Annotated in this window: 99 protein-coding genes and 2 tRNA genes (2 of these 101 only partly in view); 69 read left to right on the top strand and 32 right to left on the bottom strand. The window is 71.6% G+C overall.

Annotated features, from left to right (window positions below; genetic code table 11):
* Both ACZ470_RS01560 and ACZ470_RS01555 read left to right on the top strand, forming a co-directional pair.
* Positions 1-126, top strand: the end of a protein-coding gene (locus ACZ470_RS01560) for a hypothetical protein (RefSeq protein ID WP_468423363.1). It extends 396 nt beyond the left edge of the window; the window shows 126 of its 522 coding nt (coding positions 397-522); its start codon lies off the left edge, out of view; its stop codon occupies positions 124-126.
* Positions 127-396: 270 nt separating this feature from the next.
* On the top strand, positions 397-597 hold the full coding sequence (locus ACZ470_RS01555) for a helix-turn-helix transcriptional regulator (RefSeq protein ID WP_468423362.1): 201 nt from the start codon (positions 397-399) through the stop codon (positions 595-597).
* Between the two features lie 21 nt (positions 598-618).
* Here the strand turns inward: ACZ470_RS01555 and ACZ470_RS01550 are convergent, their stop codons facing one another.
* Positions 619-1,662, bottom strand: a complete 1,044-nt coding sequence (locus ACZ470_RS01550; RefSeq protein WP_468423360.1) for a zinc-dependent alcohol dehydrogenase family protein — start codon at positions 1,660-1,662, stop codon at positions 619-621.
* Positions 1,663-1,903: 241 nt separating this feature from the next.
* On the opposite strand from ACZ470_RS01550, the gene ACZ470_RS01545 reads away from it, so the two are divergent.
* Together ACZ470_RS01545 and ACZ470_RS01540 are read left to right on the top strand one after the other, a co-directional pair.
* Positions 1,904-2,143: a heavy-metal-associated domain-containing protein gene (locus tag ACZ470_RS01545; RefSeq protein WP_468423358.1), complete on the top strand. Its 240-nt coding sequence runs from the start codon at positions 1,904-1,906 to the stop codon at positions 2,141-2,143.
* 128 nt (positions 2,144-2,271) lie between these two features.
* Positions 2,272-4,518: a heavy metal translocating P-type ATPase gene (locus ACZ470_RS01540; RefSeq protein ID WP_468423356.1), complete on the top strand. Its 2,247-nt coding sequence runs from the start codon at positions 2,272-2,274 to the stop codon at positions 4,516-4,518.
* Positions 4,519-5,157: 639 nt separating this feature from the next.
* On the opposite strand, the gene ACZ470_RS01535 is transcribed toward ACZ470_RS01540, so the two are convergent.
* Positions 5,158-6,447: a citrate synthase gene (locus ACZ470_RS01535; protein WP_468423354.1), complete on the bottom strand. Its 1,290-nt coding sequence runs from the start codon at positions 6,445-6,447 to the stop codon at positions 5,158-5,160.
* 178 nt (positions 6,448-6,625) lie between these two features.
* A complete protein-coding gene (gene recD2 / locus ACZ470_RS01530) occupies positions 6,626-8,953 on the bottom strand; it encodes an SF1B family DNA helicase RecD2 (protein ID WP_468423352.1) in 2,328 nt (775 codons plus the stop codon).
* A 345-nt stretch (positions 8,954-9,298) separates the two neighbouring features.
* On the opposite strand from recD2, the gene ACZ470_RS01525 reads away from it, so the two are divergent.
* A complete protein-coding gene (locus tag ACZ470_RS01525) occupies positions 9,299-9,871 on the top strand; it encodes a Uma2 family endonuclease (RefSeq protein ID WP_468423350.1) in 573 nt (190 codons plus the stop codon).
* Here the strand turns inward: ACZ470_RS01525 and ACZ470_RS01520 are convergent.
* The gene (locus tag ACZ470_RS01520) at positions 9,868-10,050 is read right to left on the bottom strand and encodes a DUF397 domain-containing protein (RefSeq protein ID WP_468423348.1); all 183 of its coding nucleotides are present in this window, start codon (positions 10,048-10,050) and stop codon (positions 9,868-9,870) included. The genes ACZ470_RS01525 and ACZ470_RS01520 overlap by 4 nt on opposite strands.
* Before the next feature lie 5 nt (positions 10,051-10,055).
* Complete coding sequence (locus tag ACZ470_RS01515; RefSeq protein WP_468423346.1) at positions 10,056-10,892, bottom strand: helix-turn-helix domain-containing protein; 837 nt, start codon at positions 10,890-10,892, stop codon at positions 10,056-10,058.
* 212 nt (positions 10,893-11,104) lie between these two features.
* On the opposite strand from ACZ470_RS01515, the gene ACZ470_RS01510 reads away from it, so the two are divergent.
* The 19 genes from ACZ470_RS01510 to ACZ470_RS01420 all read left to right on the top strand — a co-directional run bounded on the left by ACZ470_RS01510 (position 11,105) and on the right by ACZ470_RS01420 (position 33,596).
* Positions 11,105-11,545 (top strand): ATP-binding protein, encoded by a 441-nt coding sequence (locus ACZ470_RS01510; RefSeq protein WP_468423344.1) that lies wholly within the window; start codon positions 11,105-11,107, stop codon positions 11,543-11,545.
* Between the two features lie 17 nt (positions 11,546-11,562).
* Positions 11,563-12,102, top strand: coding sequence for a VOC family protein (locus tag ACZ470_RS01505; protein ID WP_468423342.1), 540 nt, complete (start codon positions 11,563-11,565; stop codon positions 12,100-12,102).
* Positions 12,095-12,898, top strand: coding sequence for a MerR family transcriptional regulator (locus ACZ470_RS01500; RefSeq protein ID WP_468423340.1), 804 nt, complete (start codon positions 12,095-12,097; stop codon positions 12,896-12,898). Before ACZ470_RS01505 ends, ACZ470_RS01500 begins: the two co-directional genes overlap by 8 nt.
* A gap of 122 nt (positions 12,899-13,020) precedes the next feature.
* On the top strand, positions 13,021-14,055 hold the full coding sequence (locus ACZ470_RS01495) for a LacI family DNA-binding transcriptional regulator (protein WP_468423338.1): 1,035 nt from the start codon (positions 13,021-13,023) through the stop codon (positions 14,053-14,055).
* Positions 14,052-15,578, top strand: a complete 1,527-nt coding sequence (locus ACZ470_RS01490; protein ID WP_468423336.1) for a sugar ABC transporter ATP-binding protein — start codon at positions 14,052-14,054, stop codon at positions 15,576-15,578. The genes ACZ470_RS01495 and ACZ470_RS01490 overlap by 4 nt, the downstream gene beginning before the upstream one ends.
* Positions 15,568-17,526 (top strand): ABC transporter permease/substrate-binding protein, encoded by a 1,959-nt coding sequence (locus ACZ470_RS01485; RefSeq protein ID WP_468423334.1) that lies wholly within the window; start codon positions 15,568-15,570, stop codon positions 17,524-17,526. The genes ACZ470_RS01490 and ACZ470_RS01485 overlap by 11 nt, the downstream gene beginning before the upstream one ends.
* A 74-nt stretch (positions 17,527-17,600) precedes the next feature.
* Positions 17,601-18,506, top strand: coding sequence for a ribokinase (locus ACZ470_RS01480; protein ID WP_468423332.1), 906 nt, complete (start codon positions 17,601-17,603; stop codon positions 18,504-18,506).
* On the top strand, positions 18,503-18,892 hold the full coding sequence (gene rbsD / locus ACZ470_RS01475; RefSeq protein WP_468423330.1) for a D-ribose pyranase: 390 nt from the start codon (positions 18,503-18,505) through the stop codon (positions 18,890-18,892). Before ACZ470_RS01480 ends, rbsD begins: the two co-directional genes overlap by 4 nt.
* A gap of 240 nt (positions 18,893-19,132) precedes the next feature.
* Positions 19,133-20,104, top strand: coding sequence for an AraC-like ligand-binding domain-containing protein (locus ACZ470_RS01470; protein ID WP_468423328.1), 972 nt, complete (start codon positions 19,133-19,135; stop codon positions 20,102-20,104).
* Positions 20,105-20,576: 472 nt separating this feature from the next.
* A complete protein-coding gene (locus ACZ470_RS01465) occupies positions 20,577-20,909 on the top strand; it encodes a hypothetical protein (protein WP_468423326.1) in 333 nt (110 codons plus the stop codon).
* Positions 20,910-20,952: 43 nt separating this feature from the next.
* Positions 20,953-21,264 (top strand): pore-forming ESAT-6 family protein, encoded by a 312-nt coding sequence (locus tag ACZ470_RS01460; RefSeq protein ID WP_468423324.1) that lies wholly within the window; start codon positions 20,953-20,955, stop codon positions 21,262-21,264.
* Between the two features lie 49 nt (positions 21,265-21,313).
* Complete coding sequence (locus tag ACZ470_RS01455; RefSeq protein WP_468423322.1) at positions 21,314-21,700, top strand: DUF6507 family protein; 387 nt, start codon at positions 21,314-21,316, stop codon at positions 21,698-21,700.
* Positions 21,697-24,273, top strand: a complete 2,577-nt coding sequence (locus tag ACZ470_RS01450; RefSeq protein WP_468423320.1) for a hypothetical protein — start codon at positions 21,697-21,699, stop codon at positions 24,271-24,273. Before ACZ470_RS01455 ends, ACZ470_RS01450 begins: the two co-directional genes overlap by 4 nt.
* Positions 24,270-25,154, top strand: a complete 885-nt coding sequence (locus ACZ470_RS01445; RefSeq protein ID WP_468423318.1) for an immunity 49 family protein — start codon at positions 24,270-24,272, stop codon at positions 25,152-25,154. Before ACZ470_RS01450 ends, ACZ470_RS01445 begins: the two co-directional genes overlap by 4 nt.
* Before the next feature lie 19 nt (positions 25,155-25,173).
* The gene (locus ACZ470_RS01440; protein WP_468423316.1) at positions 25,174-25,437 is read left to right on the top strand and encodes a hypothetical protein; all 264 of its coding nucleotides are present in this window, start codon (positions 25,174-25,176) and stop codon (positions 25,435-25,437) included.
* A 31-nt stretch (positions 25,438-25,468) separates the two neighbouring features.
* Positions 25,469-26,839, top strand: a complete 1,371-nt coding sequence (gene eccD, locus ACZ470_RS01435; RefSeq protein WP_468423314.1) for a type VII secretion integral membrane protein EccD — start codon at positions 25,469-25,471, stop codon at positions 26,837-26,839.
* Between the two features lie 13 nt (positions 26,840-26,852).
* Complete coding sequence (locus ACZ470_RS01430) at positions 26,853-28,112, top strand: hypothetical protein (RefSeq protein ID WP_468423312.1); 1,260 nt, start codon at positions 26,853-26,855, stop codon at positions 28,110-28,112.
* 97 nt (positions 28,113-28,209) lie between these two features.
* Entirely contained in the window at positions 28,210-32,190 is a 3,981-nt protein-coding gene (gene eccCa / locus ACZ470_RS01425; protein ID WP_468423310.1) for a type VII secretion protein EccCa, read from the top strand.
* On the top strand, positions 32,187-33,596 hold the full coding sequence (locus ACZ470_RS01420; protein ID WP_468423308.1) for a DUF6177 family protein: 1,410 nt from the start codon (positions 32,187-32,189) through the stop codon (positions 33,594-33,596). The genes eccCa and ACZ470_RS01420 overlap by 4 nt, the downstream gene beginning before the upstream one ends.
* 63 nt (positions 33,597-33,659) lie before the next feature.
* Here the strand turns inward: ACZ470_RS01420 and ACZ470_RS01415 are convergent, their stop codons facing one another.
* Genes ACZ470_RS01415 through ACZ470_RS01405 form a run of 3 tightly spaced genes read right to left on the bottom strand, consistent with a single transcriptional unit; the run spans position 33,660 to position 36,786 of the window.
* Positions 33,660-34,490 carry a sugar phosphate isomerase/epimerase family protein gene (locus ACZ470_RS01415; protein ID WP_468423306.1) on the bottom strand — a complete coding sequence of 277 codons (831 nt, stop codon included), beginning with the start codon at positions 34,488-34,490 and terminating at the stop codon, positions 33,660-33,662.
* Positions 34,487-35,638, bottom strand: a complete 1,152-nt coding sequence (locus ACZ470_RS01410) for a dihydrodipicolinate synthase family protein (protein ID WP_468423305.1) — start codon at positions 35,636-35,638, stop codon at positions 34,487-34,489. Before ACZ470_RS01410 ends, ACZ470_RS01415 begins: the two co-directional genes overlap by 4 nt.
* A complete protein-coding gene (locus ACZ470_RS01405; protein WP_468423303.1) occupies positions 35,635-36,786 on the bottom strand; it encodes a Gfo/Idh/MocA family protein in 1,152 nt (383 codons plus the stop codon). The genes ACZ470_RS01410 and ACZ470_RS01405 overlap by 4 nt, the downstream gene beginning before the upstream one ends.
* A 254-nt stretch (positions 36,787-37,040) precedes the next feature.
* Here ACZ470_RS01405 and ACZ470_RS01400 point away from each other — a divergent pair, with 254 nt between their 5' ends.
* The 3 genes from ACZ470_RS01400 (at position 37,041) to ACZ470_RS01390 (ending at position 40,183) form a co-directional block, all read left to right on the top strand.
* Positions 37,041-38,087: a LacI family DNA-binding transcriptional regulator gene (locus ACZ470_RS01400; RefSeq protein WP_468423302.1), complete on the top strand. Its 1,047-nt coding sequence runs from the start codon at positions 37,041-37,043 to the stop codon at positions 38,085-38,087.
* A gap of 318 nt (positions 38,088-38,405) precedes the next feature.
* The gene (locus ACZ470_RS01395) at positions 38,406-39,338 is read left to right on the top strand and encodes a bifunctional helix-turn-helix transcriptional regulator/GNAT family N-acetyltransferase (protein WP_468423301.1); all 933 of its coding nucleotides are present in this window, start codon (positions 38,406-38,408) and stop codon (positions 39,336-39,338) included.
* Between the two features lie 44 nt (positions 39,339-39,382).
* Entirely contained in the window at positions 39,383-40,183 is an 801-nt protein-coding gene (locus tag ACZ470_RS01390; protein ID WP_468423299.1) for a sugar phosphate isomerase/epimerase family protein, read from the top strand.
* 520 nt (positions 40,184-40,703) lie between these two features.
* Here ACZ470_RS01390 and ACZ470_RS01385 read toward each other — a convergent pair.
* Positions 40,704-41,609 carry an EamA family transporter gene (locus ACZ470_RS01385; RefSeq protein WP_468423297.1) on the bottom strand — a complete coding sequence of 302 codons (906 nt, stop codon included), beginning with the start codon at positions 41,607-41,609 and terminating at the stop codon, positions 40,704-40,706.
* Between the two features lie 93 nt (positions 41,610-41,702).
* On the opposite strand from ACZ470_RS01385, the gene ACZ470_RS01380 reads away from it, so the two are divergent.
* The 3 genes from ACZ470_RS01380 (at position 41,703) to ACZ470_RS01370 (ending at position 45,595) form a co-directional block, all read left to right on the top strand.
* Positions 41,703-42,611, top strand: a complete 909-nt coding sequence (locus ACZ470_RS01380) for a LysR family transcriptional regulator (RefSeq protein WP_468423296.1) — start codon at positions 41,703-41,705, stop codon at positions 42,609-42,611.
* A gap of 334 nt (positions 42,612-42,945) precedes the next feature.
* On the top strand, positions 42,946-44,790 hold the full coding sequence (locus ACZ470_RS01375; protein ID WP_468423295.1) for a glycoside hydrolase family 3 protein: 1,845 nt from the start codon (positions 42,946-42,948) through the stop codon (positions 44,788-44,790).
* Between the two features lie 157 nt (positions 44,791-44,947).
* Complete coding sequence (locus tag ACZ470_RS01370) at positions 44,948-45,595, top strand: hypothetical protein (RefSeq protein ID WP_468424032.1); 648 nt, start codon at positions 44,948-44,950, stop codon at positions 45,593-45,595.
* 17 nt (positions 45,596-45,612) lie between these two features.
* Here the strand turns inward: ACZ470_RS01370 and ACZ470_RS01365 are convergent, their stop codons facing one another.
* The 4 genes from ACZ470_RS01365 to ACZ470_RS01350 form a co-directional block, all read right to left on the bottom strand.
* Positions 45,613-47,046: a S28 family serine protease gene (locus ACZ470_RS01365; RefSeq protein ID WP_468423293.1), complete on the bottom strand. Its 1,434-nt coding sequence runs from the start codon at positions 47,044-47,046 to the stop codon at positions 45,613-45,615.
* Positions 47,047-47,142: 96 nt separating this feature from the next.
* Positions 47,143-47,529 carry a hypothetical protein gene (locus ACZ470_RS01360; RefSeq protein WP_468423291.1) on the bottom strand — a complete coding sequence of 129 codons (387 nt, stop codon included), beginning with the start codon at positions 47,527-47,529 and terminating at the stop codon, positions 47,143-47,145.
* Between the two features lie 95 nt (positions 47,530-47,624).
* Positions 47,625-51,332: an ABC transporter ATP-binding protein gene (locus tag ACZ470_RS01355; protein ID WP_468423289.1), complete on the bottom strand. Its 3,708-nt coding sequence runs from the start codon at positions 51,330-51,332 to the stop codon at positions 47,625-47,627.
* A gap of 77 nt (positions 51,333-51,409) precedes the next feature.
* Positions 51,410-52,381: an esterase-like activity of phytase family protein gene (locus ACZ470_RS01350; protein ID WP_468423288.1), complete on the bottom strand. Its 972-nt coding sequence runs from the start codon at positions 52,379-52,381 to the stop codon at positions 51,410-51,412.
* 145 nt (positions 52,382-52,526) lie between these two features.
* Here ACZ470_RS01350 and ACZ470_RS01345 point away from each other — a divergent pair, with 145 nt between their 5' ends.
* Positions 52,527-53,321 (top strand): endonuclease I family protein, encoded by a 795-nt coding sequence (locus tag ACZ470_RS01345; protein WP_468423286.1) that lies wholly within the window; start codon positions 52,527-52,529, stop codon positions 53,319-53,321.
* Between the two features lie 338 nt (positions 53,322-53,659).
* Positions 53,660-54,016, top strand: a complete 357-nt coding sequence (locus ACZ470_RS01340) for a peptidase inhibitor family I36 protein (protein ID WP_468423285.1) — start codon at positions 53,660-53,662, stop codon at positions 54,014-54,016.
* A gap of 30 nt (positions 54,017-54,046) precedes the next feature.
* On the opposite strand, the gene ACZ470_RS01335 is transcribed toward ACZ470_RS01340, so the two are convergent.
* Complete coding sequence (locus tag ACZ470_RS01335) at positions 54,047-54,643, bottom strand: NADPH-dependent FMN reductase (RefSeq protein ID WP_468423284.1); 597 nt, start codon at positions 54,641-54,643, stop codon at positions 54,047-54,049.
* Between the two features lie 114 nt (positions 54,644-54,757).
* On the opposite strand from ACZ470_RS01335, the gene ACZ470_RS01330 reads away from it, so the two are divergent.
* Complete coding sequence (locus ACZ470_RS01330; protein WP_468423282.1) at positions 54,758-55,597, top strand: helix-turn-helix domain-containing protein; 840 nt, start codon at positions 54,758-54,760, stop codon at positions 55,595-55,597.
* 10 nt (positions 55,598-55,607) lie between these two features.
* Here the strand turns inward: ACZ470_RS01330 and ACZ470_RS01325 are convergent, their stop codons facing one another.
* Positions 55,608-57,293, bottom strand: a complete 1,686-nt coding sequence (locus ACZ470_RS01325; RefSeq protein WP_468423281.1) for a thiamine pyrophosphate-binding protein — start codon at positions 57,291-57,293, stop codon at positions 55,608-55,610.
* Entirely contained in the window at positions 57,290-58,258 is a 969-nt protein-coding gene (speB, locus tag ACZ470_RS01320) for an agmatinase (RefSeq protein WP_468423280.1), read from the bottom strand. Before speB ends, ACZ470_RS01325 begins: the two co-directional genes overlap by 4 nt.
* A 121-nt stretch (positions 58,259-58,379) precedes the next feature.
* Between speB and ACZ470_RS01315 the strand changes: the two genes are divergently transcribed.
* Together ACZ470_RS01315 and ACZ470_RS01310 are read left to right on the top strand one after the other, a co-directional pair.
* Positions 58,380-59,948, top strand: a complete 1,569-nt coding sequence (locus ACZ470_RS01315) for a PucR family transcriptional regulator (RefSeq protein ID WP_468423279.1) — start codon at positions 58,380-58,382, stop codon at positions 59,946-59,948.
* Between the two features lie 107 nt (positions 59,949-60,055).
* Entirely contained in the window at positions 60,056-60,844 is a 789-nt protein-coding gene (locus ACZ470_RS01310; RefSeq protein WP_468423278.1) for a phosphatase, read from the top strand.
* A gap of 12 nt (positions 60,845-60,856) precedes the next feature.
* On the opposite strand, the gene ACZ470_RS01305 is transcribed toward ACZ470_RS01310, so the two are convergent.
* The 3 genes from ACZ470_RS01305 to ACZ470_RS01295 form a co-directional block, all read right to left on the bottom strand.
* Positions 60,857-61,726, bottom strand: coding sequence for an acyl-CoA thioesterase (locus tag ACZ470_RS01305; RefSeq protein WP_468423276.1), 870 nt, complete (start codon positions 61,724-61,726; stop codon positions 60,857-60,859).
* A 35-nt stretch (positions 61,727-61,761) separates the two neighbouring features.
* Positions 61,762-62,919, bottom strand: a complete 1,158-nt coding sequence (locus tag ACZ470_RS01300) for an acyl-CoA dehydrogenase family protein (protein WP_468423274.1) — start codon at positions 62,917-62,919, stop codon at positions 61,762-61,764.
* A gap of 116 nt (positions 62,920-63,035) precedes the next feature.
* Positions 63,036-63,635 (bottom strand): SACE_7040 family transcriptional regulator, encoded by a 600-nt coding sequence (locus ACZ470_RS01295; protein WP_468423272.1) that lies wholly within the window; start codon positions 63,633-63,635, stop codon positions 63,036-63,038.
* Positions 63,636-63,722: 87 nt separating this feature from the next.
* Between ACZ470_RS01295 and ACZ470_RS01290 the strand changes: the two genes are divergently transcribed.
* From ACZ470_RS01290 to glmS, 12 genes are all read left to right on the top strand, one after another.
* Entirely contained in the window at positions 63,723-65,339 is a 1,617-nt protein-coding gene (locus ACZ470_RS01290) for a carboxyl transferase domain-containing protein (protein WP_468423270.1), read from the top strand.
* 14 nt (positions 65,340-65,353) lie between these two features.
* Complete coding sequence (locus tag ACZ470_RS01285) at positions 65,354-67,285, top strand: acetyl/propionyl/methylcrotonyl-CoA carboxylase subunit alpha (RefSeq protein WP_468423268.1); 1,932 nt, start codon at positions 65,354-65,356, stop codon at positions 67,283-67,285.
* Entirely contained in the window at positions 67,282-68,229 is a 948-nt protein-coding gene (locus ACZ470_RS01280) for a hydroxymethylglutaryl-CoA lyase (RefSeq protein WP_468423267.1), read from the top strand. Before ACZ470_RS01285 ends, ACZ470_RS01280 begins: the two co-directional genes overlap by 4 nt.
* A gap of 5 nt (positions 68,230-68,234) precedes the next feature.
* On the top strand, positions 68,235-69,395 hold the full coding sequence (locus tag ACZ470_RS01275; RefSeq protein WP_468423265.1) for an acyl-CoA dehydrogenase family protein: 1,161 nt from the start codon (positions 68,235-68,237) through the stop codon (positions 69,393-69,395).
* A gap of 144 nt (positions 69,396-69,539) precedes the next feature.
* Positions 69,540-70,583, top strand: coding sequence for an ABC transporter substrate-binding protein (locus tag ACZ470_RS01270; protein ID WP_468423264.1), 1,044 nt, complete (start codon positions 69,540-69,542; stop codon positions 70,581-70,583).
* Positions 70,584-70,766: 183 nt separating this feature from the next.
* Positions 70,767-72,209, top strand: a complete 1,443-nt coding sequence (gene desA, locus ACZ470_RS01265; RefSeq protein WP_468423262.1) for a lysine decarboxylase DesA — start codon at positions 70,767-70,769, stop codon at positions 72,207-72,209.
* Entirely contained in the window at positions 72,193-73,485 is a 1,293-nt protein-coding gene (locus ACZ470_RS01260) for a lysine N(6)-hydroxylase/L-ornithine N(5)-oxygenase family protein (protein WP_468423260.1), read from the top strand. The genes desA and ACZ470_RS01260 overlap by 17 nt, the downstream gene beginning before the upstream one ends.
* Complete coding sequence (locus tag ACZ470_RS01255; protein ID WP_468423259.1) at positions 73,482-74,021, top strand: GNAT family N-acetyltransferase; 540 nt, start codon at positions 73,482-73,484, stop codon at positions 74,019-74,021. The genes ACZ470_RS01260 and ACZ470_RS01255 overlap by 4 nt, the downstream gene beginning before the upstream one ends.
* Positions 74,018-75,790 carry an IucA/IucC family protein gene (locus tag ACZ470_RS01250; RefSeq protein WP_468423257.1) on the top strand — a complete coding sequence of 591 codons (1,773 nt, stop codon included), beginning with the start codon at positions 74,018-74,020 and terminating at the stop codon, positions 75,788-75,790. Before ACZ470_RS01255 ends, ACZ470_RS01250 begins: the two co-directional genes overlap by 4 nt.
* A 165-nt stretch (positions 75,791-75,955) precedes the next feature.
* Positions 75,956-76,840 carry a DUF4429 domain-containing protein gene (locus ACZ470_RS01245; RefSeq protein WP_468423255.1) on the top strand — a complete coding sequence of 295 codons (885 nt, stop codon included), beginning with the start codon at positions 75,956-75,958 and terminating at the stop codon, positions 76,838-76,840.
* A gap of 85 nt (positions 76,841-76,925) precedes the next feature.
* The gene (locus ACZ470_RS01240) at positions 76,926-77,183 is read left to right on the top strand and encodes a hypothetical protein (RefSeq protein ID WP_468423254.1); all 258 of its coding nucleotides are present in this window, start codon (positions 76,926-76,928) and stop codon (positions 77,181-77,183) included.
* A 13-nt stretch (positions 77,184-77,196) separates the two neighbouring features.
* Complete coding sequence (gene glmS / locus ACZ470_RS01235; RefSeq protein WP_468423253.1) at positions 77,197-79,014, top strand: glutamine--fructose-6-phosphate transaminase (isomerizing); 1,818 nt, start codon at positions 77,197-77,199, stop codon at positions 79,012-79,014.
* Positions 79,015-79,323: 309 nt separating this feature from the next.
* Here glmS and ACZ470_RS01230 read toward each other — a convergent pair whose 3' ends face one another.
* A complete protein-coding gene (locus ACZ470_RS01230) occupies positions 79,324-79,851 on the bottom strand; it encodes a universal stress protein (protein ID WP_468423251.1) in 528 nt (175 codons plus the stop codon).
* 784 nt (positions 79,852-80,635) lie between these two features.
* On the opposite strand from ACZ470_RS01230, the gene ACZ470_RS01225 reads away from it, so the two are divergent.
* From ACZ470_RS01225 to ACZ470_RS01215, 3 genes are all read left to right on the top strand, one after another.
* Positions 80,636-81,868 carry a helix-turn-helix domain-containing protein gene (locus tag ACZ470_RS01225; protein WP_468423249.1) on the top strand — a complete coding sequence of 411 codons (1,233 nt, stop codon included), beginning with the start codon at positions 80,636-80,638 and terminating at the stop codon, positions 81,866-81,868.
* A gap of 191 nt (positions 81,869-82,059) precedes the next feature.
* Positions 82,060-82,662 (top strand): oligoribonuclease, encoded by a 603-nt coding sequence (gene orn / locus ACZ470_RS01220; RefSeq protein ID WP_468423247.1) that lies wholly within the window; start codon positions 82,060-82,062, stop codon positions 82,660-82,662.
* Positions 82,663-82,780: 118 nt separating this feature from the next.
* Positions 82,781-82,853: transfer RNA gene (locus ACZ470_RS01215), tRNA-His, on the top strand.
* 120 nt (positions 82,854-82,973) lie between these two features.
* Here ACZ470_RS01215 and ACZ470_RS01210 read toward each other — a convergent pair.
* On the bottom strand, positions 82,974-84,029 hold the full coding sequence (locus ACZ470_RS01210; protein WP_468423245.1) for a LacI family DNA-binding transcriptional regulator: 1,056 nt from the start codon (positions 84,027-84,029) through the stop codon (positions 82,974-82,976).
* Positions 84,030-84,372: 343 nt separating this feature from the next.
* Between ACZ470_RS01210 and ACZ470_RS01205 the strand changes: the two genes are divergently transcribed.
* From ACZ470_RS01205 to ACZ470_RS01190, 4 genes are all read left to right on the top strand, one after another.
* Positions 84,373-85,731, top strand: coding sequence for an ABC transporter substrate-binding protein (locus ACZ470_RS01205; RefSeq protein ID WP_468423243.1), 1,359 nt, complete (start codon positions 84,373-84,375; stop codon positions 85,729-85,731).
* A 5-nt stretch (positions 85,732-85,736) separates the two neighbouring features.
* Positions 85,737-86,750: a carbohydrate ABC transporter permease gene (locus ACZ470_RS01200; protein ID WP_468424031.1), complete on the top strand. Its 1,014-nt coding sequence runs from the start codon at positions 85,737-85,739 to the stop codon at positions 86,748-86,750.
* Positions 86,751-86,762: 12 nt separating this feature from the next.
* Positions 86,763-87,668: a carbohydrate ABC transporter permease gene (locus ACZ470_RS01195; RefSeq protein ID WP_468423242.1), complete on the top strand. Its 906-nt coding sequence runs from the start codon at positions 86,763-86,765 to the stop codon at positions 87,666-87,668.
* A gap of 106 nt (positions 87,669-87,774) precedes the next feature.
* A complete protein-coding gene (locus tag ACZ470_RS01190) occupies positions 87,775-89,214 on the top strand; it encodes a GH1 family beta-glucosidase (protein ID WP_468423241.1) in 1,440 nt (479 codons plus the stop codon).
* A 121-nt stretch (positions 89,215-89,335) separates the two neighbouring features.
* Here the strand turns inward: ACZ470_RS01190 and ACZ470_RS01185 are convergent, their stop codons facing one another.
* The 3 genes from ACZ470_RS01185 to ACZ470_RS01175 all read right to left on the bottom strand — a co-directional run bounded on the left by ACZ470_RS01185 (position 89,336) and on the right by ACZ470_RS01175 (position 93,012).
* Positions 89,336-90,790, bottom strand: a complete 1,455-nt coding sequence (locus ACZ470_RS01185) for a glycoside hydrolase family 18 protein (RefSeq protein WP_468423240.1) — start codon at positions 90,788-90,790, stop codon at positions 89,336-89,338.
* A 108-nt stretch (positions 90,791-90,898) separates the two neighbouring features.
* The gene (locus ACZ470_RS01180; protein WP_468423239.1) at positions 90,899-92,311 is read right to left on the bottom strand and encodes a sensor histidine kinase; all 1,413 of its coding nucleotides are present in this window, start codon (positions 92,309-92,311) and stop codon (positions 90,899-90,901) included.
* Positions 92,308-93,012 carry a response regulator transcription factor gene (locus ACZ470_RS01175; protein WP_468423238.1) on the bottom strand — a complete coding sequence of 235 codons (705 nt, stop codon included), beginning with the start codon at positions 93,010-93,012 and terminating at the stop codon, positions 92,308-92,310. The genes ACZ470_RS01180 and ACZ470_RS01175 overlap by 4 nt, the downstream gene beginning before the upstream one ends.
* 110 nt (positions 93,013-93,122) lie before the next feature.
* Between ACZ470_RS01175 and ACZ470_RS01170 the strand changes: the two genes are divergently transcribed.
* Positions 93,123-93,677, top strand: coding sequence for a hypothetical protein (locus tag ACZ470_RS01170; protein WP_468423237.1), 555 nt, complete (start codon positions 93,123-93,125; stop codon positions 93,675-93,677).
* A gap of 28 nt (positions 93,678-93,705) precedes the next feature.
* Here ACZ470_RS01170 and ACZ470_RS01165 read toward each other — a convergent pair whose 3' ends face one another.
* Positions 93,706-94,566: a spermidine synthase gene (locus tag ACZ470_RS01165; protein WP_468423236.1), complete on the bottom strand. Its 861-nt coding sequence runs from the start codon at positions 94,564-94,566 to the stop codon at positions 93,706-93,708.
* A gap of 129 nt (positions 94,567-94,695) precedes the next feature.
* A complete protein-coding gene (locus ACZ470_RS01160) occupies positions 94,696-95,082 on the bottom strand; it encodes a hypothetical protein (protein WP_468423235.1) in 387 nt (128 codons plus the stop codon).
* A gap of 256 nt (positions 95,083-95,338) precedes the next feature.
* Here ACZ470_RS01160 and ACZ470_RS01155 point away from each other — a divergent pair, with 256 nt between their 5' ends.
* A complete protein-coding gene (locus ACZ470_RS01155) occupies positions 95,339-96,790 on the top strand; it encodes a hypothetical protein (RefSeq protein ID WP_468423234.1) in 1,452 nt (483 codons plus the stop codon).
* Between the two features lie 138 nt (positions 96,791-96,928).
* On the opposite strand, the gene ACZ470_RS01150 is transcribed toward ACZ470_RS01155, so the two are convergent.
* Positions 96,929-97,525, bottom strand: coding sequence for a histidine phosphatase family protein (locus ACZ470_RS01150; protein WP_468423232.1), 597 nt, complete (start codon positions 97,523-97,525; stop codon positions 96,929-96,931).
* 190 nt (positions 97,526-97,715) lie between these two features.
* On the opposite strand from ACZ470_RS01150, the gene ACZ470_RS01145 reads away from it, so the two are divergent.
* From ACZ470_RS01145 to ACZ470_RS01110, 8 genes are all read left to right on the top strand, one after another.
* A complete protein-coding gene (locus tag ACZ470_RS01145) occupies positions 97,716-98,675 on the top strand; it encodes a phosphatase PAP2 family protein (protein ID WP_468423231.1) in 960 nt (319 codons plus the stop codon).
* The gene (locus tag ACZ470_RS01140; RefSeq protein WP_468423229.1) at positions 98,566-99,765 is read left to right on the top strand and encodes a hypothetical protein; all 1,200 of its coding nucleotides are present in this window, start codon (positions 98,566-98,568) and stop codon (positions 99,763-99,765) included. Before ACZ470_RS01145 ends, ACZ470_RS01140 begins: the two co-directional genes overlap by 110 nt.
* Entirely contained in the window at positions 99,756-101,357 is a 1,602-nt protein-coding gene (locus ACZ470_RS01135; protein WP_468423228.1) for a hypothetical protein, read from the top strand. The genes ACZ470_RS01140 and ACZ470_RS01135 overlap by 10 nt, the downstream gene beginning before the upstream one ends.
* Entirely contained in the window at positions 101,354-102,703 is a 1,350-nt protein-coding gene (locus tag ACZ470_RS01130; RefSeq protein WP_468423226.1) for an AAA family ATPase, read from the top strand. Before ACZ470_RS01135 ends, ACZ470_RS01130 begins: the two co-directional genes overlap by 4 nt.
* 195 nt (positions 102,704-102,898) lie before the next feature.
* Positions 102,899-103,225: a hypothetical protein gene (locus ACZ470_RS01125; protein WP_468423225.1), complete on the top strand. Its 327-nt coding sequence runs from the start codon at positions 102,899-102,901 to the stop codon at positions 103,223-103,225.
* A gap of 125 nt (positions 103,226-103,350) precedes the next feature.
* Positions 103,351-103,716, top strand: coding sequence for a hypothetical protein (locus ACZ470_RS01120; RefSeq protein ID WP_468423223.1), 366 nt, complete (start codon positions 103,351-103,353; stop codon positions 103,714-103,716).
* A gap of 106 nt (positions 103,717-103,822) precedes the next feature.
* Positions 103,823-104,398: a bifunctional DNA primase/polymerase gene (locus ACZ470_RS01115; protein ID WP_468423221.1), complete on the top strand. Its 576-nt coding sequence runs from the start codon at positions 103,823-103,825 to the stop codon at positions 104,396-104,398.
* A tRNA-Lys gene (locus tag ACZ470_RS01110) sits at positions 104,389-104,462 on the top strand. Before ACZ470_RS01115 ends, ACZ470_RS01110 begins: the two co-directional genes overlap by 10 nt.
* A 59-nt stretch (positions 104,463-104,521) precedes the next feature.
* On the opposite strand, the gene ACZ470_RS01105 is transcribed toward ACZ470_RS01110, so the two are convergent.
* Positions 104,522-105,739, bottom strand: coding sequence for a M6 family metalloprotease domain-containing protein (locus ACZ470_RS01105; protein ID WP_468423219.1), 1,218 nt, complete (start codon positions 105,737-105,739; stop codon positions 104,522-104,524).
* Between the two features lie 448 nt (positions 105,740-106,187).
* Here ACZ470_RS01105 and ACZ470_RS01100 point away from each other — a divergent pair, with 448 nt between their 5' ends.
* The gene (locus ACZ470_RS01100; RefSeq protein ID WP_468423217.1) at positions 106,188-108,044 is read left to right on the top strand and encodes a putative bifunctional diguanylate cyclase/phosphodiesterase; all 1,857 of its coding nucleotides are present in this window, start codon (positions 106,188-106,190) and stop codon (positions 108,042-108,044) included.
* Here the strand turns inward: ACZ470_RS01100 and ACZ470_RS01095 are convergent.
* The 3 genes from ACZ470_RS01095 to ACZ470_RS01085 all read right to left on the bottom strand — a co-directional run bounded on the left by ACZ470_RS01095 (position 108,020) and on the right by ACZ470_RS01085 (position 110,970).
* Positions 108,020-109,120 carry an LLM class flavin-dependent oxidoreductase gene (locus tag ACZ470_RS01095; protein WP_468423215.1) on the bottom strand — a complete coding sequence of 367 codons (1,101 nt, stop codon included), beginning with the start codon at positions 109,118-109,120 and terminating at the stop codon, positions 108,020-108,022. The genes ACZ470_RS01100 and ACZ470_RS01095 overlap by 25 nt on opposite strands.
* Positions 109,121-109,399: 279 nt before the next feature.
* Complete coding sequence (locus ACZ470_RS01090; RefSeq protein WP_468423213.1) at positions 109,400-110,131, bottom strand: maleate cis-trans isomerase family protein; 732 nt, start codon at positions 110,129-110,131, stop codon at positions 109,400-109,402.
* Positions 110,128-110,970, bottom strand: a complete 843-nt coding sequence (locus ACZ470_RS01085) for a maleate cis-trans isomerase family protein (protein ID WP_468423211.1) — start codon at positions 110,968-110,970, stop codon at positions 110,128-110,130. The genes ACZ470_RS01090 and ACZ470_RS01085 overlap by 4 nt, the downstream gene beginning before the upstream one ends.
* A gap of 161 nt (positions 110,971-111,131) precedes the next feature.
* Between ACZ470_RS01085 and ACZ470_RS01080 the strand changes: the two genes are divergently transcribed.
* Positions 111,132-112,079 (top strand): D-2-hydroxyacid dehydrogenase, encoded by a 948-nt coding sequence (locus ACZ470_RS01080; RefSeq protein ID WP_468423209.1) that lies wholly within the window; start codon positions 111,132-111,134, stop codon positions 112,077-112,079.
* A 17-nt stretch (positions 112,080-112,096) separates the two neighbouring features.
* Positions 112,097-113,473: an amidase gene (locus ACZ470_RS01075; RefSeq protein ID WP_468423207.1), complete on the top strand. Its 1,377-nt coding sequence runs from the start codon at positions 112,097-112,099 to the stop codon at positions 113,471-113,473.
* 120 nt (positions 113,474-113,593) lie between these two features.
* Here the strand turns inward: ACZ470_RS01075 and ACZ470_RS01070 are convergent, their stop codons facing one another.
* A complete protein-coding gene (locus ACZ470_RS01070; protein ID WP_468423205.1) occupies positions 113,594-114,091 on the bottom strand; it encodes a DUF3830 family protein in 498 nt (165 codons plus the stop codon).
* 97 nt (positions 114,092-114,188) lie between these two features.
* Between ACZ470_RS01070 and ehuB the strand changes: the two genes are divergently transcribed.
* Entirely contained in the window at positions 114,189-115,103 is a 915-nt protein-coding gene (gene ehuB, locus ACZ470_RS01065; protein ID WP_468423204.1) for an ectoine/hydroxyectoine ABC transporter substrate-binding protein EhuB, read from the top strand.
* Positions 115,100-115,343, top strand: partial view of an ectoine/hydroxyectoine ABC transporter permease subunit EhuC gene (gene ehuC, locus ACZ470_RS01060; RefSeq protein ID WP_468423202.1) — the beginning only. 470 nt of this gene lie beyond the right edge of the window; only the first 244 of its 714 coding nucleotides appear in the window; its start codon is at positions 115,100-115,102; its stop codon lies beyond the right edge, outside the window. The genes ehuB and ehuC overlap by 4 nt, the downstream gene beginning before the upstream one ends.

Here is a 115,343-nt window from a genome sequence, read left to right as displayed (position 1 = left end):
CAGCGGGGCGAGCGGCAGATCAAGCACGTGGTGGACGGCGAACTGCGCAGCGCGGTGAGCGTGCACGGCATCTACCGGCTGGCCCCGGAGTCCGCCGCGGAAGTGGAGTCCCTGGTACGGCAGTGACGCGCGCGTCGTCACAGGAGGCCCGGGATGTCAACGCGCCCCGCCGGTGAGCCGGGGTGCGCCTGTGCGTCAGTCCCGTCACAAACACTCCCGTGGTGTCACGGGCGTCACGCGTGCGCGGGCCTTCCGTCACACCCGGCGCACAGCCACTGACCCGCCGCCGCCGGGCCTCGTTCACCGGGCACAACCCCTGCCTGATCACCAACGCGCACCCGGCTCCCCCTGACGGCCGCCCCCGGCCGTCACCGCGGTGCGCGGGGAGGTGCGAACATGACCGACCGAACGCTGTGGTCCTACAAGGACATCGCCGCCCACATCAAGGTGCAGCCGGACACCGTCCGCTCCTATCGCAAGCACGGTCTGCTGCCGCCACCCGACCATGTGGAGGCGGGCAAGCCCTACTGGCGTCCCGACACCATCCGGAACTGGGTCGCCCGCCGTCCGGGCAACCGGGGGCGCAACAACAGCTGACCCCCGGCCGGAACCGCCGGTTCAGCTCCAGGGCTCGATGACCGTCACGCCCGCCCCCGCCGCCGTACCCATGGCCGCGAGGGCGGGCGGGACCGCCTCCAGGGCGATGGTGGAGGTCACCAGCAGATCGGGGCGGAGCACACCGGCACGGACCAGTTCCAGCATCGGCGGGTAGGTGTGCGCGGCCATGCCGTGGCTGCCGAGGATCTCGAGCTCCAGGGCGATGGCGCGGGCCATGGGGACGGGCGTGGTGCCCGTCGGTGAGGGCAGCAGGCCGACCTGGACGTGCCGGCCCCGGCGACGGAGGCTGTTGACGGAGGCGGCGCAGGTGACGGGTGCGCCCAGGGCGTCCAGGGAGAGGTGGGCGCCTCCGCCGGTGAGGTCGCGGACCGCCCCGGCCGTGTCCTCCACGAGCGCCGCGTCCACGCATTCGACGGCACCGAACTTCCGCGCCAGGTCGAGTGCCCCCGGCGACACGTCGACGGCGACGACCCGCGCCCCGGCCGCCGCCGCGATCATCACCGCCGACAGGCCCACCCCTCCGCAGCCGTGCACGGCGACCCACTCCCCCGCCGCCACCCGGCCCTGCTGCACCACCGCCCGGTAGGCCGTGGCGAAACGGCAGCCGAGGGAGGCGGCGGTCGCGAAGCTCATCCCGTCGGGCACCGCGACCAGGTTCACGTCCGCGTGGTCCAGCGCCACGTACTGGGCGAAGGAACCCCAGTGGGTGAAGCCCGGCTGGGTCTGGCGCTCGCACACCTGCTGGTCGCCGGCCGCGCAGGCGGGGCAGGAACCGCAGGCGCAGACGAACGGGACGGTGACCCGGTCCCCGGGCCGCCAGCCGGTGACCCGGGCGCCGACCGCCTCGACGGTCCCGGCGAGTTCATGGCCGGGGACGTGCGGCAGGGCGATGTCCGGGTCGTGGCCCTGCCAGCCGTGCCAGTCGCTGCGGCACAGACCGGTCGCCTCGACGCGGACCACGACGCCGTGCTCCGCCGGCTCCGGGTCCGCGACCTCCCGCACCTCGGCCGGTTCCCCGTACCGCTCGAACACCACCGCCCGCATGACCGGTCCCGCCTTCCGTTCCGGAAATCACCGTTCCGCCGGAACGCTATCCCCGGGCTCCGACTGTGTCGCGGGCGGCCTCGACCACCGCACGACGGGGAACTGGTCTCCGACTGTCGTGGATTAATACCCCCTAGGGGTATAGTGTGGGTGGTACGGGGAACACTACGCGCCCCCATGGCCCGTACGGGCCCGCATCACCCCACCCAGCACCACCCACGCCCCGACGAGGAGTAACGACATGACCTCCCAGACCGACACCCAGGGTTCCGTCACCACCGTCTACAAGGTGAGCGGGATGAGCTGCGGACACTGCGAGGGTTCCGTCTCCGGCGAGATCTCCCAGATCGCCGGTGTCAGCTCGGTGCGGGCGGTCGCCTCCTCCGGTGAGGTGACCGTCGTCTCCGCCGCCCCGCTCGACGAGGAGGCCGTCCGCGCCGCCGTCGACGAGGCAGGCTTCGAGCTGGTCGGCAAGGCCTGAACCGGCCCCCGCCCCCACGCGCGGCGTGACCCGGGCCGCAGCGGCCACTCGTACGATGCGGCCCGGCACGCCACCGTCCCCGGAGCCCCGAAGGTCCCCGGAGCCCCGGACGTCCTTGGAGTACGGACATGACCAGCACCACCGCCACCGAGGCACCGGCCGCCGGACAGCCGGCCCTCTCGGAGGTCGAGCTGCTCATCGGCGGGATGACCTGCGCCTCCTGCGCGGCCCGCGTCGAGAAGAAGCTCAACCGCATGGACGGCGTCACCGCCACGGTGAACTACGCGACGGAGAAGGCCCGGATCACCTACCCGCCGGGCATCGAGGTCGCCGACCTGATCACCACGGTGGTACGGACCGGCTACACCGCCGAGGAACCCGCGCCCCCGCGGGAGGAGACACCCGCCGCCGCGGAGGCCGACCCCGAGCTCGCGGCCCTGCGCCGACGCCTGACCGTCTCCGCGCTCCTCGCCCTGCCCGTCGTCCTGCTGGCGATGGTCGCGCCCCTCCAGTTCGACAACTGGCAGTGGCTCTCGCTCACCCTCGCCGCGCCCGTCGTGGTCTGGGGCGCCGCCCCCTTCCACCGGGCCGCCTGGACCAACCTGCGGCACGGCGCGGCCACCATGGACACCCTGGTCTCCGTCGGCACGCTCGCCGCGTTCGGCTGGTCCCTGTGGGCGCTGTTCCTCGGCGACGCGGGCATGCCCGGCATGCGGCACCCCTTCGAGCTCACCGTCGCCCGCGCCGACGGCGCCTCCACGATCTACCTGGAGGTGGCCGCGGGCGTCACCGCGTTCCTCCTGCTCGGCCGCTACCTCGAGGCCCGTTCCAAGCGCCGCGCGGGCGCGGCCCTGCGGGCGCTGATGGAGCTGGGCGCCAAGGACGTGGCCGTCCTGCGCGACGGGCGTGAGGTGCGGATCCCGGCGGAGCGGCTGGCGGTCGGCGACCGGTTCGTCGTACGGCCCGGGGAGAAGATCGCCACCGACGGCACGGTGCTGGAGGGCGTCTCCGCCGTGGACGCGTCGATGCTGACCGGCGAGTCCGTCCCCGTGGACGTCACCGTCGGCGACAACGTCACCGGCGCCACCGTCAACGCCGGCGGGCGGCTCGTCGTCGAGGCCACCCGGATCGGCGCCGACACCCAGCTCGCGCGGATGGCGAAGCTGGTCGAGGACGCGCAGAACGGCAAGGCGCAGGTACAGCGCCTCGCCGACCGGATCTCCGCGGTCTTCGTCCCCGTGGTGCTGCTGATCGCGGTCGGCACCTTCGGGGTGTGGCTCGGCGCCACCGACGACACGGTGGCCGCGTTCACCGCCGCCGTCGCCGTACTGATCATCGCCTGCCCCTGCGCCCTCGGGCTCGCCACCCCGACCGCGCTGATGGTCGGCACCGGGCGGGGCGCCCAGCTCGGCATCCTGATCAAGGGGCCCGAGGTCCTGGAGTCCACCCGCCGCGTCGACACCGTCGTCCTGGACAAGACCGGAACCGTCACCACCGGCCGGATGACCCTCCAGGGGGTGTACGTCGCCGAAGGCACCGACGAGCGGCGGCTGCTGCGGCTCGCGGGCGCCCTGGAGCACGCCTCCGAGCACCCCGTCGCCCGTGCGATCGCCGCGGGCGCGGAGGAACGCGCCGGCGCGCTGCCGGGGGTCGAGCACTTCGAGAACGTCCCCGGCCGGGGCGTACGCGGGCGGGTGGAGGGCCACGAGGTGGCCGTGGGCCGGCTGCTCTTCGAGGAGCTGCCGCCGGAGCTGGTCCGCGCGAGGGACGAGGCCGAGCGGGACGGGCGTACGGCCGTCGTGGCCGGCTGGGACGGGGTGGCGCGCGGTGTCCTCGCCGTCGCCGACGCCGTGAAGGAGACCAGCGCCGAGGCGGTGCGCGAGCTGCGCGCGCTGGGCCTCACGCCGGTGCTGCTGACGGGTGACAACCGGACCGTGGCGGAGGCGGTGGCGCGGACCGTCGGCATCGACCAGGTGATCGCCGAGGTGCTGCCCGAGGACAAGGCCGACGTCGTACGACGGCTGCGGGACGAGGGGCGCAGTGTCGCGATGGTCGGCGACGGCGTCAACGACGCGGCCGCGCTGGCTGTCGCCGATCTGGGTCTCTCCCTGGGCACCGGAACGGACGCGGCGATCGAGGCGGGCGACCTGACCCTGGTCCGCGGCGACCTGCGGGTGGCGGCGGACGCGATACGGCTCTCCCGGCGCACGCTGGCCACCATCAAGGGCAATCTCGTCTGGGCCTTCGGCTACAACGTGGCCGCGCTTCCGCTGGCCGCGGCCGGGCTGCTGAACCCGATGATCGCCGGTGCTGCCATGGCGTTCTCCTCGGTCTTCGTGGTGACGAACAGCCTGCGCCTGCGGGCGTTTCATTGAGGTCTCAAGTTGGGGCGGACCCCTGTCGTCCGGTACGACCCTCACATAAGCTCTTCACAAGGCTCGCGCATCATCCTTACGCTTGAGTCCCGTGAGCGGTTTGCGGGCTCTTGCGCAGCTTGGGGAGATACGCAAGAGACGCAGATCACAGTGATCTGAACGTAACCATCGAAGGGGTTCGAAGGTCTAAGTTGGCGATGTCGGGCAGCGTCTTGGGGGGCGCTTCCTGGCATCTGGGGATGTCTTGGGGGACTTTCCCAGAGATTGCGTTGCCGGGGCACGTACCCAGCGGGGAGCTTTGAGCGGCCCTCCCGACGTGCGGGTCCCGGCAGACCGCACACCGACGAGTGCGGTGGGTTTCAGGCCCGCTCGTACTCACACAGCGATTCAGGCGCTGTCCTCACAGACGCCCGGCCGGATCCCGTGGGGGGAATCCGCACCGGGACATGGGAAGGCGCCCTGACTTCGTCGGCCCGTGGGGGGACCGGCGGTCAGGGCGCCTTCTTCTTTACATCTACGGTTGTGCAACACCCCTAGGGGCGCGGGAAACTGCGCGACCAGCCACAGCCGACCCGCAGTCGCCCACGCTCCTTCAGCGACGAACTCTCAGGCGCACCGCACCCGCCCCACCGGCAGGTGTCAGCGCTCCTCGACCGGAACGAAGTCCCGCTCCACGACACCCGTGTAGATCTGGCGCGGGCGACCGATGCGGGAACCCGGCTCCTTGATCATCTCGTGCCACTGGGCGATCCAGCCCGGCAGCCGGCCGAGGGCGAACAGGACCGTGAACATCTCGGTCGGGAAGCCCATGGCCCGGTAGATCAGACCGGTGTAGAAGTCCACGTTCGGGTAGAGGCTGCGCGAGACGAAGTAGTCGTCGGAGAGCGCGTGCTCCTCCAGCTTCAGCGCGATGTCCAGCAGCTCGTCGGACTTGCCGAGGGCGGACAGCACATCGTGCGCGGCGGCCTTGATGATCTTGGCGCGCGGGTCGAAGTTCTTGTAGACCCGGTGGCCGAAGCCCATCAGGCGGACGCCGTCCTCCTTGTTCTTCACCTTGCGGATGAAGGAGTCGACGTCGCCGCCGGCGTCGCGGATGCCCTCGAGCATCTCCAGCACCGACTGGTTGGCGCCACCGTGCAGCGGGCCCCAGAGGGCGTTGATGCCCGCCGAGATCGAGGCGAACATGTTCGCCTGCGAGGAGCCGACCAGGCGGACCGTGGAGGTCGAACAGTTCTGCTCGTGGTCCGCGTGCAGGATCAGCAGCTTGTCCAGGGCGGAGACGACGACCGGGTCGAGCTCGTACTCCTGCGCGGGCACCGAGAAGGTCATGCGCAGGAAGTTCTCGACGTAGCCGAGGTCGTTGCGCGGGTAGACGAACGGGTGACCGATCGACTTCTTGTACGCGTAGGCCGCGATCGTCGGAAGCTTGGCGAGCAGACGGGTCGTCGAGAGGTTGCGCTGACGCTCGTCGAACGGGTTGTGGCTGTCCTGGTAGAACGTCGACAGCGCCGAGACCACCGAGGACAGCATGGCCATCGGGTGGGCGTCGCGCGGGAAGCCCTTGTAGAAGTTCTTGACGTCCTCGTGCAGCAGCGTGTGCTGCGTGATGTCGCCCTTGAACGCCGCGAGCTGGTCGACGGTCGGCAGCTCACCGTTGATCAGCAGGTACGCGACCTCCAGGAAGGTGGAGCGCTCGGCCAGCTGCTCGATCGGGTAGCCGCGGTACCGGAGGATGCCGGCCTCGCCGTCGAGATAGGTGATCGCGGATTTATAGGCGGCGGTGTTGCCGTAGCCGCTGTCCAGCGTCACCAGACCGGTCTGGGCTCGGAGCTTCCCGATGTCGAAGCCCTTGTCGCCGACGGTGCTGTCGATCACCGGGTAGGTGTACTCGCTGCCGTCGTACCGCAGTACTACAGAGTTGTCGCTCACGTCTTCCCTCACCGACGTTGTGCCTCATCTTCGAGGTGCCCTGACTGTCTCTACCATCCCCCACTCGGCTCAGGAGAGTGCACTCGGGGTCGACCATCGGGCCTATTGGCGGCACTGAGTGCCGCCAACTTGCCCATCCTGCCTCCTGTGTTCCCCATCCGGAAGGGCTCTGTGACCTTCACGACTCATTTGATCGATCATTTTTTGATGACGGACCGCTCACAGGGGCGGTCCGCGCCTCCGAGAGGCGGGATCCGGCGAGGCGGAAATCGAGGGCCGTGCACCGGCGGCCCGCCGAGACCGTGCGCACCGCCTGGCCGATCGCCTTGCGGGAGCCGACGAGCACGACCAGCTGCTTGGCCCGGGTGACCGCCGTATACAACAGATTGCGCTGGAGCATCATCCAGGCGCCCGTGGTCACCGGGATGACGACCGCCGGGTACTCGCTGCCCTGGGAACGGTGGATGGTCACGGCATAGGCGTGGGCCAGCTCGTCCAGCTCGTCGAAGTCGTACGGCACCTCCTCGTCCTCGTCGGTCAGCACCGTCAGGCGCTGGTCGACCGGGTCGAGCGAGGTGACCACGCCCACGGTGCCGTTGAAGACCCCGTTCTCCCCCTTCTCGTAATTGTTGCGAATCTGGGTGACCTTGTCGCCGACGCGGAAGACCCGGCCGCCGAACCGCTTCTCGGCGAGGTCGGGGCGGCCGGGGGTGACGGCCTGCTGGAGCAGCCCGTTGAGCGTGCCCGCACCGGCCGGTCCCCGGTGCATGGGGGCGAGCACCTGCACGTCCCGGCGCGGGTCGAGCCCGAACTTGGCCGGGATGCGCCGGGCCGCCACGTCCACGGTGAGCCGCCCCGCCTCCTCGGTGTCGTCCTCGACGAAGAGGAAGAAGTCCTTCATGCCGTCGGTGACGGGATGCTGCCCGGCGTTGATCCGGTGCGCGTTGGTCACCACGCCGGACTGCTGGGCCTGCCGGAACACGCGGGTGAGCCGGACGGCGGGGACGGGGCTGTCGGCGGCCAGCAGATCCCGGAGCACCTCCCCGGCGCCGACGCTGGGCAGCTGGTCGACATCGCCCACGAAGAGCAGGTGGGCACCCGGCGGAACCGCCTTGACCAGCTTGTTCGCGAGCAGCAGGTCCAGCATGGACGCCTCGTCGACCACCACCAGGTCGGCGTCCAGCGGCCGGTCCCGGTCGTAGGCGGCGTCGCCGCCGGGCTTGAGCTCAAGGAGTCGGTGGACGGTGGACGCCTCGGCGCCGGTCAGCTCGGCGAGGCGCTTGGCCGCGCGGCCGGTCGGGGCGGCGAGGACCACCTTGGCCTTCTTCGCCCGCGCCAGCTCCACGATCGACCGCACGGTGAACGACTTGCCGCAGCCGGGCCCACCGGTGAGGACGGCGACCCTCTCCGTGAGGGCCAGCCTGACGGCCGCCTCCTGCTCCGGCGCGAGCTCCGTGCCCGTACGCCCCTTCAGCCAACCGAGCGCCTTGTCCCACGCAACGTCCCGGAACGCCGGCATCCGCTCCTCGTCCGTGCGCAGGAGCCGCAGCAGCTGGGCGGAGAGGGCGACCTCGGCGCGGTGGAAGGGGACGAGGTAGACGGCGGTGACGGGATCACCGCCCTGCGGGTCGGGCACCTTCTCCCGTACGACGCCGGGGTCCTCCCCCTCTTCCGGCTCGGCGGCCAGCTCAGCGAGGCACTCGATGACCAGCCCGGTGTCGACTTGCAGCAGCTTCACCGCGTCGGCGATCAGCTTCTCCTCGGGGAGGTAGCAGTGCCCCTGGTCGGTGGCCTGCGACAGCGCGTACTGGAGGCCGGCCTTCACGCGGTCGGGGCTGTCGTGCGGGATGCCGACGGACTGGGCGATCTTGTCGGCGGTGAGGAAGCCGATGCCCCAGATGTCGGCGGCGAGCCGGTACGGCTGGTTCTTCACCACGGAGATCGACGCGTCGCCGTACCTCTTGTAGATCCGGACGGCGATCGACGTCGACACCTCGACGGTCTGGAGGAAGAGCATGACCTCCTTGATCGCCTTCTGCTCCTCCCAGGCGTCGGCGATCTTCTTGGTCCGCTTCGGCCCGAGCCCGGGGACCTCGATGAGCCGTTTCGGCTCCTCCTCGATGATGGTCAGCGTGTCGACGCCGAAGTGCTGCGTGATGCGGTCGGCGAAGACCGGCCCGATGCCCTTGACCAGCCCGGATCCGAGGTAACGCCGGATGCCCTGGACGGTGGCGGGCAGCACGGTCGTGTAGTTCTCGACGTGGAACTGCTTCCCGTACTGCGGATGCGACCCCCAGCGCCCCTCCATCCGCAGGGACTCCCCCACCTGCGCACCGAGCAGCGCCCCGACGACGGTCAGCAGATCACCGGCACCCCGGCCGGTGTCGACACGGGCGACCGTGTAGCCGTTCTCCTCGTTGGCGTACGTGATCCGCTCCAGGACGCCGGTCAGCTCGGCAAGACCCGGCCGACCCCCTCGGTCCGGTCCCCTCTCCGCGCCAGACACGGTCCCACCTGCCCTTCGCGTCTTCGTGTGAACAGGAGGCTATCGGGGGCCTCGGACAACGCGGCCGGAAGATTTACCCAAAACCTATTGACTCGGGAGATAAAGGGCGTAGAAGTAGTTAGTAGACGGCAACACCGAAAGAGTCACGAAGTCGACGAGGACGTCTAGCCGACGGAGTGACTTGGACAGGATGTCGTTCAGGCCCCCGGCAAGCCGGCGCGATACCGAGGCGACAGTGACGACTGAAGCTTCAGGACACGTGCAGCACTACCGGGGACTGTTTTTTGCCCTCCGGGCCTATTTCAGTGTCCAACCTGAAGGCGTGCTGGTCGGTAGCCTTGAGGCGTGGACTACGCGAGGATGCGTGCCATCGCCGAAGAGCTCGGGGCGTACGCGGAACGGCTCGAAGGGGCCTGGAGCGTCGAGATCGGGCCGTCGGGCCCCGTACTGGCCATGGTGTGCCCGTCCAAGCGGCGTGAGGGCACGGTTCGACGCATCTGCAAGCAACTGGACGCGCAACTCCTCACCACCCACCCGGGTTACATCTGCGCGAACGGCCCCGAGATCGAGCATCAGGAGCTCGGCCGCCTGCGCCGCCCTGATGCTGTCGTCATCCCCGAGGCCACCCTCGACGAAGAGGGCCTTGCCGTCGACGCGACGCAGGTGCTGGCCGTCATCGAGATCGTCTCGCCGTCCCACCCGAACAACGACTACGACGAGAAGCTGGCCGAATACCCGGCCATGGGAATCCCGCACTACATGATCGTCGACCCACGCACCGGCACGATCCAGGTGCACTCCGAGCCGTGCAAGGGCCGCTACAGCGGTAAGGAGCCGTACGTCTTCGGCGACTCGGTGCCGTTCGGCCCGTGGACGGTGGAAACGGCGGAGTTCCGCCGGTACGGCAGGGACGGTTAGCGCGCGTTCGACTTGAGTGCTTCGAGGAAGGGTGCGAAGGCCTCCGGCGGGAAGGTGAGGGTGGCTCTGGTGGGGGCCTTGGAGTCGCGGACGGATATGTGGGTGGGTGAGTTCGCGATCTCCACACAGTTGTTGCCGTCGTCGGGGCCCGAATAGGACGATTTCCGCCAGTTGTCCATGAGTCTCACAGCTCTTTCGCCAGCCGGCTGATGAAGTCACGCGACCGCTCGAGGTCGAGCGATGCGGCTTCCACCTTACGGAAGCGCGTTCGAAAGGCAGCGAGTTGTGCTTCGGAATCGATGAACGCCGAGCCGTGTGGCACGTCGCGCACCACGGTGTCCAGCTTGGGCACGGGACCACCTGCATAGGTCATGGCGCTGGCCGCCCTGGCGAAGCCGTCCAGGTCGAAGGGAATGACGCGCACGGTGATGTTGTCCGCTTCGGAGCGTTCCAGAAGCCTGGCGAGTTGAGCCCGGGAGGCAGCACGGTCACTGACCCGGATACGCAGGGCGGACTCGTGGATGACCAACTCGTATGAGCACGTGATCTGCTGGCGCCTCATGCGGTGGCTGACGCGCAACTCAAGTTCTTCATACGTGAGTTCAGGAACTCGGGCGGAAAAGACCGCACGCGAGTAATCCTCCGTCTGGAGCAGGCCCGGCACATAGAGAATCGCCACCTCCCGCAAGAACGTGGCGTGGTGTTCCAGTTCGGCGAGGTCCAGGAACGACGTGGGCAGGTGGCCCCGGTACTCCTCCCACCAGCCCTGTGTCCGGTCAGTGGCCATGGCGGTCAGGGCTGCGATGAACTCTTCGTCCGTGCACGCGTAGTGGGATGCAAGGCGGCGCAGTCGCTGCTCACTCACACCCGCTGCCCCGGTCTCGATCTGAGTGATCTGAACCCGGCTCACCCCGAGCAGCGCCGCCGCCTCCACGGTTGTGAGTCCTGCCGCTTCGCGGAGCCTGCGCAGCTCAACCCCGAGGCGCACCTGACGTGCGGTTGGTTCGCGCCTGAGGACCATCAACTGCTCCTTGGTTCAACGTGCCCGCCAGTGCTGCCCGTTCGGGTTCAGATTACGCGATCGACTTGCCTGGGATTACGCGTAAGCCCTACCGTCAGTGACGCGGCGCACACCGTGCGAAACCGGAAGCGCACCGCCCCGTCCTGCCATGACGGCTGCGGCAATGACACCGGGCCCGCCCTCAACGCCTCCCCACCACACCGGAGTTCCGCATGCCCGAAAACGCTCCCTGGGAGTACTCCCTCCACATCCCCAACGACCCCCGTGCCGTCACCATCAGCCGCCGCACCCTGCGCCTGATCCTCACCATGCACGGACTGATCCGCCTCGTCGACGTGGCCGAACTGCTCGCGACCGAGCTGGTTTCCAACGCCGTGCGGCACACCAAGGGGCCCGCCGCCCTCCGTGTGCGCTGGTCGCCGCCGGGGACGTTGCGCATCGGGGCGTGGGACGCCGACCCCGAACCTCCGGAGCCGCCGGAGCCGTTCGAGCGGGCCGCGGAGCGGGAGGACGGGCGGGGGCTCGCGCTGGTGCGGGCGTGTGCCGATGTGTGGGGCTGGCAGCCGCTGGTCAGGGACGGCAACCGGGGCAAGTACGTGTGGTGCGAGCTGGCGCCCGCACAGCAACCCGGACTTGACCCTCACGTTGCGTGAGGCCCAAGAGTGGCCGCATGAGCGACTACTACGACGCCTTCGAGATGAGCCCCGTACCCACGCCCGGCCCGGACGCCGTACCCCCGGAGCCGTTCCGCGGCATCTACGGGATGCCCGCGTTCGTGACGATCCCCACGAACGATCTCGCGGCCTCGGTGGACTTCTGGACGCGTGGGCTCGGGTTCTTCGAGCTGTTCGCCATCCCCGGCACGCTCGTGCATCTGCGCAGGTGGGCGTTCCAGGACGTACTCCTCGTCGCGGAGGGGACCGTTCCGGAGCAGGCGCCGGCGATGAGCTTCAGTTTCGCGGGGGTGCTCAGCCAGGTCGATTCCCTCGTCGAGGCCTGCCGTGCCCTGCGCCCGGACTCGGTCGACGGCCCACGGGACACGCCCTGGAACACCCGCGACGTCACCGTGATCACCCCCGAGAACGCCCGGATCGTGTTCACCGCGGCGAAGCCCTTCGACCCGGAAAGCCAGGAGGCGCGGGACCTCGAAGCCATCGGGATCAGCGCGCCCGGCGCCGGTCGTCACGGCGACAATGGGGAACATGCCTGATGCCACCGACACCGACGGCCTGACCGTCGGTCAGGTCTCGACGCGGCTGGGCGTGACGGTCCGCGCGCTGCACCACTGGGACGAGATCGGTCTGGCGCGACCGTCGCTGCGCACGGCCGCCGGATACCGGCTCTACACGGCGGGCGACCTGGAACGCCTGCACCGCATCGTCGTCTACCGGGAGCTCGGCCTCGGTCTGGACGGGATCCGGGCCGTCCTGGACGACTCGGCCACGGACGTGCCGGGGGCGCTGCGCGCACAACGCGCCCAGGTCACCGAGCGGATCGAGCGCCTCCAGCGGCTCGGCGCCGGGCTGGACCGGATGATCGACGCCCATGAGCGCGGCCTGCTGCTGACCGTCGAGGAGCAGGCCGCGGTCTTCGGCCCGCGGTGGGACCCGGAGGGACCCGCCGAGGCCCGTCGGCACTACGGCGACACCACGCAATGGCGGCAGTACGCCGAACTCTCCGCCTCCCGCGGTCCGGAGGAGTGGCAGGCCGTCACCGACACCGTCACCGCCCTCGACCGCGCGCTCGCGGACGCGATGGACGCCGGCGTCGCACCGGGCAGCCCCGAGGCGAACCGGCTCGTCGAGCGGCACCGCGAGGTCTTCGCCTCGTACTTCCCCCTCACCCGGCGGATGCAGGTCTGCCTCGCCCGCAGGTACGAGGCCGATCCGGGGTTCGCCGCGCACTACGACGGCGTCCGCGTCGGCCTCGCCGCCTGGTTCCGGCGGATCGTCGACGCCAGTGCGCGCGCCCACGGCATCGACCCCGACACCGCCACCTGGGAGTAGGACCCAAGGCACGGACCTCGGGTCACGATTCGGTTTCGGCCACCCGCCACCCTCTTGCCATCCGCCCGTGTAATCGTTTCCAATCCTCCGTGTAATCGATTCCACGAGGAGGTGGAACGGCGATGGCGAGCATCAAGGACGTCGCCGCCGAGGCGGGGCTGTCCGTCGCCACGGTGTCGCGGGTGCTGAACGACCATCCGTCGGTCAGCGAGGACGCGCGCCGGCGCGTGACGGCCGCCGTCGAGCGGCTGGCCTACCGTCCGAACGCCGTCGCCCGGTCGCTGCGGACGGACCAGACCCGCACCCTCGGGCTGGTCATCAGCGATGTGATGAACCCGTACTTCACCGAGCTGGCCCGCTCCGTCGAGGAGGAGGCCCGCGCGCTCGGGTACAGCGTGATCATCGGCAACGCCGACGAGCGGCCCGATCTCCAGGACCACCACGTCACCGGCCTGCTGGACCGGCGTATCGACGGGCTGCTCGTCTCGCCGACCGACGGTGGTTCGCCGGGGATGCTGGCCGCCGCGCGGGCCGGGACGCCCATGGTGTTCGTCGACCGCTGGATCCCCGGCGTCGACGTGCCCGTGGTCAGGTCGGACGGGCGAGGCGCCGTACGGGACCTGGTCGCGCATCTGTACGGGCTCGGGCACCGACGGCTGGCGATCATCGCCGGACCGGCCGCCACCACCACCGGCCGCGAGCGCGTGGACGCCTTCCGTGAGGCGCTCGGCGCGTACGGGCTCGCCCTCCCCGACGCCTACATCGGCCAGGGCGACTTCCAGGCCGACAGCGGACGCCGGGTCACCGAGGGCTTCCTCGATCTGCCCGAGCCGCCCGAGGTCGTGTTCGCCGCGGACAACCTGATGGCGCTCGGCGCCCTGGACGCCGTCCGGGCGCGCGGGATGCGGGTCCCCGACGACATCGCGCTGGCCGCGTTCGACGACATCCCCTGGTTCGTGCACACCGATCCCCCGGTCACCGCCATCGCCCAGCCGACCGGCGCGCTGGGGCGGGCCGCCGTCCGCGCCCTGGTCGACCGGATCGAGGGCAGACCCGGCGAATCCGTCACCCTCCCCGCCCGGCTCGTCGTACGCCGCTCGTGCGGCGAGCCGGCACCCGCACTGTCCCCCTCCCCCGTACGAAGGAGTACGCCGTGAGCAACCCGGACGAGTTGCTGCGCATCGAGGGCATCCGCAAGACCTTCCCCGGTGTGGTCGCGCTCGACAGCGTCGACTTCGACCTGCGCCGGGGCGAGGTGCATGTGCTCCTCGGTGAGAACGGCGCGGGCAAGAGCACGCTGATCAAGATGCTCTCCGGCGCCTACACACCCGACACCGGCCGGATCGTGGTCGGCGGCGAGGAGGTGCGCATCCACGGTGCGCAGGACTCCGAGCGGCTCGGGATCGCCACCATCTACCAGGAGTTCAACCTCGTACCCGATCTGACGGTCGCCGAGAACATCTTCCTCGGCCGGCAGCCGCGCCGGCTCGGGATGATCGACCGGAAGAAGATGGACGCCGACGCCGAGGTGCTGCTCCGGCGCGTGGGAGTCAACGTCTCGCCCCGCGCCCGCGTGCGCGAACTCGGTATCGCGCGGCTCCAGATGGTCGAGATCGCCAAGGCGCTCAGCCTGAACGCGCGCGTGCTCATCATGGACGAGCCGACCGCCGTACTGACCTCCGAGGAGGTCGACAAGCTGTTCGCGATCGTGCGGCGGCTGCGCGAGGACGGCGTCGGGATCGTCTTCATCACCCACCACCTGGAGGAGATCGCCGCCCTCGGGGACCGGGTCACCGTCATCCGGGACGGGCGGAGCGTCGGACAGGTGCCCGCCTCCACCGCCGAGGACGAGCTCGTCCGGCTCATGGTCGGGCGGTCCATCGAGCAGCAGTACCCGCGCGAGCGCACCGACACCGGTGCCGCGCTGCTCAAGGTCGAGGGACTGACCCGGGACGGCGTCTTCCACGACGTGGGCTTCGAGGTGCGGGCCGGTGAGGTCGTCGGCATCGCGGGGCTCGTCGGGGCCGGGCGGACGGAGGTCGTCCGGGCCGTGTTCGGCGCCGATCCGTACGACGACGGAGCCGTGCACGTCGACGGCGCGCCCCTGCGCCGCCACGACGTGAACGCCGCCATGGCGGCCGGCATCGGGCTCGTGCCCGAGGACCGCAAGGGCCAGGGTCTGGTGCTCGACGCCTCCGTCGAGGAGAACCTCGGTCTGGTCACCCTCCGGTCCACCTCCCGCGCGGGGCTCGTCGACCTCAAGGGGCAGCACGAGGCGGCGGCCCGGATCGCCGGACAGCTCGGCGTGCGGATGGCCGGTCTCGGGCAGCACGTGCGGACGCTGTCCGGCGGCAACCAGCAGAAGGTCGTCATCGGCAAGTGGCTGCTGGCGAACACCAAGGTCCTCATCCTCGACGAGCCGACGCGCGGCATCGACGTCGGCGCCAAGGTCGAGATCTACCAGCTCATCAACGAACTGACGGCCGCCGGTGCCGCCGTCCTGATGATCTCCAGCGATCTGCCCGAGGTGCTCGGCATGAGCGACCGGGTGGTCGTCATGGCGCAGGGCCGCGTCGCGGGCGAACTGGCCGCCGAGGAGGCCACCCAGGACGCCGTGATGGCGCTCGCCGTCAGCACTCCCCACAGCAACAACGGAACGGAGGCCTCCGGTGGCCACTGACACGCTCAAGAGCAAGCCGGGCGCGCAGGGCGGCGCCACGGGCGGCCTGCGCCGCCTGCTCCTCGACAACGGCGCGCTGACCGCGCTGATCGTCCTCGTGATCGCCATGTCGGCGCTGTCCGGGGACTTCCTGACCGCCGACAACCTCCTCAACGTCGGCGTCCAGGCCGCCGTGACCGCGATCCTCGCCTTCGGCGTCACCTTCGTGATCGTCTCGGCGGGCATCGACCTGTCGGTCGGCTCGGTGGCCGCGCTGTCCGCGACCGTGCTGGCGTGGAGCGCGACCGAGGCCGGGATCCCGGTCGTGCTCGCGGTCCTGCTGTCCGTCGCGACGGGCATCGCCTGCGGTCTGGTGAACGGCTTCCTCATCTCGTACGGGAAACTGCCGCCGTTCATCGCGACGCTGGCCATGCTGTCGGTGGGGCGCGGTCTGTCGCTCGTCATCTCGCAGGGCTCGCCCATCGCCGTCCCGGACTCGGTCTCGCACCTCGGTGACACGCTGGGCGGCTGGCTGCCCGTGCCGGTCCTCGTGATGATCGTGATGGGCCTGATCACCGCGTTCGTCCTCGGACGGACCTACATCGGCCGTTCCATGTACGCCATCGGCGGCAACGAGGAGGCCGCGCGGCTGTCCGGCCTGCGGGTGAAGCGGCAGAAGCTCGCCATCTACGCCTTCTCCGGCCTGTTCGCCGCCGTCGCGGGCATCGTGCTCGCCTCCCGGCTGGCCTCCGCGCAGCCGCAGGCCGCGCAGGGCTACGAACTGGACGCGATCGCCGCCGTCGTCATCGGCGGCGCCTCCCTCGCGGGCGGCACCGGCAAGGCGTCGGGCACCCTGATCGGCGCGCTGATCCTGGCGGTGCTGCGCAACGGCCTCAACCTGCTGTCCGTGTCCGCGTTCTGGCAGCAGGTCGTCATCGGTGTCGTCATCGCGCTGGCGGTGCTCTTCGACACGCTGCGCCGCAAGGCGGGCGCGACCACCCCGGCCGCCGGGGCGTCCGGGGGCGGGAACCGGGGCAAGCAGGCACTGACGTACGTGATCGCGGCCGTCGTCGCCGTCGCGGTCGTCGGCGCGACCTCGCTGCTGCACAACGGGTCCTCGGCCGGCAGGACGCAGAAGATCGGCCTGTCGCTGTCGACGCTCAACAACCCGTTCTTCGTGCAGATCCGCAACGGCGCCGAGGAGGAGGCGAAGAAGCTGGGCGTCGACCTGACGGTCACCGACGCCCAGAACGACGCCTCCCAGCAGGCCAACCAGTTGCAGAACTTCACCAGCGGCTCGCTCTCCTCCGTCATCGTCAACCCGGTGGACTCCGACGCCGCCGGTCCGGCGGTGCGCGGCGCCAACCAGTCCGGCATCCCCGTGATCGCCGTGGACCGCGGCGTCAACAAGGCGGACACGGCCGCGCTGGTCGCCTCCGACAACGTCGAGGGCGGCCGGCTGGGCGCCAAGGCGCTCGCCGAGAAGCTCGGCGGCAAGGGCACGATCGTCGTCCTCCAGGGTCAGGCCGGCACGTCCGCCAGCCGCGAGCGCGGCGCGGGCTTCGCCGAGGGTCTGAAGGACTACCCGGGCATCAAGGTCGTCGCCAAGCAGCCCGCGGACTTCGACCGCACCAAGGGCCTGGACGTGATGACGAACCTGCTCCAGGCGCACCCCGACATCAACGGTGTCTTCGCCGAGAACGACGAGATGGCGCTCGGCGCGATCAAGGCGCTCGGTTCGAAGGCCGGGAAGTCGGTCCAGGTCGTCGGCTTCGACGGCACGCCGGACGGGCTGAAGGCGGTCGAGGCGGGCACGCTGTACGCGTCCGTCGCGCAGCAGCCGTCGGAGCTGGGCAGGATCGCGGTGCGGAACGCGCTGCGGGCCGCCGACGACGAGAAGGTGGAGACCATGGTGAAGGTGCCGGTGAAGGTGGTCACCAGGGAGAACGTGGCCGGCTTCGAGGGCTGACACGGGCACAGGGGCACAGGGGCGGGCGGCCACGACGGCCGCCCGCCCTCCGCACTCGGATCGGAGAGCGATTCATGTACGACTACGACCTCCTGGTCGTCGGCTCGGCCAACGCCGACCTGGTGATCGGTGTCGAGCGCCGGCCGGGCGCCGGGGAGACGGTGCTCGGCTCCGACCTGGCCGTCCATCCGGGCGGCAAGGGCGCGAACCAGGCGGTCGCCGCCGCCCGGCTCGGTGCCCGTACGGCGCTGCTGGCCCGGGTCGGCGACGACGGGCACGGGCGGCTGCTGCTGGACTCGCAGCGGACGGCCGGGGTGGACACGGTGGGCGTGCTGGTGGGCGGGGCGCCGACCGGGGTCGCGCTGATCACGGTTGACCCGTCGGGGGACAACAGCATCGTGGTGTCGCCGGGTGCCAACGGGCGGCTGACGCCGTCCGACGTGCGGGCGGCCGGGAGCCTGTTCCACGCCTCCCGGGTGGTCTCCGCGCAGCTGGAGATCCCCCTGGAGACGGTCGTGGAGGTGGTGCGGAGTCTGCCGCCGGGCACCCGTTTCGTACTGAACCCGTCCCCGCCGCGACCGCTTCCGGCGGAGGTGCTGGCGGCGTGCGATCCGCTGATCGTCAACGAGCACGAGGCGAAGGTCATCCTGGGTGACCGCGCCGAGGTGGGGGACGGGCCCGAGGACTGGGCGCGGCTGCTGCTGGCGAAGGGCCCCCGTTCGGTGGTGGTGACGCTGGGCGGGGAGGGCGCGCTGGTGGCCTCGGCGGAGGGCGTCCACCGGGTCGCGTCCGTCAAGGTGCACGCCGTGGACACCACCGGTGCGGGTGACGCGTTCACGGCCGCGCTGGCCTGGCGGCTGGGGGCGGGCGAGCCGCTCGCCGAGGCCGCGGCGTACGCGGCCCGGGTGGGGGCGGCGACGGTGACGAAGCAGGGCGCGCAGGTGTCCTTCCCGACGGCGGCGGAGGTCGCGGCGCTGTGAGGAGGCACGGAATCCTGAACCGGCATCTCGCCGGTGCCCTCGCCGAACTGGGGCACGGTGACGGGGTGCTGGTGTGCGACGCCGGGATGCCGATACCCGACGGGCCGCGCGTCGTCGATCTGGCCTTCCGCGCGGGGGTGCCGTCGTTCGCGGAGGTGCTGGAAGGGCTGCTGGACGAGCTGGTCGTGGAGGGCGCGACGGCGGCCGTCGAGGTGCGGGACGCCAATCCGGCGGCGGCCGAGCTGCTGGCGGGCCACTTCCCCGGTCTCGCACTCGTCCCGCACGAACGGCTCAAGGAGCTGACCGCCGGCGCGCGGCTCGTCGTCCGCACCGGTGAGGCACGGCCGTACGCGAATGTGCTGCTGCGCTGCGGGGTGTTCTTCTGACAGCAGTCGGCGTACGAACTTCGAGGGGGCCCGGTCCGTCGACCGGGCCCCCTCGGTTCCCTCCCCGTCAGAACCTCTCAAGTCCCCCCCGGGTCCCCTCCCCAGAAGTTCCGACGCACAGTACGACCCGCGGGGTGCGGCGAGGGTTGCACGGTCTTCCCGGAATTTTTCCGGCGCGGGTTCCCTACGATGGTCCCGGGCAGGATGCGGTCGTCCGGTACGCGTTGGGGGCGTGTGACGATGCTGGTGCAGGAGTTCCGGACCGAGGTGGTGCCGCCCGCCGAGCGGTGGGACCTCTGGCAGGACATCGCCACCCGCACGCATGTGCCCAATCTGCTGCGCAGTGAGCGCAGCGACGACTTCCGGGCCGGGATGCGGGTGTTACCGCTGGGGGACGTGCAGATCGCCGAGCTGGACCTGCCGCACCTGGACACCGTGCGCACGGCGCGGACCATCCGGCGTTTCGACCCCGAGATCTTCCAGATCAACTGCCAGCTCTCCGGCGACGGCGGGATGGCGCAGGACGGCACCGAGGCGGTGTTCGGGACCGGGCACCTCATCATGGCGGACAGCAGCCTCCCCTACGAGGCCCGCATCAACCGGACGTCGCAGCGGTCCACGACGGTGATCGTCAGCGTGCCCCGGACCCGGCTGCCGCTGCCGCCGCGTTCGATGCGGCGGCTGCTGGCGGTGCCGGTTCCGCTGGACCGGGGCATGGGCGGCGCGCTGCACCGCTGGCTGGCCGATGTCGCCCGGCGGGCCGACGAGTTCTCCGAGACCGACGCGCCGGCGCTGGCCTCGGTGACCACGGATCTGCTCGCCTCCGTACTCGGCGGCTGCCTGGACTCCGAGGACCTGCTCCCCCCGGAGTCCCGCCGGCGCGCCCTGCGCACCCGGATCCGGGACTTCATCGACCGGAACCTGGGCGATCCGTCGCTGTCCCCGGCGACGGTCGCGGCGGCGCACGGCATCTCGGTGCGCCATCTGCACCAGCTGTTCGCGGCGGAGGGCGAGGCGCCGGCGGCCTGGATCCGGCACCGCCGGCTGGAGCGGTGCCGCCGCGACCTGGCCGACCCCCGGCTGCGGGGCCGCTCCGTGCACTCCATCGCCGCGCAGTGGGGGTTCACCGACGCGGCCACGTTCAGCAGGGTCTTCCGCCGCGTCTACGGCATGACACCGACCGACCACCGCCATCACCACGCCAACCGTTAGGGCGTGTCTTTCGCCGTTCTGCCGGAATCGACAAGATCCCTGCACGGACCGTCAAGGATTCAAGCGTCCGGTGGCCTCATGCTGGTGCCTGTGCACAGTGGGGGCTGTGCACAGCGGGGAGCAGGGGGGGAAGCAACGTGCGGTGCCGGCAGTACGTCGGCGTCCGGTCCGGCACCGCACCGCTTGCGCTCGCGCAGGCCCCGGGGGTGGCCGGTGCCCCTGCACCCGCCACCCCGGCGGGCCTGCGCGTCACCCCGCGGGTGCCCTCTCCCCACACCCATCGCCTGTCCTGCTGATACAGGCGCACCGACCGACCCCGCGTCCGCTCGAAGGACCGACGGCATCGGCATCGTCCCCAACATGTCCGGATCGCGTCACACCACGATCAACGGCGTTGCGTCCGCAACGGGTTGTACGACAACATGATCGAACAGGTTTGTGATGGCGCACGTGACGCACGGGGGTGACACACGTGAAGTTCGACATGGGGTCCACGACCCTGTCGGATCTGGGCAAGAACACGGTCGGTTCGAGCACCGACCTGGGCACGCTGATCCGCTGGCTCGTCCAGGCGGCCGAGCCGCTGGAGGGCAAGTTCAACGGCTCGGGAAAGGTCGCCTTCGACTCGTTCAAGACGCGTGCGGACGAGATCACCGCCGCGCTGAACGAGTCGCTCAACGCGATCCTCGGAGGCCAGGGCGGTATGGAGACCGCGTTCGCCACCGGTGACACCGAACAGCAGGACAACGCCCAGAAGAACATGGGCGCGGCCAACTTCGACGCGGCCCGCTTCGGCGCGCGTTAGAGCCGACCAGGGCCGTGACCGACAAACTCAGGGGGTTTTGACGATGGGCCAGAATCTGGACCGCCGCTCCTACGACACCGGCGCATCGAGCGAGGTGCAGGGTGGTCTGCAAGGAATCATCGGGCAGTTGGAGCGCGTGCTGGCCGACCGCGACAAGGCCGTGAAGGCCGCCATGGCCGACTTCCAGGCCGACGGTGTCTCCGAGGAGTACCACGGCAAGGAACTGCGCTGGAACCGCGCGGCCAACGAGGTGCGCAGCATCATCCAACTGGTGCGCAACACCCTTGAGGACAACGACGGGACGGCCCAGTCGACGATGGCGAGGGCGCGGGCGGCGGTCGACAACATCGGCTGACGCGGGCTCGTCGCCCGGACGACGGCACTCGGGAGTACGGGGAATCCACATGACGGGGTGGGACATATCGCCGTCGGGCGTGCAGCACGTCCTGACGAAGACGGCGCAGGCGGCCGAGGGCCTCTCGGACACCGGAAAGGCCCTCCAGGAGACCATGCCGAGCGCGGCGAAGTCCGCCGGCACGATCCAGCAGGGCGGCGTGGAGAAGAGCGGCGTCCAGGGGCCTGTCGCGGCGGCGCTGGGTGAGTTCTTCACCGCCTACCAGGAGAAGCTGATGTACGTCGCGGTGCGCACGTCGAACTCCCTCAACGGAGCGGCCGCCGCGACCAACGCGTACGTGAAGGGTGACCTGGACATGGCCGCGCAGGCTCAGGCGAACGCGCTGAAGGAACCGAAGATCGACCTGCCGGGCGCGGAGGGGCAGGGGGGCCGGTGAGCGCGGACCTCATCGATCCGCAGAACATCCCGCAGTTCACCGGCGATCTGGAACAACTGGGCACGGACAGCCTGCTTCTGACGGCAGAGGCCCTCGTTTTCCGCCAGTCGGGGTCGGACGTGCACACCCGCTTCCAGGGGCTGTCGGCGTGCTACACCGCTCCCGAGGCGGAACAGCTGTTCGCCACGACCGCGCCGGTGGCGGCCAAGGCCGACGAGTTCGCCGACGATCTGGAGAAGGTGGCGGCGGCCCTCAGCTCCTACGAGACGGAGATCCAGCCGCTCGTGGCCAAGCTGAAGAGCCTCAAGCAGCGTGCGGAAACCTTCCGGCACCAGATCGCGGGGGACGACGACTGGCGCGAGGACGAGGACAACGTCCAGCTCAACAACGACCTGGTGCACGACGTCAACGCCACCACGGCCGCCTTCTGGCAGGCGGAGATCACCTGCCACAACAAGATCACCGCCCTGGTGGGCGGCTCGACGCTGATCCTCGAGGACGGCGCGCAGAAGCGCCTGCTGGAACGCGGTACCAGCACCTACGGCTTCACCGCCGATCTCCTGAACCAGTCCGAGGAACTGCCCTGGGGCAAGACCGTGGAGAAGGAGCGGCACGGGCTCGACTGGCTGGGCCACCAGCTGACGGAGTTCGGCAAGGGCTTCGTCGTCGACGGGGTGTGGGGCACGATCCGGGGCCTCGGCACCCTCGTGGGCGTCGACGGCTGGGACGCGGCGGGTGAGGCCTGGAAGGGGCTCGGCAAGCTCGCGACCGGCGTGCTCATCACCGCGATTCCCGTCGTCGGCGTCGCGTACTGGAGGATGCCCGAGGACAAACTGCCCTCCTATCTGCGCGACTCCCGCAACACGGTCAAGGAGGCGGGCAAGGCGCTGGTCGCCTGGGACCAGTGGGGGAAGAACCCGGCTCGGGCGGGTGGCGCGGTCACCTTCAACGTCCTGACGACGGTCTTCACGGGAGGGGCCGGAGCGGCGGCGAAGGGCGGCGCGGTGGCCCGCACGGTGGGCGCTCTCGGCAGGACGGCCCGGCTGGTCGACCCCATGACCTACCTCGGCAAGGCCGCGAAGTTCGGCACGGTCAAGGTCACCGACCTGTTCGCCGGCCTGCGGGGCGTGCACGCGGGCGCCTACGACGACATCCTCTCCGGCGCGGGGCGGGTCCAGCCGGACGGCAGCGTGGTGCGGGTCGCCGACGACACGCCGGTCATCCGTGACAACGTCGTGGAATGGCCGGACGGAACCCGGCTGAACCTGGACGACGGCTCGGTCGTACGGGCGGACGGGACGACGGCACCGGCGAAGGTGGAACTGTCGGCGGCGGACCGGGAGTTGCTGGAGCGGAGCCTGCGGCACGAGGAGGGTGTGCTCGTCGGGGCGGGCGAGCGGGCAGGCGTGCACGCGGCCGGGGAAACGGCGGCCCACGTCGGCGGTGACGCGACGGGCCGGGCCGGCGGGAACACGGCGCCGACCGCTCACGTTGGTGAGCACTCCGGGACGCGCGGCACGGACACGGTGCCCGCACGCGACACCGGGGGCCATGCGGCGGGCGGTGACGGGCACGCGGGCGGCGGAGCCGACAGTGGCTCGATCCCCGCCCAGCACGGCGGGACCGGTGGCGGTCGCGGAGGCGGAGACGGCTCGGGCGGATCGCCGTCCGGCAGCCGCGATCCCCTGGATGTCGAACGCGAGATCATGCGCCGGCAGGTCGAACGGGCCAACAACGACCCCCAGTGGTTCAGGGAGCACTACCGCGAGAACGGCTATCGGCGCTCCACGTCCGCCAAGGGCGGATACGACCAGGCCGTGCCCCAGCTCACACGCAACCCGTTCGCGCCGCCCAAGTGGATCGCGGCGAGTGACATGCCTCCGGCGATCAAGGAGGACTATGTGCGCCCCGATCCCATCCGGGGCAAGGCATCGGACCTCGCCGACGAGATCCTCGAGGACCTGAACAAGCAGGCCGCGAAGCGGGACGCGGCCATCACTGCCGACAACGCGGCGGAGGGCGCCCTCGCAGCCGCGGAGAAGGCCTACGCGGCCAACCCCACGGACGAGCTGGCCGCCGCGAGGGATCTCGCCGACAAGACGCACTCACCGCTCCACGGCGACGCCCGTCGGCAGAGCGAAATGCTCGGCGAGTACGCCGCCGAACGCCACGCGATCCCGGAGCACTACGCGGGTGCGGTGCGCTTGGACGACGGGGCGTTCGGGAACAATCGGTTCGACCAGGTGTACCGGACGCCGGACGGCCGGTATGTCGTCGTCGAGGCGAAGGGGTCCACGAAAGCCTCCCTCGGAGTGCGCAAGGGGCATAGTGGGCGGTTGGTGACACAGGGGACGAAGGAGTACTTCGAGACCATTCTCCTGGAAATGGAGAAGAGAGCTGCGAAGCTCCGCAAGGACGGTCACCTCGATCGAGCCAGAGCTGAACGCGCCTTGGCTCGGGACCTGAAAACCGCGCTGGATGCGAACAAGGTGGACTATGTCCTCGTGAAAGCCAAACCTGACGGGGCTAAGTACGCTGGCTACGAAATGAAGCAATTCAAACTCACGAGATGAGGAAGCAGTTCATGCCGACGCGCGTCTCCCGACCTGCGCAGGGAATCGGCCATCCGAACCCCGACGAACTCAGACGAGAACTCAACGAGGACACACTCGAGGACATCGAGCGGCTCGAGGAGTGGCCTCAGAGTTTCGGCATGACCTTCAGCGGCGCCTTGCACACCGCCAAGCTCCAGTGCTCCCTCGACCCCACAGCGGACAAGCTGGAGACATGGGAAGCCTGGGTCATGGCCATGCAGGTCGGGTCCGCTCTGTTCGCGTCGGCCACCGCCCCGGAGGGCTCCACCGTCGAGTGCATGATCGGCCACGAGGTACGGACGATCCCCGCCGTGGGGATCACGCATTTCGTGGACGCCGGTACCTGGCTGGAAGCCTTCTGGCTGGCGATCGTCTGCCGGGACCAGGCGCGCATGACCCAGCTGTGCGAGGTGCCGATCGAGACGCTCCGGGCCTCCGGCGCCGTGTTCGAGGAGTACATCTACCACTGGGTCGATGCCCTCCAGACGTACTGGCTGGAGCGTCCGGGGCTCGGGGAGAAGCTCGTCGCCGCGTTCGACGGGACCGACCCGGACCGGCTCCGGTTCATGGACCGCGAGATGATGCTCAAGGTCCTGTATCCGCCGATCAATCTGTTCTACCGATTCGTCAGCAGAGACGCGGACAAGTTCAACGAAGCACTGGTCCAGGCGCTCGAGCTGCACAAGGAGTACTGGACGGCGAGCGAGGAGCGCCAGGAGACGGGGGACGGGGATGTTCCCCTCGCGATCCTCGCCCTCACCTGCCTCGCTCACGACGCCGGACTGCCCGTCGAGGTGGAGTCGGAGTATCTGCCCGAGAACCTGCTCAAGCGCAGTTGGCTGGGCGAATTCCCGACGTGACACGAGGTAACTGATCACCATGACCGCCCACGACTACGACAGTCAGCTCCTCGAGTCCGTCTCCGTGCGGCGACGGCGGTTGCGGGACGCCCTGTTGTTCGGGGCACAGCGGCAACGGCGGGCCATGGACGAGCGGATGGGAAAGGTGCTCGCCGGGATGGTGATCGCGGCCGTGCTGTGCGCGGGGTGTGTGGGGTGGTCGTTCGTGTCGCACCGGCTGATCGGGCAGAGCCCGTACTCCCCCGGCGTTCCCACGCCCTCGGACAGTCCTACAAGCCGGTGATAGGTTCGCGATCGTGATGTCTACGGGGGCCTTGAGCAGGGAAACGGCCGGTGGGCCGGTGGTGTTGAGCCGCGTCACGCTCGTCGGTGAGCGGCGTCGCGTCGACCTGGTGCTTCCGGCGCGGGAGCCGGTCGGGCTGCTGCTGCCCGAGATCATGCGGTTGCTGGAGGACCGCGTGAAGGGTCGGCCCGCCTCGCGTCACCTCGTCACGGTGGACGGCTCCGCGCTCGATCACGACAGCACCCTGGAGACGGCGGGCATCCGCGACGGCGCCGTACTGCGTCTGGTCCGTGCGGAGGACGCCCCACCCGCCCCCGTCGTGCACGACGTCACCGACGAGGTGGCGGAGGATCTCGGTCACCGGGCATGGGTGTGGGGGCCGGCCGCCCGACGGGTCACGGCGGGTGCCGCGAGCGTGGGCTGGGTGGTCGTCGCCGCACTGTTCGCACGTGCGCAGTACGACCGGACGGCCGCCGCCGGTGCCCTGCTCGCCGCGGCCGGCCTGGCCGCGGTGGCGGGTGCGCTCCTGGGGCGGGGGCGCAGGCACGGAGTCGCCACGAGCCTCCTGTGTTCCGGCGGCGCGCTCGGCGTGCTGGGCGTTTGGAGCCTCGTCGACGTCGTCGGCGGGTCCTCGGCGGGCGCGCTGCGGCTCGCCGGGGTGGCGGCGGTGACCGTACTGGTCCTCGCTTTGCTCGGACTGTTCACACCGCTGGGGCGGGGCGGGGTCGTGGGTGCCGGCGCCGTGGCCTTGACCGCCGTCGGCTGGGAGGCCGTCCTCGCCGTGCAGTCCGGCGCCGCGACGGCGGAGCAGCAGGCGCGCGTCGGGGCCGTGCTCGGCGTCGTATGCGTGGTGGTGCTCGGAGTGCTGCCACGGCTCGCGCTGATGGCGTCCGGGCTCTCGGGGCTCGACGACCGGCGGGCCGGCGGGATCTCCGTCAGCCGCCACCAGGTGTCCGCCGCCCTGGCCGCCGCCCACCGCGGGTTGGTGCTCGCCACGATCACCCTGGCGGGGTCGGCCGCCGTGGCCGCCGTCCTGGCGCTGCGGCATCCCTCCGTGTGGACGGTGCCGCTCGCCGCGGTCGTCGCTGTGGTGCTGGCTCTGCGGGCTCGGGCGTTTCCGCTGGTCGCCGAGGTGGTCGTGCTGCTGGCCGCCGCGGCGGGTGTCGCACTGCGGCTGCTGACTGTGTGGGCGGAACGGTCCTCGGCCGTGGCACCGCTGGCCGTCCTGGTCGTGCTGGCGGTCCTGCCGCTCGTCGTTCTCACCGTGCAGCCGGCCGAGCACGTGCGGGTCCGGCTGCGGCGTGCCGGGGACCTGCTCGAGTCGGTGGGGATCATCGCGCTGCTTCCGCTGCTCGTCGGCGTGTTCGGTGTGTACGGGCGACTGCTCGACACCTTCGCTTAGGGGGCGCGGCGGCATGGCGCAGGGGGAGCAGGGACGGGAGCGGCCGTCGGCGGGCGACGACTGGCAGCGGGACGTGCTGCGGGAGCTGGGCGGCGGCTCCGGGAGCGGCCACCCGGATACGGATGCCCGGCCCGGAGAGCCCGCGCTGCGGCTCGTGCACCCCGCGCCCCCGCAGCCCGCGGCCACGACGTCGGAAGCGGGCGCGGGCACGGACGGTGACGCGTCCGGCCCGCCCGCCCCCGCGGGCGGGCCCGCGTCCCCGACCCTCATGCCCGGCACCCGGTCCGCCGACGAACCGGTCCCCGAGCGGCCCGCGACGCCCGCCACCCGCGACGCCCGCCTCCCGGCGACCCCCGCCCCCGAGTCGTCCCCCACCCTCGATCCCCGTCTCCTCCTCGCCCTGGGACGCCCCCTGCACGGCGACTCCGTGACCCGGCGTACGGGGCGGGCCCTGCGCAAGCTCACCTCGTCCGTGGCACAGGACGTCGCCGAACAGACCCGGATCGCCCGCGAGTTGCAACAGTCCGTCACCACGGGCCGGGTGGTGGCCGTCACCTCCATTCGTGGCGGCGTCGGCAAGTCCACGGTCTCCGCGTTGCTCGGGCGCACCCTCAACCACTACCGGCACGACCCGGTGCTGACACTGGAGGCCGATGCCGCGCTGGGCACCCTGCCGGTGCGCATGGGTGCGGAGGCGGTGCGCTGGACGCTCGCCGATCTCGCGTCGATCCTCCACCCGTCCATGCAGCTGACGGACGTGACCGGCTATCTGGTGCCGGTGTCGGACGGCGGCTGGCTGCTGCCCGCGAGCCGGGGCCAGGTCGGTCCGCCGCTCGACATGGTGTCGTATCGGAAGGTGACGCTGGCGCTGCGCCGCTACTTCGCCGTGACCGTGGCCGACTGCGAGACGCTCCCCGGTGAGGTGGCGCGTACGGCCATGGACACCGCGCACGCCCGGGTGGTGGTGTCGCCGGCCACCGCGGAAGGCGTCGGCGCCACCCGTCAGGTGCTGGACTGGCTGGCCCGGTTGCCGCACTCCGCCCTTGCCACGACGGTCGTGGCGCTGGTGTCGAGCACCCCCGACACGCTTCTCGACGACAGGACGGCCGCCGGGCACCTCAAGGAGGCCGGTGTCACCGTCGTCACCGTGCCCTACGACCGTCATCTGGCCGGTGGCGGCCCCATCCGCACCGACCTCCTGGCTCACGCCACGCGGCAGGCCGTCCTGCGGCTGGCCGCCGAGGTGATGGGGCGCGCGGTGAGGGTGCGATGAGCATCCGGCCGATACGTCCCGGTCCGTTCCCGTCGCGCCCCGGTCCGTGTCCGTCCTGCCCCTCTTCCGTCACGACCCGCTCCGGAGAAGTCCGCCCGTGACCCTGCAGATCGTCCACCGGCCCGCCCGCAGCACCCGGCCCCTGGAACCCGGCCGGCCCCGTACGGTGGAGGCACCGCCCAACCTGCCCGAAGGGAAGACCGGCAACGCGGCCACCGCGCTGCTGCCGATGGCGGGCGTCATGGGCTCCGTGATCATGATGACCGTGGTCCGCAACAGCCGGTTCGCGATCGTGGGCGCGGTCGTCCTGGTCTTCGCACTGCTGGGAGCGGTGGCGCTGTTCCTGTCGCAGCGCGGAAAGGCGCAGCGCACCAGGCGCACGCAGCGTGAACGCTACTTGGAGTACCTGGAGGAACTGCGGGAGGAACTCGGTGCCGCCGAGCGTCGGCTGCGGGACGCGGAACGGGAGCTGAACCCGCCGCCGAACGCGCTGTACGACCTGGTGCGGGACCCCGCCCGGTTGTGGGAGCGGCGCCGCCAGGACGCCGACTTCCTGCGGGTGCGGGTCGGTCTCGGTGACGTACCGGCCCCTGAGCCGACGATCCAGCAGAGCGGCGCCGGCGGGGTGCTGACGCCGCCGGACCCGTTCATGCTCAACGAGGCGCGCGCCCTGCAACGCCGGTTCGCGACGGCCGCCGACGTGCCCCTTACGGTGCCGTTGGACCGCGTCGGGAACGTCAGCGTCATCGGTGACCGGGAGGACGTCCTGCGGGTCGTACGGGCGCTGCTGGTGCAGACCGCGGTGACGCACGCTCCCGATGACGTCGCGCTCGCCCTCGCCGTGCCCGGCGAGCGGCTGGCCGAGTGGGAGTGGGCGAAGTGGCTGCCCCACGTGCTGGATCCGCGGGCGCACGACGGTCCGGTGGCCGCCCGCCGAATCGCGCCGGAGGTGCGGCAACTCTCCGAACGGCTCCGGCACGAGCTGGGCCGGCGGGCCGCGTACGCGGCGGAGGTGCGGCGGGGCCTGGCCGACCGGAACGCGCTGCGGCTGGCGGCGCGGCTGCTGGTGGTCGTCGACGCCCACGGCGAGCCGGCCGTCGAACTCCCCCGCCCCGACTCGGCGGTCGGGCTGCCGGACATGGGTGTCACCGTCGTGCACCTGCTCCAGGAACAGGTCCACGAGCCGGACGAGGTGAGCGTGCGCCTCACCGTCCACGGCGAGCGGGTGGTCGTCGAGGACCTGCGCGGATCCGCCGCCGAGGGCACCGTCGACCCGGTCACCGCGGCCGGGGCGGAGGGCATCGCCCGGCTGCTGGCCCCGCTGCGGCTGTCTCCGGAGTCCGCCGCCGAGGGAAGTCCCGTCACCGGACCCGTCGACTTCCCCGCGCTCCTCGGCATCGACGACCCCGCCGACCTCGACCTGACCGCCCTGTGGCAGCCCCGCGGCGAACGCGACTTCCTCCGCGTGCCCATCGGGCTGACGGACCGCCACGAGCCGGTCCTGCTGGACCTGAAGGAATCCTCCCAGCTCGGCATGGGCCCCCACGGTCTGTGCGTGGGCGCGACCGGTTCGGGCAAGAGCGAGCTCCTGCGCACCCTCGTCCTCGCCCTGGCCACCACCCACTCCCCCGAGGACCTGGCGCTCGTCCTGGTCGACTACAAGGGCGGCGCCACGTTCGCGCCCTTCGCCGAACTCCCGCACACGGCCGGGACGATCACCAACCTGGAGAACCAGGCCGGGCTCGTCGAACGCGTCCACACCAGCCTCGCCGGTGAGGTCAAACGCCGCCAGCAGGTCCTGAAGGACGCCGGCAACATCGCCGACATCGGTCACTACACCGTGCTGCGCGCGACGGAGAGACCGGACCTCGAACCGCTCCCGCACCTGTTCGTCGTCATCGACGAGTTCGGCGAACTCCTCACCGCCAAGCCGGACTTCATCGACCTGTTCCTGTCCATAGGACGTATCGGCCGCTCCATCGGCGTCCACCTGCTGCTGTCCAGCCAGCGCATCGAGGGCGGCAAGCTCAAGGGCCTGGACACCTACCTGTCGTACCGGCTGGGCCTGCGGACCTTCTCCGCCGACGAGTCCCGCACGGTCCTCGACACCACTGACGCCTTCCATCTGCCGCCCCTGCCCGGATTCGGCTATCTGAAGGTCGACACCTCCACCTACGAACGGTTCAAGGCCGGATACGTCTCCGGCGCCCACCACGGTCCTGCGGTGCTCGAACAGCGGGACGAAGCGCCGCTCGCCCTGCCCTACCCGGCGTACAACACCGCGGGGCGCACCGAGGAGCGGGAAGAGCAGCCCGCCGCCACCCGTCGGGAGACCGGCCCGACCGTCCTGTCGCTGATGGTCGGCCGGCTCACCGGTGCCGCGCCCGCCGTGCGCCGCATCTGGCTGCCCCCGCTGCCGGACGCCGTCACCCTGGACGCGACCGCCGGCCCGGTCCGGGTCTCCGAGCACGGGCTGCGTCTGGCGCGTGCCACGGGCGGGATGCGGGTGCCGCTCGGCGTGCTCGACGACCCTGCCCGGCAGTGGCAGGGCCAATGGGTGCTGGACCTGACCACGGCCGGCGGCCATGTGGCCGTGATAGGCGGCCCCCAGTCCGGCAAGACCACGCTCCTGCGGACCCTCGTCCTGTCACTGGCGGTCACCCACACCCCCCGCGACGTCGCCGTGTACGGCCTGGACCTGGTCGGTGGCGGCCTGTCGGCGCTGGCCGCCCTGCCGCACGTCGGCGGGGTCGCCGGACGGGCCGACCGTGAGCGCGCGGCCCGTACGGTCGCCGAGGTGCGTGCCATGCTCGCCGAGCGCGAGACGGTCTTCCGCGAGCACGGCATCGACTCCGTCGACCAGCTCCGCGGGCTCCGCGCCCAGGGACGGCTGCCGCGGCTCGGCTCCACGGACGTCGTCCTCGTGGTCGACGGTTTCGGAGCGCTGCGCGACGACTTCGCCGACCTCGACGAGCCGATCGCCGACCTGCTGAAGCGGGGTGGCGGCTACGGCATCCACGTGGTGGCGGGCATGCTTCGCTGGAACGACGTCCGCATCGCGGGCCAGTCGCTCTTCGGCACCCGCGTCGAGCTGCGCCTGAACGACCCCGCCGACTCCTCCGTCGACCGCAAGCTCTCCGAAACCCTCTCGCCGGACGTTCCCGGCCGGGTGCTGACCGACGGCAAACTGTTCGCGCAGACCGCCCTGCCCCGCATCGACGGCTCGCCCACGACCGGTGACCTGGGCCCGGCCCTGGACGAGGCGGCCCGGACCGTCCGCGCCACCTGGCACGGCGAGCCCGCCGCCCCGGTGCGGGTGCTGCCGACCCGGCTGCCGGTGACCCGGCTGCCCTCGTCGGCCGCCGAACCGCGGCGGATACCGGTCGGCCTCGACCAGGACGCCCTCGCCCCCGTGCTGCTCGACCTCTTCGGCGGCGACCAGCACCTGCTGGTCCTCGGCGACAACGAGTGCGGCAAGACGAACCTGCTGAAGCTGATCGTCGCCGGACTCGTCGAACGGTACGCCAACGACGAGCTGGTCTTCGGTGTCTTCGACCCGCGCCGCGGGCTGCGCGGTGTCGTCCCCGAGCCGTACCGGGGCGGTTACGCCCACAACGCCACGCTCGCTGCCGCCCTCTCCACGGGCATCGCCGCCGAACTGCAGAAGAGGATGCCGGAGACCGCCGACCCGGACGCGCCCGAGACCGGCGAACCCGCCTTCCGGGGCCCGCGGATCGTCATCCTCGTCGACGACTACGACATCCTCACCACCGCCGGACAACAGCCCCTCGCGCCCTTCCTGCCGTACGTCTCCTCGGCGCAGGACATCGGCCTGCACTTCGTCCTCGCGCGCCGCACCGCGGGAGCCTCCCGCGCGCTGTACGAACCGCTCCTGACCACACTGCGCGAGACGGGTACCACCGCCCTGGTGATGACCGGCGACCGCACCGAGGGGCAGCTCTTCCCCGGCCTGTACGCCTCCCGGCAACCACCGGGCCGCGGCACCCTGGTCCGCCGTGGCCGGAACCACCAGCTCGTCCAGACCGCACTGGCCGGAGCCGAAGAGGAGGAGTCGTGACCAAGGACGTCATCGCCCTCACCCCGACGATGCCGGACACCTGGGCCCTGCTGGCCGGCCTGTACGCGGGCGGGCCCGAGGCGGGCGTGACCACCGACTCCTCGGGCGCCATGCTGCGTCTGTGCGCCCCGGACGGCAGGCCCCTCGTGTCCGTGGAGGCCCCGATGCTGGTCCAGGTCCCCGGGGAGGCCGAACGGCTGCTCGGACGGAACGTGCCCGTGCCGTTCTGGTGGACAGAGGCCCGGGCCTCCGGCGCCGTGCCCGAGGCCGAGCGGCTGGCGGGATCCGTGTGCGGGCGGCTCGCCCTGCTGCTCGGCGGAAGCACCTGGCCCGAGCCGGCGGCGAGCACCGAGGTCGTGGACATGCGGGCGGCCGTCGCACCCGACGACGGACAGCCGGTCGTGGACGTCCTCACCGAAAGCACGTCCGTCGTCCTGGCCGACCGGCCCGTCCTGGCCCTGACCACCTGGCTGTCCGAGGTGCTGCGGGGCACCTCCGAGTCGGGCCGTGCCCTGCAGATCGTCACCCCGCCGCACGTCCGGCTCAGTGCCCCGGCCCGCGCCACCCTCCTCCAGGTGCCCAACCGCTGGGTCGTCCAGGAGCCGGCACAGGGCTACTACGACGGCCTGTCCGGGGCAGTGCTGCGCTGGCAGGACGGGACGTTCGCGCCCGCGCTCGGGGCGGACGGCACGGCCTCGGTCGCCGCGGCGTTCGGCCGCACATCCTCGTCGGGTGATCGGCAGCTCGTCGTGGCGTTCCGTACGACGCTCCCCGCACACGAGAACGTCGTCCTGGGCGAAGGGCTCGAGACGGCCTGGCGCGTGCTCACCGGCTCGGCGCCGGCCGGCTGGGGCACCGCGGAACCCGTCAACCTGCCCTGGTCGCCACGCCAACTGACCGATCTGGCCCGTGACCGGGCTCCCGAGCCGACCCATCTGATCGTGACAGGACACCCCGACCGGCCCGCCCTGGCGTGGATCCGGGTCACGCGGACGACCGCCGGAGTGGAGCAGGACGTGACGCTCGTCCTCGGGTACGGGGAGGATGAGGACCCGCCCCTGGAGGCGATCACGCCCCTCGCCGAGACCCTCGCCGTGGGGCACGGCCTGACGACGATGCTCGCCTCGGTACGACGGGCCTCCCGTGATCTCACCACGCGGCCCGTGCTCCAGGCCCCTCCCGTCCCGGTGGCCTTCACCCTGGGCGCGCGGGACGTGCGGGGCATCGGCCTCACCCATGCCCGTCGCCCACCCGTCGAGGTACGACCCGTCGTCCTGGGGCCCGCCTCCGAGCCCGCCCTGCACTACCCGCTGGGGGACGGGTCGGACGCCGGTGCCCTCGTCGCGTTGCACCGCCTGGCGGCGCATCTGCGGGCCGGTGTGCCCGGTACGGGGGTGGAGGCCTGACGGTGTGCTCAGCGCGGGCGGGACCGGGGCTTGCACAGGGCCCGGGGCCCGCCCGCGCGGCTCCTAGCCCGCGTGTTCCACGAAGCGGGCCGCCGTTTCGGCGAGGACCTCGCGGCCGTCTCGGGCCCACAGGGTGTCGTTGAAGAGTTCGACCTCGATGGGGCCGGTGTAGCCGGCCGCCTCCACGTAGCCCTTCCACTCCCGCATGTCGATCGCGCCGTCGCCGATCTGGCCGCGGCCGTTGAGGACGCCCTCGGGCAGCGGGGTGGTCCAGTCGGCGAGCTGGAAGGTGTGGATACGGCCCTGGGCGCCCGCGCGGGCGATCTGGGCGGGGGCCTGGTCGTCCCACCAGATGTGGTACGTGTCGACCGTCACGCCGACCTGGTGGGCGGGGAAGCGTTCCGCGATGTCCAGGGCCTGGGCGAGGGTCGAGACCACACAGCGGTCGGAGGCGAACATGGGGTGCAGCGGCTCGATGGCCAGTTTCACCCCGTGTTCCTCGGCGTAGGGGCCGAGTTCGGCGAGGGCGTCCGCGATGCGTTCCCGGGCGCCCCGCAGGTCCTTGGAGCCGGCCGGCAGACCGCCCGAGACCAGGACCAGGGTGTCGGTGCCGAGGGTGGCCGCCTCGTCGACGGCACGGCGGTTGTCGGCGAGGGCCGCCGCCCGCTCGCCGGGGTCGCTCGCGGTGAGGAAGCCGCCGCGGCACAGCGTCGTCACCGCGAGGCCCGCGTCGCGCACCAGCTTGGCCGCCGCCTCGACGCCGTACGCCTGGACGGGCTCGCGCCACAGGCCCACGCCCGGTACGCCCAGGTCCCGGCAGGCGTCGACGAGTTCGGGCAGTGACAGCTGCTTGACGGTCATCTGGTTGATGCTGAAGCGCGCGAGGTCGGTCACGGGGTCACTCCGTACAGGTGCAGCAGGGTCCTCATCCGTTCCTCGGCGAGCTTGGGGTCGGGGAACAGGCCGAGGCCGTCGGCGAGTTCGTAGGCGCGGGCGAAGTGGGGCAGGGAGCGCGCCGACTGGAGGCCGCCGACCATCGTGAAGTGCGACTGGTGACCCGCCAGCCAGGCGAGGAACACCACGCCCGTCTTGTAGAAGCGGGTGGGGGCCTGGAAGAGGTGCCGGGAGAGTTCCACGGTGGGGTCGAGGAGGGCGCGGAAGCCGTCGGTGTTCCCCGTGTCGAGCACGCGGACCGCCTCCGCCGCCAGCGGACCCAGCGGGTCGAAGATGCCGAGCAGGGCGTGGCTGAAGCCCTGCTCGTCGCCCGCGATCAGCTCGGGGTAGTTGAAGTCGTCGCCGGTGTAGCAGCGCACGCCCTGGGGGAGGCGGCGGCGCAGGTCGATCTCGCGCTGGGCGTCCAGGAGGGAGACCTTGATGCCGTCGACCTTGTCGGGGTGGGCGGCGATGACCTCCAGGAAGGTGTCGGTGGCCGCGTCCAGGTCGGACGAGCCCCAGTAGCCCTCGAGCGCCGGGTCGAACATCGGGCCGAGCCAGTGCAGGATCACGGGCTCGGCGGCCTGGCGGAGGAGGTGGCCGTAGACCTCCAGGTAGTCCTCGGGGCCCTTCGCCGTCGCGGCGAGGGCGCGGGACGCCATCAGGATGGCCTGCGCGCCGGACTCCTCGACGAGCGCGAGCTGTTCCTCGTAGGCCGCCCGCACCTCGGCGAGGGTGCCGCCGGTGATCTGGTCGGTGCCGACGCCGCAGGCGATGCGGCCGCCGACCGCCTTCGCCTCGGCGGCGGAGCGGCGGATCAGCTCGGCCGCGCCCGCCCAGTCCAGGCCCATGCCGCGCTGTGCGGTGTCCATGGCCTCGGCGACTCCGAGCCCGTGCGACCACAGATGGCGGCGGAAGGCGAGGGTGGCGTCCCAGTCGACGGCGGCGGGCGAGTCGGGGGTGGTGTCGGCGTACGGGTCGGCGACGACGTGCGCGGCGGAGAAGACCGTACGGGAGGTGAAGGGGGCGCCGGTGGTGAGGGCGAGGGGTTCGGTGCGGGGCTCGTAGGCGCGCAGGGTTCCGTTCGCGTCGGGCAGGTGCAGCGTCACAGCGTGATCTCCGGTACGTCGAGGCGACGGCCCTCGGCCGACGACTTCAGCCCCAGCTCGGCGAGCTGGACGCCACGGGCGCCCGCCAGCAGGTCCCAGTGGTAGGGGGCGTCGGCGTGGATGTGGCGGAGGAACAGCTCCCACTGGGCCTTGAAGCCGTTGTCGAACTCGCCGTTGTCCGGGACCTCCTGCCACTGGTCGCGGAAGACCTCGGTGGCGGGGATGTCCGGGTTCCACACCGGCTTGGGGGTGGCGGAGCGGTGCTGGACGCGGCAATTGCGCAGACCGGCGACGGCGGAGCCCTCGGTGCCGTCGACCTGGAACTCGACGAGCTCGTCGCGGTTGACGCGGACCGTCCAGGAGGAGTTGATCTGGGCGATCGCGCCGCCGTCCAGTTCGAAGATGCCGTAGGCGGCGTCGTCGGCGGTGGCGTCGTAGGGCTTGCCGTTCTCGTCCCAGCGCTGCGGGACGTGGGTGGCGGTGAGGGCCTGGACGGACTTCACCCGGCCGAAGAGCTCGTGCAGCACGTACTCCCAGTGCGGGAACATGTCGACGACGATGCCGCCGCCGTCCTCGGCGCGGTAGTTCCACGACGGGCGCTGGGCCTCCTGCCAGTCGCCCTCGAACACCCAGTAGCCGAACTCGCCGCGCACGGAGAGGATGCGGCCGAAGAAGCCGCCGTCGATGAGGCGCTTCAGCTTCAGCAGGCCGGGGAGGAACAGCTTGTCCTGGACGACGCCGTGCTTGATGCCGGCCGCGTTCGCCAGGCGGGCGAGTTCCAGGGCGCCGTCGAGGCCGGTGGCGGTCGGCTTCTCGGTGTAGATGTGCTTGCCCGCGGCGATCGCCTTCTTGAGGGCCTCCTCGCGGGCCGAGGTCACCTGCGCGTCGAAGTAGATGTCGACGCTGTCGTCCGCGAGGACCGCGTCCAGGTCCGTCGCGATGTGCTCCAGCCCGTGCCGCTCGGCCAGCGCCTTCAGCGCGTGCTCCCGGCGGCCGACCAGGATCGGCTCCGGCCACAGCACGGTGCCGTCACCGAGGTCTAGGCCGCCCTGTTCGCGCAGGGCCAGGATGGAGCGGACGAGGTGCTGGCGGTAGCCCATGCGCCCGGTCACACCGTTCATGGCGATACGCACCGTCTTGCGTGTCACGTCATTCCCTTCGTACGCGGTTCGCGCGCCGCGTACGCCCCACTGGTGAGCGTGACAGCAAGCGCTTTCTATGTACGTAGAAGCTAGCCTCTGAACGGCGGTGCCGACAAGACCGCAACCGACCCGAGTTGTTCGAGGGGGCGAACAACCGCGCGGATGGCCGTAGGGTCTGCTCGGAACCACGGGTGTGGGTGTGGGTGTGTACGACGGCGTACGGCGAGACGCGGCGAGACGCGCGAGGCGGAGGACGACAGATGACGGTGACCCTGGCGGACGTGGCGGCCCGCGCGCAGGTCTCCCCCGCGACGGTGTCGCGCGTGCTCAACGGGAACTATCCCGTGGCCGCGTCCACCCGGGAGCGGGTGCTGAAGGCCGTGGACGAACTGGACTACGTCCTCAACGGGCCCGCGAGCGCCCTCGCCGCCGCGACGTCCGACCTGGTCGGCATCCTGGTGAACGACATCGCCGACCCGTTCTTCGGGATCATGGCGAGCGCCATCCAGGGGGAGATCGGGGGGCCGGGCGGGCGCGCGGGCGGGGAGAGACTCGCGGTCGTGTGCAACACGGGCGGGTCGCCGGAGCGCGAACTCACGTATCTCACACTGCTCCAGCGGCAGCGTGCGGCGGCGGTGGTGCTGACCGGCGGCGCGATCGAGGACGCGCCGCACAAGGCGGCGATGGACGCGAAGCTGCGGAAGCTGGCGGACGCGGGGACGCGGGTGGTGCTGTGCGGGCGGCCGCAGGCGCCGGAGACCGGGGCGATCGCGCTGACCTTCGACAACCGTGGCGGCGGGCAGGAACTCACCGAGCATCTGATCCGGCTGGGGCACCGGCGGCTCGGCTACATCGCCGGCCCCCAGGAACGTACGACCACCCGTCACCGGCTGGAGGGCCACCGGGCCGCGCTGGCCGCGCACGGCATCGAGGAGGACCCCCGGTGGACCGTCCACGGGCGGTACGACCGGCGGTCGGGGTACGAGGCCACGCTCGAACTGCTGCGGAGGGACCCGTCGTTGACGGCGGTGGTCGCGGCGAACGACTCCGTCGCGCTGGGGGCGTGCGCGGCGCTGCGGGACTCGGGGCTGCGGATTCCGGACGACGTGTCGGTGGCCGGGTTCGACGATCTGCCGTTCAGCATCGACGCGGTGCCGGCGCTGACGACGGTGCGGTTGCCGTTGGCGGAGGCGGGGGCTCGGGCGGGGCGGATCGCGATGGGGCGGGAGGAGGAGCCGCCGGGGGGGATTGCGGCGGTGCGGGGGGAGTTGATGGTGCGGGGGTCCACCGCGGGGCCGCGGGATTGATCGGACCTGGGTCCGGTTTTGGGCGGTCCCGGCGGCGGGTGCGTTGTCGGCTGCGGGTTGTGGGGGTTTTGCGCAGTTCCCCGCGCCCCTGAAGGGGTGCGTTGTCGACTCACGGTCGTGGGGGTTTTGCGCAGTTCCCCGCGCCCCTGAAGGGGGTGCGTGGTCGGCTGCGGGTCGTGGGGGGATTCGCGCAGTTCCCCGCGCCCCTGGGCGTCGTGGGGGATCTCGCGTAGTTCCCCGCGCCCCTGAGGGTGGGATGTTTGACTGGGTCAGAGATATTCTGGGGTGGGAGTCGGGGACACGATTGGAGGGGTTGTCGTGACCGTTCAGGAAGTGCGCGCCTTCAACCGGTTCTATACGAACGTCATCGGGGCGCTCGACTACAGTCGGCGGCTGTATGCCCCGTACACCCTTACCGAGTCACGTGTGTTGTATGAGCTCGCGCACTCGCCGCGTACGGACGCGGCGGATCTGCGCTCCGAGCTGGCGCTGGACGCCGGGTATCTGAGCCGGATCCTGAACCGGTTCGAGCGGGACGGGCTGATCGAGCGGGTGCCCTCCCCGCAGGATCCGCGCCGTCGGCGCGTCACCCTCACCCCGCAGGGCCGGGAGACCGCCGCCCTGCTGGCCGAACGGTCGAACCAGGCCGTCGGGACGTTGCTGTCGACGGTTCCGGCCGCCGACCGGGACCGCCTCTCGGAGGCCATGCGCACCATCCGCGACCTCCTCTCCGAGGGCCGCGGGCCCGGCCGTGAGGACGTCCTCCTGCGCGAACCGGGCCCCGGCGACCTGGGCTGGATCGTGCAGCGCAACGCTGCGCTGTACGCGGCCGAGTACGGCTGGAACGCCGACTACGAGGTGCTGGTCGCCAAGATCGTCGCCGAGTACGCGCAGGACCACGATCCCCGGGGCGAGCGCGTGTGGATCGCCGAGCTGGACGGGCGTCCCGTGGGCTGTGTGATGTGCGTACGGGACGAGGCTCCCGGCACCGCCCGGCTCCGTCTCCTCCTGGTCGAGCCGGACGCCCGGGGCCTGGGCATCGGCGACCGGCTCGTCTCGGCGGTCGTCGACTTCGCGCGCTCGGCCGGCTACCGGGACCTGGTCCTGTGGACCAACGACGTACTGACCTCCGCCCGCCACATCTACCAGCGGCACGGCTTCACACTGGTCGCCGAGAAGCCGCACCGCTCCTTCGGCAAGGACCTGGTCGGCCAGGACTGGCGGCTGGAGCTGGGCACGACACCGGAGTGACAAGGAGGAGTCAGCCGGGTGGGTCGCGGGTAGGGTCCGTTGCCATGAAGCTGGCGTTCTCCACCCTCGGCGTCCCCGGGCTGCCGCTCACCGACGTACTCGCCCTCGCGACCACGCACGGCTACCACGGCGTGGAGCTGCGCGCCCACCCCGAGGAACCCGTCCATCCGGGCCTCGGGCCCGCGGAACGTGCCGATGCGGCCGCCGCGTTCAAGGCGGCCGGCGTCGAGTTGCTCGGCCTCGCCGGTTACGCCCGGGTCGCCGCGCCGGGTGAGGACGAACCCGTCATCGCCGAGATCCGGGAGCTCCTCGACCTCGCCCGGGACCTCGGCGCCCCGTTCGTCCGGGTCTTCCCCGGCGGTGGCACCGAGCAGAGCCCCGAGGAGGCGGACGCGACGGCGGCGCGCCGGCTGGGCACGGCCGCCGAGCACGCGGCCGACCTGGGTGTACGGATCCTGCTGGAGACCCACGACTCGCATCGCACCGGCGCGGACGCGATGCGGATCCTCGGGCTGGTCGGGCACCGGCAGGTGGGTGTGCTGTGGGACGTGATGCACACGTGGCTCGGTGGCGAGCAGCCCGTGGAGAGCTATGCGGCGCTCTCGCCACACCTCGGGTACGTCCAGGTCAAGGACATCGCCTCAGCCGAGGACACGACGCCGCTGCCGCTGGGTGCGGGTGTGCTGCCGCTCAGCGACTGTGTGGAGGTCCTGTCCCGCCATGGGTGGGACGGGTGGCTCTGCTGGGAGTACGAGAAGCGGTGGTACGACGCGGCGGCGCCGCTGGCCGGGCTGCTCACGCCCGCCCGCGACCACCTGACCCGCCTCCTGACCGAGTCGGCCTGACCGCGGGCTCGTGCCTCCCTCAGTGCCTCCCAGGGCGGCACGGGGTGACACGGGGTGACACGGGGGCATACCCGCCCCTCCCCCGCCCACTGCGAGTGGCCTCCCCGCCCCTGCGGACAGTCGCGCCTCCCCCTGTGCCACCCAGGGCGGCACAGGGGGGCACGGGGTGGGCATAGCGGCCTCTCCCCCGCCCCACTGCGGGCAGTCGTGCCGCTGGGGCGGCACGGGTGGGCGCAGCGGCAACCCGTCGTCGCCGGGCTGCGCACCCCGCCCCCGGCCCCTGGGCACCCCGGGACACCTGGACCGGGCGGAGGTCGCGCTGCCCGGCGCTTGCGGGGTGCCGTCGCGCCCACCCGTGCCGCCCTGCGGCACGACTGCCCGCGGATTGGCGCGGATGGGCGCGGCGGGGCGCGGATGGGCCGGCGTGACCGCGGCTGGGCAGGCGTGCCCGCGGCTCGGCGCCGATGGGTAGGCGTGCGGGGGACTGGGACGGCGAGTCGGGTGCGCCGCCCGGGTGGGATCAGGGGCGGGTGAGGGCCGGTTCGGGGGCCGGCCCTGGGGCCGGGGCGCGGCCGCGCAGGGGCATCGATGCCAGGGCGACCCCGCCCACCAGCAGTGCCGCCGCGCACCACCGCAGTGGGGTCACCGACTCGCCCAGGAACAGCGCCGCCGACGACATGCCGAAGACCGGGACGAGCAGCGAGAACGGCGCGACCGTGGACGCGGGGTGGCGGCGCAGCAGCCACCCCCACGCGCCGAAGCCGAACACCGTCGCGACCCAGGCGACGAAGAGCACCGTGCCCACGCCCGCCCAGTCGAGCCCCCGCAGCGCGTCGAGGTCGGCCGACGGGCCCTCCAGCAGCAGGGACAGGGTCAGCAGCGGAAGCACCGGCACCGTGCTCACCCAGACCATGAAGTTCAGGGCGTCCGGGGGTGCCGCCTTGCGGGTGAGGATGTTGGAGACGCCCCAGCAGGCCGCCGCCGCGACGACCAGGGCGAAGCCGCCGAGCGGACCCGAGGCGCCCTCGTCGACCGCCGCGACGCCGATGCCGGCCAGCGCGACCGCCATGCCCACCAGCCGGACCCGGGAAGGGCGTTCACCGAGGAGCGCGAAGGCGAACAGGGCCGTGAACACCGCCTGGATCTGGAGCACCAACGAGGACAGCCCGCCCGGCATGCCCACGTCCATGCCGACGAACAACAGCCCGAACTTGGCCACCCCGAGGGCCAGGCCCACGCCCACGATCCACGTCCACGCCACCTTGGGCCGCCCCACGAGGAACACCGCGGGCAGCGCCGCCACCAGGAAGCGCAGGGCGGAGAACAGCAGCGGCGGGAAGTGGTCCAACCCGACCTCGATGACGGTGAAGTTCACCCCCCACACGGCGGTGACGAGGACGGCGAGGAGCACGTGGGAAGGTCGCATACGTCGAGGATCACCGCCCGCCACACTTCAGCACCAGCGACGATTCCTGCATGGTTGGATGAAGCATCGCTAACCGATCGGGGAGCCGCCGTCATGCTCGACCTCCAGCGTCTGCGCGCCCTGCACGCCGTCTCCGTCCACGGCACCGTCGGGGCCGCCGCCGTGGCGCTCGGGTACACCTCGTCGGCCGTCTCCCAGCAGATCGCCAAGCTGGAGCGGGAGACCCGGACGGTGCTGCTGGAGCGGGAGGGCCGGGGCGTGCGGCTGACCGACGAGGCGCATCAACTGGTGCGCGCCGCCCGGGAGCTGATCGCCATCGTGGAGCGGGCGGAGACCGAGCTGGAGGAGCGGCGGGGGGTGCCGGCCGGACGGCTGACGATCGCCGCGTTCGCGTCGGCGGCGCGCGGACTGATGCCGCCGGCGCTGGCGGACCTGGCCCGCCGGCATCCCGCGCTCGACACCCGGCTCACCGAGATCGACCCGCATCTCTCCGTGGACCTGGTGGCCAAGGGCGCCGTCGATCTCGTGGTGGCGCACGACTGGGACATCGCGCCGCTGCCGGCCCCGGCGGGCGTGGAACAGGCGGTCATCGGGGACGACCTGTGCGATCTGCTGGTGCCCGAGGGGCATCGGTTCGCGGGACGTACGGCGGTGCGGCGGGAGGAGCTGGGCGGTGAGCGGTGGATCTGCCAGCCGCCGGGGCGGGTCTGCCACGAGTGGCTGGTGCGCACCCTGCGCGCGGCCGGGCACGAGCCGGAGATCGTGCACCAGGCCGACGAGAACCCGACCCTGGTCGCCCTGGTCGCGGCGGGGCTCGGCATCGCGCTGATCCCCCGGCTGGGGCGCGGCCCGCTGCCCGAGGGTGTGGTGGAGGTCCCGCTGGACCCCATGCCCGTACGACGGCTGTACGCGCTGTGGCGCACGGGCGCGGCCCGCCGCCCGGCAATCGCGGAAACGGTCCGCACACTGAGCGAACACTGGCCGGAGGTGTCGGCGCACTGAAGTCCCGTCCGGAAATCCGGTCCGGGACGGGAACCCGTGGGCGGGTCCGTCCGTCCCATGGGCAGGCTGCCGGATGAGTCTCCGTGGCGCGGTGTCGGCCCTCGCTGCTGGCTGCGATCGCTGACCCACCCTCTCCGCCGTGCCGCGGCCGGCAGCACGCCGTCATCGGCGCGCCCCCCTCCCAATGCGCCGATGACGGCCCCTCCCCGTTGCTGCGCATTCCCTTGACTGGCAGAAACTTCCCGGATATTGGTGACCTCCTGGCAGTTTCCTTCAATGGATGTCCTTCAGCGGATCCCCGGCCCCCCGCGGATCACCTTCCAAAGGAGCGCACGTGCCCGACAGCAGCACCGGAAGCACGGGAAGCACCGCACGTCCGTCCAGACGCACCGTCCTCGCCGCGACGGCGGGCGTCACCACGGCCCTGGCGGCCGGCGGCACCGTCCACGCGGCCACCGGCCCGTCCGCCCCCGACGACAGAAAGCTGCGCGCCCTCATCTCCCGCATGACGCTGGAGGAGAAGGTCGGCCAGCTGTTCGTGATGCGGGTCTACGGCCACTCCGCGACCGAGCCGGACCAGGCCGACATCGACGCCAACCTCAAGGAGATCGGCGTCCGCACGGCCGCGGAGCTGCTCGCCAAGTACCGGGTCGGCGGCATCATCTACTTCGCCTGGGCGCACAACACCCGCGAACCGCACCAGATCGCCGACCTGTCCAACGGCATCCAGCAGGCGTCCCTCGGACTGCCGCGCGGCCTGCCCGTGCTCATCTCCACCGACCAGGAGCACGGCATCGTGGCCCGCGTGGGCGAGCCCGCCACCCTGTTCCCCGGCGCGATGGCCATCGGCGCGGGCGGCTCCCGCTCCGACGCCCGCACCCTCGGCCGGATCGCGGGCGGCGAACTGCGCGCGATGGGCATCCGCCAGAACTACTCGCCGGTGGCCGACGTCAACGTCAACCCGGCCAACCCCGTCATCGGCGTCCGCTCCTTCGGCGCCGACCCGGGGTCCGTCGCCGCCCTCGTCGCGGCGGAGGTCAAGGGCTACGAGTCCGCCCACATCGCCTCGACGGCCAAGCACTTCCCGGGACACGGCGACACCGTGGACGACAGCCACGCCAAGCTGCCGTACATCCACCACACCCGCGACCAGTGGGAGCAGCTCGACGCGCCACCGTTCGAGGCCGCGATCGCCGCCGGCATCGACTCGATCATGACGGCCCACATCGTCGTCCCGGCGCTCGACGCCTCCGAGGACCCCGCCACCCTGTCCCGCCCCATCCTCACCGGCATCCTCCGCGAGGAACTGGGCTACGACGGCGTCGTGGTGACCGACTCCCTCGGCATGGAGGGCGTCCGCACCAAGTACGGCGACGACCGGGTGCCGGTGCTGGCCCTGAAGGCGGGCGTGGACCAGCTCCTCAACCCGCCGTCCCTGGACGTCGCCTGGAACGCCGTGCTGAACGCCGTGCGCGACGGGGAGCTGACCGAGGCCCGGCTCGACGAGTCGATCCTGCGCGTGCTGCGGCTGAAGGCCAAACTGGGCCTGTTCAAGGACCCGTACGTCACTCACGCCGGTGTCGACCGCACCGTCGGCACGCGTACGCACCTGGCCACCGCGGACCGGATCGCCGAGCGGACCACCACCCTGCTCGCCAACGAGGGCGGTCTGCTGCCGCTGTCCCGGCGCAGCCGGCCGAAGCTGCTGGTGGTCGGCGCCGACCCCGCCTCCCCGTCCGGCACGACCGGACCGCCGACCGGGGTCCTCGCGGGCGCCCTGACCGAACTGGGCTTCACGGCCACCGCCCTGTCCACCGGCACGGCACCGTCCGCCGCCACCATCGCCAAGGCGGTCGCCGCGGCCGGGGACGCGGACGCCGTGGTCGTGGGGACGTACAACGTCGGCGCGACCAGCAGCCAGAAGACGCTGGTCGAGCAGTTGCTGGCGACCGGGAAACCGGTGGTGGCGGTCGCGATCCGCAACCCGTACGACGTCGCCCACCTGCCGGGCGTCCCCGCGTATCTGGCGACGTACTCCTGGACCGACGTCGAACTGCGGGCGGCGGCACGGGTGATCGCGGGCAAGGTGGACCCGCGCGGCACCCTGCCGGTGCCGGTGCAGCGGGCGGACGACCCGGCGACGGTGCTCTACCCGGTCGGACACGGACTGACGTACTAGCCGCCGCCGAGGGGGCGCCACCCCTACCTTGTTGGACGTAGCGCCCGTACGTCACACATCCCGACGCACCGTGTCCAAGGTGCGCAAAGCACCCCACATGTCTGGCGTGACCCGGCTCGCCCGGTCACGCTGGACGGGGGTGTCCGGGGGGATGACGATGCACGTGAGAAGTGGGTGGGGGGCGTCCGCCGCGCTCGGGGCGGCGGTCGCGGTGCTGCTCACCGGCTGCCAGACCCCGTCGAGCGGTGGCGAGGAGGACGGCCGGGCGGGCGGGCGGCACACGGAGAGCGCGGCACCGACGGCGGCCGTGCCGTCCGGGTACGGGGCGGAGTTCCTCGGGGTCGACGAGTGCAGCTCCTTCGGCCGGACCAGCTTCACCGAGGTGTCCTGCGCGGGCGAACGGGCCGCGGCCCGGGTGGTCGCCCGGCACGACGGCACCGCGCGTGACGGGCCGCGCTGCCCGGCCACCACGGACTTCGTCCTGCACATCAGCGAGCAGCGCCCCGCCGCCGACGAGGACGGCGACGGCGCGGTGCCGCGCGGCTACGCCTGCATGCGCCACCTCCAGCCGCCGCACCCCGGGGACCCGGGCGGCGGGGGCGGGCCGCGCACCATCGTCGGCGACTGCGTCCACGACCTCGGCGACGGCAAGGTCCGCGAGACGGCCTGCGACGGCAGCGGCGAGCGGGAACCGCAGTACAAGGTGGTGAGGGCCGTGGACGACCGGTCCAAGTGCCCGGCGTCCACGGCCCTCTACGTCCGGATCGGCGGTCCGTCACCGGTGGGCTGCGCCCGCCCGGTGTAGGCCCGCCTCACCCCCGCTTACGGGCGCAGCGTCCGGTGCCGCTCGACGTCCCGCTTGTCCAGCTTGGCGTCGAACTTCGCCAGCGGCTTGGCCGCCGCCGGGTTCTCCTGGACCGCGCTCGGGGCGACGTCCGCCCAGTCGAGGATGCGGGCCGTGGCGAACGCCTTCTCCTCCGCGACCAGACCGGCCACGTTCGCGCCGTGGTTCATGCCGGGCGCGGTGACGACGTACGAGTCACGCGCGCCGTGCCCGAGACGGAACGGCTCGGCGCCCCACGGGTCGTTCTCGCCGTACACGAACAGCATCTGGTTCGCGTTGTGGCGGACCCAGGAGTCGACGTCCCGCATGACCCACGGCTCGAACTCCATGTCGATCGAGCGGGGCACGAAGTTGCGCGGCGGCTGGTAGCCGTAGCGGATGTACTTCTTCTCGATGTGCGGGAAGTGGATGGTCGGCGCGCCCAGCTGCGTACCCGCCTGGTAGTAGTACGGCGTGTACGGGCTCAGGCCCTGGTCCGTGTAGAACGAGAACCCGGAGATCGTGTCGATCGAGGTCCAGATCTCGTCGTCGGTGGCGTTCTTGGCGTCCGCCGGGATCTGCTCGCAGTCGGCGAGGGTGCTGTACTGCCAGAAGCCCCACACGTAGTCGAGGACGACGGCCTCGTAGGCCCGGTCCAGGCTGCCGATGGTGTCGAAGGTGTAGCCGTTCTCGGCGGCGACCGCCTCGTACTTCTCCTTCAGCGGCGCCCGGCGCACCAGCGCCTCGCGCTGCACGCCGTTCAGCCGGTCGCGGCACTCCTTGGTGCCGACGCCCGCGAAGAAGCGGTCGTAGGCCGAGTCCTCCTTGTTCACCACGTCGTTGGGGGCGACGTAGGCGACCACGCCGTCCATGTCACGCGGGTAGAAGCGCTCGTAGTAGGTGGCGGTCATGCCGCCCTTGGAGCCGCCGGTGGAGATCCAGTTCTCGGAGTAGATCTTCTTCAGCGCCTTGAAGATGCGGTGCTGGTCGCTGGCGGCCTGCCAGATGTCCAGCTTCGACCAGTCGGCCGGCTCGGGCCGGGACGGGGTGAAGAAGCGGTACTCCATGGAGACCTGGTTGCCGTCCACGATCTGGGTCGGCTCGGCGCGGCGCGGCGTCGTGGAGACGCTGTAGCCGCCGGTGTAGAAGACGGTCGGCCGCGCGGTGTCCTTGTGCAGCACGGTGATCCGCTGCTCGAACGTGCCCTTGGAGGGCCTGCGGTGGTCGACCGGCTGGGTGTAGTTGAGGACGAAGAAGCGGTACCCGGTGTACGGCTTCTCCTCGATCAGGCTCATGCCCGGTATGGAGAGCAGTCTCTCCTTGATGTCAGTGGTGCCGGTGGCCTCCGGCTCGGCGGCGGTGGCCGCCCCGGCCGTACTCATGGTGCCTATGAGCACCGTGAGCGCCAGCAGCCATCTGAGCGCCTTGCGCATGCGCACTCCCCTGTGAGACAGATGTGCGCCGGAAGCTACTCGACCAACTCCCCGCAGCACCAGGGGACATAGGGTTAACCCTCGGTCAGGCGCGGGTCAGCACAGGATCCAGCCGGAGCTGACGGACCCTCCGCCGACCCTGCCCTTCACCCAGACGCAGCGGCGGCCGGCGTGCACGGTCACCGGCCCCGCGTGGTGCTTGAAGTTGCCCTCGTCGACGACGGGACGGCCACCGCGCGCCCGCACGCTCACCGACATCTTCCGCTTGGTGCCGGGCTTCTTGGTGAGGGTGACGGCGCACACGTAGCCGCCGCGCTTGTAGACGACCACGGACCCGGTGGAGAACGGCAGGGTGCGCACCTTGCGGCCGGGGCAGTGCGCGGCGGCGTGCGCCTCCCCCGGCGCGGCGACGGCGAGCAGCCCCGAGGCGGTCAGCACCGCAAGGCCGAGCGCGAACCGCCGGCGTATCGCTCCACTGCTCACAGTCGTCCTCCCGTACCGCGCCCGACGCGCCCAACGGCGTACGCGTGTACGGACGCATGACGTAGGCCGGATGGTTGCGCCCGGGCGGCCGCGCCTCACGCCGGCGCGGGCACGTCCTCCCCGACGAACGTCCGCCACAGCGCGGCGTACTTGCCGCCGAGCTTGAGGAGTTCGTCGTGCGTGCCGTCCTCCGCGACCCGGCCGTGGTCCATCACGACCACCCGGTCGGCGCGGGCGGCGGTGGTCAGGCGGTGGGCGACGACGAGGGTGGTACGACGCCCGGCGAGGCGGTCCGTCGCCTGGTTGACCTGTGCCTCGGTGGCCAGGTCGAGCGCGGCCGTGGCCTCGTCGAGCAGCAGCACGTCCGGGTCGACGAGTTCGGCCCGCGCCAGCGCGATCAGCTGGCGCTGTCCGGCGGAGAGGTTCCGGCCCCGCTCGGCGACCTCGTGCAGGTAGCCGCCCTCCAGCGTGGCGATCATGTCGTGCGCGCCGACCGCGCGGGCCGCCGCCTCCACCTCGGCGTCGGTGGCGTCCGGGCGGCCGTAGGCGATGGCGTCCCGGACGGTGCCCGGGAAGAGGTACGCCTCCTGCGGTACGACCCCGAGCCGGTGCCGGTACGCGGTGATGTCCAGGTCGCGCAGGTCGACGCCGTCGACGGTGACCCGGCCGCCGGTCGGGTCGTAGAACCGGGCGACCAGCTTGACCAGGGTGGACTTGCCGGCGCCGGTCTCGCCGACGAAGGCGACGGTCTGTCCGGCGGGGATGGTGAGGTCGATGCCGTCGAGCGCCTCCTCGCCGTCCCCGTACGCGAAGTGCACGTCCTCGAAGGCGATCTCGCCGCGCAGCGACGGCACGTCGAGCGGCTCGGCGGCGTCCCCGGTGGAGGTCGGCTCGCGCAGCAGCTCCTGGATGCGGCCCAGCGAGACGGTTGCCTGCTGGTAGCCGTCGAAGACCTGGGAGAGCTGCTGCACCGGAGCGAAGAACAGGTCGATGTACAGCAGGTACGCCACCAGCGAGCCGATCGCCAGCGTCCCGTCGTCGACCCGTCCCCCGCCCACGATCAGCACCGCCGCGGCGGCGATCGAGGACAGGAACTGCACGAACGGGAAGTACACCGAGATCAGCCACTGGCCCCGGACGCGGGCGCTGCGGTAGTCGGCGCTGCGCGCGGCGAACCGGCGCCCGCCGTCCCGCTCGCGGCGGAACGCCTGCACGATCCGCAGCCCGGACACCGACTCCTGGAGGTCGGCGTTGACCACCGACACCCGCTCACGCGCCAGCTCGTACGCCTTCACGCTGGCCCGGCGGAAGAAGTAGGTGGCGACGATCAGCGGGGGCAGGGTGGCGAAGACGACGAGGGCGAGTTCGACGTCGAGCACCAGCAGGGCGACCATGATGCCGAAGAAGGTGACCACCGAGACGAACGCCGTGACCAGGCCGGTCTGGAGGAACGTGGACAGCGCGTCGACGTCCGTCGTCATCCGGGTCATGATCCGGCCGGTCAGCTCGCGCTCGTAGTAGTCCAGGCCGAGCCGCTGGAGCTGGGCGAATATCTTCAGCCGCAGCGTGTACAGGACGCGTTCGCCGGTGCGTCCGGTCATCCGGGTCTCGCCGATCTGCGCGGACCACTGGGCGATCACGGTGAGCAGGCCGAGCAGGGAGGCCGCCCAGACCGCGCCGAGGGCGGCCTGGGTGACGCCCTGGTCGATGCCGTGCCGGATCAGCACCGGCAGCAGCAGGCCCATGCCCGCGTCCACGGCGACCAGGCCGAGGCTGATGAGCAGGGGCGTCCGGAAGCCGCGCAGGAGGCGGCGCAGGCCGTAGGAGTCCTCGGGGCGGACCGCGCGGGCCTCGTCGATGTCGGGGACGTCGTCCGCCGGGGGCAGCGCCTCCACCTGGGCGAGGAGTTCCGGGGTGGCCGGGGTGCCGGCCAGGGCGGTGTCCTTGGGTTCGCGGTCGCCGGTCCACAGGTGGGGGGTGACCCCGCGTTCGGCGTCGAACTCGGCGTCCAGCTCCTCCCGGACCGAGGTGTCCTCCTCCTGCGGCTCGGCGGGCGGGGTGTGGCCCGGGGAGACGGCGCCCAGCTCGTCGGGGTCGGTGAGCAGCCTGCGGTAGAGGGCGGAGCGCCGCTGGAGCTCGTCGTGGGTGCCGATGGCGGCGAGCCGGCCGCCGTCGAGGACGGCGATGCGGTCGGCGAGGTTGAGGGTGGAGCGGCGGTGGGCGATCAGCAGGGTCGTACGGCCCCGCATGACCTCCTTGAGCGCCTCGTGGATCTCGTGCTCGACGCGGGCGTCCACGGCGGAGGTGGCGTCGTCCAGGACCAGCAGGCGCGGGTCGGTGAGGATGGCGCGGGCCAGGGCGACGCGCTGGCGCTGGCCGCCTGAGAGGGTCAGGCCGTGCTCGCCGACGGTGGTGTCGTAGCCGTCGGGCAGCTCGGCGATGAACCGGTCCGCCTGGGCGGCGCGGGCGGCGGCGACGATCTGCTCCTCGGTGGCGTCCGGGCGGCCGTACGCGATGTTGTTGCGCACGGTGTCGGAGAAGAGGAAGGAGTCCTCCGGGACCAGCCCGATGGCCGCGCGCAGGGACTCGGTGGTCAGCTCGCGCACGTCGAGGCCGCCGACGAGGACGGCCCCGCCGGTGACGTCGTAGAAGCGCGGCAGGAGCAGGGAGACGGTGGACTTGCCGGAGCCGGAGGCGCCGACGACGGCGAGGGTCTCGCCGGGGCGGATCTCGAAGGAGAGGCCGTCCAGGACCGGCTGGTCGGGGTCGTAGCCGAAGGAGACGTCGTCGAACTCGACGGTCGCGGGGGCATCGGCGGGCAGTTCCTTGGTGCCGTCGGTCAGGGACGGCTCGGTGTCGATCAGCTCCAGGACGCGCTCCGTGCCCGCGCGGGCCTGCTGGCCGACGGTGAGGACCATCGCGAGCATCCGGACCGGGCCGACGAGCTGGGCGAGGTAGGTGGAGAAGGCGACGAACGTGCCCAGCGTGATGTGCCCGCCCACCGCGAGCCAGCCGCCGAGTGCCAGCATCGCCACCTGGCCGAGGGCGGGCACGGCCTGGAGCGCCGGGGTGTACACGGAGTTCAGCCGGATGGTGCGCAGCCGGCCCGCGTACAGCCGCCGTCCGACCTCGCGCAGCTTGCCCGTCTCCTGCTCCTCCTGCCCGAAGCCCTTCACCACGCGCACGCCGCTGACCGCCCCGTCGACGACTCCGGCGACGGCTCCCGCCTGCGCCTGGGCGTACCAGGTGGACGGGTGCAGCCGGGTGCGGCTGCGCTTGGCGATCCACCACAGGGCGGGAGCGACGGCGAGGGCGACGGCGGTCAGCGGCAGGGACAGCCACGCCATGATCACGAGGGAGATCAGGAACAGCAGCAGGTTGCCGAGGGTCATCGGCAGCATGAAGAGCATGCCCTGGATCAGCTGGAGATCGCTGGTGGCACGTCCGACGACCTGGCCGGTGGACAGCTCGTCCTGGCGTCTGCCGTCGAGCCGGGTGATCGTCCCGTACATGTCGGTCCGCAGGTCGTGCTGGACGTCGAGGGCCAGCCGTCCGCCGTAGTAGCGGCGGACGTAGGTGAGGACGTAGACGACGAACGCGGCGCCGACGAGCAGACCGGCCCAGGTGCCCATGTCCCTGGTCCTGTCGCCGATCACGTCGTCGATGATCACCTTGGTGATCAGCGGCACCAGCGCCATGACGGCCATGCCGCCGAGGGAGGAGCCCAGCGCGAGGACGACGTCCTTCGGATGACGCCACGCGTATCCGGCCAGTCGCCGTGCCCATCCCCGTTGCGGTGTCACGCGGGTGCCCTCCGATCGTCCTGATCTACCGGAAGGCACCAACGCGATCAGCGGCGGATTTCATCCCTCCGCAACATTCAGGGGCGTACGCGCAGGGCGTAGAAGCGGGTGGTCTGGCTGGGGTTCTCGTTGTCGTCGCTGACCAGGAGCACCTTCAGCCGGCCGTGGTCGCGGCCCGTGACCGTCATGCCCTCGATGTTGTCGAGGAGCGGGTTGGGCTGGGGCTGCTTGGCGGTGGCCCCGAGGGAGGGGCAGTCGACGAGGTCGGCGAGCAGGGTCTTGTCGTACGAGGTGCCGTGCCGGTCGGCCAGGTAGAGGCGGACGGTGTTGCCGACGCCGGCCGTGAAGCCGCGCTCCAGGACGAGCAGGCGGCCGTCGGGGGTGGCGGTCACCTCGGGGACGCCGAGGCCCCGGTCGACCCGGTAGGTGTACTGGTCGCCGAGCCGGAAACCGCCGTGCGCGGTGCGCCGCCAGGTCTGGAGGCGGACCTGGTCGTCGGGGTCGCCGGCGACCGGGTACTCCATGGACGCCAGCAGGGTGCGGCCGCCGGGGAGGAGGGTCAGCCCCTCGAAGGTGCCGTTGGAGCGGGCGGGGCCGTCGGGAGCGGTGCGCAGGTCGTCGGGGACGGGGAGGCGGCCCAGGAGGGTTCCGTCACGGGAGTAGCGGCGCACGGAGGGCTCGGTCTCCGAGGAGACGAGATACGTGCCGTCCCGGTCGGCGACCAGCCCTTCGGAGTCGAGCGCGGCCCCCTTCTCGTCGGCGAGCGGGATCACGCCCTCGGGCCGGAGGGTGCGGGCGTCCAGCCGGAAGAGGGCGGAGCGGTCGGAGAGGGCGGCGAGGGTGCCGTGGCCGTCGGGGGCCAGCGCGGAGAGGTTGCCGACGTAGGTGCCGTCGTACGTCGTCCTGTCGAGCGCGTCGGAGTAGCGGTCGATGGAGACGGACGGGGAGCAGGCGCCGCCGCCGTGAGCGGCGGCGGGGCCGGCGGCGGTGAGGCAGCCGGCGGCCGCGAGGGCGGCGGTGAGGGTGGCGAGGATCGGTCGCAGACGCATGGCCGTCACCGTAGGGCAGCGGGGTGACGGCGGGTCACTTCTCACCGACACGTGACCGACACCTTTCCTTCACCCCCACGCATACATGTCCATGTCACGCTTCGTTCGGCCGCTCAATCAACTCGCGTAGATCGGACGTCCCCACATGCCCGTGACACACATACGCCGCCGCTGGAAGACGCTCGCGCTGGCCACCTCGGCGGTGCTGGTCGGCCTCGCCGTCCCCGCGCTGAACGCCCCCGCCGCCGCCGCGTACGACGACACGTACTACGCCGACGCGATCGGCAAGACCGGCCCGGCGCTCAAGGACTCCCTGCACACGATCATCAGCGACCAGACGAAGATCTCGTACTCGGCGGTCTGGGAAGCGCTGAAGGTCACCGACCAGGACCCGAACAACGGCAACAACGTGATCCTGCTGTACTCGGGCATCTCCCGCAGCAAGTCCCTCAACGGCGGTGACGTCGGCGACTGGAACCGGGAGCACGTGTGGGCCAAGTCCCACGGCGACTTCGGCACGTCCACCGGTCCCGGCACCGACCTGCACCACCTGCGCCCCGAGGACGTCCAGGTCAACTCCATCCGCGGCAACAAGGACTTCGACAACGGCGGCAGCTCGTTCAGCAACAGCGGCGGCAGCCTCACCGACTCGAACTCCTTCGAGCCCCGCGACGCCGTCAAGGGCGACGTGGCCCGCATGATCCTCTACATGGCCGTCCGCTACGAGGGCACCGACGGCTGGCCCGACCTGGAGCCCAACGACTCCGTCACCAACGGCAGCAACCCGTACCACGGCCGCCTCTCGGTCCTGAAGCAGTGGCACCAGGAGGACCCGCCGAGCGCGTCCGAGGAGCGCCGCAACGAGGTCATCTACACCTCGTACCAGCACAACAGGAACCCGTTCATCGACCACCCGGAGTGGGTCGAGTCGATCTGGTAACCACCGGGCAGCACCGCTCTCCGCTCTCCGCGGGCAGTCGTGCCTCCCCCAGTGCCTCAAGGGCCTGGGAGGTACCCCCAGCGGCACGGGTGGGCGCGACGGCACCCCGCCAGCGCCGGGCCGCGCGACCCACCCCCGGCCCATACCGACCGAGCGCCCCGCGCGTGCGGCGCCCACCGCCCGGCGGCACGCACCCCGCCGAGCCCCCGGTTCGCTCCATCAGGTGGTGTGGACAGCGGACCGTCCCGATCGCACCCACCCCACGGCAACCCTGGAATCGCCCCGGCAGATCCGCCGGGGCGATTCCATGCCTCCACGACGCCTTACTGGAGAGTGCCGTGAAGACTCGTTCCTGGTCCCTCGCCGCCGCCCTCACCCTGACCGCCCTGCTGCTGCCGGCCCACGCCGCGTCCGCGGCGCCGGCCGCACCCCCGTCCTGCCCCGACGGATCGGTGTGCTTCTGGAGCAAGGAGGGCTTCGACGGCGACTACTGGGAGTGGACCGCGCGCAGCGGCTACCGCGACATGCCGCCCCGACTCCACGACCACGTCGGCTCGGTCGTCGCGAGCACCCGTGCCTGCTTCGTGAACTGGCAGCCGGTCGAGAAGCGGGACGTCTTCAACGGCGACTGGCGCTCCCGCTACCTCGGCGACTTCGGCGGGCGGATCGACGGGGTGGGCCCGGGCGCCTGCTGACGCGCCGGACACACCGCCCTCCCGGCGTCCTCACGCCGGGTAGGGCGCGGCCTCGCGTGCCGAGCGGAGCGCACCCGCCCACCAGGACAGCTGGTCGAGCAGGGTCTTCGCGTAACCGGGGGCCTCGGAGTCGAGCGGGCGGCCGTCCTGCCACGAGGTGAAGTACATCGGGAAGGCGAGCCCGTCGCGGATGGTCACCGCGTGGAGTTCCGTGAGGACGTTCTCCAGGTGCAGCACCGCGTGCCGGCCGCCCGCCGCGCCGCCGTAGCTGACGAAGGCGACGGGCTTGGCCGTCCACTGGGTGAAGTGCCAGTCGATCGCGGCCTTCAGGGATGCCGGGTAGCTGTGGTTGTACTCGGGTGTGACCAGGATGAACGCGTCGGCGCCGTCCAGCGCCTCCGTGAGTGCCGCCATGCCGGCGGGGCGGGGGTAGTCGTGGCCGGCGTACTTCGGCGACACGGCGGGCAGTTCCATGGGGATGTCGAAGTCCGCCAGGTCGACGACGTCCACGTCGAATCCGCCGTGCTCGCGGGCCTGCTCGGCGACCCATGAGCCCACGACGGGGCCGAACCGGCCCTCGCGAACGCTGCCGACGACGACCACGAGCCTGTGCTTGGTGTTGTCCATGCCCTCCACCCTGGAATCGCGGCGCGGGAGCAGCCAGACCGTGCTCAGGCTGGCCCCGACAGGGCCACCCTGAGCACTACGCGCGGGGCGGGGAGCCGTCCTAGGCTCGGGGTCATGGGGACACCGCTCGGGGACTTCGTACGGACCAAGCGCGACAGCATCCAGCCCGAGACGCTGGGACTGCCGGACCACGGCCGCCGCAGGTCACCGGGCCTGCGCCGCTCCGACGTCGCCACCCGGGCCGGGATCAGCGTCGAGTACCTGACCCGCATCGAGCAGGGCCGTGACCGCAATCCCTCGATCGCCGTGCTGCACGCGCTCGGCGACGCGCTCGCCCTCGACCCGGCGGAACGGGAGCACCTGCGCTACCTCGCGAAGATCACCGGTGGCGAGTGCACCGGTCACCTCGGGCCCGAGCCGCCGCGCCGCGAGGTCCGGCCGTCCGTCCTGGAGACCCTCCGTCTCCTGGAACCGGGCATCGCGGTGGTGACCAACAGGCTGGGCGATCTCCTCGCGTGGACCGGCGCCTACGAGGCCGTGGCGGACGGCACGGGACTGCTGGAGGCCGACGAGCCGAACCTCACGCGCTACGTCTTCACCGACGCCCGCGCGAAGGCGTACTTCGCCGACTGGGACGCCGTCGCCGACGAGCAGGCGTTCGACCTGTGGCTCGGACCGACGGTCGAGAACGCGGAGTGGTTCGCGGCGGAACTCGCCCCCGACGCCGGACCGGAGTTCACCCGGCGGATGAACCGTCACGTCGTGCCGCCGCGGGGCGTGCTGCGGCTCCGTCACCCCTCCGGATGCGAGCTGCGGCTGCGCCGGGAAACGCTCGACCTTCCCTCGGACGCACAGCACCTGCTCGTCCTGCTGCCCGCGGACGAGGAGACGGCGCGGGCCGTCGGCCGGCTCCGCGACGGGGCACGCCACGGCAGGCTCCGGGCCATCTCGTAGCGCCCGCCCCTCAGCCCAGGTGCGTAGGCGCGAACATGCGCAGCACGGCGGGGAGTACGACGACCGACGGGCCCGGCGTCGACAGGGCCTTCGCCAGGTCCTGCTCCAGGGTCTCGGGGGTGGTGCGCACTCCGGGGACACCGAAGGACTCCGCCAGGGCCGCGTAGTCCGGGCGGGTCAGTTCCGTCGCCGTGGGCTCGCCGAAGGCGTCGGTCATGTACTCGCGGAGGATGCCGTAGCCGCCGTCGTCGACGATGAGCCAGGTGACGTTCAGGTCGTACTGGCGGGCCGTGGCCAGTTCGGCGACGGAGTACAGGGCGCCGCCGTCGCCCGAGACCGCGAGGACCGGGCGGGTGGGGTCGGCGACCGCCGCGCCGAGGGCGGCCGGGAAGCCGTAGCCGAGGCCGCCGGCGCCCTGCGCGGAGTGCAGGTGGTTGGGGCCCATGGCGTCGAAGGCGGACCACGCCCAGTAGGCCAGGATCGTCATGTCCCAGAAGGACGGCGAGTCGGTGGGCAGGGCCCGGCGGACCGCCGTCAGCACCTGCTGCTCCAGGGTGAGTTCCTGGGCGGCGATGCGTGCGCGTACGCGGTCCAGGACTTCCCGTACCCGCTCGGGCGCCGTCGCGTCCTCGCGCGGCTCCACCGTCTCCAGCAGCGCCTGGAGCGCGAGGCGGGCGTCGGCGTGGATGCCGAGGCCCGGGTGGTTGGACTCCAGCTTGCCGAGGTCGGCCTCGATCTGGACGACCCGCCCGCGCGGCTTGAACGTGTGGTAGTTGGAGGAGAGTTCGCCGAGTCCCGAGCCGACGACCAGCAGGACGTCGGCGTCCTCCAGGAAGTCGGTCGTGTGGCGATCCTCCAGCCAGGACTGGAGGGACAGCGGGTGCGTCCAGGGGAAGGCGCCCTTGCCGCCGGGGGTGGTGACCACCGGCGCCTGGATCCGCTCGGCGAGCTGCCGCAGCTTGCCGGAGGCGTCCGAACGGACCACTCCCCCGCCCGCGATGATCGCGGGGCGGGCGGCGTTCGCCAGCAAGTGGGCTGCGAGGGCCGTCAGTTCGGGGCGTGGGGGCAGTTCGTCCGGGGTGGCGTCCATCGCCGTCACCACCGGCAGGATCGTCTCGGCGAGCAGCACGTCCTGCGGGATCTCCACCCACACCGGCCCGTGCGGGACGGTCAGCGCCGACTGCCAGGCCGCAGCGATCGCCGACGGGATCTGCGAAGCCGTACGCACGGTGTGGACGGACTTGACCACGCCCCGGAACGAGGCCGACTGGTCGGGGAGTTCGTGCAGATAGCCGTGGCGGCCACCGCCCAGCCCGGCCGTCGGGACCTGGCTGCTGATCGCCAGCACGGGAGCGGAGGCGGCCGCCGCCTCCTGGAGCGCGGCCAGGGAGGTGAGGGCTCCCGGGCCGGTCGACAGCAGCAGCGGGGCGGCCTCGCCGGTGATCCGGCCGTACGCGTCCGCCGCGAAACCGGCGTTGTTCTCCACCCGCAGGCCGATGTACCGCAGGTCGGAGCGGCGCAGGGCGTCGAACAAGCCGAGGGCGTGCTGGCCGGGCAGGCCGAAGACGGTGGTGGCGCCGAGCCCGGCCAGGGTCTCCACGACCAGGTCTCCGCCGTTGCGGCCGGGGGGAGGATTCAGCGCGGCCTCCGTCTGCGCGGCGGTCGGGCGGAGCACCAGGTCGTGGTCGTGAGTCACTTCGCGCGGGCCTCCGCGATCTGGCGGGACATGATCGTGGTCAGTTCGTACGCCGTGTGGGACGCGGCCACCGACGTGATCTCGGCGTGGTCGTACGCGGGGGCCACCTCGACGACGTCCGCGGAGACCAGGTTGCAGGAGGCCAGCCCGCGCAGGATCTCCAGCAGCTCGCGCGAGGTCATGCCGCCGGCCTCGGGGGTGCCGGTGCCGGGGGCGTGGGCGGGGTCCAGGCAGTCGATGTCGATGGAGATGTACAGCGGGCGGTCGCCGATGCGCTGGCGCAGCTGGTCGGCGACCTCGTCGGCGCCCCGGCGGTAGACGTCGGCGGAGGTGACGATGCCGAAGCCCATCTTCTCGTCGTCGGTGAGGTCCTGCTTGCCGTAGAGCGGGCCGCGGGTGCCGACGTGGGAGAGGGCGGAGGTGTCGAGGATGCCCTCCTCGACGGCCCGGCGGAACGGGGTGCCGTGGGTGTACTCGGCGCCGAAGTACGTGTCCCAGGTGTCCAGGTGGGCGTCGAAGTGGAGCAGGGCGACCGGGCCGTGCTTCTTCGCGACCGAGCGGAGCAGCGGCAGCGCGATGGTGTGGTCGCCGCCGAGGGTCATCAGACGGGCGCCGGTGCCGAGGAGGTCGTCTGCGGCGGCCTCGACGGTCTCCACGGCCTCGTTGATGTTGAACGGGTTGACGGCGATGTCACCGCCGTCCGCGACTTGGGCGAGGGCGAACGGGGAGGCGTCCTGCGCCGGGTTGTACGGGCGCAGCAGCCGGGATGCCTCGCGGATGGCGTTGCCGCCGAAGCGGGCGCCCGGCCGGTAGGAGACGCCCGAGTCGAACGGAACACCCACCACGGCGACGTCGGCACGGCCGACCTCGTCGAGGCGGGGCAGCCGGGCGAAGGTCGCGGGGCCCGCGTACCGCGGGACGCGGGAGGAGTCGACGGGGCCGCGGGGCGTCTCGTTACCGCTCATGGGGACTGCCTTCTTTCCTGTTCTTCGCCTTGCTCATGTCCCGACCATAGAGGGGCGGAAAGCATCTGCGAAGTGTACGTTTCATCCATTCCCGCCGCACGGAGTGGAGGAAGTGTCCAGCATGTCGGATCCCATGGTCCCACCCACGCCGCCCGTGCGCCTGGACGCGCTCCTGGCACGCGAGGACCTGGGGCTGCGCCGGGTCGCCGGGCCCGACGACCCCGGCACCGTCGTGCACTGGGCGCACGCCTCGGAGATGGCGGACCCGTACCCGTATCTGCTGGGCGGGGAGCTGCTGCTGTCGGCGGGCGTGCACATCCCGGAGGGGGCGGGCGCGGGCTACTTCGACGCGTATGTCTCGCGGATCGTGGCGGCGGGCGGGGCGGCGCTCGGATTCGGTCTGGCGCCGGTGCACGAGACGGTGCCGGGGGCACTGGTGGAGGCGTGCGAGATGCACGGCCTGCCGCTGCTGGAGGTGCCGCCGCGCACCACGTTCTCGGGGGTGGCGCGGGCGGTCTGGCAGCTGATGGCGCAGGCCCGGCTGGCGGAGCTGCGCCGGGTCACGGAGGCCCAGCAGTCCCTCGCCACCGCGGCAGGCCGCCCGGACCCGGTCCGCTCGGTCCTCCACCAACTGGCCCAACGGATCGGCGGCTGGACGGCCCTGTACACCCCGGACACCACAGAAATCGCCACAGCGGGACCCACCCCACCCGCCGAGTCGAAAGAGGCCCTGACCAACCTGACCAAAGTGGTACGCCCCGCCGTAGCTGCGGGCAGTCGTGCCGCTGGGGCGGCACGGGTGGGCGCAGCGGCACCTCACAGCGCCGAGCAGCGCGCCAACCCCCGCCCCGCCCCCACCACCGCCAGCGACACCATCAACGGCACCCACCTCGCCGCCTACGCCCTCACCCCAGGCCACGGATTCGTCCTCGGCGTAGCCTCGCCCCACCGCACCCCCGGCGACCACACCATCGCCTCAGTCGCCGCCGTACTCCTCTCCCTCCTCACCGGCGAACAGCACAGCGGAACCACCACGGCCCGCACCTCCGCCCTGGTACGCCTACTCCTGGGCACACCCCCCGAAGACGTCGCCCCCCTGCTCGGCGGAACCAGCTGGCAAGTCGTGCACGCACGACCCAACGGCCCGGCCCCGCCGGACCCCCTCGCCGCCTCCGCCCTCGGCACCGCACTCGGCTCGTCCCTCGTGGACCCGCCCGACCCGGCCAACCCGGCCGACCCGGCCGACGGCATCGTCAGGGTCCTCGTGCCGGCCGACCGCCCCATAGACGCCCTGCCCGGCTGGACCCTCGGCATCAGCGCCCCCGCAGCCCCGCCCGACTGCCCCGCCGCCGACACCCAGGCCGCCCGCGCCCTGGCCCGCGCCCACGCCACCCGCACCCCGCTGGTCCGCCACGGCACCCGCCCCGCCCTCGCCGACCTCGTCCCGAAGGACGACGCGGCAGCGCACGCCCAAGCCCTGCTCGCCCCGATAGCGGACACCCCCGCGCTGACCGACACCCTGCGCACCTGGCTCTCCCTGCACGGCAGTTGGGACCGTACGGCGGTGGCGCTGTCCGTGCACCGCAACACCGTGCGACAGCGCATCGCCCGGTGCGCGGCCCTGCTGGACGCGGACGTGGACGACCCGGACGTACGGATGGAACTCTGGTTCGCCCTGCGGAGCACCTGAGCCGCGCGGGTCCTGAGTAGCCGTACGGAGTCGCGTGAGTACGTGACGCACGTCCCAGCGCTCGATACGCCAGGGACGCCCACAGTGCGCTGCTTCACAATGGGGGCATGCCGATACCCGGGACACCCAGCCGCTCCGAACTCGTCGAACACCTGGTGGCCACCCGCATCGCGGGCGACGTCGCCACGCCGCGCGAGAACAACCTCTCCCACTACCGCAAACTGGCGAACGGCGACCGCCACTTCTGGCTCGGGCTGGAGCTCGGCGACCGCTGGAGCGACGAGCAGGACGTGCTCGCGGTGATGGCGGAGCGGGTCGGCGTCAACGACGACCCGGAGTACCGGTACGGGCAGGACACCATCGACCCCGAGCTGACGGTCGCCGGGCTGGAGCGGATGGCGGGGCGGCTGCGGAAGGCGGCGGACGGGCAGCAGCGGGTGCTGTTCGCGACCGGCCACCCGGGCGGGCTGCTCGACGTGCACCGGGCGACGGCCGCCGCGCTGCGGGCCGCGGGCTGCGAGATCGTGGTCATCCCGGACGGGCTGACGACGGACGAGGGCTATGTGATGCAGTTCGCGGACGTGGCGGTGCTGGAGCACGGCGCGACGCTGTGGCACACGCACTCCGGGGAGCCGATGAGGGCCATCCTGACGGCCCTGGAGCGCGAGGGCCGCCCGCTGCCGGACCTGGTCGTCGCGGACCACGGCTGGGCCGGCTACGCGGGGCAGCACGGCGTGGACTCCGTCGGCTACGCCGACTGCAACGACCCGGCCCTGTTCGTGGCCGAGGCGGAGGGCACCGTCCAGGTCACGGTCCCCCTCGACGACCATGTGACCAGCCCCCGCCACTACGACCCGATGACGGCGTATCTGCTGGCGGAGGCCGGACTCGTCTGAGGCCTGAGGCCCTCAGTCGCGCGGGACGCGGACCACGCCCTCCTGGATGACCGAGACGGCGAGGCGGCCGTCCTGGGTGTAGATGCGGGCCTGGCCCAGGCCCCGGCCGCCGTGGGCCGACGGGGACTGCTGGTCGTACAGCAGCCACTCGTCGGCGCGGAACGGGCGGTGGAACCACATCGCGTGGTCCAGGGACGCGCCGACGACGTCACCGACCGCCCAGCCGCCGCGCCCGTGGGCGAGGAGGACGGAGTCCAGGAGCGTCATGTCGGAGACGTACGTGGCGAGGACGACGTGCAGCAGCGGATCGTCGGCCAGCTTGCCCTTGGTGCGGAACCACACCTGGGAGTGGGGTTCGCGGGGCTCGCCGAAGCGGCCGTAGGGCGGCTCGTCGACGTAGCGCAGGTCGACGGCGGCGCGTGCCTCCAGGAAGCGGTCCACGACCTCGGGGGCGAGGTGGCCGTAGCCGCGCAGGCGGTCCTCCGAGGTGGGCAGCGCGGCCGGGTCGGGGGACGGCGGCATGGGGTCCTGGTGGTCCAGGCCCTCCTCGTACGTCTGGAAGGACGCCGAAAGGTGGAAGATCGGCTTTCCGTGCTGGACCGCGACCACCCGCCGGGTGGTGAAGGAGCGGCCGTCACGGATCCGGTCGACGGTGTAGACGATCGGCGCGCCGGGGTCGCCGGGGCGCAGGAAGTACGCGTGCAGGGAGTGGGCGGGCCGGTCCTCGGGGACGGTCCGCCCGGCGGCGACCAGCGCCTGCGCGGCGACCTGCCCGCCGAAGACGCGGGGGACGACGGCGGGGCGGGAGTGACCGCGGAAGATGTTCTCCTCGATCTGCTCGAGGTCGAGCAGATCGAGGAGTTCCTGGAGTGCCTGACTCATGAGGTCAGTTGTATACGGCAGGGATTTCGCGGGGCTTACAGGCCCATGTCCTTGGCGATGATCGTCTTCATGATCTCGCTGGTGCCGCCGTAGATGCGGTTGACCCGGTTGTCCGCGTACAGGCGGGCTATCGGGTACTCGTTCATGTAGCCGTAGCCGCCGTGCAACTGGAGGCAGCGGTCGATGACGCGGTGCGCGACCTCGGTGCAGAACAGCTTGGCGCTGGCGGCCTCGGCGGGGGTGAGCTCGCCGGCGTCGAGGGCCTCGGTGGCGCGGTCGGCGACGGCCTCGGCGGCGTCCACCTCGGCCTGGCAGGCGGCCAGCTCGAACTTGGTGTTCTGGAAGTGGGCGACCGGCTTGCCGAAGACGGTGCGCTCCTGCACGTACTGCTTGGCGAACCGGACGGCGGCCTTGGCCTGCGCGTAGGCACCGAAGGCGATGCCCCAGCGCTCGGAGGCGAGGTTGTGGCCGAGGTAGTAGAAGCCCTTGTTCTCCTCGCCGAGCAGGTCCTCGACGGGGACCTTGACGTCGACGAACGCCAGCTCGGCGGTGTCGGAGGTCTTCAGGCCGAGCTTGTCGAGCTTGCGGCCGATGGAGTAGCCCTCGGACTTGGTGTCGACGGCGAAGAGGGAGATGCCGTGGCGGCGGTCCTCGGCGGTCGGGGCGGCGGTGCGGGCGCAGACGATGACGCGGTCGGCGTGGACGCCGCCGGTGATGAAGGTCTTGGCGCCGTTGAGGACGTAGTGCGTGCCGTCCTCGCTGAGCTTGGCGGTGCTCTTCATGCCCGCGAGGTCGGAGCCGGTGCCCGGCTCGGTCATCGCGATGGCCCACATCTCCTCGCCGGTGACGAACTTCGGCAGGTAGCGCTTCTTCTGCTCGTCGGTGGCCAGCATCTTGATGTAGGGCAGGGCGAGCAGCACGTGCACGCCGGAGCCGCCGAACTGGACGCCCGCGCGGGCGGTCTCCTCGTAGAGGACGGCCTCGAACTTGTGGCTGTCCAGGCCCGCGCCGCCGAACTCCTCGGGGACGTTGATCCCGAAGATGCCCAGCTCACCGAGCTTGTAGTAGAACTCGCGGGGCGCCTGGCCCGCCGCGAACCACTCGTCGTAGACGGGCACGACCTCGGCCTCGATGAAGGCGCGGATCGTCTCCCGGAACGCCTCGTGATCCTCGTTGAAAACCGTACGGCGCACTGCTCGCCACCTCCACGACCTGGGCATGTCTAAGCGCTTGCTCAGACCAAAGGTACCGGCGAGTATCCACAGGCGTCCAGAGCGGAGGCCCCGTAACGCTCGTCACTCCGCCGGGGTCAGCGCGAGCCCGCCGCCGCGAACGCCCCCCGCGCCATCCGGTGCAGCAGCTCGGCGGTTCCCGCGCGGCCCGGCAGGGAACCGGGGCGGGTCAGGTGGGGGGTGGAGTTGAGCAGGCCGAACACCGAGTGGACCGCCGAGCGGGCGGCCGGTTCGGCCAGCTCCGGGTACAGCTCGCGCACCACCCCCACCCACAGCTCGACGTACTGCCGCTGCAACTGGCGGACCAGCTTGCGGTCGGTGTCCCGGAGGCGGTCCAGCTCACGGTCGTGCAGGGTGATGAGGGGGCGGTCGTCGAGCGCGAAGTCGATGTGGCCCTCGATCAGCGAGTCGAGGACCGCCTCGGGGGCCGCGACCCCGTCGGCCTCCTTCAGGCGCTGCTTCGCGCCGGTCAGCAGCTGACCGCTGATCCCGACCAGCAGTTCCGCGAGCATCGCGTCCTTGCCCGCGAAGTGCCGGTAGAGCCCGGGTCCGCTGATGCCGACCGCGGCGCCTATCTCGTCGACCCCGACGCCGTGGAAGCCGCGTTCGGCGAAGAGCCGCGCGGCCTCCTTGAGGATCTGCTCGCGGCGGGTGGGGGCGTCGGTTCTGGTGGCCATGAAGACGATTCTAGACAGCGAGGTTAGCGGTCGTTAACCTGAAGGAAATGCGTTAACGCTCATTAACAAGGTGAGGGGACCCGCAGGATGCATGAGGCACCGGAGCTTCACAGCGCGGCCGACCCCGCGTCGGAGGCCTTTCGGGCCAACGAGGAGGCCCATCGCGCCCTCGTCGAGGAGCTGCGCGGCAAGCTGGCCGCGGCGGCGCTCGGCGGCGGCGAGCGGGCGCGGGCGCGGCACACCGCGCGCGGGAAGCTGCTCCCGCGCGACCGCGTGGACACCCTCCTCGACCCCGGCTCCCCCTTCCTGGAGCTGGCCCCGCTGGCGGCCGACGGGATGTACGAGGGGCAGGCCCCGGCGGCCGGTGTGATCGCCGGGATCGGCCGGGTCGCCGGCCGGGAGTGCGTGGTCGTGGCCAACGACGCCACCGTCAAGGGCGGCACGTACTACCCGATGACGGTGAAGAAGCACCTCCGCGCGCAGGAGGTGGCCCTCGACAACCGGCTCCCCTGCGTCTACCTGGTGGATTCGGGCGGCGCCTTCCTGCCGATGCAGGACGAGGTGTTCCCGGACCGGGACCACTTCGGGCGGATCTTCTACAACCAGGCCCGGATGTCCGGCGCCGGCATCCCGCAGATCGCGGCGGTGCTCGGTTCCTGCACGGCGGGCGGGGCGTACGTCCCGGCGATGAGCGACGAGGCGGTGATCGTCCGCAACCAGGGCACGATCTTCCTCGGCGGCCCGCCGCTGGTGAAGGCGGCCACCGGTGAGGTGGTCACGGCGGAGGAGCTGGGCGGCGGCGAGGTCCACTCGCGGGTGTCCGGCGTGACCGACCACCTCGCGGAGGACGACGCGCACGCGCTCAGGATCGTCCGCACCATCGTCTCCACGCTCCCCGCGCGGGGTTCCCTGCCCTGGCAGGTCGAGCCGGCCGTCGAGCCCAAGGTGGACCCGGCGGGGCTGTACGGCGCGGTGCCGGTGGACTCCCGCACGCCCTACGACGTGCGCGAGATCATCGCGCGGGTCGTGGACGGCTCCCGGTTCGCCGAGTTCAAGTCGGAGTTCGGGCAGACCCTGGTCACCGGCTTCGCCCGGATCCACGGCCACCCGGTGGGCATCGTCGCCAACAACGGCATCCTGTTCTCCGAGTCCGCGCAGAAGGGCGCCCACTTCATCGAGCTGTGCGACCAGCGCGGCATTCCGCTGGTGTTCCTCCAGAACATCTCGGGCTTCATGGTGGGCCGGGACTACGAGGCGGGCGGCATCGCCAAGCACGGCGCCAAGATGGTCACCGCCGTCGCCTGCACGCGGGTGCCGAAGCTGACGGTGGTGGTCGGCGGGTCGTACGGGGCGGGCAACTACTCGATGTGCGGCCGGGCGTATTCGCCCCGCTTCCTGTGGATGTGGCCCAACGCCAAGATCTCGGTCATGGGCGGCGAGCAGGCCGCCTCGGTCCTCGCGACCGTCAAGCGGGATCAGCTGGAGGCGCGCGGCGAGGAGTGGCCTGCGGAGGACGAGGACGCTTTCAAGGCCCCGATCCGTGCCCAGTACGAGCGTCAGGGGAACGCCTACTACGCGACGGCCCGCCTCTGGGACGACGGCGTGATCGACCCGCTGGACACCCGGCAGGTCCTGGGCCTGGCCCTGACCGCGTGCGCCAACGCGCCCCTGGGTGATCCCCAGTTCGGCGTCTTCCGGATGTGAGGGGACGGACAAGGATGTTCGAGACAGTGCTTGTGGCCAACCGGGGCGAGATCGCGGTGCGCGTCATCCGCACGCTGCGGTCGATGGGCGTGCGCTCGGTGGCGGTGTACTCCGACGCGGACGCCGACGCCCGGCACGTCCGGGAGGCGGACACGGCGGTGCGGATCGGACCGGCGCCGGCCTCGGAGAGCTATCTGTCGGTGGAGCGGCTGCTCGAAGCCGCCGCGCGCACCGGCGCCCGGGCGGTCCACCCGGGGTACGGCTTCCTCGCCGAGAACGCCGGTTTCGCGCGGGCGTGCGCGGAGGCGGGGCTGGTGTTCATCGGGCCCCCGGCGGACGCGATCGCCCTGATGGGCGACAAGATCCGGGCCAAGGAGACGGTGAAGGCGGCCGGGGTGCCGGTCGTGCCCGGCTCCAGCGGCAGCGGGCTGACGGACGGGCAGCTCGTCGACGCGGCCCGCGAGATCGGCGTGCCGGTGCTGCTGAAGCCGTCGGCGGGCGGCGGCGGCAAGGGCATGCGCCTGGTGCGGGACGCCTCGGTGCTGGCCGACGAGATCGCCGCCGCGCGCCGTGAGGCCCGCGCCTCGTTCGGTGACGACACGCTGCTGGTCGAGCGGTGGATCGACCGCCCCCGGCACATCGAGATCCAGGTACTGGCCGACGGGCACGGCAATGTCGTCCACCTGGGTGAGCGCGAGTGCTCGCTCCAGCGCCGGCACCAGAAGATCATCGAGGAGGCGCCCAGTGTGCTCCTCGACGAGGAGACCCGGGCCGCGATGGGCGAGGCGGCGGTCCAGGCGGCCCGCTCCTGCGGATACCGGGGCGCGGGCACGGTGGAGTTCATCGTCCCGGGCAACGACCCGTCGTCCTACTACTTCATGGAGATGAACACCCGCCTCCAGGTGGAGCACCCGGTCACCGAGCTGATCACCGGTCTCGATCTGGTGGAGTGGCAGCTGCGGGTGGCGGCGGGCGAGCCGCTGTCCTTCGGCCAGGACGACATCCGGCTCACCGGCCACGCGGTCGAGGCCCGGATCTGCGCCGAGGACCCGTCCCGCGGCTTCCTCCCCTCCGGCGGCACGGTGCTGAGGCTGCGCGAACCGCAGGGCGACGGCGTGCGCACCGACTCCGGCCTCAGCGAGGGCACGGAGGTCGGCAGCCTCTACGACCCGATGCTGTCCAAGGTGATCGCGTACGGCCCCGACCGCGCGACCGCGCTGCGCAGGCTCCGGGCGGCCCTCGCGGAGACAGTGACGCTGGGCGTGCAGACCAACGCCGGGTTCCTGCGACGGCTGCTGGCACATCCGGCGGTGGTCTCCGGCGAGATGGACACGGGGCTGGTGGAGCGCGAGGCGGACGGCCTCGTCTCCACCGACGTACCCGAAGAGGTGTACGAGGCCGCGGCCGCCGTACGTCTGGAGGCGCTGCGTCCGCGCGGCGACGGCTGGACGGACCCCTTCTCGGTGCCGGACGGCTGGCGCATGGGCGGCACTCCCCGGCCGGCCGCCTTCCACCTGCGGGTCACGGACCCGGTGGAGCACACGCCGCGCGGCACCCACACCGTCACCGACGACCACGTGGCGGTGACGCTGGACGGTGTCCGGCACACCTTCCACCGGGCCGCCGACTGGTTGGGCCGGGACGGCGACTCCTGGCACGTGCGGGATCACGACCCGGTCGCCGCGTCCCTCACCCGGGCGGGTCACGCGGGCGCCGACTCGCTGACCGCGCCGATGCCGGGCACGGTGACAGTGGTGAAGGTCGCCGTCGGCGACGAGGTGAGCGCGGGCCAGAGCCTGCTGGTGGTGGAGGCGATGAAGATGGAGCACGTCATCTCCGCCCCGCAGGCCGGCACGGTCACCGAACTGGACGTGGCGCCGGGCACGACCGTCGCCATGGACCAGGTGCTGGCCGTGATCGCACCCGTGGAGGAGGAGACGCCATGAACACCTCGGACCTGGGCCTGCCCATGGCCGTACCGGCGGAGGCACTGCCCGCGCGGGTGCGGATCCACGAGGTGGGCGCGCGCGACGGCCTCCAGAACGAGAAGGCGACCGTCCCGACGGCCGTGAAGGCGGAGTTCGTCCGCCGCCTGGCCGGGACCGGACTGACCACGATCGAGGCGACGAGCTTCGTCCACCCCAAGTGGGTCCCCCAACTGGCGGACGCCGAGGACCTGTACCAGGCGGTGTCCGACCTGCCGGTGTCGCTGCCGGTCCTGGTGCCCAACGAGCGCGGACTGGACCGCGCGCTGGCGCTGGGCGCCCGGCGGGTGGCGGTCTTCGCCAGCGCCACGGAGTCCTTCGCCAAGGCCAACCTCAACCGCACGGTGGACGAGTCGCTCGCGATGTTCGAGCCGGTGGTGCGGCGGGCGAAGGCGGAGGACGTCCACGTCCGCGGCTATCTGTCGATGTGCTTCGGCGACCCGTGGGAGGGCGCGGTCCCGCTCGCGCAGGTGGTGAAGGTCTGCCGGGCCCTGCTGGACATGGGGTGCGACGAGCTGAGCCTGGGCGACACCATCGGGGTGGCGACCCCGGGCCATGTGACGGCCCTGCTCACCGCGCTCACCGAGGCGGACGTGCCCGTGTCCGCGCTGGCCGTGCACTTCCACGACACCTACGGCCAGGCCCTGTCCAACACGCTGGCCGCGCTCCAGCGGGGCGTCGCCACGGTCGACGCCTCCGCCGGCGGACTGGGCGGCTGCCCGTACGCGAAGTCCGCCACCGGCAATCTCGCCACCGAAGACCTCGTGTGGATGCTGCGCGGCCTCGGCATCGACACCGGGGTCGATCTCGGCCGTCTGGTCGCCACAAGCGTCTGGATGGCCGCCCACCTGGGCCGACCCAGCCCGTCCCGCACCGTACGAGCCCTCTCCCACCAGGAGCAGTGAACGACATGGACCACAAGCTCTCCCCCGAACTGGAAGAACTCCGCCGTACGGTCGAGGAGTTCGCGCACGACGTGGTGGCGCCGAAGATAGGCGACTTCTACGAGCGGCACGAGTTCCCGTACGAGATCGTGCGGGAGATGGGCCGCATGGGCCTGTTCGGCCTGCCGTTCCCGGAGGAGTACGGCGGCATGGGCGGCGACTACTTCGCGCTGGGCGTCGCCCTGGAGGAACTGGCGCGGGTCGACTCCTCGGTGGCCATCACCCTGGAGGCGGGGGTGTCGCTGGGCGCGATGCCGATCCACCTCTTCGGCACGGAGGAGCAGAAGCGCGAGTGGCTGCCCCGGCTGTGCTCGGCCGAGATCCTGGGCGGGTTCGGCCTGACCGAGCCGGACGGCGGCAGCGACGCGGGCGCGACCCGTACGACGGCCCGTCTGGACGAGTCGACGGGCGAATGGGTCATCAACGGCACGAAGTGCTTCATCACCAACTCGGGCACGGACATCACGGGCCTGGTCACGGTCACGGCGGTCACCGGCCGCAAGCCGGACGGCAAGCCGCTGATCTCGTCGATCATCGTCCCGTCCGGCACCCCGGGCTTCACGGTGGCGGCCCCGTACTCGAAGGTCGGCTGGAACGCCTCGGACACGCGGGAGCTGTCCTTCCAGGACGTCCGGGTCCCGGCGGCCAACCTCCTCGGCGAAGAGGGCCGCGGCTACGCGCAGTTCCTGCGCATCCTGGACGAGGGCCGTATCGCCATCGCCGCGCTGGGCACGGGTCTGGCGCAGGGCTGTGTGGACGAGTCGGTGAAGTACGCCAAGGAGCGGCACGCCTTCGGCAGGCCGATCGGCGCCAACCAGGCGATCCAGTTCAAGATCGCCGACATGGAGATGAAGGCCCACACGTCCCGCCTCGCCTGGCGTGACGCGGCCAGCCGCCTGGTCGCCGGTGAGCCCTTCAAGAAGGAGGCGGCGCTGGCCAAGCTGTACTCGTCCACGATCGCCGTGGACAACGCCCGTGACGCCACCCAGATCCACGGCGGCTACGGCTTCATGAACGAGTATCCGGTGGCCCGTATGTGGCGCGACTCCAAGATCCTGGAGATCGGCGAGGGCACGAGCGAGGTCCAGCGGATGCTGATCGCACGGGAGTTGGGCCTGGCGGGCTGAGCCGCCGGACGCCGTGACACGGCCCGCGTCGACTTCGACGCGGGCCGTCGGTCCGCCCGCCCCCTGGACAGAGCATGAGGTTAGGCTAACCTAAGCGTGTTTCCAGCCAAGGCAGGCTCCGCACGCACGAAAGCAGACCCACCCATGTCGAACGCCACCACCGCCCGCTTCTCCCGCCGGGGACTGCTCGCCGCCGGCGGCGCCCTCGGACTCGGCGCCGCGCTCACCGCCTGCGGGGGCGACGACGACAAGAGCGGCGGATCCGGGTCGGCCGGGGAGTCCAAGTCCGGCCCGTGGTCCTTCAAGGACGACCGCGGCACCACCGTGAAGCTCGACAAGGTGCCCACGAGGATCGTCGCGTTCACCGGTGTGGCGGCCGCCCTCTTCGACTACGGCATCGAGGTCGAGGGCGTGTTCGGGCCCACGAAGACGACCGACGGCAAGGCCGATGTCCAGGCCGGCGACATGGACGTCAGCAAGCTGACGATCTTCGGCAACAAGTTCGACAGCTTCAACGTCGAGCAGTACGCGGCGTTCCGGCCCGAGGTGCTCATCAGCACGATGTTCGACGACGCCGGAACCCTCTGGTACGTCCCCGAGGCCTCCAAGGACAAGATCGCCAAGCTCGCCCCGAGCGTGGCCGTCTCCGTCTACGACCGCCAGATGCCGGAGCCGCTCCAGCGCATGGCCGAGCTGGCCGAGTCGCTGGGCGCCGACATGAAGGCCACGAAGGTCGTCGAGGCGAAGAAGAGGTTCGAGGCCGCCGCCGAGCGGCTGCGCAAGGCCGCCAAGGCCCGCCCGGAGATCAGGGTGCTGGCCGGCTCCGCCGCGCAGGACGTCTTCTACGTCTCCGGCTCCAACTTCTCCATCGACCTGGAGTACTTCAAGGCCCTCGGCGTGAACCTCGTCGAGCCGTCGGAGGAGGCCAAGAAGGCGACCGGCGGCTGGTTCGAGACCCTGAGCTGGGAGAACGTCAACAAGTACCCGGCCGACGTCATCATCATGGACGACCGCGCCTCGACCATCCAGCCCGCCGACATCACCGAGGCCACCTGGAAGCAGCTCCCCGCGGTCAAGGCCGGCCAGGTCATCCCCCGCTCCCCCGAGCCGATCCTGTCCTACGACAAGTGCACCCCCCTGCTCGACAACCTCGCGGAGGCCATCGAGAAGGCCAAGAAGGTCGGCTGATCCCGGTCTGCCCGAACGGGGAGGACACCGGCCGGACTTGAGTGCCGGTCACCCCTGAGGCAGGAGTGATCACAGTCACGCCAGGGGCGGATTCTGAGCGGCGTGTTACTTAGGTTAGGCTTACCTAAGTAACACGCCGCCGGCTTTTCCCGCACCGGATCGTCCCCACCGGAGGACCCCCACATGCGCTCGCACCTGCTCAACGACACCACCGCGGAGCACTACCGCCGCTCCGTGACCGAAGGAGTCGAGCGGGTGGCGGCCAAACTCGCCACCACCGACCGGCCGTTCACCGGAGTCACCGTCGACGCGCTCTCCCCCCGCGTCGACGCCATCGACCTCGACCGGCCGCTCCACGACACCACCGCCGCACTGGACGAACTGGAGGACGTCTACCTCCGGGACGCCGTCTACTTCCACCACCCCCGCTACCTCGCCCACCTCAACTGCCCGGTGGTCATCCCGGCCGTGCTGGGCGAGGCGGTGCTCTCCGCCGTCAACTCCTCCCTGGACACCTGGGACCAGTCGGCCGGCGGCACCCTCATCGAGCGGAAGCTCATCGACTGGACGACCGGCCGCATCGGCCTCGGCCCCGCCGCCGACGGCGTGTTCACCTCCGGCGGCACCCAGTCCAACCTCCAGGCGCTGCTGCTGGCCCGCGAGGAGGCCAAGGCCGAGGACCTGGCGAAACTGCGCGTCTTCGCCTCCGAGGCCGGCCACTTCAGCGTGCAGAAGGCCGCGAAACTCCTCGGCCTCGGACCGGACGCCGTCGTGGTGATCCCCGTCGACCACGACAAGCGCATGCAGACCGTCGCCCTCGCCCGCGAGCTGGCACGCTGCGCCGAGGCCGGCCTGGTCCTCATGGCCGTCGTCGCCACCGCCGGCACCACCGACTTCGGCTCCATCGACCCGCTGCCGGAGATCGCCGAGCTGTGCGAGCAGTACGGCACCTGGATGCACGTGGACGCCGCCTACGGCTGCGGACTGCTCGCCTCGCCGAAGCACCGTGACCGCATCGACGGCATCGAGCGCGCCGACTCCGTCACCGTCGACTACCACAAGTCCTTCTTCCAGCCGGTCAGTTCGTCGGCCGTGCTGGTCCGGGACGCGGCCACGCTGCGGCACGCCACCTACCACGCGGAGTACCTCAACCCGCGCCGCATGGTGCAGGAACGTATCCCCAACCAGGTCGACAAGTCCCTCCAGACCACCCGTCGCTTCGACGCGCTCAAGCTGTGGATGACGCTGCGCGTGATGGGCGCCGACGGCATCGGACAGCTCTTCGACGAGGTGTGCGACCTGGCCGCCGAGGGCTGGAGGCTGCTGGCCGCCGACCCCCGCTTCGACGTCGTCGTCGAGCCGTCCCTGTCCACCCTGGTCTTCCGCTACGTCCCGGGCGCCGTCACCGACCCCGCCGAGATCGACCGCGCCAACCTGTACGCCCGCAAGGCCCTGTTCGCCTCCGGCGACGCGGTGGTCGCGGGCACCAAGGTGGCCGGGCGCCACTACCTGAAGTTCACCCTGCTGAACCCCGAGACCACCGTCTCCGACATCGCCGCCGTCCTCGATCTGATCGCCGGCCACGCCGAGCAGTACCTGGGAGAGTCCCTTGACCGCGCTTCCTGACCCCACGGACACGACCCACGACTTCGTGGGCATCGGACTGGGCCCCTTCAACCTCGGCCTCGCCTGCCTCACCGAGCCCATCGACGAGCTCGACGGCGTCTTCCTGGAGTCCAAGCCGGACTTCGAGTGGCACGCCGGGATGTTCCTCGACGGCGCCCACCTCCAGACGCCGTTCATGTCGGACCTGGTCACCCTGGCCGACCCGACGTCCCCGTACTCCTTCCTCAACTACCTGAAGGAGAAGGGCCGGCTCTACTCGTTCTACATCCGCGAGAACTTCTACCCGCTGCGCGTCGAGTACGACGACTACTGCCGCTGGGCCGCCGGCCAACTGAGCAGCATCCGCTTCGGCACGACGGTCACCGAGGTGACGTACGACGAGACCGACGGGCTGTACGCGGTGAGAACCGAGGCCGGCGCGACGTACCGCGCCCGGCACCTGGTGCTCGGCACCGGAACCGTGCCGTTCGTCCCCGAGCCGTGCCGCGGGCTGGACGGCGGGCTCTTCCACAACGCGCGGTACATGCACCGCAAGGCCGAGCTCACGGAGAAGAAGTCGGTCACGATCGTCGGCAGCGGGCAGAGCGCCGCCGAGATCTACTACGAGCTGCTCTCCGAGATCGACGTCCACGGCTACCAGCTCAACTGGGTCACCCGCTCCCCGCGGTTCTTCCCGCTGGAGTACACCAAGCTGACCCTGGAGATGACCTCCCCGGACTACATCGACTACTTCCGCGCGCTGCCCGAGGAGACCCGCTACCGGCTGGAGAAGCAGCAGAAGGGCCTCTTCAAGGGCATCAACTCGGAGTTGATCGACGCGATCTTCGACCTGCTGTACCAGAAGAACGTCGAGAGCGGCGACCGGCCGGTCCCCACCCGGCTGCTCACCAACTCCTCGCTCACCACCGCCCGTTACGAGGACGGCGGCTACACGCTCGGCTTCCACCAGGACGAGCAGGGCAAGGACTTCGAGATCCGCACCGAGGGCCTGGTGCTCGCCACCGGCTACCACTACGAGCCGCCGGCCTTCCTCGACCCGGTGCGCGACCGCCTCCGCTTCGACGGCCACGGCCGCTTCGACGTCGCCCGCAACTACGCCATCGACGTCACCGGCCGCGGTGTCTTCCTCCAGAACGCGGGTGTCCACACCCACAGCGTCACCAGCCCCGACCTGGGCATGGGCCCGTACCGCAACGCGTCCATCATCCGTGAGCTGCTCGGCACCGAGTACTACCCGGTCGAGAAGACCATCGCGTTCCAGGAGTTCGCCGTATGAGCATCGGTACGTTCACCGTCCGCCCCCTGGACCCGCTGAAGGACGCCGAGCTGCTGCACCGCTGGGTCACCGACCCCAAGGCGGCGTTCTGGATGATGCAGGACGCGCGGCTCCAGGACGTCGAGCGCGAGTACATGCGGATCGCCGCCCACGAGCACCACCACGCCTATCTGGGCCTGCACGACGGCGAACCCGCCTTCCTGATGGAGAAGTACGACCCCCGGTACGTCGAACTCGTCGGCCTCTACGACCCCGAGCCCGGCGACGTCGGCATGCACTTCCTGGTCGCCCCCACCGACCGGCCGGTCCACGGCTTCACCCGGGCCGTCATCACCGCCGTGATGGAGGAGCTGTTCACCGACCCGGACACCCGGCGGGTCGTGGTCGAGCCGGACGTGAGCAACAAGGCCGTCCACGCGCTGAACGAGGCCGTCGGCTTCGTCCCCGTACGTGAGATCGACAAGCCGGAGAAGCGCGCGCTGCTGAGCTTCTGCACGCGCGAGCAGTTCGAGGCCGCCCGAGGAGTAGCCGTATGACCCTGTCCGACGCCGTGGCGCATCTGTCCCCCCACCGCTGGGCGCGGGCCAACCGCCTGCTGATCCGCAAGGCACTCGCCGAGTTCGCGCACGAGCGGCTCATCACGCCGGAGGCCACCGGCGACGGCGGGTACGTCGTCCGGAGCGACGACGGCCTGACCCGGTACACCTTCACGGCCACGCGCCGCGCCCTCGACCACTGGCAGATCGACCCCGACTCGATCGTCCGCCACCGCGACGGGGCCGAGCTGGAACTCGCGGCCCTGGACTTCTTCATCGAGCTCCAGAAGTCCCTGGGCCTGAGCGACGAGATCCTGCCGGTGTACCTGGAGGAGATCTCCTCCACCCTCTCCGGCACCTGCTACAAGCTCACCAAGCCGCCGGTCACCTCGGCCGAGCTGGTCGACGCCGGCTTCCAGGCCATCGAGACCGGGATGACCGAGGGCCACCCCTGCTTCGTCGCCAACAACGGGCGGCTCGGCTTCGGCGTCCACGAGTACCTGTCGTACGCGCCGGAGACGGCGAGCCCGGTGCGGCTGGTGTGGCTGGCCGCCCACCGCTCGCGGGCCGCGTTCACGGCGGGGGTGGGCATCGAGTACGAGTCGTTCATCCGGCAGGAGCTGGGCGAGGAGACCGTCGAGGGCTTCCACGGAGTCCTGCGCGACCAGGGTCTCGACCCCGCCGACTACCTCCTGATCCCCGTGCACCCCTGGCAGTGGTGGAACAAGCTGTCCGTCACCTTCGCGGCCGAGGTGGCGCGCCGGCACCTGGTCTGCCTGGGCGAGGGCGACGACGAGTATCTGGCCCAGCAGTCCATCCGTACGTTCTTCAACACCTCGCACCCGGAGAAGCACTATGTGAAGACGGCCCTGTCCGTCCTCAACATGGGCTTCATGCGCGGACTGTCCGCTGCCTACATGGAGGCCACCCCGGCGATCAACGACTGGCTGGCGCAGCTCATCGACGGCGACCCGGTGCTGCGGGCCACGGGGCTGTCGATCATCCGGGAGCGGGCCGCCGTGGGCTACCGGCACCTGGAGTACGAGCAGGCCACGGACCGCTACTCGCCGTACCGCAAGATGCTGGCCGCGCTGTGGCGGGAGAGCCCGGTGCCCTCGCTGAAGGACGGCGAGTCGCTCGCCACCATGGCCTCGCTGGTCCATGTCGACCACGAGGGGACGTCCTTCGCGGGCGCGCTGATCGAGCGCTCGGGGCTCGCGCCGGCCGAGTGGCTGCGGCACTACCTGCGGGCGTACTACGTCCCGCTGCTGCACAGCTTCTACGCCTACGACCTGGTGTACATGCCGCACGGCGAGAACGTGATCCTCGTCCTGGAGGACGGGGTGGTGCGGCGGGCCGTCTACAAGGACATCGCCGAGGAGATCGCGGTGATGGACCCGGACGCGGTGCTGCCGCCGGAGGTCTCCCGGATCCGGGTGGACGTCCCGGAGGACACGAAGCTGCTGTCGGTCTTCACGGACGTCTTCGACTGCTTCTTCCGCTTCCTCGCCGCGAACCTCGCCGAGGAGGGCGTCCTGGACGAGGACGGCTTCTGGCGCACGGTCGCGGAGATCACCCGCGAGTACCAGGCGTCGGTGCCCGAACTGGCCGACAAGTTCGACCGCTACGACATGTTCGCCCCCGAGTTCGCCCTGTCCTGCCTCAACCGCCTCCAACTGCGCGACAACAAGCAGATGGTCGACCTGACGGACCCGTCCGGCGCGCTCCAACTGGTGGGCACCCTGAAGAACCCGATCGCGGGGTTCTGAAACATAAACGGACGGGCACCCGGAGTACGGTCCTCCGAGTGCCCGTCACTGAAAACGCCCTCGGGGCAATCCCCTTAGGGGCGCGGGGCCCCATCACTATGCGGCTCCGCCGCGTGGGCGCGACCAGCCCCCACGGCGCCGCAGATCCGATGAAACAATTCCCCCATGGTGGAAATCATCCAGAAGGACGGCACCTGGACCTTCGACGGGGACACCCTGCGCCTGACCCCCGGCCGGGACAAGAACGTCGGCCTGCTCCGCAGGACCCTGGGTGAACTGGTCGTCCCGCTACGGGCGTTGGCGAGCATCTCCCTGGAGCAGGGCAAAAAGTCGGGACGACTCAAGCTACGACTGCGCGACGGCGCAGACCCCCTGCTGCACGCGACCGGCGGCCGCCTCACCGAGCCCCACGACCCCTACCAGCTGATCGTCGACGCCGACCGCTTCGGTGTAGCCGAGTACTTCACGGAGGAGGTCCGCACCGCCCTGCTGCTGGACCAGGTCCCCTCCGACCCGGTCACCGAGTATCTGCTGCCCGGACCGTCCGTGCCGCTGTCCGTCTCCGCCGGGGACGGCACGGTCAGCTTCGACGGCGAGCGCGTCCGGCTGGAGTGGAACTGGAAGACGGAGGACGCCAAGGCCGCCGCCGGCACCCGCACCCTCGCGGTGACGGAGCTGGCCGGCGTGGAGTGGCAGCCCGCGGCCGGACTGGAGAACGGCCACCTCCGCTTCACCGTGCGGAACGCCCCCACCAAGGCTCCCGCCAAGTACGACCCGAACTCGGTGGAGCTGTGGGGCTTCAAGAAGGACCCGCTGATGGCGCTCGTCGCCGCCGCCGTCCAGGCCCGTCTGCCGCACCCGGCCGCACCCGTCGAGGAGCGCCCGCGGGAGCTGGAGGCCGCACAACCCGCGGCGGCCCCCGCTCCGGCCGAGGACGACCACGACGCCCTGCTGCGCCGGCTCCGGGAGCTGGGCGAGCTGCACCGGTCCGGTGTGCTCACGGACGAGGAGTTCACCCTCGCCAAGCAGGCGATCCTCAAGCGCATGTGAGCCGGATCCCAGCCCCAGCCGTGAGTCCTGCCCGAAATCGGGCACGTTTCTTGCGAAACCGCCGCCGGTACCTCAGGATCATCGGGTGCACGACGAACTTGTTGATCATTTGACGCGGTCCACGCCCCTCAGCCGGGGCGAGGCGCTGCGCGTGATCCAGGACGTGCTCGCCTACTTCGACGAGACGACCGAGGACTACGTCCGTCGCCGCCACCGCGAGCTCCAGGCCCAGGGCCTGGTGAACGCGACGATCTTCGAACGGATCGAGGCGGACCTCAGATACCGAGCGGTGGCGCCGCCCGAGCTCTCGCTCCGGCAGCTGCGCCGCATCGTCTACGGCTAGGAAACATACGTATATGTGCGGAATCGTCGGATACATCGGCAGGCGTGAGGTCGCTCCGCTGCTGCTCGAGGGCCTCCAGCGCCTGGAGTACCGCGGCTACGACTCGGCGGGCATCGTCGTCACCTCCCCCAAGGCGTCCGGCCTGAAGATGGTCAAGGCCAAGGGCCGGGTGCGCGACCTGGAGGCCAAGGTCCCCGCGCGCTTCAAGGGCAGCACCGGCATCGCCCACACCCGCTGGGCCACCCACGGCGCCCCGTCCGACGTCAACGCCCACCCGCACCTGGACGCCGAGGGCAAGGTCGCCGTCGTCCACAACGGCATCATCGACAACGCCTCCGACCTGCGCCGCAAGCTGGAGGCGGACGGCGTCGAGTTCCTCTCCGAGACGGACACGGAGGTCCTCGTCCACCTGATCGCCCGCTCGGGGGCCGAGAAGCTGGAGGACAAGGTCCGCGAGACCGTGCGCCTCATCGAGGGCACCTACGGCATCGCCGTCCTGCACGCCGACTTCCCGGACCGCATCGTGGTGGCCCGCAACGGCTCGCCGGTCGTGCTCGGCATCGGCGAGAAGGAGATGTTCGTCGCCTCGGACATCGCCGCGCTGGTCGCCCACACCCGCCAGATCGTCACCCTGGACGACGGCGAGATGGCCACCCTCAAGGCCGACGACTTCCGCACCTACACCACCGAGGGCACCCGTACGACCGCCGAGCCGACCACCGTGGAGTGGGAGGCGGCCTCCTACGACATGGGCGGCCACGACACGTACATGCACAAGGAGATCCACGAGCAGGCGGAGGCCGTGGACCGCGTGCTGCGCGGCCGGATCGACGACCGCTTCTCCACCGTGCACCTGGGCGGCCTCAACCTGGACGCCCGTGAGGCGCGCCGGATCCGCCGGGTGAAGATCCTCGGCTGCGGCACCTCGTACCACGCCGGAATGATCGGCGCGCAGATGATCGAGGAGCTGGCCCGCATCCCCGCCGACGCCGAGCCGGCCTCCGAGTTCCGCTACCGCAACGCGGTCGTGGACCCCGACACCCTGTATGTCGCGGTCTCCCAGTCCGGTGAGACGTACGACGTGCTCGCGGCCGTGCAGGAGCTGAAGCGCAAGGGCGCGCGGGTGCTGGGCGTGGTCAACGTCGTCGGCTCCGCGATCGCCCGCGAGGCGGACGGCGGCGTCTACGTGCACGCCGGTCCCGAGGTGTGCGTGGTGTCCACCAAGTGCTTCACCAACACCACGGTCGCCTTCGCCCTGCTCGCCCTGCACCTGGGCCGCACCCGTGACCTGTCGGTGCGCGACGGCAAGCGGATCATCGAGGGCCTGCGCCGGCTCCCCGGCCAGATCGCCGAGATCATGGAGCAGGAGGAGGAGATCAAGAAGCTGGCCCTGGAGTACGCCGAGGCCCGCTCGATGCTCTTCATCGGCCGTGTCCGGGGCTACCCGGTGGCCCGCGAGGCCTCCCTGAAGCTCAAGGAGGTCTCCTACATACACGCCGAGGCCTACCCGGCGTCCGAGCTGAAGCACGGCCCGCTGGCCCTGATCGAGCCGGCCCTCCCCACGGTCGCGATCGTCCCGGACGACGACCTGCTGGAGAAGAACCGCGCGGCGATGGAGGAGATCAAGGCCCGCAGCGGCAAGATCCTCGCAGTGGCCCACCAGCACCAGGAGAAGGCCGACCACACCCTGGTCGTCCCCAAGAACGAGGACGAACTCGACCCCATCCTCATGGGCATCCCCCTCCAACTCCTCGCCTACCACACGGCCCAGGCTCTCGGCAGGGACATCGACAAGCCCAGGAACCTCGCCAAGTCGGTAACGGTGGAGTAGCACCCCGCTTTCAGGGGCGCGGGGCCGTATCGATCTACGGCCCCGCCGCGCGGGCGCGACAAGCCCCGCAACCTGGCCAAGTCGGTAACGGCCAGGCATCACCCCTCAGGGGCGCGGGGCCGTATCGACATGCGGCTCCGCCGCGCGGGCGCGACAAGCTCCGCAGCCTGACCAAGTCGGTAACGGCCAGGCATCACCCCTCAGGGGCGCGGGGAACTGCGCGACAAGCCACAACGCACCCGCACACGCCAACGAAACAGAACGGGCCCCCGCGTGTTGCCACACAACACGCGGGGGCCCGTCCCCAACTCACGGAATAACAACAACCGGCCGCTGCGCCCGCTTGGCCAGCCTCCCGGCAACAGACCCAAAAATCCGCCCCACAAGCCCGTGGGTGGAACCCACGACAATCGCATCGGCGGAGTACTCCCGCCCCACCTCCTCGAGTTCATGGCAGATGTCCCCACCACGCTCGACGAGAATCCACGGCACCTCTGCCAAATAGTCCGCACAGGCCAGCTCGAGACCGAGCACCTCCGTGCGGTGGTCCGGGACGTCCACGAAGACCGGTGGCTCGCAGCCGGCCCACACCGTGGTGGGCAGCCGGTTGGCGACGTGGACGATGATCAGGCCCGAACCGGAGCGCCGGGCCATGCCGATGGCGTAGGCAAGGGCCCGTTCACTGGAGGTGGAGCCGTCGAAGCCGACGACCACTCCGTGCCGGAACGCGGGGTCGCAGGGGTGGCGTGACTCCTCCGCCGCCAGGGGTTCGGCCGCCGTGGGATCGGCGACCGGCCGCTTGCGGTCCGCGGGTTCGAAGAATTCGTGACCGGCCATGGCTGTCTCGGGGTTGTGATCCTTTGTGGGGGACGACAGTGTGCGGCGGAGCTGTGTCCGGGAATTATCTTCCCAACCCCATACCCCCAAGGGTACGGCGGCACGCCTCCTAAGCCCAGATCCCGCGCATACCGGCAGGCGGGTTCCCCGGAGCATGCACGAGGGTCCGCCCGTCACGCAACGGTTGCTGCCCTGTACAGGTGGTTTGCGCGGGATTCACTTGAACATGAGAAGGGGCGTTCCGGGCCGACCGCCCCGAACCCGCACCGAACCCCCTGGGCAGGCGGGGGCCGTGCCGGGAAGTGTCCGCACCGGGTGCGGGAACCCCTCGCGGGGCCGGCGCGGCCGCGGCGGAACGGGCTCCGACGGGGCCGGCGGCACCCTGGCGGGGATACACCGGTCGGCTGACCGGTTTCCGTGCCCTCGCCCGCATCTTTTCAGCCAACTTCTGGCCGGTGTGCATCCCCTGCCGCAACCACCCCCCAACCCCCGTTCGACCTGCACGAAAAGGGTCTCCGGGGCCCCGCACGCCCTACGTGGATTGGCCACTGCGACAAGGCGCACTTCCCCGCACGGCCCACGAGTGCAACGCTTCGTGATCGAATGCTTCACGCCAAGTTGCCAAGTCGACAATGCACCGGGTGGCGAACCGGCCACCGGCGCGCGACGGGACGCAGTAGATTCGATCTTGATGTCTTAGGCGGGGGACTCGTGCAGGACCGAGGGGAAACGTGCAGGAGCGACACAACCGAGGAGCCGCGACCACCGAGGGGGGCTTAGCAGTATGAGCCACGACTCCACTGCCGCGCCGGAAACCGCGGCCCGGAAACTCTCCGGGCGCCGCCGCAAGGAGATCGTCGCGGTGCTGCTGTTCAGCGGCGGCCCCATCTTCGAGAGTTCCATACCGCTGTCGGTGTTCGGGGTTGACCGCCAGGACGCCGGCGTACCGCGCTACCGCCTGCTGGTGTGCGGGGGCGAAGAGGGCCCGCTGCGGACCACGGGCGGCCTGGAACTCACCGCGCCACATGGACTGGAGGCGATATCCCGGGCGGGCACCGTCGTGGTGCCGGCCTGGCGCTCGATCACCTCGCCACCGCCGGAGGAGGCCCTGGACGCGCTGCGCCGGGCCCACGAGGAGGGCGCCCGCATCGTCGGGCTGTGCACCGGCGCCTTCGTCCTCGCGGCGGCGGGACTGCTGGACGGCCGTCCCGCGACCACACACTGGATGTACGCGCCGACGCTGGCGAAACGCTATCCGTCGGTGCACGTCGATCCACGGGAGCTCTTCGTGGACGACGGTGACGTGCTGACGTCCGCGGGCACGGCGGCCGGAATCGATCTGTGCCTGCACATCGTGCGCACGGATCACGGCAACGAGGCGGCCGGCGCGCTGGCCCGCCGTCTGGTGGTGCCGCCTCGCCGGAGCGGAGGCCAGGAACGCTACCTGGACCGCTCTTTACCGGAGGAGATCGGCGCCGACCCGCTCGCCGAGGTCGTCGCCTGGGCGCTGGAGCACCTCCACGAGCAGTTCGACGTGGAGACGCTGGCGGCACGCGCGTACATGAGCCGTCGTACGTTCGACCGCCGGTTCCGCTCCCTGACCGGCAGCGCCCCGTTGCAGTGGCTGATCACCCAGCGGGTGCTCCAGGCGCAGCGCCTGCTGGAGACGTCGGACTACTCGGTGGACGAGGTCGCCGGCCGCTGCGGCTTCCGCTCACCGGTCGCGCTGCGCGGCCACTTCCGGCGCCAGCTGGGTTCGTCCCCGGCCGCCTACCGGGCCGCCTACCGCGCGCGGCGCCCCCAGGCCGACCGGAACCAGGACACCGAGGGCACCCCGAACACCCCGGGTCCCCTCTCGTCCGGCCAGCCCGGCCACGCGGCGCACCCGGGCCACGCCCCGGCCGCGCTGCACCCGGACAACCCGCTCCCGCACCAGTCCCGCCGCACGGCGGCGGCCGGCGCCCTGGGGCCGTCCCTGACGGCCTCGGCCCTCCCGGGCCAGCGCGGCGCGCCGTGAGGTGACAACGGCAGCCCGACGGGCCGGAGGCCATGGCCTCCGGCCCGTCGGGCTGTACTGACGAGACCACGTCAGCCACAACCAGCCCGTCCGGCGTCCGAGGACGAGGCCGGCCCCTGTGACGTTCACACCGGCACCACGGGCATCGCAGCCGGGCTCCCCACCGCGCACCGCCCCGTAAGGTTAGACACATGAACGATCGCATGGTGTGGATCGACTGCGAGATGACCGGCCTCTCGCTGTCGGACGACGCGCTCATCGAAGTGGCCGCCCTCGTCACCGACTCCGAGCTCAACGTGCTCGGCGAGGGCGTGGACATCGTCATCCGCCCGCCGGAGCGGGCCCTGGAGACGATGCCGGAGGTGGTGCGCCAGATGCACACCGCGTCCGGACTGCTCGCCGAGCTGGAGGGCGGCACGACGCTCGAGGAGGCCGAGCAGCGGGTCCTCGACTACGTGAGGGAACACGTCAAGGAGCCCGGCAAGGCGCCCCTGTGCGGCAACTCCGTCGGCACCGACCGCGGCTTCCTGCTGCGGGACATGCCGACCCTGGAGGACTACCTGCACTACCGCATCGTGGACGTGTCCAGCATCAAGGAGCTGGCCCGCCGCTGGTACCCCAGGGCGTACTTCAACAGCCCCGAGAAGAACGGCAACCACCGCGCCCTCGCCGACATCCGCGAGTCCATCGCGGAGCTGCGCTACTACCGCGAGGCCGTCTTCGTACCGCAGCCGGGCCCCGACTCGGACACCGCGAAGAAGATCGCCGCGAAGCACGTCGTGCCTGGTCAGTAGGGAGCGGAGGGGGCGTCGGGGGCCGCAGCCAAAAGCCGTGCGCGAGCACCCCTTCGGACCCTGTACACTTTTTCTCGGCCGGTCGGGGAAGTCACCGACTCCAACCGACAAGGCCATGGTGGGTGTAGCTCAGCTGGTAGAGCACCTGGTTGTGGTCCAGGATGCCGCGGGTTCGAGTCCCGTCACTCACCCTCACCAGTTCAGCCGGTGACCTCCCACGAGGTCACCGGCTGAACTCGTTTCCGGTGCGCGCTTCCGGCCCGCTCGTTTCCGGTCCATGAGCGGCGCGCGGGACCACGGCCCGCGCGACGTCACGACGAAGCGCGGCCCACCAGTTCCGTGGCCAGGACCATCTGGCGGCGCTCCAGTTCCCGCGAGGCCAGTGGGCGGCGGTCGGCGACCTCGGCGAGGAGCAGGTCGATCATCGCGCGGCCCATCTCCTCGATCGGCTGGCGCACGCTGGTCAGCGGCGGGTCCATGTGGCGGGCGATCGCGGAGTCGTCGTAGCCGACCAGGGCCACGTCGTCCGGGATGCGGCGGCCCGCCTCGCGCAGGGCGTGCCGGGCGCCGGCCGCGGTGACGTCCGACGCGGCGAAGACCGCGTCCAGGTCGGGGCGGCGCTCCAGCAGGGCCGCCATCGCGCGTCGGCCGCCGTCCTCGGAGAAGTCGCCCGACTCGATCAGCAGCTCGTCCACCTCGTGGCCGGCTTCGCGCAGGGCGGCGCGGTAGCCGTCGACGCGCCGCTGGGCACCGTACACATCGAGGCGGCCGGTGATGTGGGCTATGGTCCGCCGGCCCCGGCCGATGAGGTGCTCGACGGCCTGCCGGGCGCCGCCGTAGTTGTCCGAGTCGACGGAGGTCAGCGTCTCGGCGGCCGAGCGGGGGCCGCTGATCACGGCCGGGATCTCCAGCTGGGACAGCATGTCGGGCAGCGGGTCGTCGGCGTGCACGGAGACCAGCAGCACCCCGTCCACGCGGTGGGCGGCCAGGTACTCGGCGAGCCGCTGCCGCTCCCGGTCGCTGCCCGCGAAGATCAGCAGCAGCTGCATCTGGGTGTCGGCCAGCGCCGCGCCGACACCCCGGAGCATGTCCGAGAAGTACGGCTCGGCGAAGAACCGGGTCTCCGGCTCGGGGACGACGAGGGCGATGGCGTCGGTGCGGTTGGCGGCCAGGGCGCGGGCGGCCGTGTTCGGGACGTAACCGAGCTCGGCGACCGCGGCCTCCACGGCGGCGCGTGTGGCGTCGCTCACCCGGGGCGAGCCGTTGATCACCCGGGAGACCGTGCCACGGCCCACACCGGCGCGCGCGGCCACCTCTTCGAGGGTGGGACGGCCGCCGCTCCGGCCCCGCGCTCCGTGGCTTGCCATCGGACCCGCCTTCCGTCGTATGTCACGCTGGCCTGGAATGTAACAGCCCCGTCGGTGGTGGTGACCACCGCCGGGAGGGCAGCAGGCGGACTCCGTACTTCCGGGGGCGGCTCCGGCGTGTCCAGTTAACAGGCAGATAACTGAAGGCACTTTGCGGCGTCTGTTCCCTTGACACCCTCGCCCGGACCCGCGACTCTTCAACACATCACTTGTGGGAGCGCTCCCACAGTACCTGACACATACACAACCCGCACGTTCCCCGCCCGAGCCGCAACGCGCAAGATACGGGTCCAACAACGCCGTTGGCCGGGGGGTCGGCACGTCAGGGCAACAGGAGGACGCAATGCGAGCACGTACCCTCCCCCTCTCCCGTCAGCGGTCGGGCGGGGGGAAGCCCATCGCCCGCAAGGCGCTGGCCATCGCGGCCGTGGTGTCGCTGGGCACCGGGCTGCTGGCCGGCTGTGCCGACGACGGCGGTGGCGACGGCGACGGATCCTCGTCCGACAGCGAGGGCAAGACCAAGATCACAATGGGTCTGTTCGGCACCTTCGGCTACGAGGAGGCCGGTCTCTACGCCGAGTACGAGAAGCTGAACCCTGACATCAAGATCGAGCAGACGGTCGTGGAGCGGAACGAGAACTACTACCCCGCCCTGCTGAACCACCTCACCACCAACAGCGGTCTGATGGACGTCCAGGCCATCGAGATCGCCAACATCGCCGAGATCGTCGGCACCCAGGCGGACAAGTTCGTGGACATGTCCAAGGCCGAGGGTGTCGACAAGGCCAACTGGCTCGACTGGAAGTGGGAGCAGGCCACCACCAAGGACGGCCAGACCGTCGGTCTCGGCACCGACGTCGGCCCGATGGCCATCTGTTACCGCAAGGACCTCTTCGAGAAGGCCGGCCTGCCGACCGACCGCGCGGAGGTCGGCAAGCTGTGGGCCGGTGACTGGAACAAGTTCATCGAGACCGGTGAGAAGTACAAGAAGGCGGCCGGCAAGGACACCTTCTTCATGGACTCCCCCGGTGGCCTGATCAACGCCATCCTCAGCAGTGAGGAGAAGAAGTTCTACGACGAGTCCGGCGAGGTCATCTACAAGACCAACCCCGCCGTCAAGGACGCCTTCGACCTGACCGCCGAGGCCGCCGAGAAGGGCCTGGTCCAGTCGCAGACGCAGTTCCAGCCGGCCTGGGACACGACGATCGCCAACAGCAAGTTCGCCACCGTCGCCTGCCCGCCGTGGATGCTCGGCACCATCAAGGGCAAGGCCAAGCCGGAAGACGCCGGCAAGTGGGACGTGGCCGTGGCGCCCAAGTCCGGCAACTGGGGCGGCTCCTTCCTGGGCGTGCCGAAGAGCGGCAAGAACGTCGAGGAGGCGCAGAAGCTGGTGGCCTGGCTGACCGCGCCCGAGCAGCAGGCGAAGCTGTTCAAGGTGCAGGGCAGCTTCCCGAGCACCCCGGGCGCGTACGACAGCCCCGAAGTGACCGGCGCCAAGAACGAGATGACCGGTGACTCCCCGATCGGTGAGATCTTCTCCGAGGCCGCCAAGCAGATCCCGACCCAGGTCATCGGCCCGAAGGACCAGATCATCCAGCAGGGTCTGACGGACAACGGCGTCATCCTGGTGACCAAGGGCAAGTCCGCCAAGGAGGCCTGGGAGACGGCCACCAAGACCATCGACAACAACCTGGACAAGTGACCGAAATGGCCACCCGCCACGACACCGCCGCGCTCCCCTCCAAGGGGGGCGCGGCCCCGGGCCGTCCGCCCAAGGGCTCCGTGCCCATGGACAAGGACCAGCGACGCCGGGCCAAGCTGTCCCGGCGCTGGCAGCGCGACATGCGCTGGAGCCCGTACGCGTTCGTCTCACCGTTCTTCCTGCTGTTCCTCGCCTTCGGCCTGTTCCCCCTGCTCTACACCGGCTGGGCCTCGCTGCACCAGGTGGAGCTGACCGCCCCGACCGACATGAGCTGGGTCGGGCTGAAGAACTACACGAGGATCTTCGACGACGAGTTCTTCTGGAACGCGGCGCGGAACACCCTCACCATCGGCATCATCTCGACCGTTCCGCAGCTGCTGATAGCGATGGGCATCGCCCACGTCCTCAACTACAAGCTGCGGGCCTCGACCTTCTACCGGGTCGCGATGCTCGCGCCGTACGCCACCTCGATCGCCTCCGCCTCCCTGGTGTTCGTACTGCTCTTCGGCTACGACTACGGCATGATCAACTGGGCGCTCGACTTCGTCGGGATCGACCCGGTCGACTGGCAGGGCGAGAAGTGGCCCTCGCAGTTCGCCGTCTCGTCGATCATCATCTGGCGCTGGACCGGCTACAACGCCCTGATCTACCTGGCCGCGATGCAGGCGATCCCGCAGGACCTGTACGAGTCGGCGGCGCTGGACGGCGCCAGCCGCTGGAAGCAGTTCATCCACGTGACGCTGCCCTCGCTGCGTCCGACGATCCTGTTCACGGTGGTGGTCTCCACCATCGGCGCCAGCCAGGTCTTCGGCGAGCCGCTGCTGTTCGACGCCAACAAGGGCGCGTCCGGCGGCGCGGAGCACCAGTTCCAGACGCTCGGCCTGTACCTGTACGAGCAGGGCTGGGTGAACCAGCACCTGGGCCGTGCCTCGGCGATCGCCTGGACGATGTTCGCGATCCTGATCGTCATCGGCATCATCAACCAGCTCATCTCGCGCCGGCTGCGCGCCAGCAGTTAAGGAGTTGTGGCCGTGACGACGACTGTGACGCCCCCCGAGACCACACCCGCCAAGGAGTCCAAGCGCCCGCGTCTGCCGAAGTCGGCGCGGGCCGGCGGCACTCTGCACGGCGGTCCGATCGCGTACGCGATCCTGATCGTGTTCACGATCGTGTCGCTGTTCCCACTGGTGTGGACCGCGATCGCCGCCTCCCGGGACAACCAGCGGCTGGCGCAGAACCCGCCGCCGTTCTGGTTCGGTTCCAACCTGTTCAAGAACCTGGAGATCGCCTGGCAGGACGCCAACCTCGGTGAGGCCTTCCTCAACACCACGATCGTGGCGGGCATCTCGGCGGTGACCATCGTCGTGCTGTCGACGATCGCCGGGTTCGCCTTCGCCAAGCTGCGCTTCAAGGGCCGCAACGCGCTGATGCTGATCGTGATCGGCACGATGATGGTGCCGCCGCAGCTCAGCATCATCCCGCTGTACATGATGGTCGCCAAGCTCGACTGGTCCGACCAGCTCCAGGCGGTCATCTTCCCGTCGCTGGTGAGCGCGTTCGGTGTGTTCTTCATGCGGCAGTACCTGCTCCAGGCGCTGCCGGACGAGGTCATCGAGGCCGCCCGGGTGGACGGCGCGAGCAGCTGGCGCGTGATCTGGCACGTGGTGTTCCCGGCCGCGCGGCCGGCGATGGCCGTGCTCGGCATGCTGATGTTCGTGCAGACCTGGAACGACTTCCTGTGGCCGTTCCTGGTGCTGACCCAGACCGGCAGCCCGACCGTGCAGGTGGCGGTCGCCGGCCTCGGCCGCGGTTACACCCCGGACCAGTCCTTGATCATGGCGGGTGCCCTGCTGGGCACGCTCCCCCTGCTGCTTGTCTTCGCGATCTTCGGCAAGCAGATCGTGGGCGGCATCATGCAGGGCGCCGTCAAGGGGTGACGCCCGCTCACCTTCCCACCCTGGGGGCCGGGTCACCGCCGCCTCGGCCCCTCCCCCTCCGTTTCGTACTCGTCGGTCTTCCACGACCTCCTATGGGAGCGCTTCCATGTCTGACTCCGCAACGCCGGCGACCCCGGTGACCTTTCCTCCCGCCTTCCTCTGGGGCGCCGCGACCTCCGCGTACCAGATCGAGGGGGCGGTGCGGGAGGACGGGCGCACGCCTTCCATCTGGGACACCTTCAGCCACACGCCGGGCAAGACGGCCGGCGGCGAGACCGGTGACATCGCCAACGACCACTACCACCGCTACCGCGACGACGTGGCGCTGATGGCGAACCTGAACCTCAACGCCTACCGCTTCTCGATCTCCTGGTCGCGGGTGCAGCCGACCGGCCGCGGCCCCGCCGTGCAGCGCGGTCTGGACTTCTACCGCCGGCTGGTCGACGAGCTGCTGGCGAAGGGCATCAAGCCGGCCATCACCCTCTACCACTGGGACCTGCCGCAGGAGCTGGAGGACGCGGGCGGCTGGCCGGAGCGCGACACCGCGTACCGCTTCGCCGAGTACGCGGGGATCGTCGGTGAGGCGCTCGGCGACCGGGTGGAGCAGTGGATCACGCTCAACGAGCCGTGGTGCAGCGCCTTCCTGGGCTACGCCTCCGGGGTGCACGCCCCCGGCCGCACCGACCCGGCGGCCGCGCTGAAGGCCGCACACCACCTGAACCTGGCGCACGGCCTGGGCACCAAGGCGCTGCGCGCGGTGATGCCGGTCCGCAACCAGGTCGCCCTCAGCCTCAACTCGTCGGTGGTGCGCCCCCTCTCGCCGGACAACCCGGCGGACCGGGCCGCGGCACTCAAGATCGACGACCTGTCCAGCGGCATCTTCCACGGCCCGATCCTGCACGGCGCCTACCCGGAGACGCTGCTGGAGGCGACCTCGTCGCTCACCGACTGGTCGTACGTCCTCGACGGCGACCTGGACCAGATCCACCAGCCGCTGGACGCGCTCGGCCTCAACTACTACACGCCCACCCTGGTCTCGGCCGCGGACCCGGACGCGAAGGGTCCGCGGGCCGACGGGCACGGGGCGAGCGAGCACTCGCCGTGGCCCGCCGCGGACGACGTCGCCTTCCACCAGTCGCCGGGCGAGCAGACCGAGATGGGCTGGTCGGTGGACCCGACGGGCCTGCACGAGCTGATCATGCGCTACAACCGTGAAGCCCCCGGACTGCCGATCTACATCACCGAGAACGGCGCGGCCTACGACGACAAGCCGGACGCCGACGGCAAGGTGCACGACCCGGAGCGCGTCGCCTATCTGCACGGGCACCTCTCCGCGGTGCGCCGGGCCATCGCCGACGGCGCGGACGTGCGCGGCTACTACCTGTGGTCCCTGATGGACAACTTCGAGTGGGCGTACGGCTACGACAAGCGCTTCGGCGCGGTGTACGTCGACTACGCGACCCAGCAGCGGACCCCGAAGTCCAGCGCCCTGTGGTACGCGCGGGCCGCCAAGGCGGGAGCGCTTCCGGAGCCCGAGCAGATCTGACCGACTCCGGGTCCGGGAGACGGGGGACGGGGAACGGGGGGCGGGGCGCGGCACCCTAGGGGAGTGCCGCGCCCCGTTTCGTGTGTCCGGGCCTGTCGCGCGTCCGGGCCTCTCGCGTGCGCTAGTTGTACGCCGCGAACGCCTTCGTGAAGGCGAACTTGTCCTGGAGGATCGAACTGCACGTGGGGTCGGCGGCCGGCTTGGTGCCGCCGGGGCACTGCTGGTCACGGGTGCCGGACCACATGGACAGCCAGCCGAGGCCCTTGGACTTGGCGAAGTTCACCAGCTGGGTGGCGTCGTCGACCTTGAAGATCTCGGTGACGACGTCGTTGACGCCGATCATCGGGGTGACGGCGACGGTCTTCCAGGCGTCGGCGTCGCTCAGTCCGAGGACGCCCTTGATCTGGGCCTGGGTGGCGGTGGCGGCCTGCTCGGCGTAGGTGCCCATGTCGCCGCTGTAGGCCGGGCCGTAGTCCATCGCCATGATGTTGACGGCGTCGATCCGCACACCGTTCTTCTTGGCGTCGGCGAGCAGGTTCACGCCGTCCTGGGTGAGACCCTCCGGCATCACCGGGAGGGTGAAGGAGACGTCCAGGTCCGGGTGGGCCTTCTGGAGCTGGGCGATCGCCTGCGCGCGGCGGGTGTTGGCTGCCGCGTTGGGCAGGGCGCCGCCCTCGACGTCGAAGTCGACCTTGGTGAGCTCGTAGGCGTCGACGACCTTGGTGTAGGCGGCGGCGAGCGCGTCGGCGGAGGCGCAGGTGGTGCCGAGTTCGGAGCCGGCCGCGCCGCCGAAGGAGACGCGGACGTCGCCGCCCTTGGCGCGCAGCGCGCCGATCTGGGCGGCCACCGCGTTGTCGCCGAGCCCGCTGACGCCGCCCCACTTGGGGGTGCAGCCGCCGCCGTCGGTGATGAAGGCGAGGTTGTAGTCCTTCACGCCGGTCGCCTCCGCGCTCGCGACCAGGTCGAAGGCGGGGAAGAGGGAGGTGTCGACGTACGGCGCGAACCCGGCGGCGGTGCCCGTCCCGGTGCCGGTGCTCTCGGTGGGCTCGGCGGTCGGCTCCTCGGTCCGCGTCGGCTCCTCGGTGGGGGTCGGCTGCGTGGTCGGGGTGGGGGCGTCGGTGGGACGGCCGCTGGGCTCCGGGGTGGCGCCGCCGTCCGCCGAGCACGCGGCGCCGTCGACGAGACAACCGGTGGGGTCGGCGGTGCCCTTGACGACGAAGCCGACGGTGACGGACTCCCCGGCGCCCAGGCCGTCGGTGTCCCACTTGGCCGGCCGTACGGTGACGTGGTTGCCGCTGACACTCGACTCGGCGTTCCACAGCGAGCCGAGTTCGGTGCCGGCGGGCAGGTCGAACTCCAGCTTCCAGTCCTGGTCGCGCTCGCCGCTGTCGTTGGTCACCACGTACTGGGCGGTGTACCCGGTCGACCACTCACTGGTCTTCGTGTACACGGCTCCGACCCCGGCCGCCTGGGCGGTGCTGGTGAACACGAACGCGCCGCCGCCCGCCACGGCCGCGGCGACCACCGCGCCGATCGCCTTGTTCCTGCCGCTGATCCTGCGCCGGTGCGTGCTCATCGCGTGCCTGCCTTCGTTGCCGTTCGGGGGGTGTGCGGCAGCACGCTAGCGATGCGGAACCGGACAAATTTCCTGATCCGGTAGGCCGTCGGCGATCTTAGGGTGCGCTTAAGGAAGGGATCGGGGCCGGTTAAAGGAGGCGACCAGCCGACCCGGTCCACGGCGGCGGCGCACGGTTCCGCGGTGCCCGCGCCGTCGGGGCGCCCGCTCGCGCCCGTCGAGCTGGAGCCAGATCCGCACCTCGGTCCCGCCGAGCACGGACGAGCCGATCCGTACGTCCCCGCCGGTCGACTCGGCGAGCCGGCGCACGATGTCCAGGCCCAGCCCGGTGGAACCGTCGCTGCCCGAGCCCCGGCCGCGGGCCATCGCCGCCTCCGGGTCGGGTATGCCGGGGCCCGCGTCGGAGACGAGCACGATCACCGCGTCCTCGCCGTTGTGCACGTCGACCGCGAACGCGGTGCCCTCGGCCGTGTGCCGGAAGACATTGCCGAGCAGCGCGTCGAGGGCGGCGGCCAGATCGGCGCGGGCCACGGGTATCCGCACCGGCCGGTCGGCCCCGGCCACCCGCCACTTGCGGCCCTCGTCCTCGGCGAGCGCCGACCAGAACGCCATCCGCTCGCGCACCACTTCGGCCGCGTCGCAGCCGGCTCCGGGCCCCGCGGCGGCGGTCTGCGGCTTGGCGTCCCGGGCGGTGCGGATGATGGTGTCCACCTCCCGCTCCAGTTGCTCGACGGCGGCCCGGGTCTGCTCGGCGGCCGGTCCCTCGCCGAGAGAGGCGGCGTTGAGCCGCAGCACGGTCAGCGGCGTACGCAGCCGGTGGGACAGGTCGGCGGCCAGCTCCCGCTCGTTGGCGAGCAGTTGGACGACCTGGTCGGCCATCGAGTTGAACGCCACCGCCGCCAGCCGCAGTTCGGTCGGCCCCTCCTCGGGCACCCTCGCGCCCAGCTTCCCCTCGCCCAGTTCGTGCGCCCCCTCGACCAGCCGCTGCGCGGGCCGCACCATCCGTACGCCCAGCCGGTCGGCGACCGCGACCGAGCCGAGGATCAGCGCGACCCCGACCCCGGCGAGCACCGCCCAGGCCGTGCCGACGCCGTTGGTGACCTCGGACTCGGGGACGAACACCTCGACCACGGCGATCTCGCCGGTGCTGAGCGCGACCGGCTGGAGCAGCGCCGAGCCGCCGGACACGGTGGAGGTGGAGGCGCGGCCCAGTTTCCGCACCGCCGCGATGTCCTCCTCGGCGGCCCGCCGCTGCCCCATGTCCAGGGCCTCCCTGCCGTCGCCGGCGGGGAGGTGCACGGCCATCGCGGCGTCGGAGCCTGCGGAGGCGACGACGCGTTCGAGCTGGGCGCGGTCGGTGGTGATGGACAGCGCGGGGGCGACGGCCGCCGCCTCCCGCTCGGCGCCCGCGAAGGCGCGGTCGCGGGCCATCTCGCGGATGACCAGACCGAGCGGCACCGCGAAGGCGACGACGACCATGGCGGTCACCGCCAGCGACACCTTCACCAGGGCCCATCTCATCGCGAGGGCTCCGCTCCGGGCGGCTCCAGCTTCACGCCGACGCCCCGCAGCGTGTGCAGATAACGGGGCCGGGCGGCGGTCTCGCCCAACTTCCGGCGCAACCAGGAGAGATGGACGTCGATGGTCTGGTCGTCGCCGTACGACTGCTGCCACACCTCCGCGAGGAGTTCCTTGCGGGGCACGACGACACCGGGCCGGCCGGCGAGGAAGGCGAGCAGGTCGAACTCGCGGCGGGTCAGGTCGAGTCGTACGCCGTCGAGTTCGGCCTGGCGGCGCAGGGGGTCGACGGTCAGGCCGCCGACGCGGATGACCGGGGAGGGGGCCGCCTCCCCTCCGCCGGTGCGGGCCCGGCGGAGCACGGCCGCCATCCGGGCCGAGAGGTGTTCCACCGAGAACGGCTTGGTCAGATAGTCGTCCGCGCCGGCGTTGAGCAGCCGCACGATCTCCGTCTCGTCGTCCCGGGCGGTGGCGACGATCACCGGTACGTCCGTGATGCCGCGCAGCATCTTCAGTGCCTCGGAGCCGTCGAGGTCGGGCAGTCCGAGGTCCAGGACGACCACGTCGAAACGGTAGTGGGCGACCTCGCGCAGCGCCTCCAGCGCGGTGCCGACGCTGCGCACGGTGTGCGAGGCGTCGGTGAGCTGCCGGATGAGCGCCGAGCGTACGAACTGGTCGTCCTCGACCACGAGAACACTTGCCATGGGCGGCACCGTACGCCATGCCAGGTGGGCGGGGTGCGGGCCTGTGGATAACTCCGGATACCTCCGCAGGCGCGACACTCCTGAGGCTGATGGGGCAGTATGGCCCGACGATGCGCAGAGGACTCGTACACGTACTGGCCTGGCTGCTCGCCACGGGCGCGGCGGTCACGCTGTCCTGGTGGGGCGTCAGCACGGTGATGGCGGGCACCGCCTACGACCCGCCCCGCGCCCTGCCCATCGCGGCGGCCGACGAGGCCCCCGAGCAGTCGGAACCGGTGCTGTCGTCGACGCGGCGGCCGTCCGGGACGGCAGGTCCGAAGGACTCGGAACAGTCGCGGAATCCGTCGGCCGCGCCGGACGAGGAGTCCCGCGCACCGGACCCCGCCCCGTCCCGGTCCACCGCGCCCCCGCCGTCCCCCTCCCCCGCCGCTCCGGCCGCCTCCGGCCAGGTGAAGAGCTATGACACCAAGGGCGGCCGGGCGGTGTTCGACCTCGGCGAGACCTCCGCGTCGCTGGTGTCGGCGACACCGGGCGCCGGCTGGTCGATGCAGGTGTGGAAGACGGAGACGTGGATCCGGGTGGAGTTCACCTCGGGCGCGGACCGGGTGTCGGCCTTCTGCACCTGGCACGACGGCCCGCCCCGGGTGGAGATCGGAACGTACTGACGGAACCGGCCGTCAACCGGTCGGCCGGTCACTGGAAGACGGACGCGGGCGGCGCCGGTGAGGCGACCGCCGCCAGATCCGTCACGGGGGCGGCCCCGCCGGTGAAGTCGATGAGGTCCCTGCCGTGCTGGACGCGGCCCGGGTGCGGGTCGGAGGCGGCCCGGCGGGTCAGCTCGGCGATCGGCAGGGGCGCGTCGGAGGCGACCAGGACGGCGTTGCCGAAGCGTTTGCCGCGCAGCACCGCGGGGTCGGCGATCAGCGCGAGTTCGGCGAACCGGGCGGCGGCGGTGGCGATCTGGCCGCGCAGATGCGCGAGCGGCGGCCCGTCGGCGAGGTTGGCGGCGTAGACCCCGCCGGGGGCGAGGGCCCTGCGGACGTCGTCGAGGAACTCGGTCGAGGTGAGGTGGGCCGGGGTGCGGGCCCCGCTGAAGACGTCGGCGACGACGAGTCCGGCCCAGCCGTCCGGCACCTTGGCGAGCCCTTCACGGGCGTCGACCGAGCGCACCCGGATCCGGGCCTTGGGGTCCCACGGCAGCTCCCGCCGGACCAGTCGCACCAGCGCCGCGTCCCTCTCGACGACCTGCTGGGTGGAGCGGGGGCGGGTGGCGGCGACGTAGCGGGCGAGGGTGCACGCGCCCCCGCCGAGGTGCACGGCGTGCAGGGGCTTGCCGGGCGGGGCGACGAGATCGACGACGTGACCGAACCGGCGCTGGTACTCGAAGGACAGGTGCGCCGGGTCGTCGAGGTCGACGTGCGACTGCGGCGCGTCGTCGATCAACAACGTCCAGCCCCGCACCCGCTCCCGATCGGGGACGAGCCGGGCGAGCCCACCATCGACAGCCTCGACGACGTCCTCCGCCGCACGCCCACTCTTCCTGGCCCTTCCCATCCCCTCATCTTCCCATCCCCTGACAGCCCCTCCGGCGTTTGAGGAGCGGGGGCCCGGGGGCAGCGCCCCCGGAGAGGTCGGGAACGGGAAGGGGCGGCGGGGGCGAAGGAAACCCCTGAGCGGACACGCTCACGTACAACCGTCGGCCGCCTCGATCATCCGTTGGGCCGCGTCCAGCGCCTCCCGCAGCACCGCGGGATCCGTCGCCGGCTCCACCTCGTCCGGCGGCAGCAGCCAGTCCGACCCCTCCACCCCGGGCTCGGGAACCAGACACAGCCCACGCCCATCGGTCTCCGTACACGTACTCCCCGGCACGTCCCACGCCGCGGCCGTCCCCGGCGGCACCAGGAAGCCGAGCGTGTCCCCGCCGTCGTCGTGCAGTACGGGCCCCACCGCGTCCCCGGCCCCGCGCCGCAGGATGTCGACCGCTTCCAGACCCTGCCGCGCCGGCACCGTGACCACGTCACAGTCCGTACTCGGCAGCGTTGACGATTCCCTGCTCCGACTGGTCGTCATCCCGGCCTCCAGCGCACACATCGGGCCCCCGGTCCACAGGGCTCAACGAACCGGAACGTCAACGGCTACGCCGAAAGTCCGCCGCAAAGGATGGCAGTTCATGGCAGATCGCGGAGGACATATCCGGATTGTTGCCAAACTCCGCGTGGTGACTCCGTCACAGCAGGTACGTTCTAGCCCGCCGGAAACAGGGCAGCACACGGACAAGTCACCCCGATTCCGGCATGGTTCGACGGTTCGCAGAGAGGACCCGGCCATGGCGTCGTCAACGGTGCCCTCGTCCCAGCCACAGCGGCCCCCGCGGCCGAACATCGTCTTCCGGCGACTGCGCGGACCGCGCTCGCCGGCCGAGTTCGCCGCGGCGGTACGGCGGGCCGCTCGCGAGATCGGCGAGCGGGTCAGCTGTGACGCTCGGTATGTGCACCGGGTGGAGGCGGGCGAGATCCGCTGCCCCAACTACGCCTACGAACGGGTGTTCCTGCACATGTTCCCCGGCCGCACGCTGACCGACCTGGGCTTCGCGCCCCGTTCGTCGGTCCGCGGGCGCGGGGCGCGGGCCGCCGGGGACGGCACACCCCCGGCCCGCACCGAGAACCCGGCGAACGCCACGACTGAGAACAGCGGGGCGTACGAGCCGTATGAGACGCAGGACCGGTACGACACGTACGACACGCACGACCACGAGGAGAGCGACGTGCTGCGTCGCGCATTCATGACCGGCGGGGGCGCCACGGTGGCCGCCGCCTCGCTGAGCCCTTACGGGTTCGCCCCGGACGCCTCGGCCGCGCAGCGCGCCGTGCGCCGCGCGGGGGCGAGCGACGCGGGCGCCCTGGAGGAAGCCGTCCGCCGGATCCGGCTGCTGGACGACCGGCACGGAGCGGACGGGCTGTACCGCCGCGCGGCGGCCCCCTTGCGTGCCGCCTACGCGCTGCTGGACGCGGGGGCGACCCGGCAGCGGACGGCGGACCGGCTGTACTCGGGCGCCGGGGAGCTGGCCATCTCGGTGGGGTGGCTGGCGCACGACTCGGGCCGCTTCGACGACGCGCGCTCGCACTACGCGGAGGCGCTGGCGACCGCGCGGGTGACGGGGGATCCGGCGGTGGAGGCGCACGCCTTCTGCAACACGGCGTTCCTCGCGCGGGACGCGGGGCGGCCCCGGGAGGCGGTACGGGCGGCGCAGGCCGCGCAGCGGGTGGCGCGGCCGCTGGGCTCACCCCGGCTGATGTCGCTGCTGGCGCTGCGCGAGGCGGGCGGCTGGGCGGGGCTGGCCGACCGCACGGGGTGCGAGCAGGCGCTGGTCCGGGCGCAGGCGTATTTCGAACGGGGGTCGTCCGAGGCGGACCCGGAGTGGATGAGCTTCTACGGGGAGGCGGAGCTGGAGGGGCTGGAGGCGCAGTGCTGGTCGACGCTGGGCGACTGGCCGAGGGCGGCGCGCCACGCACGGCGGGCCGCCGAACTCCAGGACCCGCACTTCACCCGGAACATCGCGCTGTACACGGCGGAGCTGGCGGACGACCTGGCCCGCGGAGGCCGTCCGGACGAGGCCGCGGAAGCCGGGATGCAGGTCCTCGACCTCCTGAACGAGGTCCAGTCCTCCCGAGTACGCACGATGCTGGCAGGCACAGCCCGAGTCCTACTCCCCCACCGCCGAGCCACAGAAGTCTCCACCTTCCTCGACCGCCACGCCTCCCTACCAAGAACGACATAACTGCGGGCAGTCGTGCCGCCGCCAGGCTGCGGGCAGTCGTGCCGCTGTGGCGGCACGGGTGGGCGCAGGCGGCACCACGCAAGCGCCGGGCTGCGCAACACCCCCCGCCCAGCCCCCACACCGGGCGCCCCGCAACCGTCACCCAGCCAAATGCCCCTGCTCGTTCCACGACTCGATCGCCGGCTCCCCATACGCCCACCCCAGCACGGACAACGACGTCGGATTGAGCCGAATCCGCGCCGCGAACCCGATCGGCAACCCCAGCCACCGCGCCCCGATCGACCGCAAAATGTGCCCGTGCGCAAACACCAGCACGTCACGATCCGCGGACCGAGCCCACCCCACAACCTCGTCCGCACGCCGAGCCACCTCGGCCAACGACTCCCCCTCGGGAACACCGTCGCGCCAGATCAGCCACCCGGGCCGCACCGCCTGTATCTCCTCCGGGGTCATGCCCTCGTACGCCCCGTAGTCCCACTCCATCAGCGTGTCCCAGGTCTCCGCGCGCTCACCGAAGCCGGCCAGCTCGCAGGTCTCCCGCGCGCGTGACAGCGGGCTGGTGCGCACCTCGACGCCGGCCAGCCCGTCGTACGGCGCCCGGTGCAGCCGCTCGCCCAGCAGCTTGGCTCCCCGCCGGCCCTCCTCCAGGAGCGGCACATCGGTCCTGCCGGTGTGCTTGCCGGACAGCGACCACTCGGTCTGTCCGTGCCGGGCCAGCAGGATGCGCGGTGCCATGGGAGAGACCTTCCGGATGAAAATTCGCAGGCGGAACCCACCCATCATCGCGCACCCTGGTCGCGGGCAACCCGGCGGGCGATCTCCGCGTCTATGAGGGCCGAGGGCGTCTCACGGGGGGACGCGCACACACCGTAGAGTGGCTGGCCGCCGACGGAACGCCGCGCGAGGACGAAGGGGGAGCGATCGGATGCCGCACACCGAGACACCGGGCACCGAGGTTGCCCCGGCGACCCGGCTGCGCTGGTGGACGGAGCTGCCGCTCATCCTCCTGGTGTACGCCTGCTACTCGGCCGGACGACTGGTCGTCCGGGGCGACGTCTCCGACGCCGTCGACCACGGGCTGGCGATCCTGCGCATAGAGAAGGCGCTGTACCTGAACGCCGAGCACCCGCTGAACCGTCTCTTCACCCGTGAACCGTGGCTCGGGATACCCGCCGACTTCTGGTACGCCTCGCTGCACTACCTGGTGACCCCGGCGATCCTCGTCTGGCTGTTCCGCTCCCGCGCGGCGCACTTCCGCGCCGCCCGCACCTGGCTGATGACCTCGACCTTCATCGGTCTGATCGGCTTCACCCTGTTGCCCACCTGCCCGCCCCGGCTGCTCGACGCGAGCCACGGCTTCGTGGACACGATGGCCCACTACAGCGCGTACGGCTGGTGGGCCGGCGAGGCCAGCGCCCCGCGGGGCCTCGGCGGACTCACCAACCAGTACGCGGCGATGCCGAGCCTGCACGTGGGCTGGGCGCTGTGGTGCGGAGTGATCCTGTGGCGCTACGGCCGTACGCGCCTGACCAAGACGGCCGCCGTCGTCTACCCGCTGGTGACGACGATCGTGGTGATGGGCACCGCGAACCACTACTTCCTCGACGCGGCCGCGGGCGCCGCCGTCATGGGCGCCGGCCTGCTGCTGGCCCCGGTCGTGACGCGGTACGCGGACCGGGCGAAGGTCCGCTTCCTGCCCCGCCCCGCGGCCGTCCCGGCGGACTCCTCCGCCACTCGTTCCCCGATTGTCAGTGCCGGATGCCAGACTTCCGCGGGTGAGCGATTTCCACGGCAGCGGCACCCCGAGTCGCGGTACGGACCAGGAAGCGAACCGGGTACCTCCCCCGCGGACACGGGGGAAGGCGCTCCGGCACCGGCTCGCTGAGCTGCGCGGCCCCGAGGTCCAGGCCAAGGCGCTGGACGCGCGCGCCCTGGCCGCCCTCGCCGCCAACCCGGGTTGCAGACGGCGCGCGATCCTCGACGGCGCCGGGGTGAACAAGGCGGTGCTGGCGGACGCGCTGGGCTCGCCGTCGGTCTTCGGCCAGTCCCAGTTCGCGTTCGTGCGGGGCAACGCGTTCGAGGCGAAGGTCAAGGCGGACGGCGGTACGGAACTGCTGCGCCTCGCCCACGAGAAGCTGGACCGCGCGGCCGAACCGCCCGCCGAAGCACGCGTCCCCGATCTCACCGCCCAGGGCCCACAGGGCCGCACGGCGCGTACGGAGCTGGCGCTGCGCGAGGCCACCGAGGCGCCCGGCGCGTGGACGCTGCTCGACCACCCCATGCTGGCGCTCGACGTCGCGGGCTCCCCGGCCTTCCTGGAGCCGGACGCGGTGGTGGTGCACCCGGACGGCAGCTGGACGGTCGTGGAGATCAAGTCGTTCCCGATGCTGGACGGCGCCGCGGACCCGGCGAAGGTCGGCGCGGCGGCACGCCAGGCGGCGGTGTACGTGCTGGCCCTGGAGCAGGTCGCCGCGCGGCTCGATCCGGCCCCGCGGGTGCGGCACCGGATCCTGCTGGTGTGCCCGAAGGACTTCTCCAACCTGCCCACCGCGTCCGCCGTGGACGTGCGCAAGCAGCGCGCGGTGACCGCCCGCCAGCTGGCCCGGCTCACCCGCATCGAGGAGATCGCCGACGCGCTGCCCGAGGGCACGTGCTTCTCTCCGGAGCTGCCCCCCGAGCGTCTGGCGGAGGCCGTGGAATCGGTGCCGGCGACCTACGCGCCGGAGTGCCTGTCCGCGTGCGAGCTGGCCTTCCACTGCCGGGACCGCTCCCGCGCGGAGGGCGCGGTGACCCGCCTGGGCCGCCCGGTACGGGCGGAGCTGGGCGGTCTGACGACGGTCGGGGACGTGCTGGCGGCGGCCCGCGGCGAGGCGGGTGACCCGGACGATCCGGCGGTGGCGGCCCTGCGCAGGGCGGCGGCGCTGCGCGCGGAGGCACTGGCAGCGGGTGCCTTGGAGGTGGCCCCTTGTCCCTGATCACCACCCTCGCCCGTCTCGAGGCCGTCAGCACCGGCCGCGCGCAGCCCGCGGCCACCGTCCGGCACCGGCATCTGTCCGAGCGGCCCCTGGTGTTCGTCCCGCTGATCACCGCCGGTGAGGCGGGCGCCCCGCTCGGCGCGCTGGTGGGCACCGACCGGGACGCGCCCCGGCTGCTGGCCGTGCCGCAGCCGCGCGACCGCGATCTGCGGTTCGCGTTCCTGGCCGAGCTGGCCGACGTGGTGCTGCCGTACGTCGACGGATTCGCGGACGTCGTGGAGGCCGCCGAGCGCTCCGAGACCGATCCGGAGACCGGCAAGCGGGTCAAGGTCGAGGTCGAGCTGTGCGCGGACGCGCCGCAGCTGATCGTGCCGAGCCGGGCCGGCATCGACCTCGTACGGCTGCTCGGGCGCTCCATGCGGTTCCGGCGCACGGCGGAGCAGGACCCGGAGGCCCCGTTCCCGGCGCCGCCCCGGGTGCCGCTGCTGGGGCGGTGGCTGACGCACTTCGGGGAGCGGGCCCGGGTGCCCGGCTCCTCGCTGCTGCTGGCCATGAGCGACGTACTGGCCCGGCACTGGGCGACCGGGCAGTCCTCCCTGGAGGACCAGCACCTGGGGGCGCTGCTCGCCTGGATCGACCCGCCCGAGGGGCGCTCGGGTGCCGAGGCCGCGCGGGAGGCCGAGCTCGCGCGGGACGCCGACGGGCAGTTGCGGTGCCCACCCGCGGGCCCGGCGACCGATCCCGCGTTCGACAACAAGCTGCTCGCCCCGGCGATCGAGCGCTACGACCGTGCCCGTACGGCGCTCGCGGCGGCGGAGGACGGTCTGGAGGCGGACGACCGCCTGGGCGCGCTGACCGCCGCCGAGCGGGAGATCCGCGCGCTGGTGGAGAGCCGCACCCGGCCCACCTGGGACGCGGTGTGGCGGGGCCTCGACCTGCTGGCGGAGCTGCCGGAGGGCGCGCGGGTCGAGGAGCGGTGGACGCGCGACCGCTGGTCGTTCACCGGTCACCGGGACCGGGTCCTGGCCGGTGAGCCGCCGCAGCCGCGCCGCGACGACGCGGTCACCGCGGCGAACAAGCTCGCCACGCGCGAGCGGGAGCAGGCCCGGCTGGAGGCGCAGGAGGCGCTCGACGACCCGCTGGTGATGGCGGCCCGGCGGCTGTCCGGGGAGGCGTTCGCGGGCGAGGTGGTGGACGTGGTGATGGCGTACAGCGAGAGCAAGCGGCCGAGCCCGCGCCCCCTGGTCACCGTCCGCACGGACGACCGCCCGCACCTCGGCGAGCGGGCCAGGGCGTACCGCTCGCTGGGCGGGAAGCCGCAGACGGCGGAGTTCGTCGGCTACGAGGACGGCCCGGAGGACGGCCTGCTCGTCCTCCGGATCATGGACAGGATGGGCCGCGGCAAGGAGCCGGAGGAGGGTTCCGTGCCGGAGAAGGGCGACCGCCTGTGCTTCACGCTGTTCGAGCACGAACCGCGCGGCGGGGCGAAACTGCCCGACCCCGAGGAGACCCCGTGGACCCATGGCGGTCCGCCCGGTGAGGAGGCCGTACCGGAGGCCGCCGACCCGGTGACCGAGGAGGACGTGCTGTGACCGCCCCTGCCCGGCAGGCCGTGTTCGACCCGGGTGCGGCCGCGGCCCGCGCCACCGACGCGATCCTCCGCGACACGCTGCGCGGCACCGCGCGCGGTGTCGTCGTCGACTCCCCGCCCGGCGCCGGCAAGTCCACGCTGGTGGTGCGGGCGGCGCTGGAGCTGGCGGAGGCGGGGCGTCCGCTGATGGTGGTGGCGCAGACGAACGCGCAGGTCGACGATCTGGTCCTGCGTCTCGCCGAGAAGAACCCCGAGCTGCCGGTGGGCCGGCTGCACAGCAGCGACACCGACCCGTACGACAAGGCCCTCGACGCGCTGGACAACGTCCGCAAGTCGGCGAAGGCCGCCGATCTCACCGGGCTGCCCGTGGTGATCTCGACGGCGGCGAAGTGGGCGCACGTCAAGGGCGTCGAACCCTGGGGGCACGCGATCGTCGACGAGGCGTACCAGATGCGCTCGGACGCGTTGCTCGCGGTGGCCAACCTGTTCGAGCGTGCGCTGTTCGTCGGCGACCCGGGCCAGCTGGACCCCTTCTCCATCGTGGGCAGCGAGCAGTGGGCGGGCCTGTCGTACGACCCGTCCGCGTCGGCGGTCACCACGCTGCTCGCGCACAACCCGGAGCTGCCGCAGCACCGGCTGCCCGTGTCCTGGCGACTCCCGGCGTCGGCGGCTCCCCTGGTCTCGGACGCCTTCTACCCGTACACGCCGTTCCGCAGTGGCACGGGTCACGGCGACCGCCGGCTCGCCTTCTCCGTCCCGTCGGACGGCACGGGCCCGGACCGGGTGATCGACGAGGCCGCGGAGTCCGGCTGGGGCCTCCTGGAACTGCCGGCCCGGCACACGCCGCGCACGGACCCGGAGGCGGTGCGCGCGGTCGCGCTGGTGGTCCGCCGTCTGCTGGACCGCGAGGGCACGGCGGCCTCCGAACGCTCGCCGGACCCCACCCCCCTCACCGCCGACCGCGTCGCGGTGGGCACCGCGCACCGCGACCAGGCGGCGGCGGTACGGGCGGCACTCGCCGAACTGGGCGTGGCGGACGTCACCGTCGACACGGCGAACCGGCTCCAGGGCCGCGAGTACGACGTCACGGTCGTCCTGCACCCTCTCTCCGGCCGCCCCGACGCCACCGCCTTCCACCTGGAGACGGGCCGCCTGTGCGTCCTGGCCTCCCGCCACCGCCACGCCTGCATCGTCGTCTGCCGCGAGGGGGTGAGCGACCTCCTGGACGACTACCCGTCCACGGAACCGGTCCAGCTGGGCACGCTGGTGAAGTTCCCGGACGGCTGGGAGGCGAACCACGCGGTGCTGGCGCACCTGGCGGAACACCGGGTGGCCTGGCGCCCATGACCAGCACCCCCACGCCCGCCCAACGCACACCCGCTCCCACAGCCTCACCCGCCGGACGGAGTCCGGCACGCCGCCGGAGGCGGCCGATGAATACAGCCCGGACGGCTGGGAAGCCAACCACGCGGTGCCGGCGCACCTCGCCGAACACCGGGTGAGCCGGCGGACCTGATCCGTGGCGTCACTAGGATCGCCGCCATGTCTGTGAACCTTCGCATAGAGCTGGACGTCCGTGGCCTCGTCTCCCGTGAGCAAGCCGAGGACGTACGGAAAGCGGTCCACGAGCGGATCGTCGACGAGCGCCTCGGCGAGGAAGTGACCCTGTCGCTGCTGGAACACGACGGAGAGTTCATGGTGCTGGGCCGCACGGCCCACCCGGTCATCATCTCCGGTGTCCGGTACTGGGAGCCGGAGTTCAAGAGGGGGATCCAGGCGGCCGTGAAGGAGGTGCCGGCGGAGGCCCACGTCCGGCTGCTCTGCGTCGACGTCGACCTGGAGAGGGCCATCGCAGAGGGCAGGGTCTGACTTCGCGCGCGCATACAGCCCGGACGGCCAGGGAAGCCATTCACGCGGCCCTCTTGCGGGGGCGCGGGACAATGGACGGTGGCCCGCAATCCAGGGGGTCGACCGCGACGTACGAAGGAGAAGTCATGGCGGAGCACACGCCGCGCCGGGACCAGCCGCGGCTACGCCCCGCGCCCCTGCTGTTCGAGCCCGCCGAGGCGGCCTCGGATCCCGAGCACTTCTTCGACCTGGAGTCGATCGAGGATCCGCGTGCGCTGCTGGAGCGGTCGACGGAGCTGACGCTCGCGTTCCGTGCCGCGGCGGACCGGGCGACGGAGTTCCAGGCGATGGCGGCGGCCCAGCTGGCCGACCCCCGTCGCTTCGACCGGCTGACGCCGGCGGACATCGCCGAGCGCGCCGAGTGGACCGAGGACTACGCGAAGAAGATGGTCGAGTTCGGCCGGGACCTGATGCGCGGCGGAGAAGGACTGGGGCACGCCGACCCCGTATGAGGCAGGCATATGCCGGGCGCGCACGATACTCCCCCTCGCGGCCCCGCGTCCCCGATTCCGGCAACTCATCGGAACCGTTCCCTCACGGCGGGTAGATATATGCGTCATGAGCAGCGCATGGAATGCCTCCGACGTCAGCGGTGTCACCCCGGACGGTGCCTCCTGGCTCGCCTCGGCGGGTGCGTATCCGCGCAGCACGCTCTCGCACTGGGGGGAGCGGCCGGACGCCCCGGTCGTACTGCCCTGCGGTGTGGTCTTCGACGTGGTGAGCGCGCCGACGATCTTCGGGCGGCGGATGCTCGACCGGATGTGGACCGAGGGGCCGGGCTCGGGCCCGGTGGCCGAGTTCCGGGGGCGGATGCTGCTCTTCGCCGCGCCGGGCACGGCACACCGGTTGCCGACCCTCATGCGGTGGGAGGAGTGGGGCGCGCACGGCGCACGCACGGAGGGCGTTCCCCCGCTGCTGTGCCACGGCACCGGTGACGCCGTGACCGTCCCCGCGCCCACCGCCCGTTCCGGCTCCCGCTGGCTGGTGGCCCCGGACACCCGTCACCCCTGGCTGCCGGGCCCGGAGGTACTGCTGTGGGCGGCCGTGCGGGCGGCCCGCGCGGCGGTGCGGATATCGATTTTTCCTCCCGCGGATCGTGATGCTAATGTCTACGACGTCAGCAGGCGCCGCTAGCTCAGTTGGTTAGAGCAGCTGACTCTTAATCAGCGGGTCCGGGGTTCGAGTCCCTGGCGGCGCACGACACGAAGAGGTCCCTCGCGAGAGCGGGGGGCCTTTTTCGTACCCGGGTGCGGGCGGCTATCCCGTGGTGATCCGCACCGTCCACGCCCCCGAGGCCGTACGCCCCTCCACCTCCACCCGTACGGACTCCCCCGGCACCGTGAAGCTCTCGCCGAGGGCGACCGGCGCGTCGGCGAGCGGCGGGTAGACCGAGTCCTCCCAGCACGCCTCGGTGCGCGGATGGGCGTCGACGACCTCGATGGGGCCGCGCCCGGACCGGGTGCCGCTGCTCACCCTGTACACCAGCACCCCCTGCCGGCAGGCCCTGGCGTCGTTGCCGACCGGCCCGCGGGCCTCGAAGGCGAGCACGCTGTCGGGGCCGGTGCGCACCACCGCCAGCTTGGTGCCCCGTCCCAGACCGAAGGACGGCGCCCCGGCGGCACCCGTCACCGGCGTTCCCGGCCCCGCCCCGAGCGGCTCCAGCGTCAGCCGCACCGGCCCCGCCTCCTGCACGCACCGCACCTGCCGGGGGTCCAGCCAGCCCAGCTTCCACTTGTGCCAGCCGAAGAGATCGGGCGCGAGGGCGAACTGGCTGCCCATGAGGTCCCAGTCGCCGACATGGGTGTCCCAGTCGCCCTTGCCGTCCACGGGCCGGTGGTAGAGGTCGGGCAGGTCGAAGACGTGTCCGGTCTCATGGGCGAGGACGAGGCGGTCCGGGGGATGGTTCTCGAACACGGTGACGACGCGGCGGATGTCGGTGCCGTCGGCGCGCAGCGGCCGGTCCAGGTTGACGACCTTCGTGGCGTCGGAGTCCACGCCGGGCGCGTCCGGGTCGGCGACGAAGTACACGACGTCGTAGCGCGAGAAGTCGACGTGCCGGTCGGTGACGGCGAGGGCGTCGCGCAGATAGGCCGCGCGGTGGGCGACGGTCCAGTCGCGCTGTATGGCGTACGCCGTGGAGGGGCGCGGCATGCGGAACCACTGCCGCAGCGGGTGCGGGCGCAGACTGAACCTGCCGTAGGAGGCCCGCTCGAAGAAGTGGCTGGTGGCCGGGAAGTGGTCGGCGGCGAGTTCGGCGGGCGTGGTCAGGGGGTGCGAGTCGGGGAACGACAGGAACACCATCACCGCGTCCAGCCGGCGGGCCGGCCGGGGGTAGGCGGCGTTCCAGGTGTCCAGGCCCTCCGAGTGGTGGGCGTCGGTGCGGGTGAGGGCGCAGGGCGCGGCCGAGAAGGGCTCGGCGACGGAGGGGACGCTCACCAGCGAGGTCGCCGCGAGCGCCGACATGGTGGTGCACATCGCGGCGGTGCTGCGCAGCCGCGGCCGTACACCCGATCGGCCCAGTCGTCCCGGTCGTCCCCGAAAAGCCTCACGGCCGAGTCCTCTCGGGGTGGGCTGACGCGGCACGGGGACCTCCGGGAGACGGTTCACGGGACACCGCACCCAGACTGTGTGTGTTTGTCGTACTACGCCCTGTTCGGCTGCACCGGACGGGTGAGAATGACGGCGATCCGGACGGGACCGGGCGGGACCGGCACCCCGCGCACTCACGGAACGTCACAACTGGTCGGAGGCCCACAGAAGCCGTCCACCCCCGAGCAGAAACGATCGGGCAGAGATGCGGATGCGTCCTGGGGACCGGACAGTGGCTGGAAGGGCCGGACGTGGGCCTCTATGATCGGCACACTTTCCTGAGACTCGGGGATTTCTGCACGGACAGCGATCGAGTGCACTGCGGGAGCGAGCGGTGAGCGGAACGTCCGAAGGGCCGGCGCCCACGACAGAACTCGACCCGCCGACCGTCACAGAGAGTGAGATCGCTACGTCTCCCCGTACGGAACCCCCGCCGCCCCAGTCACCCCCGCCACCGTCCCCGTCGTACCGCTCCGTCTTCACGGCCGCGCCGCTCGCCATGGCCGTGGTCGACCGCGAGGGCATGGTCACCGGCGCCAACGCGGCCCTGGCCGCACTGCTCGGCCGCGACCCGGACACCCTGGCCGGTGCCGTCGCCGCCGACCTGGTCGACCTGGCCTCCGACGCCCGTACCTGGCACGCCTACCGGGAGCTGCTTCGCGGACGCCGGGCCCGGCTGCGCTGCACCCGTCGGCTGAAGCACCCGGAGGGGCACGCGCTGTGGGTGCGGGTGACGATCGCCCCGCTGCCCGCCGACGACGACGGCGTCCTGCTGTCGGTCGCCGACATCAGCGACCACCGGGAACTCCAGGAACGCCTGCGGCATCTGCGCATGCACGACCCGGTGACCCGGCTGCCCAACCGCACCCTGTTCTTCGAGCGGCTGACCGCCGCGCTGGACGCGGAGTCGTACGAGGAGAGCGGCACCGGCCGGATCGGGCTGTGCTACCTCGACCTGGACGGCTTCAAGGCCGTCAACGACACCCTGGGCCACCGCGTCGGGGACCAGTTGCTGGCCGCCGTCGCCGAACGGCTCAGGAGCTGCGCGCAGGAGACGGCCAGGACGGGCACCCCGCTGGTCGCCCGGCTCGGCGGGGACGAGTTCGCGCTGCTGGTCGAGGACTCCACCGGCACCGAACAGCTCGCCGACCTCGCCGAGTCGCTGCTCGACGCGATCCAGGCGCCCTTCGACCTCTCCGGCCGGAGGCTGTCGGTCTCCGCGTCGATCGGAGTGGTCGAGCGGCATGCCGCCGGGACCACTCCCACCGCGCTGATGCAGGCCGCCGACACCACGCTGTACTGGGCCAAGGCCGACGGCAAGGCCCGCTGGACCCTGTTCGACCCGGAGCGCAACGCCTCCCGGGTGACCCGTCAGGCCCTCGCCTCCACGCTCCGCCCGGCCATCGACCGGGGCGAGTTCGCGCTGGAGTACCAGCCGCTGGTGGGCATGGAGGACGACCGGGTGCACGGCGTGGAGGCGCTGGTCCGCTGGCACCATCCACGCTTCGGCACCCTGACGCCGAATCGGTTCATCTCGCTCGCCGAGGAGGACGGCTCGATCGTGCCGCTCGGGCGCTGGGTGCTGCGCACCGCCTGCCGTCAGGCCCGCGACTGGCAACTGACGCACCCGGACGAGCCGCCGATCTTCGTCAGCGTGAACGTGGCCGTCCGTCAGGTCTGGGACTCCGACCTGGTGTCGGACGTCGCCGACACCCTCGAGGAGACCGGCCTCGCGCCGGAGCTGCTCCAGCTGGAGCTGACCGAGTCGGCGGTGATGGGCTCGTCCGGCCGGCCGCTCCAGGCCCTGAAGGCGCTCAGCGACATGGGCGTACGCATCGCCATCGACGACTTCGGCACCGGCTACTCGAACCTGGCCTACCTCAGCCGGCTGCCGGTGTCGGTGCTGAAGCTGGACGGCTCCTTCGTCCGGGGCTTCCAGTACGAGGAGCGCGCCGCCGCCCCGCCGAACCCGGCCGACGAGGTCATCGTCGAGGCGATGGTGCAGCTGGCCCACCGGCTCGGGCTCACGGTCACCGCGGAGTGCGTGGAGACCTCGGCGCAGGCCACCCGGCTGCGCCGGATCGGGTGCGACACCGGTCAGGGCTGGCTGTACTCCCGTCCGGTGTCGCCGGACCGCATCTCCGAGCTGCTGGGCACGCCCGGGGTTCAGGCGGGCGTGGGCAATCCGTAGGCGTCCGCGATGAGTTCGTAGGAGCGCAGGCGTACGTCACCGCCGTGGGCGTTGGCGGTGAGCATCAGTTCGTCGGCGCCGGTGCGCTTCTGGAGTTCGTCCAGGCCGGTGCGGACCTCGTCGGGTGTGCCGTGGATGACGTTGGCGTTCCAGGAGTCGACGAACTCCCGCTCCATCGGGCTGAAGTCGTACGCCTCCGCCTCCTCGGGGGTCGGCACGAGGCCGGGGCGCCCGGTGCGCAGCCGCACCATGTTCAGCGCCGCGGCGAGCACCTGCCGGCGGGCCTCCTTCTCGTCGTCCGTCGCAAGGGCCGAGACGCCGATCAGGGCGTAGGGCGCGTCCAGGACCTCGCTCGGGCGGAAGGTCTCGCGGTAGAGGTCCAGCGCGGGGACGGTGTTCTGCGCCGAGAAGTGGTGGGCGAAGGCGAAGGGCAGGCCGAGCATGCCGGCCAGCCGGGCGCTGAAGCCGGAGGAGCCGAGCAGCCAGATCGGCGGGCGGTGCGGGGACTGCACACCGCCGGGCGAGGTCGCCTGCACCGGGCCGGGCACGGCGTGGATCCGCCGGTAGGGGTGGCCGTCGGGGAAGTCGTCGTCCAGGAAGCGGGTGAGCTCGGCGAGCTGCTGGGGGAAGTCGTCGGCGCCCTCGTTCAGCCGGTCGCTGCGGCGCAGGGCCGCCGCCGTGGCCCCGTCGGTGCCGGGGGCGCGGCCGAGGCCGAGGTCGACACGGCCCGGGGCCATGGCCTCCAGGGTGCCGAACTGCTCGGCGATGACCAGCGGCGCGTGGTTGGGCAGCATCACCCCGCCGGAGCCGAGGCGGATGCGCTCGGTGTGCGCGGCGAGGTGCGCGAGGATCACGGCGGGCGAGGAGGAGGCGACGCCCGGCATGGAGTGGTGCTCGGCGACCCAGTAGCGGTGGAAGCCGCGGGCCTCGGCGAGGCGTGAGATGTCCACGCTGGTCCGCAGGGCGTCGCTCGCGGTCCGGCCGGCGCCGACGGTCACCAGGTCCAGCACGGAGAGCGGGACGGGTGCGGTGCCGTGGGCGGTGCCCCGGATCTCCTCTGCGGCGTCTGCGGCCATGGTGGGGTGCCTCCTATGGGTGTGACGTTCGCTCCGCCACGTAACAGGAGAGAGTCCCCGGTTATTCCCGGGCGCGGGCGTGTGCGGGCCGGACGGGACTGCGGTATGATCATCCTGCCTGATCACGGGGATCTGCCCCGGTGATGGGCAGTGCGTTGGTGGTCCAAGGAAAGACGCCCCACTTCCTGTGGGGAGATGCAGGTGCAAGGCCTGCCCGGCGCTCGACGAGAACCCCGGCCCCGCTTCGGCGGGACCGGGGTTCTTCCGTGTGCGGAGCGGTCAGACCTGGACGATCGGCTCCCGCGTGAAGAGGGCGCCCAGCCCCGGCGCGTTCACCCTACGGTCTGTCAGACGCAGGCACTCCCAGGCCGTGACCTGGTTGGCGGTGAGGACCGGCTTGCCCAGTTCCTTCTCCAGCGCGGGGATGTGGGCCACCGTGTGCAGGGCCGTGTCCGGCAGGAGCAGGGCCTCCGCGTCCGGGTGGTCGGCGCTCCGGGCCAGGGCGAACACCTCCTCCTCGCCCCAGGTACCGACCTCCGCCGCGGTGATGATCCCGGAGCTGCGCACCCCGGTCACCTCCACCCCGTCGGCCCGCAGGAAGTCGGCGAAGAGCCGGGCCACGTCCTCCGGGTAGGTCGCGCCGACGGCTGCGCGCCGCGCCCCGATCTCCCGCAGCGCGTGCACGAAGGCGAACGACGTGGACGACGCCGGCATGCCCGCCGCCCGCGCGAGATTGCGCACCTGCTCGTGGGCGCCGTCCCAGCCGTGCACGAAGCTGCCGCTGGTGCAGGCCCACACCACCGCCTCCGCGCCCGCCAGCCGCAGCTGCTGGAGTCCGGCCGCCAGCCGCTCGGGCGATCCCATCTCCAGCAGCGCGTCGACCCGATGGGCGTCCTCACCGATGTCGGTGTGCACCAGGTCCACCCGGACATCGCTGCCCAGCAGCTGCTCGATACGCGGATAGTCGTCCTCTGCGGAGTGGCCCGGGTAGAGGAATCCCAGTGCGGTCATGTCCAGCCTTCCTGCTGCTTCTCTTCCGGCACGTCCGGCACGTCCGGCAGTACGGAGCCGGACGCCTGGCCCGGCAGTACGGTCCCGGAGCGCGCCGAGGTGTCGATCAGCGCCTGATACGGTCCCACCGCCCGGGTACCCAATCGGCGCAACGCCGCCCACATGGTCACCTGGTTGGCCGAGATGACCGGTATGCGCAGTTCGGCTTCGAGCTGCGGGATGACGTCGTAGGTCGGCAGGTTGGTGCAGGAGAGGAACAGCGCGTCCGCCGCGCCGAGCCGGCCGCGGACCGCCGCCCGCCGGGCCATGTCGACCACCTCGCGGTAGGTGACCTTCCAGATCTGCCGGGTGAGGCCCATGTACGCGCACCCGGTGACCGTGACACCGGCCCGTGCGACATAGCTCTCCAGGGACCGGGTGACGGACACGGTGTACGGCGTGACCAGCGCGACCCGGCGTACGTCCAGTTCCACCAGCGCCTCCAGCAGCGCGCCCGAGGTGGTGAGGGCCGGCACCGCGCCGGCCCGGCTCATCGCCTCGCACATCGCGCGCTCGCCGACGATCCCGCCGACGAAGCTGCCCGAGGTGCAGGCGTAGGCGACGACCTCGGGCGCGACCGCGGTGAGCGTGCGCACCGCGTCGCCGAGGGTCTCGTGCTCGCTGATCATCCGCGCCAGGTCGAGGCTCACCTCGACCGGCACGTACGGCGTGCGGGTCAGGTGCAGGGACACCTCGTCCGGCACCCAGCGCCACAGCTCGCGGTCCAGCGCGAAGTCGAAGGGGGCGACGACACCGACACCGCGCTGCGGGCCGGGGCCGCCGAGAAAGGAGACGTCCATGTCAGCACCGGCCTCACGCTGGGAGACGAGCACACAACGGATCGCGAGAACGCCCGTGTTGACGACGGTAGGTTGGGGTGCGAGCGTGGTCAATCCGCGCATCTCAGACTCCGGCCATTCCGTTCCCGAAAACCCCGGCCAGCCCGGAGAAACGGCGGCTCATGACCACCCCCACGCTGCTCGTCCTGGACGCCGACCCCCTCCCCCGGCTCGGCCGGCTCACGGGCCGCGTGCGGGTGGAGCACGCGGACGCCTCGACGCTCGCCGAGCGTCTGCCGTCCGCGGACGTGCTGCTGGTGTGGGACTTCACCTCGCACGCGGTGCGCGAGGCGTGGCCGGGCGGCGGGCCCCGGCCCCGCTGGGTGCACACCGCGAGCGCGGGCGTGGACCATCTGCTCAGCCCTGAACTGGCCGCCTCCGACACCGTGGTCACCAACGCGCGCGGGATCTTCGACCGGCCGATCGCCGAGTACGTCGCGGCCCTCGTCCTCGCCTTCGCCAAGGACCTGCCGCGGACGCTGGAGTTCCAGCGGGAGCGGACCTGGCGGCACCGGGAGTCCCGCAGGGTCGCCGGCACCCGTGCCGTGGTGGTCGGCTCCGGGCCGATCGGCCGGGCGATCGCCGGCACGCTCACCGCGCTCGGGATCACGACCGCCCTGGTCGGCCGCACCCCGCGCACCGGCGTCCACGGCCCGGAGGAGCTGGACCGGCTGCTGGCCCGCGCGGACTGGGTGATCGCCGCGGCGCCGCTGACGGAGTCGACGCGCGGCATGTTCGACGCCCGCCGGTTCGGTGTGATGCAGCCGTCCGCGCACTTCGTCAACGTCGGCCGGGGGCAGCTGGTCGTGGAGGACGCGCTGGCCGAGGCGCTGCGGCGGCGCTGGATCGCGGGCGCCGCGCTGGACGTCTTCGAGACCGAGCCGCTCTCCCCCGACAGCCCGCTCTGGCGGCTCCCGGGGCTGGTCGTGTCGCCGCACATGAGCGGGGACACGGTCGGCTGGCGGGACGAACTCGGCGCGCAGTTCGTGGAGTTGTACGAGCTGTGGGCGGCGGGCAAACCCCTGCCGAACGTGGTCGACAAGCAGCGCGGGTATGTACCCGGCCACTGACCTTCCCGGGAGGGTGGATGTCCGACGTCACCGAACTGACCGAGCTGACCGCCGTACAGCTCCTCGACGGCTACCGCAGGGGCGAGTTCGGCCCGGTGGAGGCGACCCGAGCGGCGCTGGAACGGGCCGAGGCGATCCAGCCTGAGGTGAACGCGTTCGTCCGGCTGCTCACCGAGGACGCCCTGGAGCGGGCCGCCGCGTCGGAGGAGCGCTGGCGGCGGGGTGAGCCGTGCGGGCTGCTGGACGGGGTGCCGGTCACGGTGAAGGACATCCTGCTGCTGCGCGGCGCGCCGACCCTGAAGGGCTCACGGACGATCGACCCGGCCGGCCGCTGGGACGAGGACGCGCCCTCGGTCGCCCGGCTGCGCGAGCACGGCGCGGTGTTCCTGGGCAAGACGACGACCCCCGAGTTCGGCTGGAAGGGGGTGACGGACTCGCCGCTCAGCGGGGTCACCCGCAATCCGCACGACCCGACGCGGACGGCGGGCGGATCCAGTGGGGGCGCGGCGGCGGCCGTGGCGCTGGGCGCGGGACCGCTGGCGCTGGGCACGGACGGCGGGGGCAGTGTCCGGATCCCGGCCGCGTTCTGCGGGATCTTCGCGCTGAAACCGACGTACGGCAGGGTGCCGCTGTATCCGGCGAGCGCGTTCGGCACGCTGGCGCACGTCGGCCCGATGACCCGGGACGCGGCGGACGCGGCGCTGCTGATGGATGTGATCGGGGCGCCGGACTCCCGCGACTGGTCGGCGCTGGGACCGGCGCCCGGCCCCTTCTCGGACGGGCTCGCGGGCGGGGTGCGCGGGCTGCGGGTGGCGTACTCGCCGTCGCTGGGCGGGCAGGTGCGGGTGGATCCGGAGGTCGCGGCGGCCGTGCGGCGGGCGGTGGAGCGGCTGGCCGGGCTCGGCGCGTACGTGGAGGAGGCCGATCCCGACTTCAGCGAGCCGGTGGAGGCCTTCCACACGCTCTGGTTCGCCGGGGCGGCGCGGGTGGTCCAGCACCTGACCCAGGAGCAGCGGGGGCTGCTCGATCCCGGGCTGCGGGAGATCTGCGGGGCCGGGGCGCGGTACTCGGCGCTGGACTATCTGGCCGCGGTGGATGTCCGTATGGACCTGGGGCGGCGTATGGGGCGCTTCCACGAGACCTACGACCTGCTGGTCACGCCGACACTGCCGATCACGGCGTTCGAGGCGGGGGTGGAGGTGCCGAAGGGGTCCGGGCATCGGCGGTGGACGGGGTGGACGCCGTTCACGTATCCGTTCAACATGACGCAGCAGCCTGCGGCGACGGTGCCCGTCGGTACGGATTCCGACGGGCTGCCCATCGGGGTTCAGCTGGTGGCTGCCCGGCATCGGGACGATCTGGTGCTGCGGGCTGCGCATGCGCTGTACGAGTAGTGGGCCGCGGGGGTACGGGTCACTTGCCCGCGTTGGCGGGGTGCCGCTGCGCCCACCCGTGCCGCCCTGGGGGCACCTCCCAGGCCCTTAAGGCACTGGGGGAGGCACGACTGCCCGCAGCTACCTCGCTCTGCGGAAGCTGAGGGTTTCGCCGGCCGCGCCTGTGCGCCATAGGTCGTTGCAGGCGTTGGCCATGAGGGTCAGGCCCTCTACGACCTGGCCCCAGACCGTGCCGGGGATCCAGCCCACGTCGCCGTTCAGGAGGAGGTTGTTGCGTTCGTAGAACAGGGCCAGGTCCACGAGTGTCGTTCCGGGGCGGACCTCGCGGTCGTAGCCGTAGGACTTCGTGCCCAGTTCGGCGCCCGCGAAGGAGAAATAGCACAGATCGCCCGGAATGGGGGTGACTGTCGGGTTCTCCAGGGGTGGCTCGGCTTCCGCGAAGGGCGGGAAGAGGGCGTAGATCTCGTTGCGGGCGTACTTGGCGTGGTAGACGTCGCCGGACAGCGGGAGGGAATTCCAGACGGCTTCGCAGGTGATCGGCGCACGGTCGTCGAGCAGCCGGGCCGTGCAGGTGATCCCGCGCTTGACCAGGGAGATCTCGAGGTATCGGTCTGCCATGTCCCCCATGGTCCCGCGCGGGTCAAGACCGCCGGACCGCCGAACGGGGCCGAAACTGGCCGGAATAACTCGCATACCTTCGGGTAGCCGCGCCGCCATGGCTCCACCACTGCAACCACTGAGACGATTCCGAGAGACCTCCGGGCCCTCGCGTCGGTCGCTGCTCGCGGGGGTCGCGGCGCTCGGCGCGCTGGGCGTCGCGGGCTGTTCCCGGGTGCCCACGGCGGCGACCACGGGCGGCGGCGACCTGCTGGACCGGCTCCAGGCGGCGGGCGTCGTCCGCCTCGGTATCGCCGGTGAGATCCCGTTCGGCTACATCGACAAGAACGGCGAACTGACCGGCGAGGCACCGGAGCTCGCGAAGGTCATATTCAAGCGGCTGGGTGTGGACCGGGTGCAGCCCGTGCCCACCGAGTTCGGCTCGCTGATACCCGGGCTGAACTCCCAGCAGTTCGATGTCGTGGCCGCCGGGATGTACGTCAATCCCGAGCGTTGCGAGCAGGTCATCTTCTCCGACCCCGACTACCAGATGCTCGATTCGTTCATCGTGCGCAAGGGCAACCCGAAAGGGCTGCACAGCTATCAGGACGTCGTCGAGAAGAAGGCCAAGTTCGCCACCGGCACCGGGTACGCGGAGATCGCGTACGCGGTCGAGGCCGGTTACAAGGAGAGCGACATCCTGATCGTCCCCGACCAGGTCGCCGGCCTGAACGCCGTCGAGGCCGGACGCGTCGACGTCTTCGCCGGGACCGCCCTCACCACCCGCGAAGTGGTGAAGAAGTCCAACAAGGCGGAGGTCACGGAGCCCTTCAAGCCGATCGTCGGCGGCGAGCCGCACGTCGACGGCGGCGCCTTCGCCTTCCGGCCGACGGAGACGAAGCTGCGGGACGCCTTCAACGTCGAACTGCGCAAGCTCAAGGAGAGCGGCGAGCTGCTCCGCATCCTCAGGCCGTTCGGTTTCACCGAGGCCGAGATGACGGATCTGACCGCGAAGGAGTTGTGCGGCGGATGACATCGGGACTCTGGGAACTGGTACTCAAGGGTGTCTGGGTCACGATCCAGCTGCTCGTCCTCAGCTCGCTGCTCGCGACGGCGGTCTCCTTCGTGGTCGGCGTCGCGCGCACCCACCGGCTGTGGATCGTCCGCTTCCTGGCGGGCTTCTACACCGAGGTGTTCCGCGGGACCTCGGCACTGGTGATGATCTTCTGGGTATTCTTCGTGCTGCCCCCGGCCTTCGGCTGGCAGCTGGTGC

Source organism: Streptomyces sp. NPDC031111, assembly GCF_055570675.1.
This window is presented reverse-complemented; position numbering and strand designations above follow the sequence as displayed.

Excerpts from the sequence above, each read along its gene's own strand:
- ACZ470_RS01555 (WP_468423362.1), top strand. The coding sequence starts at position 397 with ATGACCGACCGAACGCTGTGGTCCTACAAGGACATCGCCGCCCACATC.
- ACZ470_RS01550 (WP_468423360.1), bottom strand. The coding sequence starts at position 1,662 with ATGCGGGCGGTGGTGTTCGAGCGGTACGGGGAACCGGCCGAGGTGCGG.
- ACZ470_RS01545 (WP_468423358.1), top strand. The coding sequence starts at position 1,904 with ATGACCTCCCAGACCGACACCCAGGGTTCCGTCACCACCGTCTACAAG.
- ACZ470_RS01540 (WP_468423356.1), top strand. The coding sequence starts at position 2,272 with ATGACCAGCACCACCGCCACCGAGGCACCGGCCGCCGGACAGCCGGCC.
- ACZ470_RS01520 (WP_468423348.1), bottom strand. The coding sequence starts at position 10,050 with ATGGACAACTGGCGGAAATCGTCCTATTCGGGCCCCGACGACGGCAAC.
- ACZ470_RS01515 (WP_468423346.1), bottom strand. The coding sequence starts at position 10,892 with ATGGTCCTCAGGCGCGAACCAACCGCACGTCAGGTGCGCCTCGGGGTT.
- ACZ470_RS01510 (WP_468423344.1), top strand. The coding sequence starts at position 11,105 with ATGCCCGAAAACGCTCCCTGGGAGTACTCCCTCCACATCCCCAACGAC.
- ACZ470_RS01505 (WP_468423342.1), top strand. The coding sequence starts at position 11,563 with ATGAGCGACTACTACGACGCCTTCGAGATGAGCCCCGTACCCACGCCC.
- ACZ470_RS01500 (WP_468423340.1), top strand. The coding sequence starts at position 12,095 with ATGCCTGATGCCACCGACACCGACGGCCTGACCGTCGGTCAGGTCTCG.
- ACZ470_RS01495 (WP_468423338.1), top strand. The coding sequence starts at position 13,021 with ATGGCGAGCATCAAGGACGTCGCCGCCGAGGCGGGGCTGTCCGTCGCC.
- ACZ470_RS01480 (WP_468423332.1), top strand. The coding sequence starts at position 17,601 with ATGTACGACTACGACCTCCTGGTCGTCGGCTCGGCCAACGCCGACCTG.
- ACZ470_RS01470 (WP_468423328.1), top strand. The coding sequence starts at position 19,133 with ATGCTGGTGCAGGAGTTCCGGACCGAGGTGGTGCCGCCCGCCGAGCGG.
- ACZ470_RS01460 (WP_468423324.1), top strand. The coding sequence starts at position 20,953 with ATGGGCCAGAATCTGGACCGCCGCTCCTACGACACCGGCGCATCGAGC.
- ACZ470_RS01455 (WP_468423322.1), top strand. The coding sequence starts at position 21,314 with ATGACGGGGTGGGACATATCGCCGTCGGGCGTGCAGCACGTCCTGACG.
- ACZ470_RS01445 (WP_468423318.1), top strand. The coding sequence starts at position 24,270 with ATGAGGAAGCAGTTCATGCCGACGCGCGTCTCCCGACCTGCGCAGGGA.
- ACZ470_RS01440 (WP_468423316.1), top strand. The coding sequence starts at position 25,174 with ATGACCGCCCACGACTACGACAGTCAGCTCCTCGAGTCCGTCTCCGTG.
- ACZ470_RS01430 (WP_468423312.1), top strand. The coding sequence starts at position 26,853 with ATGGCGCAGGGGGAGCAGGGACGGGAGCGGCCGTCGGCGGGCGACGAC.
- ACZ470_RS01400 (WP_468423302.1), top strand. The coding sequence starts at position 37,041 with ATGACGGTGACCCTGGCGGACGTGGCGGCCCGCGCGCAGGTCTCCCCC.
- ACZ470_RS01390 (WP_468423299.1), top strand. The coding sequence starts at position 39,383 with ATGAAGCTGGCGTTCTCCACCCTCGGCGTCCCCGGGCTGCCGCTCACC.
- ACZ470_RS01385 (WP_468423297.1), bottom strand. The coding sequence starts at position 41,609 with ATGCGACCTTCCCACGTGCTCCTCGCCGTCCTCGTCACCGCCGTGTGG.
- ACZ470_RS01380 (WP_468423296.1), top strand. The coding sequence starts at position 41,703 with ATGCTCGACCTCCAGCGTCTGCGCGCCCTGCACGCCGTCTCCGTCCAC.
- ACZ470_RS01370 (WP_468424032.1), top strand. The coding sequence starts at position 44,948 with ATGCACGTGAGAAGTGGGTGGGGGGCGTCCGCCGCGCTCGGGGCGGCG.
- ACZ470_RS01365 (WP_468423293.1), bottom strand. The coding sequence starts at position 47,046 with ATGCGCAAGGCGCTCAGATGGCTGCTGGCGCTCACGGTGCTCATAGGC.
- ACZ470_RS01350 (WP_468423288.1), bottom strand. The coding sequence starts at position 52,381 with ATGCGTCTGCGACCGATCCTCGCCACCCTCACCGCCGCCCTCGCGGCC.
- ACZ470_RS01345 (WP_468423286.1), top strand. The coding sequence starts at position 52,527 with ATGCCCGTGACACACATACGCCGCCGCTGGAAGACGCTCGCGCTGGCC.
- ACZ470_RS01335 (WP_468423284.1), bottom strand. The coding sequence starts at position 54,643 with ATGGACAACACCAAGCACAGGCTCGTGGTCGTCGTCGGCAGCGTTCGC.
- ACZ470_RS01330 (WP_468423282.1), top strand. The coding sequence starts at position 54,758 with ATGGGGACACCGCTCGGGGACTTCGTACGGACCAAGCGCGACAGCATC.
- speB (WP_468423280.1), bottom strand. The coding sequence starts at position 58,258 with ATGAGCGGTAACGAGACGCCCCGCGGCCCCGTCGACTCCTCCCGCGTC.
- ACZ470_RS01315 (WP_468423279.1), top strand. The coding sequence starts at position 58,380 with ATGTCGGATCCCATGGTCCCACCCACGCCGCCCGTGCGCCTGGACGCG.
- ACZ470_RS01310 (WP_468423278.1), top strand. The coding sequence starts at position 60,056 with ATGCCGATACCCGGGACACCCAGCCGCTCCGAACTCGTCGAACACCTG.
- ACZ470_RS01305 (WP_468423276.1), bottom strand. The coding sequence starts at position 61,726 with ATGAGTCAGGCACTCCAGGAACTCCTCGATCTGCTCGACCTCGAGCAG.
- ACZ470_RS01295 (WP_468423272.1), bottom strand. The coding sequence starts at position 63,635 with ATGGCCACCAGAACCGACGCCCCCACCCGCCGCGAGCAGATCCTCAAG.
- ACZ470_RS01290 (WP_468423270.1), top strand. The coding sequence starts at position 63,723 with ATGCATGAGGCACCGGAGCTTCACAGCGCGGCCGACCCCGCGTCGGAG.
- ACZ470_RS01285 (WP_468423268.1), top strand. The coding sequence starts at position 65,354 with ATGTTCGAGACAGTGCTTGTGGCCAACCGGGGCGAGATCGCGGTGCGC.
- ACZ470_RS01280 (WP_468423267.1), top strand. The coding sequence starts at position 67,282 with ATGAACACCTCGGACCTGGGCCTGCCCATGGCCGTACCGGCGGAGGCA.
- ACZ470_RS01275 (WP_468423265.1), top strand. The coding sequence starts at position 68,235 with ATGGACCACAAGCTCTCCCCCGAACTGGAAGAACTCCGCCGTACGGTC.
- ACZ470_RS01270 (WP_468423264.1), top strand. The coding sequence starts at position 69,540 with ATGTCGAACGCCACCACCGCCCGCTTCTCCCGCCGGGGACTGCTCGCC.
- desA (WP_468423262.1), top strand. The coding sequence starts at position 70,767 with ATGCGCTCGCACCTGCTCAACGACACCACCGCGGAGCACTACCGCCGC.
- ACZ470_RS01255 (WP_468423259.1), top strand. The coding sequence starts at position 73,482 with ATGAGCATCGGTACGTTCACCGTCCGCCCCCTGGACCCGCTGAAGGAC.
- ACZ470_RS01250 (WP_468423257.1), top strand. The coding sequence starts at position 74,018 with ATGACCCTGTCCGACGCCGTGGCGCATCTGTCCCCCCACCGCTGGGCG.
- ACZ470_RS01245 (WP_468423255.1), top strand. The coding sequence starts at position 75,956 with ATGGTGGAAATCATCCAGAAGGACGGCACCTGGACCTTCGACGGGGAC.
- glmS (WP_468423253.1), top strand. The coding sequence starts at position 77,197 with ATGTGCGGAATCGTCGGATACATCGGCAGGCGTGAGGTCGCTCCGCTG.
- ACZ470_RS01230 (WP_468423251.1), bottom strand. The coding sequence starts at position 79,851 with ATGGCCGGTCACGAATTCTTCGAACCCGCGGACCGCAAGCGGCCGGTC.
- ACZ470_RS01225 (WP_468423249.1), top strand. The coding sequence starts at position 80,636 with ATGAGCCACGACTCCACTGCCGCGCCGGAAACCGCGGCCCGGAAACTC.
- orn (WP_468423247.1), top strand. The coding sequence starts at position 82,060 with ATGAACGATCGCATGGTGTGGATCGACTGCGAGATGACCGGCCTCTCG.
- ACZ470_RS01210 (WP_468423245.1), bottom strand. The coding sequence starts at position 84,029 with ATGGCAAGCCACGGAGCGCGGGGCCGGAGCGGCGGCCGTCCCACCCTC.
- ACZ470_RS01205 (WP_468423243.1), top strand. The coding sequence starts at position 84,373 with ATGCGAGCACGTACCCTCCCCCTCTCCCGTCAGCGGTCGGGCGGGGGG.
- ACZ470_RS01200 (WP_468424031.1), top strand. The coding sequence starts at position 85,737 with ATGGCCACCCGCCACGACACCGCCGCGCTCCCCTCCAAGGGGGGCGCG.
- ACZ470_RS01190 (WP_468423241.1), top strand. The coding sequence starts at position 87,775 with ATGTCTGACTCCGCAACGCCGGCGACCCCGGTGACCTTTCCTCCCGCC.
- ACZ470_RS01185 (WP_468423240.1), bottom strand. The coding sequence starts at position 90,790 with ATGAGCACGCACCGGCGCAGGATCAGCGGCAGGAACAAGGCGATCGGC.
- ACZ470_RS01180 (WP_468423239.1), bottom strand. The coding sequence starts at position 92,311 with ATGAGATGGGCCCTGGTGAAGGTGTCGCTGGCGGTGACCGCCATGGTC.
- ACZ470_RS01175 (WP_468423238.1), bottom strand. The coding sequence starts at position 93,012 with ATGGCAAGTGTTCTCGTGGTCGAGGACGACCAGTTCGTACGCTCGGCG.
- ACZ470_RS01170 (WP_468423237.1), top strand. The coding sequence starts at position 93,123 with ATGCGCAGAGGACTCGTACACGTACTGGCCTGGCTGCTCGCCACGGGC.
- ACZ470_RS01165 (WP_468423236.1), bottom strand. The coding sequence starts at position 94,566 with ATGGGAAGGGCCAGGAAGAGTGGGCGTGCGGCGGAGGACGTCGTCGAG.
- ACZ470_RS01160 (WP_468423235.1), bottom strand. The coding sequence starts at position 95,082 with ATGACGACCAGTCGGAGCAGGGAATCGTCAACGCTGCCGAGTACGGAC.
- ACZ470_RS01155 (WP_468423234.1), top strand. The coding sequence starts at position 95,339 with ATGGCGTCGTCAACGGTGCCCTCGTCCCAGCCACAGCGGCCCCCGCGG.
- ACZ470_RS01150 (WP_468423232.1), bottom strand. The coding sequence starts at position 97,525 with ATGGCACCGCGCATCCTGCTGGCCCGGCACGGACAGACCGAGTGGTCG.
- ACZ470_RS01145 (WP_468423231.1), top strand. The coding sequence starts at position 97,716 with ATGCCGCACACCGAGACACCGGGCACCGAGGTTGCCCCGGCGACCCGG.
- ACZ470_RS01125 (WP_468423225.1), top strand. The coding sequence starts at position 102,899 with ATGTCTGTGAACCTTCGCATAGAGCTGGACGTCCGTGGCCTCGTCTCC.
- ACZ470_RS01120 (WP_468423223.1), top strand. The coding sequence starts at position 103,351 with ATGGCGGAGCACACGCCGCGCCGGGACCAGCCGCGGCTACGCCCCGCG.
- ACZ470_RS01115 (WP_468423221.1), top strand. The coding sequence starts at position 103,823 with ATGAGCAGCGCATGGAATGCCTCCGACGTCAGCGGTGTCACCCCGGAC.
- ACZ470_RS01105 (WP_468423219.1), bottom strand. The coding sequence starts at position 105,739 with ATGTGCACCACCATGTCGGCGCTCGCGGCGACCTCGCTGGTGAGCGTC.
- ACZ470_RS01095 (WP_468423215.1), bottom strand. The coding sequence starts at position 109,120 with ATGGCCGCAGACGCCGCAGAGGAGATCCGGGGCACCGCCCACGGCACC.
- ACZ470_RS01090 (WP_468423213.1), bottom strand. The coding sequence starts at position 110,131 with ATGACCGCACTGGGATTCCTCTACCCGGGCCACTCCGCAGAGGACGAC.
- ACZ470_RS01085 (WP_468423211.1), bottom strand. The coding sequence starts at position 110,970 with ATGGACGTCTCCTTTCTCGGCGGCCCCGGCCCGCAGCGCGGTGTCGGT.
- ACZ470_RS01080 (WP_468423209.1), top strand. The coding sequence starts at position 111,132 with ATGACCACCCCCACGCTGCTCGTCCTGGACGCCGACCCCCTCCCCCGG.
- ACZ470_RS01075 (WP_468423207.1), top strand. The coding sequence starts at position 112,097 with ATGTCCGACGTCACCGAACTGACCGAGCTGACCGCCGTACAGCTCCTC.
- ACZ470_RS01070 (WP_468423205.1), bottom strand. The coding sequence starts at position 114,091 with ATGGCAGACCGATACCTCGAGATCTCCCTGGTCAAGCGCGGGATCACC.
- ehuB (WP_468423204.1), top strand. The coding sequence starts at position 114,189 with ATGGCTCCACCACTGCAACCACTGAGACGATTCCGAGAGACCTCCGGG.